This is a genomic window from Ruegeria sp. YKSF131 (assembly GCF_059612645.1).
In genome coordinates, this window is sequence record NZ_JBXWQZ010000007.1 from 1 (window position 1) to 100,710 (window position 100,710).

At 58.0% G+C, this 100,710-nt stretch carries 100 protein-coding genes; 51 read left to right on the forward strand and 49 right to left on the reverse strand.

The genetic code is table 11. The annotated features are described in order from the left end of the window. Positions 1-15: 15 nt before the first annotated feature. The 5 genes from AC2FLZ_RS04210 to AC2FLZ_RS04230 all read right to left on the reverse strand — a co-directional run bounded on the left by AC2FLZ_RS04210 (position 16) and on the right by AC2FLZ_RS04230 (position 5,406). Positions 16-423: a universal stress protein gene (locus tag AC2FLZ_RS04210; protein ID WP_480475256.1), complete on the reverse strand. Its 408-nt coding sequence runs from the start codon at positions 421-423 to the stop codon at positions 16-18. 64 nt (positions 424-487) lie between these two features. Then, positions 488-814 carry an antibiotic biosynthesis monooxygenase family protein gene (locus AC2FLZ_RS04215; protein WP_480475254.1) on the reverse strand — a complete coding sequence of 109 codons (327 nt, stop codon included), beginning with the start codon at positions 812-814 and terminating at the stop codon, positions 488-490. A 140-nt stretch (positions 815-954) separates the two neighbouring features. After that, positions 955-3,243, reverse strand: a complete 2,289-nt coding sequence (locus AC2FLZ_RS04220) for a glycosyl hydrolase family 28-related protein (RefSeq protein WP_496881866.1) — start codon at positions 3,241-3,243, stop codon at positions 955-957. Between the two features lie 138 nt (positions 3,244-3,381). Beyond that, positions 3,382-3,783 carry a DUF4864 domain-containing protein gene (locus tag AC2FLZ_RS04225; protein ID WP_480475250.1) on the reverse strand — a complete coding sequence of 134 codons (402 nt, stop codon included), beginning with the start codon at positions 3,781-3,783 and terminating at the stop codon, positions 3,382-3,384. A gap of 48 nt (positions 3,784-3,831) precedes the next feature. Beyond that, positions 3,832-5,406, reverse strand: a complete 1,575-nt coding sequence (locus AC2FLZ_RS04230; RefSeq protein WP_480475248.1) for a lysine--tRNA ligase — start codon at positions 5,404-5,406, stop codon at positions 3,832-3,834. Between the two features lie 390 nt (positions 5,407-5,796). Here AC2FLZ_RS04230 and AC2FLZ_RS04235 point away from each other — a divergent pair, with 390 nt between their 5' ends. The 3 genes from AC2FLZ_RS04235 (at position 5,797) to AC2FLZ_RS04245 (ending at position 7,429) form a co-directional block, all read left to right on the forward strand. After that, complete coding sequence (locus tag AC2FLZ_RS04235) at positions 5,797-6,534, forward strand: class I SAM-dependent methyltransferase (protein ID WP_480604826.1); 738 nt, start codon at positions 5,797-5,799, stop codon at positions 6,532-6,534. After that, complete coding sequence (locus tag AC2FLZ_RS04240) at positions 6,531-6,905, forward strand: EamA family transporter (protein WP_480604824.1); 375 nt, start codon at positions 6,531-6,533, stop codon at positions 6,903-6,905. The genes AC2FLZ_RS04235 and AC2FLZ_RS04240 overlap by 4 nt, the downstream gene beginning before the upstream one ends. Positions 6,906-7,006: 101 nt before the next feature. Further along, complete coding sequence (locus AC2FLZ_RS04245; protein ID WP_496822059.1) at positions 7,007-7,429, forward strand: tellurite resistance TerB family protein; 423 nt, start codon at positions 7,007-7,009, stop codon at positions 7,427-7,429. Between the two features lie 26 nt (positions 7,430-7,455). Here AC2FLZ_RS04245 and dacB read toward each other — a convergent pair whose 3' ends face one another. The 3 genes from dacB to AC2FLZ_RS04260 all read right to left on the reverse strand — a co-directional run bounded on the left by dacB (position 7,456) and on the right by AC2FLZ_RS04260 (position 10,124). Further along, entirely contained in the window at positions 7,456-8,934 is a 1,479-nt protein-coding gene (gene dacB, locus AC2FLZ_RS04250; RefSeq protein ID WP_480518557.1) for a D-alanyl-D-alanine carboxypeptidase/D-alanyl-D-alanine endopeptidase, read from the reverse strand. Positions 8,935-9,000: 66 nt separating this feature from the next. Then, positions 9,001-9,621: a nicotinate-nucleotide adenylyltransferase gene (locus tag AC2FLZ_RS04255; protein ID WP_480518555.1), complete on the reverse strand. Its 621-nt coding sequence runs from the start codon at positions 9,619-9,621 to the stop codon at positions 9,001-9,003. Between the two features lie 32 nt (positions 9,622-9,653). After that, positions 9,654-10,124, reverse strand: coding sequence for an MOSC domain-containing protein (locus tag AC2FLZ_RS04260; RefSeq protein ID WP_480624733.1), 471 nt, complete (start codon positions 10,122-10,124; stop codon positions 9,654-9,656). 137 nt (positions 10,125-10,261) lie between these two features. Between AC2FLZ_RS04260 and ettA the strand changes: the two genes are divergently transcribed. Both ettA and AC2FLZ_RS04270 read left to right on the forward strand, forming a co-directional pair. Next, positions 10,262-11,929, forward strand: a complete 1,668-nt coding sequence (ettA, locus tag AC2FLZ_RS04265; protein ID WP_480518551.1) for an energy-dependent translational throttle protein EttA — start codon at positions 10,262-10,264, stop codon at positions 11,927-11,929. A 451-nt stretch (positions 11,930-12,380) separates the two neighbouring features. Next, positions 12,381-12,824 carry a hypothetical protein gene (locus AC2FLZ_RS04270; RefSeq protein WP_496822061.1) on the forward strand — a complete coding sequence of 148 codons (444 nt, stop codon included), beginning with the start codon at positions 12,381-12,383 and terminating at the stop codon, positions 12,822-12,824. An 88-nt stretch (positions 12,825-12,912) separates the two neighbouring features. Here the strand turns inward: AC2FLZ_RS04270 and AC2FLZ_RS04275 are convergent, their stop codons facing one another. Together AC2FLZ_RS04275 and AC2FLZ_RS04280 are read right to left on the reverse strand one after the other, a co-directional pair. Further along, a complete protein-coding gene (locus AC2FLZ_RS04275) occupies positions 12,913-13,317 on the reverse strand; it encodes an REP-associated tyrosine transposase (protein ID WP_496822063.1) in 405 nt (134 codons plus the stop codon). Positions 13,318-13,451: 134 nt separating this feature from the next. Beyond that, positions 13,452-13,889, reverse strand: a complete 438-nt coding sequence (locus AC2FLZ_RS04280) for a hypothetical protein (protein WP_496822398.1) — start codon at positions 13,887-13,889, stop codon at positions 13,452-13,454. Positions 13,890-14,422: 533 nt separating this feature from the next. On the opposite strand from AC2FLZ_RS04280, the gene AC2FLZ_RS04285 reads away from it, so the two are divergent. Both AC2FLZ_RS04285 and AC2FLZ_RS04290 read left to right on the forward strand, forming a co-directional pair. Beyond that, positions 14,423-14,629, forward strand: a complete 207-nt coding sequence (locus AC2FLZ_RS04285) for a cold-shock protein (protein WP_209506380.1) — start codon at positions 14,423-14,425, stop codon at positions 14,627-14,629. A gap of 169 nt (positions 14,630-14,798) precedes the next feature. After that, a complete protein-coding gene (locus AC2FLZ_RS04290; RefSeq protein WP_209506382.1) occupies positions 14,799-15,353 on the forward strand; it encodes a L,D-transpeptidase in 555 nt (184 codons plus the stop codon). An 18-nt stretch (positions 15,354-15,371) separates the two neighbouring features. Here AC2FLZ_RS04290 and AC2FLZ_RS04295 read toward each other — a convergent pair whose 3' ends face one another. Next, positions 15,372-15,998 carry an arylesterase gene (locus AC2FLZ_RS04295; protein WP_480604886.1) on the reverse strand — a complete coding sequence of 209 codons (627 nt, stop codon included), beginning with the start codon at positions 15,996-15,998 and terminating at the stop codon, positions 15,372-15,374. A 65-nt stretch (positions 15,999-16,063) separates the two neighbouring features. Between AC2FLZ_RS04295 and AC2FLZ_RS04300 the strand changes: the two genes are divergently transcribed. Continuing rightward, complete coding sequence (locus AC2FLZ_RS04300; RefSeq protein ID WP_496881867.1) at positions 16,064-16,759, forward strand: ABC transporter ATP-binding protein; 696 nt, start codon at positions 16,064-16,066, stop codon at positions 16,757-16,759. Further along, positions 16,756-19,284 (forward strand): ABC transporter permease, encoded by a 2,529-nt coding sequence (locus AC2FLZ_RS04305; protein ID WP_496881868.1) that lies wholly within the window; start codon positions 16,756-16,758, stop codon positions 19,282-19,284. Before AC2FLZ_RS04300 ends, AC2FLZ_RS04305 begins: the two co-directional genes overlap by 4 nt. 2 nt (positions 19,285-19,286) lie before the next feature. On the opposite strand, the gene AC2FLZ_RS04310 is transcribed toward AC2FLZ_RS04305, so the two are convergent. Further along, the gene (locus AC2FLZ_RS04310; protein ID WP_267366061.1) at positions 19,287-19,733 is read right to left on the reverse strand and encodes an RrF2 family transcriptional regulator; all 447 of its coding nucleotides are present in this window, start codon (positions 19,731-19,733) and stop codon (positions 19,287-19,289) included. A 93-nt stretch (positions 19,734-19,826) separates the two neighbouring features. Between AC2FLZ_RS04310 and AC2FLZ_RS04315 the strand changes: the two genes are divergently transcribed. Next, positions 19,827-20,396, forward strand: coding sequence for a gamma-glutamylcyclotransferase family protein (locus tag AC2FLZ_RS04315; protein ID WP_480495485.1), 570 nt, complete (start codon positions 19,827-19,829; stop codon positions 20,394-20,396). A 52-nt stretch (positions 20,397-20,448) separates the two neighbouring features. Here the strand turns inward: AC2FLZ_RS04315 and gltX are convergent, their stop codons facing one another. Continuing rightward, the gene (gene gltX, locus AC2FLZ_RS04320) at positions 20,449-21,774 is read right to left on the reverse strand and encodes a glutamate--tRNA ligase (protein ID WP_480622886.1); all 1,326 of its coding nucleotides are present in this window, start codon (positions 21,772-21,774) and stop codon (positions 20,449-20,451) included. Between the two features lie 75 nt (positions 21,775-21,849). Further along, positions 21,850-22,284 carry a DUF1801 domain-containing protein gene (locus tag AC2FLZ_RS04325; RefSeq protein ID WP_496808288.1) on the reverse strand — a complete coding sequence of 145 codons (435 nt, stop codon included), beginning with the start codon at positions 22,282-22,284 and terminating at the stop codon, positions 21,850-21,852. Between the two features lie 116 nt (positions 22,285-22,400). Between AC2FLZ_RS04325 and AC2FLZ_RS04330 the strand changes: the two genes are divergently transcribed. Next, positions 22,401-23,333: an MBL fold metallo-hydrolase gene (locus AC2FLZ_RS04330; RefSeq protein ID WP_496881869.1), complete on the forward strand. Its 933-nt coding sequence runs from the start codon at positions 22,401-22,403 to the stop codon at positions 23,331-23,333. Between the two features lie 4 nt (positions 23,334-23,337). Here AC2FLZ_RS04330 and AC2FLZ_RS04335 read toward each other — a convergent pair whose 3' ends face one another. From AC2FLZ_RS04335 to AC2FLZ_RS04345, 3 genes are all read right to left on the reverse strand, one after another. Further along, a complete protein-coding gene (locus AC2FLZ_RS04335; RefSeq protein ID WP_496881870.1) occupies positions 23,338-24,669 on the reverse strand; it encodes an NAD(P)/FAD-dependent oxidoreductase in 1,332 nt (443 codons plus the stop codon). A 137-nt stretch (positions 24,670-24,806) separates the two neighbouring features. After that, on the reverse strand, positions 24,807-25,031 hold the full coding sequence (locus AC2FLZ_RS04340) for a hypothetical protein (protein WP_245220582.1): 225 nt from the start codon (positions 25,029-25,031) through the stop codon (positions 24,807-24,809). A gap of 308 nt (positions 25,032-25,339) precedes the next feature. Beyond that, positions 25,340-26,998, reverse strand: coding sequence for an NAD+ synthase (locus AC2FLZ_RS04345; RefSeq protein WP_496881871.1), 1,659 nt, complete (start codon positions 26,996-26,998; stop codon positions 25,340-25,342). 153 nt (positions 26,999-27,151) lie between these two features. On the opposite strand from AC2FLZ_RS04345, the gene AC2FLZ_RS04350 reads away from it, so the two are divergent. Beyond that, the gene (locus AC2FLZ_RS04350; RefSeq protein WP_480554182.1) at positions 27,152-28,633 is read left to right on the forward strand and encodes an MORN repeat-containing protein; all 1,482 of its coding nucleotides are present in this window, start codon (positions 27,152-27,154) and stop codon (positions 28,631-28,633) included. A gap of 4 nt (positions 28,634-28,637) precedes the next feature. Here AC2FLZ_RS04350 and AC2FLZ_RS04355 read toward each other — a convergent pair whose 3' ends face one another. After that, positions 28,638-29,303, reverse strand: coding sequence for an SDR family NAD(P)-dependent oxidoreductase (locus AC2FLZ_RS04355; RefSeq protein WP_496714939.1), 666 nt, complete (start codon positions 29,301-29,303; stop codon positions 28,638-28,640). 289 nt (positions 29,304-29,592) lie between these two features. On the opposite strand from AC2FLZ_RS04355, the gene AC2FLZ_RS04360 reads away from it, so the two are divergent. Then, positions 29,593-31,161, forward strand: coding sequence for a 2-isopropylmalate synthase (locus AC2FLZ_RS04360; RefSeq protein WP_480554184.1), 1,569 nt, complete (start codon positions 29,593-29,595; stop codon positions 31,159-31,161). A gap of 48 nt (positions 31,162-31,209) precedes the next feature. Here AC2FLZ_RS04360 and AC2FLZ_RS04365 read toward each other — a convergent pair whose 3' ends face one another. Beyond that, positions 31,210-32,949: an adenylate/guanylate cyclase domain-containing protein gene (locus AC2FLZ_RS04365; protein WP_480475200.1), complete on the reverse strand. Its 1,740-nt coding sequence runs from the start codon at positions 32,947-32,949 to the stop codon at positions 31,210-31,212. A 118-nt stretch (positions 32,950-33,067) separates the two neighbouring features. Beyond that, entirely contained in the window at positions 33,068-33,856 is a 789-nt protein-coding gene (locus tag AC2FLZ_RS04370) for a 23S rRNA (adenine(2030)-N(6))-methyltransferase RlmJ (protein WP_496881872.1), read from the reverse strand. Between the two features lie 155 nt (positions 33,857-34,011). Here AC2FLZ_RS04370 and AC2FLZ_RS04375 point away from each other — a divergent pair, with 155 nt between their 5' ends. The 6 genes from AC2FLZ_RS04375 to AC2FLZ_RS04400 are packed head-to-tail and all read left to right on the forward strand — an operon-like array spanning position 34,012 to position 40,578. Continuing rightward, on the forward strand, positions 34,012-35,058 hold the full coding sequence (locus tag AC2FLZ_RS04375) for a rod shape-determining protein (RefSeq protein WP_480475196.1): 1,047 nt from the start codon (positions 34,012-34,014) through the stop codon (positions 35,056-35,058). Between the two features lie 58 nt (positions 35,059-35,116). Beyond that, positions 35,117-36,019 (forward strand): rod shape-determining protein MreC, encoded by a 903-nt coding sequence (mreC, locus tag AC2FLZ_RS04380; protein ID WP_480554186.1) that lies wholly within the window; start codon positions 35,117-35,119, stop codon positions 36,017-36,019. Beyond that, positions 36,012-36,548 carry a rod shape-determining protein MreD gene (locus tag AC2FLZ_RS04385; RefSeq protein WP_496881873.1) on the forward strand — a complete coding sequence of 179 codons (537 nt, stop codon included), beginning with the start codon at positions 36,012-36,014 and terminating at the stop codon, positions 36,546-36,548. The genes mreC and AC2FLZ_RS04385 overlap by 8 nt, the downstream gene beginning before the upstream one ends. Continuing rightward, positions 36,545-38,494, forward strand: coding sequence for a penicillin-binding protein 2 (gene mrdA, locus AC2FLZ_RS04390; protein ID WP_480475190.1), 1,950 nt, complete (start codon positions 36,545-36,547; stop codon positions 38,492-38,494). Before AC2FLZ_RS04385 ends, mrdA begins: the two co-directional genes overlap by 4 nt. Continuing rightward, on the forward strand, positions 38,491-39,630 hold the full coding sequence (gene rodA / locus AC2FLZ_RS04395) for a rod shape-determining protein RodA (RefSeq protein WP_480475188.1): 1,140 nt from the start codon (positions 38,491-38,493) through the stop codon (positions 39,628-39,630). Before mrdA ends, rodA begins: the two co-directional genes overlap by 4 nt. A gap of 15 nt (positions 39,631-39,645) precedes the next feature. After that, a complete protein-coding gene (locus AC2FLZ_RS04400; RefSeq protein WP_480554188.1) occupies positions 39,646-40,578 on the forward strand; it encodes a 2-hydroxyacid dehydrogenase in 933 nt (310 codons plus the stop codon). Positions 40,579-40,580: 2 nt separating this feature from the next. Here the strand turns inward: AC2FLZ_RS04400 and AC2FLZ_RS04405 are convergent, their stop codons facing one another. From AC2FLZ_RS04405 to AC2FLZ_RS04430, 6 genes are all read right to left on the reverse strand, one after another. Continuing rightward, positions 40,581-42,596: a M3 family metallopeptidase gene (locus tag AC2FLZ_RS04405; protein WP_480554189.1), complete on the reverse strand. Its 2,016-nt coding sequence runs from the start codon at positions 42,594-42,596 to the stop codon at positions 40,581-40,583. A 75-nt stretch (positions 42,597-42,671) separates the two neighbouring features. Then, positions 42,672-43,721 carry a HesA/MoeB/ThiF family protein gene (locus tag AC2FLZ_RS04410; protein WP_496714926.1) on the reverse strand — a complete coding sequence of 350 codons (1,050 nt, stop codon included), beginning with the start codon at positions 43,719-43,721 and terminating at the stop codon, positions 42,672-42,674. Beyond that, the gene (gene dut, locus AC2FLZ_RS04415; protein WP_496714924.1) at positions 43,721-44,176 is read right to left on the reverse strand and encodes a dUTP diphosphatase; all 456 of its coding nucleotides are present in this window, start codon (positions 44,174-44,176) and stop codon (positions 43,721-43,723) included. The genes AC2FLZ_RS04410 and dut overlap by 1 nt, the downstream gene beginning before the upstream one ends. Positions 44,177-44,191: 15 nt before the next feature. After that, positions 44,192-45,388, reverse strand: coding sequence for a bifunctional phosphopantothenoylcysteine decarboxylase/phosphopantothenate--cysteine ligase CoaBC (gene coaBC, locus AC2FLZ_RS04420; protein ID WP_496714922.1), 1,197 nt, complete (start codon positions 45,386-45,388; stop codon positions 44,192-44,194). A 63-nt stretch (positions 45,389-45,451) separates the two neighbouring features. After that, positions 45,452-46,276, reverse strand: a complete 825-nt coding sequence (locus AC2FLZ_RS04425) for a ChaN family lipoprotein (RefSeq protein ID WP_480518503.1) — start codon at positions 46,274-46,276, stop codon at positions 45,452-45,454. Beyond that, positions 46,273-47,151, reverse strand: coding sequence for an RNA polymerase factor sigma-32 (locus AC2FLZ_RS04430; RefSeq protein ID WP_480475174.1), 879 nt, complete (start codon positions 47,149-47,151; stop codon positions 46,273-46,275). Before AC2FLZ_RS04430 ends, AC2FLZ_RS04425 begins: the two co-directional genes overlap by 4 nt. Positions 47,152-47,251: 100 nt before the next feature. Here AC2FLZ_RS04430 and cobU point away from each other — a divergent pair, with 100 nt between their 5' ends. From cobU to AC2FLZ_RS04450, 4 genes are read left to right on the forward strand one after another with little or no spacing between them, the layout of a single operon-like run. Continuing rightward, positions 47,252-47,773 (forward strand): bifunctional adenosylcobinamide kinase/adenosylcobinamide-phosphate guanylyltransferase, encoded by a 522-nt coding sequence (gene cobU, locus AC2FLZ_RS04435; protein WP_496714920.1) that lies wholly within the window; start codon positions 47,252-47,254, stop codon positions 47,771-47,773. Beyond that, complete coding sequence (locus AC2FLZ_RS04440) at positions 47,770-48,348, forward strand: histidine phosphatase family protein (RefSeq protein ID WP_496714919.1); 579 nt, start codon at positions 47,770-47,772, stop codon at positions 48,346-48,348. Before cobU ends, AC2FLZ_RS04440 begins: the two co-directional genes overlap by 4 nt. Positions 48,349-48,406: 58 nt before the next feature. Beyond that, positions 48,407-49,291, forward strand: a complete 885-nt coding sequence (locus AC2FLZ_RS04445) for a glutathione S-transferase (RefSeq protein WP_496714918.1) — start codon at positions 48,407-48,409, stop codon at positions 49,289-49,291. 46 nt (positions 49,292-49,337) lie between these two features. After that, positions 49,338-50,852, forward strand: a complete 1,515-nt coding sequence (locus AC2FLZ_RS04450; protein ID WP_480494275.1) for a YifB family Mg chelatase-like AAA ATPase — start codon at positions 49,338-49,340, stop codon at positions 50,850-50,852. Here AC2FLZ_RS04450 and gshB read toward each other — a convergent pair. The 3 genes from gshB to rsmI form a co-directional block, all read right to left on the reverse strand. Beyond that, on the reverse strand, positions 50,849-51,781 hold the full coding sequence (gshB, locus tag AC2FLZ_RS04455) for a glutathione synthase (RefSeq protein ID WP_496881874.1): 933 nt from the start codon (positions 51,779-51,781) through the stop codon (positions 50,849-50,851). The genes AC2FLZ_RS04450 and gshB overlap by 4 nt on opposite strands. Before the next feature lie 61 nt (positions 51,782-51,842). Beyond that, positions 51,843-52,214 carry a YraN family protein gene (locus tag AC2FLZ_RS04460; protein ID WP_480494278.1) on the reverse strand — a complete coding sequence of 124 codons (372 nt, stop codon included), beginning with the start codon at positions 52,212-52,214 and terminating at the stop codon, positions 51,843-51,845. A gap of 1 nt (position 52,215) precedes the next feature. Then, positions 52,216-53,073 carry a 16S rRNA (cytidine(1402)-2'-O)-methyltransferase gene (rsmI, locus tag AC2FLZ_RS04465; RefSeq protein ID WP_496881875.1) on the reverse strand — a complete coding sequence of 286 codons (858 nt, stop codon included), beginning with the start codon at positions 53,071-53,073 and terminating at the stop codon, positions 52,216-52,218. Between the two features lie 88 nt (positions 53,074-53,161). On the opposite strand from rsmI, the gene AC2FLZ_RS04470 reads away from it, so the two are divergent. The 3 genes from AC2FLZ_RS04470 to murJ are packed head-to-tail and all read left to right on the forward strand — an operon-like array spanning position 53,162 to position 58,651. Then, positions 53,162-54,334 (forward strand): penicillin-binding protein activator, encoded by a 1,173-nt coding sequence (locus AC2FLZ_RS04470; protein ID WP_480475158.1) that lies wholly within the window; start codon positions 53,162-53,164, stop codon positions 54,332-54,334. Next, entirely contained in the window at positions 54,294-57,113 is a 2,820-nt protein-coding gene (locus tag AC2FLZ_RS04475; RefSeq protein WP_480622904.1) for a [protein-PII] uridylyltransferase, read from the forward strand. The genes AC2FLZ_RS04470 and AC2FLZ_RS04475 overlap by 41 nt, the downstream gene beginning before the upstream one ends. Continuing rightward, complete coding sequence (gene murJ, locus AC2FLZ_RS04480) at positions 57,110-58,651, forward strand: murein biosynthesis integral membrane protein MurJ (RefSeq protein ID WP_496881876.1); 1,542 nt, start codon at positions 57,110-57,112, stop codon at positions 58,649-58,651. Before AC2FLZ_RS04475 ends, murJ begins: the two co-directional genes overlap by 4 nt. Here the strand turns inward: murJ and AC2FLZ_RS04485 are convergent, their stop codons facing one another. Then, complete coding sequence (locus AC2FLZ_RS04485) at positions 58,652-59,338, reverse strand: rhomboid family intramembrane serine protease (RefSeq protein WP_480604774.1); 687 nt, start codon at positions 59,336-59,338, stop codon at positions 58,652-58,654. 86 nt (positions 59,339-59,424) lie between these two features. Here AC2FLZ_RS04485 and trpS point away from each other — a divergent pair, with 86 nt between their 5' ends. From trpS to AC2FLZ_RS04555, 14 genes are all read left to right on the forward strand, one after another. Then, on the forward strand, positions 59,425-60,453 hold the full coding sequence (trpS, locus tag AC2FLZ_RS04490; protein WP_480518485.1) for a tryptophan--tRNA ligase: 1,029 nt from the start codon (positions 59,425-59,427) through the stop codon (positions 60,451-60,453). A gap of 59 nt (positions 60,454-60,512) precedes the next feature. Next, the gene (locus tag AC2FLZ_RS04495; RefSeq protein WP_480483196.1) at positions 60,513-61,376 is read left to right on the forward strand and encodes a branched-chain amino acid aminotransferase; all 864 of its coding nucleotides are present in this window, start codon (positions 60,513-60,515) and stop codon (positions 61,374-61,376) included. A gap of 76 nt (positions 61,377-61,452) precedes the next feature. After that, positions 61,453-61,908: a universal stress protein gene (locus AC2FLZ_RS04500; RefSeq protein WP_267366250.1), complete on the forward strand. Its 456-nt coding sequence runs from the start codon at positions 61,453-61,455 to the stop codon at positions 61,906-61,908. A 9-nt stretch (positions 61,909-61,917) separates the two neighbouring features. Beyond that, positions 61,918-62,511 (forward strand): 2-hydroxychromene-2-carboxylate isomerase, encoded by a 594-nt coding sequence (locus AC2FLZ_RS04505; protein ID WP_496808299.1) that lies wholly within the window; start codon positions 61,918-61,920, stop codon positions 62,509-62,511. Positions 62,512-62,580: 69 nt separating this feature from the next. Next, positions 62,581-63,144: a NifU family protein gene (locus AC2FLZ_RS04510; protein ID WP_480475144.1), complete on the forward strand. Its 564-nt coding sequence runs from the start codon at positions 62,581-62,583 to the stop codon at positions 63,142-63,144. Then, complete coding sequence (gene tsaB / locus AC2FLZ_RS04515) at positions 63,134-63,724, forward strand: tRNA (adenosine(37)-N6)-threonylcarbamoyltransferase complex dimerization subunit type 1 TsaB (RefSeq protein WP_480518481.1); 591 nt, start codon at positions 63,134-63,136, stop codon at positions 63,722-63,724. Before AC2FLZ_RS04510 ends, tsaB begins: the two co-directional genes overlap by 11 nt. Beyond that, a complete protein-coding gene (locus AC2FLZ_RS04520; protein WP_480518479.1) occupies positions 63,721-64,134 on the forward strand; it encodes a GNAT family N-acetyltransferase in 414 nt (137 codons plus the stop codon). The genes tsaB and AC2FLZ_RS04520 overlap by 4 nt, the downstream gene beginning before the upstream one ends. 158 nt (positions 64,135-64,292) lie before the next feature. After that, positions 64,293-65,291: a BMP family lipoprotein gene (locus AC2FLZ_RS04525; RefSeq protein ID WP_480486668.1), complete on the forward strand. Its 999-nt coding sequence runs from the start codon at positions 64,293-64,295 to the stop codon at positions 65,289-65,291. Positions 65,292-65,386: 95 nt separating this feature from the next. Beyond that, positions 65,387-66,916 (forward strand): ABC transporter ATP-binding protein, encoded by a 1,530-nt coding sequence (locus AC2FLZ_RS04530; protein WP_480475136.1) that lies wholly within the window; start codon positions 65,387-65,389, stop codon positions 66,914-66,916. Between the two features lies 1 nt (position 66,917). After that, on the forward strand, positions 66,918-68,012 hold the full coding sequence (locus tag AC2FLZ_RS04535) for an ABC transporter permease (RefSeq protein WP_496881877.1): 1,095 nt from the start codon (positions 66,918-66,920) through the stop codon (positions 68,010-68,012). Then, positions 68,012-68,980: an ABC transporter permease gene (locus AC2FLZ_RS04540; protein ID WP_480475132.1), complete on the forward strand. Its 969-nt coding sequence runs from the start codon at positions 68,012-68,014 to the stop codon at positions 68,978-68,980. Before AC2FLZ_RS04535 ends, AC2FLZ_RS04540 begins: the two co-directional genes overlap by 1 nt. Positions 68,981-69,070: 90 nt before the next feature. Continuing rightward, positions 69,071-69,994, forward strand: a complete 924-nt coding sequence (locus AC2FLZ_RS04545; protein WP_480483182.1) for a sulfite exporter TauE/SafE family protein — start codon at positions 69,071-69,073, stop codon at positions 69,992-69,994. 91 nt (positions 69,995-70,085) lie between these two features. After that, positions 70,086-71,006 carry a sulfite exporter TauE/SafE family protein gene (locus AC2FLZ_RS04550; RefSeq protein WP_480475128.1) on the forward strand — a complete coding sequence of 307 codons (921 nt, stop codon included), beginning with the start codon at positions 70,086-70,088 and terminating at the stop codon, positions 71,004-71,006. A 2-nt stretch (positions 71,007-71,008) separates the two neighbouring features. Continuing rightward, positions 71,009-71,776, forward strand: coding sequence for a TIGR02186 family protein (locus AC2FLZ_RS04555; RefSeq protein WP_496881878.1), 768 nt, complete (start codon positions 71,009-71,011; stop codon positions 71,774-71,776). 3 nt (positions 71,777-71,779) lie between these two features. Here AC2FLZ_RS04555 and AC2FLZ_RS04560 read toward each other — a convergent pair whose 3' ends face one another. From AC2FLZ_RS04560 to AC2FLZ_RS04585, 6 genes are all read right to left on the reverse strand, one after another. After that, the gene (locus AC2FLZ_RS04560; RefSeq protein WP_480554204.1) at positions 71,780-72,508 is read right to left on the reverse strand and encodes an SDR family oxidoreductase; all 729 of its coding nucleotides are present in this window, start codon (positions 72,506-72,508) and stop codon (positions 71,780-71,782) included. Further along, positions 72,496-74,037 carry an ATP-dependent DNA helicase gene (locus AC2FLZ_RS04565; RefSeq protein ID WP_480554205.1) on the reverse strand — a complete coding sequence of 514 codons (1,542 nt, stop codon included), beginning with the start codon at positions 74,035-74,037 and terminating at the stop codon, positions 72,496-72,498. The genes AC2FLZ_RS04560 and AC2FLZ_RS04565 overlap by 13 nt, the downstream gene beginning before the upstream one ends. 60 nt (positions 74,038-74,097) lie before the next feature. After that, positions 74,098-74,736, reverse strand: coding sequence for an acyl-homoserine-lactone synthase (locus AC2FLZ_RS04570; protein ID WP_480518471.1), 639 nt, complete (start codon positions 74,734-74,736; stop codon positions 74,098-74,100). Between the two features lie 82 nt (positions 74,737-74,818). Then, entirely contained in the window at positions 74,819-75,538 is a 720-nt protein-coding gene (locus AC2FLZ_RS04575) for a helix-turn-helix transcriptional regulator (RefSeq protein ID WP_480518469.1), read from the reverse strand. 367 nt (positions 75,539-75,905) lie between these two features. Continuing rightward, positions 75,906-77,189 (reverse strand): crotonyl-CoA carboxylase/reductase, encoded by a 1,284-nt coding sequence (ccrA, locus tag AC2FLZ_RS04580; RefSeq protein ID WP_480475116.1) that lies wholly within the window; start codon positions 77,187-77,189, stop codon positions 75,906-75,908. A 134-nt stretch (positions 77,190-77,323) separates the two neighbouring features. Further along, positions 77,324-78,688, reverse strand: coding sequence for a 1-acyl-sn-glycerol-3-phosphate acyltransferase (locus AC2FLZ_RS04585; protein WP_480622913.1), 1,365 nt, complete (start codon positions 78,686-78,688; stop codon positions 77,324-77,326). A gap of 51 nt (positions 78,689-78,739) precedes the next feature. Between AC2FLZ_RS04585 and AC2FLZ_RS04590 the strand changes: the two genes are divergently transcribed. From AC2FLZ_RS04590 to deoD, 3 genes are all read left to right on the forward strand, one after another. Next, the gene (locus AC2FLZ_RS04590; protein WP_480518463.1) at positions 78,740-80,800 is read left to right on the forward strand and encodes a methylmalonyl-CoA mutase family protein; all 2,061 of its coding nucleotides are present in this window, start codon (positions 78,740-78,742) and stop codon (positions 80,798-80,800) included. 124 nt (positions 80,801-80,924) lie between these two features. Further along, entirely contained in the window at positions 80,925-81,242 is a 318-nt protein-coding gene (locus AC2FLZ_RS04595; RefSeq protein WP_480494290.1) for an H-NS histone family protein, read from the forward strand. Positions 81,243-81,259: 17 nt separating this feature from the next. Next, the gene (gene deoD, locus AC2FLZ_RS04600) at positions 81,260-81,970 is read left to right on the forward strand and encodes a purine-nucleoside phosphorylase (RefSeq protein ID WP_480604757.1); all 711 of its coding nucleotides are present in this window, start codon (positions 81,260-81,262) and stop codon (positions 81,968-81,970) included. Positions 81,971-81,994: 24 nt separating this feature from the next. Here the strand turns inward: deoD and AC2FLZ_RS04605 are convergent, their stop codons facing one another. The 12 genes from AC2FLZ_RS04605 to AC2FLZ_RS04660 form a co-directional block, all read right to left on the reverse strand. Beyond that, positions 81,995-82,858: an urea carboxylase-associated family protein gene (locus tag AC2FLZ_RS04605; RefSeq protein ID WP_480604755.1), complete on the reverse strand. Its 864-nt coding sequence runs from the start codon at positions 82,856-82,858 to the stop codon at positions 81,995-81,997. Between the two features lie 290 nt (positions 82,859-83,148). Further along, positions 83,149-83,289: a hypothetical protein gene (locus AC2FLZ_RS04610; protein WP_267363816.1), complete on the reverse strand. Its 141-nt coding sequence runs from the start codon at positions 83,287-83,289 to the stop codon at positions 83,149-83,151. Between the two features lie 122 nt (positions 83,290-83,411). Continuing rightward, positions 83,412-84,191 (reverse strand): succinate dehydrogenase iron-sulfur subunit, encoded by a 780-nt coding sequence (locus AC2FLZ_RS04615; protein WP_117870326.1) that lies wholly within the window; start codon positions 84,189-84,191, stop codon positions 83,412-83,414. Between the two features lie 31 nt (positions 84,192-84,222). Continuing rightward, the gene (locus AC2FLZ_RS04620) at positions 84,223-84,849 is read right to left on the reverse strand and encodes a sulfotransferase (RefSeq protein WP_480622917.1); all 627 of its coding nucleotides are present in this window, start codon (positions 84,847-84,849) and stop codon (positions 84,223-84,225) included. Positions 84,850-84,945: 96 nt separating this feature from the next. Further along, entirely contained in the window at positions 84,946-86,751 is a 1,806-nt protein-coding gene (sdhA, locus tag AC2FLZ_RS04625) for a succinate dehydrogenase flavoprotein subunit (protein WP_480554209.1), read from the reverse strand. Positions 86,752-86,769: 18 nt separating this feature from the next. Then, positions 86,770-87,141: a succinate dehydrogenase, hydrophobic membrane anchor protein gene (gene sdhD / locus AC2FLZ_RS04630; RefSeq protein ID WP_480475100.1), complete on the reverse strand. Its 372-nt coding sequence runs from the start codon at positions 87,139-87,141 to the stop codon at positions 86,770-86,772. A 13-nt stretch (positions 87,142-87,154) separates the two neighbouring features. After that, positions 87,155-87,541: a succinate dehydrogenase, cytochrome b556 subunit gene (gene sdhC / locus AC2FLZ_RS04635; protein ID WP_480475098.1), complete on the reverse strand. Its 387-nt coding sequence runs from the start codon at positions 87,539-87,541 to the stop codon at positions 87,155-87,157. A 215-nt stretch (positions 87,542-87,756) separates the two neighbouring features. Further along, entirely contained in the window at positions 87,757-88,419 is a 663-nt protein-coding gene (locus AC2FLZ_RS04640) for a DUF1194 domain-containing protein (RefSeq protein WP_480475096.1), read from the reverse strand. Between the two features lie 54 nt (positions 88,420-88,473). After that, entirely contained in the window at positions 88,474-89,502 is a 1,029-nt protein-coding gene (locus AC2FLZ_RS04645; protein WP_480518447.1) for a MaoC family dehydratase, read from the reverse strand. Beyond that, positions 89,502-89,708: a DUF1737 domain-containing protein gene (locus AC2FLZ_RS04650; protein WP_209506521.1), complete on the reverse strand. Its 207-nt coding sequence runs from the start codon at positions 89,706-89,708 to the stop codon at positions 89,502-89,504. Before AC2FLZ_RS04650 ends, AC2FLZ_RS04645 begins: the two co-directional genes overlap by 1 nt. 12 nt (positions 89,709-89,720) lie before the next feature. Next, a complete protein-coding gene (locus AC2FLZ_RS04655) occupies positions 89,721-90,275 on the reverse strand; it encodes an NnrU family protein (RefSeq protein WP_480494302.1) in 555 nt (184 codons plus the stop codon). 6 nt (positions 90,276-90,281) lie between these two features. Then, positions 90,282-91,139 (reverse strand): HpcH/HpaI aldolase/citrate lyase family protein, encoded by an 858-nt coding sequence (locus AC2FLZ_RS04660; protein ID WP_480494304.1) that lies wholly within the window; start codon positions 91,137-91,139, stop codon positions 90,282-90,284. Positions 91,140-91,308: 169 nt separating this feature from the next. Here AC2FLZ_RS04660 and AC2FLZ_RS04665 point away from each other — a divergent pair, with 169 nt between their 5' ends. After that, a complete protein-coding gene (locus tag AC2FLZ_RS04665; RefSeq protein ID WP_480494306.1) occupies positions 91,309-91,614 on the forward strand; it encodes a hypothetical protein in 306 nt (101 codons plus the stop codon). Here AC2FLZ_RS04665 and AC2FLZ_RS04670 read toward each other — a convergent pair whose 3' ends face one another. Further along, positions 91,615-92,370, reverse strand: coding sequence for a sulfite exporter TauE/SafE family protein (locus AC2FLZ_RS04670; RefSeq protein ID WP_496881879.1), 756 nt, complete (start codon positions 92,368-92,370; stop codon positions 91,615-91,617). A 161-nt stretch (positions 92,371-92,531) separates the two neighbouring features. Here AC2FLZ_RS04670 and mdh point away from each other — a divergent pair, with 161 nt between their 5' ends. From mdh to AC2FLZ_RS04705, 7 genes are all read left to right on the forward strand, one after another. Further along, positions 92,532-93,494 (forward strand): malate dehydrogenase, encoded by a 963-nt coding sequence (gene mdh / locus AC2FLZ_RS04675; RefSeq protein WP_267363196.1) that lies wholly within the window; start codon positions 92,532-92,534, stop codon positions 93,492-93,494. A gap of 308 nt (positions 93,495-93,802) precedes the next feature. Continuing rightward, positions 93,803-94,996: an ADP-forming succinate--CoA ligase subunit beta gene (gene sucC, locus AC2FLZ_RS04680; protein WP_267363198.1), complete on the forward strand. Its 1,194-nt coding sequence runs from the start codon at positions 93,803-93,805 to the stop codon at positions 94,994-94,996. A 97-nt stretch (positions 94,997-95,093) separates the two neighbouring features. Next, positions 95,094-95,921, forward strand: coding sequence for a glycosyltransferase family 25 protein (locus AC2FLZ_RS04685; RefSeq protein WP_496881880.1), 828 nt, complete (start codon positions 95,094-95,096; stop codon positions 95,919-95,921). 13 nt (positions 95,922-95,934) lie between these two features. Beyond that, on the forward strand, positions 95,935-96,816 hold the full coding sequence (sucD, locus tag AC2FLZ_RS04690; protein ID WP_209506539.1) for a succinate--CoA ligase subunit alpha: 882 nt from the start codon (positions 95,935-95,937) through the stop codon (positions 96,814-96,816). Beyond that, positions 96,816-97,556: a hypothetical protein gene (locus tag AC2FLZ_RS04695; RefSeq protein WP_480554212.1), complete on the forward strand. Its 741-nt coding sequence runs from the start codon at positions 96,816-96,818 to the stop codon at positions 97,554-97,556. Before sucD ends, AC2FLZ_RS04695 begins: the two co-directional genes overlap by 1 nt. After that, entirely contained in the window at positions 97,553-98,095 is a 543-nt protein-coding gene (locus tag AC2FLZ_RS04700; protein WP_480554213.1) for a DUF805 domain-containing protein, read from the forward strand. Before AC2FLZ_RS04695 ends, AC2FLZ_RS04700 begins: the two co-directional genes overlap by 4 nt. Continuing rightward, a partial coding sequence (locus tag AC2FLZ_RS04705) for a 2-oxoglutarate dehydrogenase E1 component (RefSeq protein WP_496881881.1) occupies positions 98,092-100,710 on the forward strand: 2,619 nt, incomplete at its 3' end. The genes AC2FLZ_RS04700 and AC2FLZ_RS04705, both read left to right, overlap by 4 nt.

The following is a 100,710-nucleotide window of genomic DNA, read 5'->3' on the forward strand; positions in this document are numbered from 1 at the left end:
AGTGATGTCCGACTGTCACCGAACCACATGCACCGCACAAGGGGCGTGGCGCACGATATGGGACGCGGTTGACCCCAACAGCAGATCCTGCATCCCCGGCCGGTGCGAGGCCACGATGATCAGGTCCGGGTGATGCGCCTCGGCCCAGTCCAGAATGGTCCGGCCGGAATGCCCTTCGATCACGACGCCCGTGGCATTCGGCAATTGCGACGCCAGCGTATCAAGCTCTGACTGAATCGCCTTTCGGGCCTCGGTCAGATATTCGGACGGCATGTACGAGATTGCATAATTTGGAATATGCTCAACCACATGCAGCAATGTGACTTGCGCGTCCGGCGTGGCCAGAACCCGGGCCAGTTTCAACGGCCCGGACGTGTCTCTTTCAGCATCGAAAGAGATCGGAACGAGAATGTTGTGATACATAGCATGCGCCTCCGTTTTGCAGGCTTACTTTGAAACAGACATGCACGGCAGGCTTTGATTCAGGTCAGGTAGAGCCAAATGTCTCTGCAACGTCATACATGACCGGCTCAAAGCTCTTGCACAGCTCGTTGATCTTGCGGTTGCGGTCGCGCATCTCGGCGGTCCGCAGCATGGCCAGGAAATCCTCGCGGCGTTGCCATTGCGAATAGTTGGCAATCCGGGTTTGCGCATCATTCACATGAAGCCCGGCAGAAACAAAGCCGGGCTGCTTCGAGATGAACTCGGAATAGGCGTCGGTCAGCGCCTCCAAAAGGTCCTGACAGGTGCCGGGCGTCATTTCAAACGTGGTGATAACTGTCTGAACACTGGCGTTTTTGGCGATTTTCGGCATCGGGATTCTCCATTTCTTTCCCCAAGCCTAGCACATCAGATTGAAACGTCGCCTATTTCCTTGCCGCTGCGCCAATCCGCGCTTTTCTGCGCCCGTTTGTCAGGTGGCTGGCCACCCGGTATGGGCGACCAGCCGCTGTTTCAACGCTCCATGCGCATCGTGACCGAGACTTCGCCTTTCAGGTGATCTGGCCAGCGCAGAATAAGACTGTCGCCACTGGCCCCCTGTTCGGTCAAAACATGAGGGGCCGAATAGACAAGGTTGTTGAACACCCCGGTCAGCGACCCGATGGCAGTGACCCCATCGCAGCCGCGCGCCTTGCCGCCAAATGGCAACTCGCCGTTTGCCGAAACCGCCCAGACATTCGCGACCGAGTTCTGCTGGCTGCGGACGCGCAGCGGGTTCGATGATCTCTTGGCAATCCCGTGATAGGTATTGTTCTCGTAGGTCACGTTCGAATGCCTGTTATTGTCCAGATCGGCAAAAGATGTATCGACCCGTTCCGCCCGATCGATCGAACCGCTGGTGGCGCGGAACTTGTTGCCGGTCACCGTCACGCCATTCAGGTAATGGCCAGCACCATAGGGGCGGATGATGATATAGCTGAACCAGGCCGGTGCATCGCTCGAGAAAAAGATATTGTCCGTGATGCTCATCGAACTGAACGAAAACCCGCTGGTATAGGTGGGCGCCGCATCCCGTTCATTGGTCCATTCGATAAAGCAGTTGTCGACATAGTTCTCGGCAATGGTCGAGGTGTTGTAGGTGCCGATCATGATCAGCCCTGCGGTACGGACCCCCTGCGGGATGCCGTCGCCCTGAAAGAAATGGTTGCCCAGAACCAAATTGGTGCCACCGCCCAGAACGGCAAAATGCTTGAACCGCACCGCCTGATTGTGACGCAGCTTCACATCGTTCGAGTTGGTGTTCAGCCCGATGGAGTTCCGGTCCGTCACGTCGAGCGCCTCTTCTGAGGACAGGAACTGGCAATTGTCGATCAGCAGTCCCTTGCACCCCGTCGCGGTCGAGGTCAGGCCCCGATCCTTCGGGCGACTGATAAAACAGTCTTTCAACGAAAACGTACTGCCCGAGGCCGCCAGACGAATGCCGCTGCACCGGCTGTTGCACTGAAACTCGATCTGCTCCATGCCGAACTTCCGCAACGTATCGAAACCGCTGAAATCCAGCAGGTATTTGAACGACTGAAAGGTAAAGGTCTGGGTACCGGCGGCGTCATAGATGGGCGCGCTCAGGGTCATCTCACCGGCGCCTATGTTCTTCGAGCGCACGTAAACCTCACGCCCGACACCACTGCCCTCAACCAGCGATCCCACGGGAATATTGGCCACATTGGCGACATTGGTCAGACGTGTCTTGTCCAGGGGGTCATAGGTGGCGACAGAGGTGAAGGTTTCTGTGTCCCAGGCGGTTCCGCTTTTGACATCGAACTGCCCGTTGCGGATCACGCGCCGCGTGGAAAAGCCGCTTTGCTTGTTGGGAACCGCAGCGGCCATGTCGATCGGCGCGGAAACGGAAATCTTGCGCCCGCCCAGATCCAGCGAATCGTGGTCCGAATTGTTCAGCAGCGCCTGAAACGCCTTCTTGAAGGCCAGCTCCTCATCTCCGAACGCCTCGATATATGCGGGCAGATGGAAATCCTTGGTCAGCAACAGCATCTTGTCATCCGGCATGGTGACGGTGCCTTCGAATTCAATCTCCGCATCGATGCTGGTGTTCTCCGCAAGGTGATAGGTGCCTTGCGGAACAAAGACCCAGCGGCCACCGGCGGCCTGATCCGCCGCCTCAAACGCAACCGAGTCATCCGTCACACCGTCACCAACCGCACCAAAGTCGCGTACGTCGACCAGGCTGATCATCTCGCGCAGAAAGAACCCGGTGACATCGGTGATCTCAAGATCATCGACGCGCACCAGCGCGCCGTTGGCCCCTTCGATATCCAGGCCGAAATGCCCGTAAAGGGCGGCCAGCCCCCAGGGCATGTCCACGCCCGGGCGCTGGCCGGTGCCGACAATCGCGGTGATCTCGTGAATCGTGCCATAGCCCGACAGCTGGGTGGCCGGCCCTTGCTCCACAACACCGGCTACGTGCACATCACCCGCGCCACCGGCCCAGGCTGCAATACGCACCGACGGCAACGGGCCACTGATCGCCTTGACCCGGGCTTTGATCTGCAAATAGCAACCGGGCAGAATCGGCGTCTGCCCCATGTAACGCAATTGCTGCGTTGTGTTGACCTTCAGGATTTCAAGACAACCGGCAAAATCCGCATCCGCCGGAACAAATACGCCCGTGCCGGACCCGCCATATGTGGGCGATCCGGGTGTTCCGTCCCCCGCAGACCAAACCGTCAGACCATTCGCGAATTGTGGCGGCATGAACACGATGCCGTCGGTGATTGCCTTGTTCATTGAAAACCCTTTCCCAATCGCGTCGCGCAAATCCGGCGACGCGTCCAAACCCCGTGTTCAGGTCCGCCCCGAACGCGACAGTCTGGATATCGAAAAGGAATTAATCACGGCTCATATCACCGTGACGGTGGTGTTGCCTCAGGCCGCAGGGTCAGCGGCACCCAACAGTTGCACCCCGTTGATCTTCCAGCCTTCCGTCAGCGGGATCATCTGATAGTCCAGAAGATGCACCCGCCCGTTACCGTCCGTAATCATCACCTTCTGCCACAGCGCGCCATCAACCTCGCGCAGTTCCAGAAAACGCACATCGGCAGGACGCCAGACCATGGGATAGCCATTGCGCACCATCGCGCCGAAATTGTCGGGGTTTCGAAACAGACGCTGGATGCTGGGGCTGGCAAAGGTGAAGGCGGTCGCAAAGTCATCCGCCCGGAAGGCCTGTATCTGCGCCGCGATATTGGCCTCGATCTCGGCACTCTGCGCAAACGCGCCCGACGCCAGCCCGGCGCTCAGGGATAATGCAAGCAATAATCGACGCATGGGGCCACCTCCTGTGCCAAGGATAGCCCCATGCCGGTTCAGGTCAAATCAGACCAGCTCTCCGGCCAGTGCCTTGTCGATCAGCGCGATGGTCTCGGGCACGCCGTAAAGCGCGATAAAACCCCCGAAGCGCGGCCCTTGCGAGGCCCCCAGCAGCACCTCATAAAGCGCCGAGAACCATCCTTTCATTGGATCAAACCGCTCGCGGCCGATGGCATAGACCACCGATTGCAACGCTTCATCCTCGGTCGGGCCATCATACGCCTCAAGCGCCGCTTTCAGAGCTTCCAGCGCCTCGCGCTCCTGATCCGTCGGCGCGCGATGCTTGCGCGTCGGCTTGACGAAATCGTTGAAGTACCGCACGGCGAAACCAGCAGCCTTGTCCAGATCGGGATGGCTCTCTGCCGTTGCCTCGGGCGCATAGCGGCGAATAAAGCCCCACAGCGCCTCCTTGTCTTCGGCACCGGAAACCGATGCCAGATTCAGCAGCATCGCAAAGGGAACGATCAGGGTCGATTCAGGGACGTCGCCGCCGTGAATATGCCAGACCGGGTTGTTCAACTGTGCCTTCAGGTCCTGCCCCGGATAGGCGCGCAGCTGCTGATGATACTCATCATAGGCTTTCGGGATCACGTCGAAATGCATCCGCTTGGCCGTCTTGGGCTTTTGGTACATGAAATAAGCCAGCGACTCGGTCGGCGCATAGGTCAGCCATTCGTCAATCGACACACCATTGCCCGACGATTTCGAAATCTTCTGTCCGTTCTCGTCCAGAAACAGCTCATAGCTGAAATGCTCGGGCGCGCGGCCACCCAAGGCCCGGCAGATCCCGTCATAGATCTTTTCGTTGGTCGCGTGTTCCTTGCCGTACATCTCGAAATCAACGCCCAGTGCCGCCCAGCGCGCCCCGAAATCCGGCTTCCATTGCAGCTTCACGTTGCCACCGGTCACGGGAACGGTCCATTCCTTGCCGTCTTCATCATCGAAGGTAACGGTATAGGTTTCGGCGCAGACCTTTTTCATCGGCACATACAGAACCCGCCCGGTTTCCGGGTGGATCGGTAGGAAGATCGAATAGGTCTGCTGGCGTTCTTCCCGCAGGCTTTTCAACATGATGGCCATCACGTCGTCGTAGCGTTCAACCGCACGCTTCAGAATCTCGTCGAACTGGCCCGAGCGATAAAAGTCGCGCGCCGAGTAGAACTCGTATTCGAACCCGAAGGTATCAAGGAACCGGCGCAACATCGCGTTGTTGTGTTCGCCAAAGCTGTCAAATTCGCCAAACGGATCAGGAACCGAGGTCAGCGGGCGCTGCAAATGCTCTTCCAGCGCCTCGGGGTTCGGCACGTTGCTGGGAACCTTGCGCATCCCGTCCAGATCGTCCGAAAAACAGATCAGCTTGGTCGGGATATCCGACAGCGCTTCAAAGGCGCGCTTGACCATCGTGGTCCGCGCCACCTCGCCGAACGTGCCGATATGCGGCAGGCCCGACGGGCCGTATCCGGTTTCAAACAGCACATACCCCTTTTCCGGAGCACCTTTCTGATAGCGTTTAAGCAACCGGCGCGCCTCTTCAAAGGGCCAGGCCTTGGACGACATCGCGGTTTCGCGCAGTTCAGACATTTCAATGTGCTCCATTGGGGAAACGGTCGCGGCTGCACCACGCAACCCGACCGGCTCCTCCTATTGTGCCAGTGCAGCATGAGTCAATAAAGCACCCGTGTTTTAACTGCCCGGAACCCGTGGAAAACCGCCTTGTCACGGGGTTTTGCCGCTAAATGACTGTACTGCCCGCCCTCAGCCTCTGATCCACGCCAGGAGCCTCCGCAATCCCGTACCGGTTTTTCCATCCGCAAGCCTTACTCCAGCCACACTCATAAGATGGGTTTGGCGCGCGAAACATAAAAGACACGGGCGACAGGCTTTGACCTGACCCGGATATTTCACGTGTTTGCACTGCGGTGCTACGATAGAAAGACGCCGGGAAACCTCCCCGGGACCAAAGGAAACTAGATGCGACGCGAAACCAGCAACCTAATCCGCTTTGTGCTCGAGGATATCGTCCCGCCGATCCTTCGCGACAGCGCCGCTTTTCACTGGCTTGCGCGCCGTGTCTGGGGGGAACACATTACCCGGCTGGCAGCGTTCCGCGAACGCGCGCCTTTTCTGACGGACGAAGAATACGAAACGCTCTACCGGGAACACCCGCGCGTGCATGATGGTACTGACAATTCCGACGCCTGCATTGACCGGATCGCCAGCGACATTGTTGGCAACAGCATCTGCGACGTCGGCTGCGGCACCGGGGCTCTGCTGCAACGCATCCGCGCCCTGCGCCCGGACATCACGGCCATGACCGGTGTCGATTTCGTTATCGATGACGCTGAAGCCATCGAAAACATCAGATATGTTGCCGCCCGGATCGAAGACCTGCCTTTTGAGGATAACAGTTTCGACACGGTCATCTGCACCCATGTGATCGAACATCTGCTGGATTACCGCCGTGCCATCGCTGAATTGCGCCGGGTCGCGCGCAAGCGGGTTATCATCGTGGTCCCGCGCGAACGGGAATATCGCTACAGCTTCAACCCGCATTTCAATTTCTTTCCCTACACCCACAGCTTTCTGCGCGCCGTGCATCCCAGCCCCAGCCTTCACACCTGCGAGGATATCGGGCGTGACATCTATTACTGCGAGGATCGACCGGCCGAGGAATCCACCGGAAAGCCCCTCAAGGATCAGGCTGCATGAGCGCAACCGCACCCACAGCACTGGTCTGGACCGGACTGCTTCTGACACCTGTCATGATTTCGGTCGGACAGGTATTGTTCAAACTCGCTGGCGGGCGGATCGAGGGTCGCACCGCGACCGGTGCGATGGGGCTGTTGCATACCCTGCTCGACCCTTTCTTGCTCGTCGCGCTGGCGATTTACGGCACTGCAACGATACTCTGGATTTACGTCCTCAGGCATGTGCCGCTGTCGCAGGCCTATCCGTTCATGGCCCTCAGCTTTGTCTTGGTCCCCCTCGCCTCGTGGCTGTTCTTCGGTGAAACGCTGGGGCTGCGCTATTGGATCGGGGCGGGCCTTTTGCTCGGCGGTATGGCGGTAATGAACACCTGACCGGTTCAACCTGCCGCACAGTGGGGCAAAACAAGATGTTGAACCTGCCTTGCCCCCCTTCTATCCTGCGCCATTGACGAACCCCAAGCAGGATGCACCGAATGACCGAGCAAGTTCCCCACCCGATGTCCCCACAGGATTGCCTTGTGGCGATCATGGTTGCGATCTCGGCCTCCGACGAAAACATCCGAACTGCTGAACTAGTCAAGATCGAGGTCGCCGTGAACATGTTGCCGGTCTTCGCCGGGTACGACATCGACCGGATGCGCCACGTGTCGCAGGTCGTGTTTGACCTGTTCGAACAGGAAGACGGGCTGGATGCGCTGTTTGGCCTGATCCGGGACAACCTGCCCGAACGCCTGAACGAAACGGCCTATGCTCTGGCCTGTGACGTCGCTGCCGCTGACGGAACGCTGGCCGAATCCGAACTGCGCCTGCTGGAAGAAATCCGGTACGAGCTGAACATCGACCGCCTGCACGCGGCCGCGATCGAGCGCGGGGCCAGGGCGCGCCATACCGTCTGACGCCCGCTTCAGGCGGGTTTCAGGTTTCAGCTTCCATAAAGTGACCCCCAGCGCTCCAGCAAAGCGCGCTGCAATTTTCGCGATCTGCTGTTCCAGCTGCGTGCACCGTCCGGGCGCTCACGCTGCGCGCGTGGGATCGTTGCGCGATGGTCCACGTCGGCGGTGAATATCGCAAAGGCCAGATCGACCCCGTCCGCAGTCGTCAGGAAACCGCCCAACCCGGATACAAAGTTCAATGTCCCTGTCTTGGCATCAACCTTGATCGGGTGGTTCTTGACGGGCCGCCCGTTCCGGTCGGTCAGTGCAAAAGGTTTCATCAAGGGCCGCAACATCCCCGACTTCTGTGTTGCGACAAGGGCCGCAACCAAATCCTCCGGTACCATGCGCGAGGCATCGCTCAGACCCGAATGATCGACCATGGCGATTCCTGTCACGCCGAAACGACTGGCGGCCCACCGGTTCATCTCGGCTGCCGAATCCGCCAGGGTGTGCGGGTTAACACCGCGCGCCCTGGTCGCGGCCAGCCCGACCATCTCGGCCGTCAGGTTGGTCGAGTATTTCAGCATCCCGCGCAGGACACGATCCAAACTGTCGCTGCGATGCACCACAAGATCGACACCCTGCACGCTCTGGCGTGTCACCTGAACGCGCTTCAAAACGATCCCGTTCGACCGCGCCAAGGTGCGAAATACATCGCCCGCGTACAAAGCGGGCTTGCGCACCGGCAACCAGCGGGCCCCGCCATTGCCCAGCGCGCCCTTGGCCACGGTCCAGCGATCCTGCCGCGCGCTTGCCTGATAGGTATAGATCGGCAGGCTACGATCCTCGACCCGCATGGCCGAGACATCCACCGCAGGCACATAACGCTCGCTGCGGGCATCCATGGTTATGTCATAGCCACTCCCTGCGCGTTTCCATTCGAAATGGACGCGATTGAAGTTCAGGGAAATGCCGCTGACGGCCGGGCTATAGCCCACATGATCCGGCTGCTCGGGATCGATGCTGAACACATAAGGCAACGCCCCGTCGTAAACCCTGAACGCGCCGCGCACTTCGATAATCCCGGCCTCGCGCAAATTGGCCGCCATCGTAGCCAGCGCATCCGTATCCAGCAGCGGGTCGCCGCCCCCAACCAGAATCAAATCGCCGTGCAAAACGCCCTTCTCGATCCGGCCATCCGCCACCAGACGGGTCTCGAACCGGTGTTCCGGCCCCAGAACGTCCAGCGCATAAAGCGCGGTCATTGCCTTTCCGACGCTGGCCGGGGGCAGACTTGCGCCCTCGCCAAACACTTCCAGCTGCGCCCCGGTCGCCACATCCGCAACCGCAAACACAACCTCGCCCTTCAGGCCTGCTGCGGCCACCAATCGCTCGGCACCGCTTAATATGACCCCGCGCGCCTGCGGCCTAAGCGATACAAGCGGCGCCTGCGCAAGGCCCGCTGCCGGGATCAGGGACGCCCCTAATCCCCCCAGAAATAAACGACGTGAAAAACGACCAGCCATAGCCGAATTAAAATCCCACAGATCAAAAGCACACAACCACCGTGTTAGATTATGCGCCCGTTGGGGCTATTCCGGCAACACTTCTGCGCCCCATTCGCCGCGTGTCCGGAGTTCGGTCGAACTGACATCGATCATCGGCACGTTCACGAAACACCAGGCCGGAGCCTGCGCCTGCCCCAAAAGGTGCCGCGCCTGCCCGTCAATCCGGTACTTCGCATAAACCCGCGCCGCAGGTGACATCCGGGCCGAGATCCGCTCACCCGGCCGCGCCACCACGCCCACCGGCACAGTGTCCATGATCAGCCGCCAGTCTTTCCAGCGATGAAACTGCGCCAGATTGTCCGCGCCCATCAGCCAGACAAACCGCACCTGCGGGTAAAGCCGCCTGAGCGCTGTCAGAGTGTCCGCCGTTGCCCGCGTGCCGACCAGCGCCTCGATATCCGTCACGTCGACCTTCGGATGCTGCATCACCCGCCGCGCCGCCGCCATGCGCCGCGCGATCGGCGCAGGCCCCCGCTCTTTCAACGGATTGCCGGGTGACACCAGCCACCACGCCCGATCCAACCCAAAGGCCTTCATCGCCTCACGCGTCACATGCACATGGCCCTGATGCGGCGGATCGAATGACCCGCCGAACAACCCAACGACCTGCCCGGGCCGCGCGTAAGGGATGTCGTACCGCTCCATAACCTGCTGATGTTCAGAACCGGGCCGCGTTGTCAATCAATCGGTTGCACGGCGTCGCCCAGCGCAACCCGCCCCGGCCTGACAACTTCGGCGCACCATCCCCCATGCCCCCGCACGGCAGAATAGCCGCCCTTGCCCAGCGCCTCTTCCATCCGGCTGCATGGTGCACAGATCACGGTAAAGCGCAAAACCGCCTCACCCACCTGCACCTCACGCCCCTTGAGCGCGGCCAGATTGATCCCCGAAACCACCAGATTGCGCCGCAGGGTTTCGGGGGCAACCGGTCCTTGCCCCAGATAAGAGCCAATGGCCGCCAGATGCTCCCGCTGGATCAAAGAAACCGCCCGCTTACCCGTACGGCCCCGGTCACCGTCGAGCCCATCGGCCGAGACCACCGCCTCCCTCACCACCTCCACCCCAACCCGCCGCTCGGGCCGGACGCCAATCCACTCCACCCGCCCCGGTTGCGCCCAGCCTGATATCAGTTCCGCCAGTTCCACCACTTCATGCCCCTCATACAGCCCGGCAAACCTAGCCCATGCAGATACGGGACGAAATTCACAAAACCACCAGCTTGCCCCGCCCGCCCCGCTCGGATATCCAGCGTTTCAACCCAATTTCCCGACCCAGAGGACGCGACATGGCCGCCTATCAATATGTCTACCACATGCAGGGTGTCTCCAAGACCTATCCCGGTGGCAAGAAGTGCTTTGAAAACATCCACCTGAGCTTTCTGCCCGGCGTGAAAATCGGTGTTGTCGGCGTCAACGGCGCGGGTAAATCGACGCTGATGAAGATCATGGCCGGGCTCGACACCGACTTCACCGGTGAGGCCTGGGCCGCCCAAGGTGCCAAGGTCGGTTACCTGCCGCAGGAACCGCAGCTGGATGAATCCCTGTCGGTCCGTGAAAACGTCATGCTGGGCGTGGCCGCGAAAAAGGCCAAGGTTGACCGCTTCAACGAGATTGCCATGGAGATCGCCGAGAATTACTCGGACGAGTTGATGGAGGAAATGACCACCCTGCAGGACGCGATCGACGCCGAGAACCTCTGGGACCTCGACAGCCAGATCGACGTGTCGATGGAGGCACTGCGCTGCCCGCCGGACGACGCCAACATTGCCAACCTTTCGGGCGGTGAAAAACGCCGCGTGGCGCTCTGCAAGCTGCTGCTCGAAGCGCCCGACATGCTGCTGCTCGACGAACCGACCAACCACCTCGACGCCGAGACCATCGCCTGGTTGCAACAGCACCTGATCGACTACAAGGGCACCATCCTGATCGTCACCCACGACCGTTATTTCCTCGATGACATCACCGGCTGGATCCTCGAACTCGATCGTGGCCGCGGTATCCCTTACGAGGGCAACTACTCCGCATGGCTGGAACAAAAAGCCAAACGGCTGGAGCAGGAAGCCCGCGAGGACAAATCCAAGCAGAAGACCCTGCAACGCGAACTGGAATGGATGCGTCAGGGCCAGAAGGCCCGTCAGGCCAAATCCAAGGCCCGAATCAACGCCTATAACGAGCTGGCCGAACAGTCCGAACGCGAAAAGCTGACCCGCGCCCAGATCGTCATCCCCAACGGCCAGCGCCTCGGCGGCAAGGTGATCGAGGTCGAGGGCCTGTCGAAGCACATGGGCGACAAGCAACTGATCGAAGGGCTGGATTTCGCCCTGCCCCCCGGCGGCATCGTCGGCGTCATCGGCCCCAACGGTGCCGGTAAATCGACGCTCTTCAAGATGCTCACCGGTCAGGAACAGCCCGACAGCGGCACCATCACGTTGGGCGACACGGTCGAGCTGTCTTATGTCGACCAGTCCCGCGACGACCTGAAAGACAACGACACCGTGTGGGAGGCGATCACCGGCGGTGCCGAGATCATTCAGCTGGGTGACGCGCAGGTCAATTCCCGCGCCTATTGCTCGTCCTTCAACTTCAAGGGCGGCGACCAGCAGAAAAAGGTCTCGCTGCTATCCGGCGGTGAGCGCAACCGCGTCCACATGGCCCGCCTGCTGAAAGAGGGCGGCAACGTCCTGCTGCTGGACGAACCCACCAACGACCTCGACGTCGAAACCCTGCGTGCGCTGGAGGACGCGCTGGTCGATTTCGCTGGCTGCGCCGTCGTCATCTCACACGACCGCTTCTTCCTCGACCGGATTTGCACGCATATTCTGGCCTTCGAGGGCGATGCCCATGTGGAATGGTTCGAGGGTAACTTCGAGGATTACGAAGAGGATAAGAAGCGGCGGTTGGGACCAGACGCGCTGGAGCCTAAGCGGTTGAAGCATAAGAAGTTTGCGCGGTAAACTTTGTCAATAACTTGGGAAAGAATACCTGAAGACGTCCCCTTTCTGGACGGCGAGAGAACGATTGATTTCGTCATAGGCGAATACGACTATTCGTTGACACTTCGACCTCTCTCGCCCAACAAGCTGCTTTTCGCGGATGACAGCCGAACCGAAGATTGGATCGTGGAAATTGTCAAAACAAATGGAGAATTGCTGCAGTTGCATGGATGTGCGTTCAGCGTTCCTGGCGCGGAATACACCGACTGCTGGTTCGAATTGGAAGTAGGCTCAGTAGCCAAGGTTACCTATTGGGGAGACCAAACTTTACTGAGAACCGACAAATCCAAACAAGCTTAGCAAGCGTAAGTTGAGTGCTCGCTCCCTTCACGCCAACTGGTAGGCCGGGCTTCAGCCCGGCACCACTCGAAACACCCACAGGCGAAAGAAACGCAAAATCAGGAGTTTTTCTTTGTTCTCAAAGATAATTGCGACAGTGTTCATCTCAGCCATTCTTGGATCGTCGGGACAGGCCGAAACAATTCTCGTTCCAGCACTTCCCGACGGGCAAGTCGACGCGACTGCGGTGTTCGAATCCCTGACTATTAATAACAGCGAGCTCGACGGGGACGATCCGAATTTGTATTGGGGTGACGTACTCGGGAAGCGCTTTGGTGCAATCTTCGGCTCGCCTCCGTCTAAACAAATTTTCTCATTAACCATTGGGGTAGAAGAGCTTCCAGAGCCAGTGGTTCACTTGCTCGCGAATATACTAACACCAAACCATTGCGCCAAAGCTGAGTTCGGTGGAATCAACATAGACTGGGCGGGTACCGCAATTCGTTTCGAAGGTGAACCATTCGACGGTGGGTGGTCAATGAAAACAGCGTGCCGAGACAAACTGGAACTAGATTGAGGAGTGTCAGAAAACGGAAGTTGGTCAGGCAACTGGAAGGCAAGCCTTTGGAAGGGTTTCTCAGAGTCAAACCAGAACGCACTTTGGATCAAGCGTAGGATGGGTGCTCGCACCCATCACCCCTTGCCCGTAGGCCGGGCTTCAGCCCGGCATATCTGCCAGAGGTCACAACAGGTAGATGCGTGAGCTCGGGTGCCGGGCTGAAGCCCGGCCTACGGTTTGCCTTGTTCACGCCCATGGTGAACCGCGCCTTGATCGCTCCCCGCCGCGTGTAATAATCCGCATCGCCCGGCGGCAAGGTCCACACCGCGTGCAGATGATCGGGCAACACCACAAACGCATCACACCAGCACGGGCGCTCCCGCTGCGTTTCGGCAAATACCGCGCGCAGATGTACGGCCACGCGGATCAACAGGTCCGATGACCGGTCGGCCAGCGACACCGTGAAGAAATATCTGGCACCGGGAATGCGGACGCGGCGATAATCACTCATGCGCGCAAGGTGGCGCAGGTATGACTACCAAGTGGTTAACACGCGCCTTTGCAGGCAACTGCCGCAGGTCGCATGCTCCACCGACCCCCGGTGTCCCATATCACAGCATTCAAGGATGGTTGCAGACGCGGCGCTTACCCGAACCGGTTGCCACGCAGCCGTCCGACACCGAACAGCCCCGTCAGCGCCCCAAGCAGCAGCAGCCAACTGGCCGGAAGCGGCACGGCCGAGACGTTCACGTCCACCGGCGTTTCTTCGGACCCGGGCTCATTGCACCACAGCTCGCAGAACTCAGGCCCGGATTCCGCCACGACCTCCGTCCGTTCAGTCAGTATCTCGGGCAAATGCTTGGGTCCACCAAGCTCGACAAGACGACGACGTCTTTCATTACGGCGCGGGTTCTCTTTCGCGAAGACCGGAGCCTTCAGCTCGTGTTCAAATTCGAACATGTTGTAGAGTTTGAGCCCGCCTTCACGCGCGGTCGGCATAAAACCCTCTGTCTCATATGGAACAGTCAGGGCCTGCGCGGCTCCGGCCCAGCACAACAAGGTAATCGTATAAACAGCTTTCATATCCGCCCCCACAGCTGCCACGCAGTATAGCACCAGATCGCAAATTTTTCAAACATAGCGATTTATGAATAAAAACCGTCAGTTGTGAGGGGAACCCACGCTGAACCGGTCAGAATGACACTGGTCCTGAACACGTGCCTGCGACGAAAAAGTGTCACCCTCCCGCGCAGGCGTGGCACGTGGCGACCGCTCGGCATGGCCGACCGGGAAAGTGTGGATCCGGGTTTTTCACTGCCGTCGCGCGCGTCAACAGACAGGGTGACCAGAGCACCCAGAATGCTGTCAAACATCGCCAAAATCAGCCTGAAACCCATCAGCGGATTCTTGTACAAATCAAGCTATCTGCCCTCTGGCACTAGTACAATCCGTACAAACCACTCTTGCCACAGGCTTACCTCAATGCCATATGCAGGGTGCTAACGTTTTTCTATTTCGACCTACTGTCTCCTTCTACGGCGCTCAGTCTATCGATACAGACATACGACGCCAGGCTGCCGCAACTCCGTGGGCAGCACCAAACAGGAGACACGGAAATGCCAGCAGGCACCGTAAAATGGTTCAACACCACTAAAGGCTACGGCTTTATTGCGCCCGAAGATGGCGGCAAGGACATCTTCGTCCACATCTCGTCCGTCGAACGCTCGGGCCTGACCGGTCTGGCCGACAACCAGAAAGTCACGTACGAACTGCGTTCGGGTCGTGACGGCCGCGAGAGCGCCGACAACATCCAGCTTGCATAAGCTCTTGAAAGGGTGAGGGAAATTCCTCACCCTTTTGTTCAACCGCTGCCGTTTCAGGTGGCCGATTGATCACATCACGGATGCGTGATGCTTGCCCCAGAATTGACCAAATAACATATCATGATGAAACTGGTTCTTGGGTTTCATTGGTCAATTGATGAGGGTTTCGATGTTTACACGCCGAGTTTTTCTGGCCGGAACAGCGGCCACGCTGCTGCCGGGCATCGCCAGCGCCAAGAAAGCGGTCGAGTATGATCCGACACCGCAATTCGTGCGCATCAAAAAGCAGTTCCTGCCCGGGCAGCTGCTGGTCGCCCCCCGTTCATTCTATCTTTACTATGTCACCGAACCACGCAAAGCGATCCGCTATGGCTGCGGTGTCGGCAAGGCAGGTCTGGAATTCACCGGCACCGCTACTATCGATGTGAAAAAGGAATGGCCGACCTGGCGCCCGACCCAAGAGATGATCCAGCGCGATCCGGTGGCCTATGCAAAATTCAAGGACAATGACTATGTCCAGCCGGGAGGTGGGGATAACCCCCTCGGCGCGCGTGCGATGTATTTGTTCCAGAACGGTGTCGATACCTATTTCCGAATCCATGGCACGACCCAGCCACAAACCATAGGCAGGGCGGTGTCAAACGGGTGTATTCGGATGCTGAATGAACATGTCATCGATCTGTATAACCGGGTCCCTATCGGAACGGTTGTCACGGTCGTCTGATCGCTATCGCGGGAATGGTTAACCTTCCCCGCCCGCCTGCGTCACAAGTTGCAACACAGAGGGGCCCAGCGCTTCGACGATCTTCGCCACCCCGGCCGCATTTGGATGAATGCCGTCCGATTGCATGAATTGCGATACGGCTGCGGGGTCACCCTCCGCTGCAAGCCCTTCAAAGAAACTGCTGAAAAACAGAACTTCAAACTCCTGCGCCAGTGCAGGGTAAATGCCATCGAACGCCTGCTTGTATTCAGCGCCGTAGTTGCCCGGCGCCTGCATTCCGATCAACAAGACAGGAACCTTTGTATCGCGTGCAACCTGAAGTATCTTGCGCAGATTGGCTTGCGAAACTGCAGGATCGATCCCGCGCAACACGTCATTCCCGCCTAAGGCAACGATCAGTCCGTCCACATCGGGTGTCAGGGTCCATTCTACCCGCGCAGCGCCACCCGCCGTTGTATCGCCCGAAACGCCTGCGTTGATAACGCGAACATCTTCGCCCTTCGCCTGCAACCAACGGTCAAGCTGGGGAACAAACCCGTTCTCCTCCACCAGCCCGTAGCCTTGCGTCAGCGAGTCCCCAAGGGCTGCGATCACCACCTGATCGGCTGTGGCCGCAAAACCGCAGAACACAAATGGACTTGCCATCAAAACCTTGCGCAATACGGTGATCACTCCATATCCCAAAAACCGCTCCTTTATCGGGAAGACCCATGACGCCTGCTGTTCTCGCTCTTCAGAATGCCGCTTTATCGCTGGATGGCAATGCCGGGCGGGTCGATATTTTGCATGACATCACGTTGACCGTGAACAGGGGGGAAACGCTGGGGCTGATCGGGCCATCGGGGTCGGGAAAATCGTCGCTGTTGATGCTGATGGGTGGGTTGGAACAGGCAACAAGTGGTCAAATCTTGGCCTTGGATCAGAATTTGACAAGCATGGACGAGGACGCCCTGGCGCGGTTTCGGCGCGACAACATGGGCGTCGTGTTTCAGAATTTCCACCTGATCCCAACGATGACCGCGTTGGAGAACGTGGCGACACCGCTGGAACTGGCGGGGCACAAAGATGCGTTCGACCGGGCCGAGACTGAACTGAATGCCGTGGGGTTATCCCATCGTCGCGATCATTACCCGGCGCAGTTGTCGGGCGGCGAGCAGCAACGAGTTGCCCTGGCGCGTGCATTGGCACCACGCCCCAAGATCTTGCTGGCGGACGAACCAACCGGGAATCTGGACGAGACAAACGGTGCCGCGATTGTTGATTTGCTGTTCGGGCTTCGGCGCAAATATGATGCGACGCTGGTTCTTGTAACGCACAGCCGTTCACTGGCTGAACGATGTGACCGGGTGATCAGGCTGCGCGACGGCAGGATTGCCGAAATGACCCGGCAGGAGGCCGCAGAATGAGCCTTCGGCTGGCCGCGCGGCTGGCCCGTCGAGAGCTGCGCGGGGGCCTGCGCGGCTTTCGCATCTTTCTGGCCTGTCTGGCCTTGGGCGTCGCAGCCATCGCAGCCGTCGGATCGGTGAGTCAGGCGATTCAGACCGGGCTGACCCGTGAAGGCGCATCCCTGCTGGGCGGCGATGCCGAGCTTGAGTTCACCTATCGTTTTGCTACTGAGGCCGAGCGCCTCTGGATGCAGCAGTCATCCGAACAGGTGTCAGAAATTGTCGATTTCCGCTCGATGGCGGTTGTGCCCCGCGACGCCGGGCCGGAACGTGCGCTGACCCAGGTCAAATCCGTCGATAAGGCTTACCCGCTCATCGGATCGGTCAAACTGGAGCCGGACATCACGCTGGACGACGCCCTGAATGGCAGGTCCGGATTACCCGGTGCCATTATGGAACCCGTTCTGATAGACCGGCTTGGTTTGTCGGTCGGTGATCACTTCGCGCTTGGCACGCAAGAGTTCATTCTGATGGCCGCACTTCGGAATGAACCCGACAGCGCCGCGGCTGGTTTTGCCTTGGGGCCACGTACAATGGTGCGTACCGAAGCGTTGCAGGCATCTGGCCTGCTGGAGCCCGGAACGCTTTTTTCGACCAGGTACCGGCTGACCTTGCCCCAAGACGCGAACCTGTCGGAGGTGTCCGCAAGAGCCAGCGCGGCGCTTGAAGGCTCGGGGATGCGCTGGAGCGATGCGCGCAACGGCGCGCCGGGCATATCGGAATTCGTCAACCGCCTGAGTGCCTTTCTGGTCCTTGTCGGATTGTCGGGGCTTGCCGTCGGTGGCATCGGTGTGTCCGCCGCCGTGCGAGCCTATCTGAGTCAGAAAACGGAAACCATTGCGACATTGCGGACATTGGGGGCGGATCGCTCCACCATTTTTCAAACTTACATGATTCAGATCGGGGTGCTGTCCCTGACTGGCATTGTAATTGGGCTGGTACTGGGCGGGATGGCACCGCTTTTGCTGGCACCGCTGCTGGAATACCAGTTGCCCGTTCCAGCAGTGTTTTCTCTGTATCCGCAACCGCTGATAGAGGCTGCGCTTTATGGCCTGCTGACAGCATTTCTTTTCACGCTCTGGCCGCTGGCCAGAACCGAAGATGTGCGCGCCGCAACCCTCTTTCGCGATGCGCTGAGTGCGGCTCGTCCCATCCCACGCGCAATTTACGTCGTGGCAAGCGGGATTGGATTGGCGTCCCTGATCGCGATTGCGTCCTGGTTCAGCGGCTCAACGCGCCTAACCCTGTGGACCAGCGGCGGACTTGCGGGCGCACTGATCCTGCTGGCGCTCGCAGCCCATGCCATTCGCAAACTGGCACGGGCTGGGACACCTTTGGCGCGGGGCCGCCCTGCCCTGCGATGGGCTTTGTCCGCCATCTCTGATCCGCGTGAGGGTGCGGGGTCAGTGGTTTTGTCACTTGGTCTGGGTTTGTCAGTGCTGGCGGCGGTTGGGCAGATTGACGGCACGCTGCGCAACGCGATCTCCGGCAATCTGCCGGATGTCGCGCCCTCATACTTCTTTGTCGATATTCAAAAAGACCAGATGCCCGGTTTTACCGAACGGCTGCAAACCGATCCTGCTGTCAGCCGCATTGAAAGCGCACCAATGCTGCGGGGCATCATCACCCAGATAAACGGTCGCCCTGCGCGCGAGGTGGCCGGAGATCATTGGGTTCTGGAGGGAGATCGCGGCGTCACCTATTCAGCCCGCCCCCCGGCAAATGCACGGGTGACAGCGGGGGAGTGGTGGGCAGAGGATTATTCTGGCGCACCACAGATCAGCTTTGCAGCCGAAGAAGCCGAAGAGATGGGTCTGAAACTGGGCGATCAGGTAACTGTCAACATCCTGGGGCGGGATATCACCGCAGAGCTGACCTCAACCCGAGAGGTGGATTTTTCCACAGCGGGTATGGGTTTTGTCATGTCGATGAACCCGTCGGCACTGGCGGGTGCGCCACACAGCTTTATTGCGACGGTATATGCAGAAGAACAGGCCGAGGCCGCCATTCTGCGAGATCTTGCAGGCCAGTTCCCGAACATCACGGCCATCCGTGTGCGCGACGCAATTGACCGTGTTTCGGGCCTTTTGGCAGGGATCGCCGCCGCAACCTCGTATGGCGCGGGCGTGTCTTTGTTGACAGGATTCCTGGTGCTGATCGGGGCGGCAGCCGCCGGCGAACCCGCCCGCAGATACGAGGCGGCAATCCTCAAGACGCTGGGGGCTGACCGTGGCCGCATCCTGCGCAGTTTTGGACTACGCTCGGTCCTGCTGGGCGCCGCAGCGGGCTGCGTCGCCTTGCTGGTTGGCATCCTGGGCGGATGGGCTGTGGCCACCTACATCTTCGACACAGGTTTTACCGTGATCTGGTCTTCGGCCTTTGGCATCGTTCTGGCCGGTGTCGGCGTCACGCTCTGCGCAGGTTTCGCATTCGCGCTGCGCCCTCTCTCTGCCCGGCCAGCCCGCATTTTGCGGGCCAGCGACTAAGGTCAGCGTACGCAGGCCACGGGCTGCAACAGCTTCAGCAACGGGTCGTTGTCACAAACCAGCGCATCCAACGACACTTCGTCCAGAGATGCATAGAAAACTTCCGCCGCATCCTGCAATGCCAGCCGCAGCCTACAGGCATCGGTCAAAGGACAGGTGTTGTCCGCATCCGCAAAACACTCGGCGATGGGCAAGGCCCCTTCGACGTGCCTGAACACCGCGCCGATCCGGATTTGGCTTGCCGGACGCGCCAACGACATACCGCCGTTGCGGCCGCGCTGAGTGCTCAGGTAATTCAACTGGCTTAACTGGTTGATCACCTGAGCCAGATGGTTTTCCGAGATGTTGCAGACTTCGGCGATCTCGGCTTTGGTGACCAGCCGGTCCGGGTGTGCGGCGCAATACATCAACAGGCGCACAGCGATATTCGTCCGTTTGGTAATCCGCATGAAGGCCTCCCTGAATAAAAGATGAAGCCTTATTGCATGTCGCGGAAAAAAGCGGTTTGACATACATCAATCGACCCAAAGGACACCTCTCGCATGGCCGACCCCTATTTCTTTGGTTATGGAAGCCTTGTGAACCTCGCCACACATGATTTTCCCGACCCCCGCCCAGCAAAACTGAAGGGGTGGAAACGCGCATGGCGACACACTGATCTGCGCCCGGTCGCGTTCCTGACAGCTGTCCCGGACCCCGAGTCTGAGATCGAAGGCATGATCGCACATGTCCCCAAGAACGACTGGGCTGCGCTGGATGAACGGGAATGGGCCTATGACCGAATTCCGGCAACCCGGTCGGTTTCACATCCGCTGAAACATGAAGTTGAAATAGCTGTCTACGCCGTCCCGCAGGATCGGCACAACGAGCCCAGCAACCGCCATCCCTTGCTGCTCAGCTATATCGACGTTGTTGTTCAGGGTTATTTGCGGGCGTTTGGAGAAGACGGGGCAGACCGGTTCTTTGCAACAACCAGCGGATGGGATGCCCCGATCCTGAATGACCGGGCCGAGCCACGTTACCCGCGACATCAACAACTCAAACCTGTCGAGCGTGATTTTGTCGATGACCGCCTGACCGGTTTGTCGGTTCGGATTGAACAACCGGTTTGACGACAAAGGGCCACGCCGAGGGCGTGGCCCTTAAATGTCGTGTACTACCGCGTTAGCCGCGCGCGCGGATCACCTGCAGCAACGGCAGCAACGCCGCCATTTCCGGGCCACGTTCTGCACCTGTCAACGCCTTGCGCAGCGGCATGAACAGGCCTTTTCCCTTGCGGCCTGTTGCCTCTTTCACGGCATTGGTCCAGGCTCCCCAGGTCTCACCATCGAACGGGCCTTCGGGCAGCAGCGACATGGCCTTAGCGATGAATTCGCGATCTTCATCTGCAACCAACGGTTCGGCGCCGTCACGGCACAGGTCCCACCACCCTTTGAGGTCGGCCAAAGTGGTGATGTTTTCGCGCGCCATGGCCCAGAACGGTTCGGCCAGTTCGGCAGGCACCCCGGCATCCGCGACAGCATCGGCCACATTCGCCAGCGGCAGCGATTGCAGGTATTTGGCGGTCAGCGGGAACAGGTCCTGCACGTCGAACTTGGTCGGCGCGGCACCAAACCGGCTCACGTCAAAGCCGTCGATCAACTCGGCCATATCCGAGCGCAGCTCGACCGGATCGGACGAACCCAGTCGCGCCATCAGGCTCAGCAGTGCCATCGGCTGCACGCCCTGTTCACGCAGATCGCGCAGGGCCAGCGTACCCAGGCGTTTCGACAGAGCTTCGCCCTGCGGGCCGGTCAGCAGCGAGTGATGCGCAAAGCGCGGGCAATCCCCGCCCAGTGCCTTGATGATCTGAATCTGGGTCGCAGTGTTGGTCACGTGATCCGAGCCGCGCACGACATCAGTCACGCCCATTTCAGTGTCATCCACCACCGACGCAATCGTATAAAGAACCTGCCCATCACCACGGATCAGAACCGGATCAGAGACAGAGGCCGCATCGATCGAGATGTCGCCCAGAATTCCATCGGTCCACTCGATCCGTTCGTGATCCAGCTTGAAACGCCAGACACCGTTGCCACGTTCAGCGCGCAGCGCATCCTTCTCGGCATCCGACAGGTTCAGCGCGGCACGGTCATAAACCGGCGGCTTGCCCATGTTCAGCTGTTTCTTGCGCTTCAGGTCCAGCTCGGTGGGCGTCTCAAACGCTTCATAGAACCGCCCCATCGCGCGCAACTTGTCAGCCGCTTCGGCGTAGCGATCCAAACGCTCGGATTGACGCTCGACGCGATCCCAGTGCAAACCCAGCCACTCAAGATCCTGTTTGATGGCATCGACATATTCCTCTTTCGAGCGCTCGGGGTCGGTGTCATCGATGCGCAGGATGAACGTACCGCCCGCCTTGCGGGCGATCAGATAGTTCATCAGGGCGGTGCGCAGGTTGCCCACATGGATGTAACCGGTGGGCGACGGGGCGAAACGGGTGGTTGTCATGGGTGTCTCCTGTTGGCGCGGCTCTTGTCACATGGGCGCGTTTTTGTCCAGCCGCCGCTTGATCCATCAGGTGATTCAACGCGGTTCCACGGGCCATATCCTGTCAAGGTCGTCTAACCCGGCGCGAATGAGTTCCGACAGAACCTGCATGTCGATATCCACCAGCTTGTTCACGTACAGGCAGGACTTGCCCAACTTGTGCTTACCCAACCGGGCCAGAATGCCGCCAAAATCCGCGTAACCCAGCATGATATAAATCACCAGCGCCGACTTGCGCGGGGAAAATCCGGTTGCCAGAAAATCGCCCTCTCGGCCCGAGGCGTAGCGATAGTGATAACGGCCATACCCTATCATCGACGGGCCCCACATGACCGGATCAAATCCGGTGGTAGCCCGAAACAGGTCGTCCAGAGCGCGCGTCTCTTCGGCCCGACGTTCTGATTGGACCGAATTAAGGAAGTCTTCTACACTTTGATCCGTTGGAACGGTTTTGTTCTGTGATCGCGACATGAACAAAAATTAACACGTATTGTTCATCCATGCACCCTGCGTGGATGTCGTAACATCTGGTCAGAATCTCACACCGTTCTAGTTTTTCTAAAGGTGTTCTGACAGGGAGAACGATAATGACGATCAAACTTACTCGCCGTGCCGCCTTGGGAACCGCTGCCGCCTTGCCGTTTGCCACGGCAGCAGCGCCGGTTTTGGCCGCAGGCTCTGACGCCAAGGCCAACTCGACCATCGCCAAGTCATTCCATGTCGGCGACTTTACTGTTACGACCTTGCTGGATGGCAGCCTGCCCCGCGATGGCGCCCAGGATATCTTTGGCGGCGGAGCGTCAGATGAAGACTTCGCAAAGGTTTCGGCCGAGAACTTTATTCCCGCCGATACCGCCCAATTCTTCTTTACCCCCTCACTGGTCAACACCGGATCGGAACTGGTATTGTTCGACACCGGTCTTGGGCAGGGCGGCATTCAGGCCGCTTTGGCCGATGCAGGTGTCAGCCCGGATCAGATCGACGTTGTCGTACTGACCCACATGCATCCCGACCATATTGGCGGCATGACAACGGATGGCGCACCGACCTTTGCCAACGCACGCTATGTGACTTCGGCAACGGAATACGATTTCTGGTCCGCGCAGGAGGCCGGAAACAATGTCGGTGATCTTGTGGCCGCAAAAGTCACACCGATGGCCGAGAAGATGAGCTTTGTCGGTGATGGAGAGCAAGTGGCGTCGGGCATAACTGCGGTTGCGGCCCACGGCCATACCCCGGGTCATACGGTTTATCATCTGGAGAGCAACGGACAGAGCCTTCTGCTGACAGCGGACTTGGCCAACCATTACGTGTGGTCATTTGCCCATCCGGAATGGGAGGTTCGGTTTGACATGGACAAGGCCGCCGCAACCGCCGCGCGCCGAAACGTTCTTGGCATGCTGGCAGCCGACAAGGTGCCGATGGTCGGCTATCACATGCCCTTCCCTGCCGCGGGCTTTGTCGAGACACGGGGCGAGGGCTTCCGCTTTGTTCCAGTCAGCTATCAGATGATGGGCTAAGCCCCTAGTAACCCGGATCCGGTCGCACTTTTGAGCCGTCAGTGAACCGAGACAGACGGAACGCGGTCGGATCCACACAAGGGGTTGAATCAGTGACAAGGTCCGCTGTCAGGCGGCCGGCGCCGGGCCCGATGCCAAAGCCGTGGCCGGAAAAGCCCGTGGCGATATACATACCCGGTACGTCATCCACGCCCGAGATTACGGGAATGGCGTCGGGGGTGACATCAATCATACCCGCCCAACTTTGGACGATTTCACTGTCCAGCAAAGCAGGAAATCCTTTTCGTGCACTGGCCCAGGCTTGTCGCAAAAACTTCTGCGAAGGTTCAGGATCCAAAACCCGGCACAGCTCGAACGGGGTTATGTCGGTCGGCAACCATCTTCTGTTTTGACGGGCCTCGATAGCCCACTGATTTGACCAGCGAAAGCGCAGGGATTTCCATTCCTGCGCAAAGGCAAAGCGAAACTGCAACCCCAGCCGGAAACTGTCCGGTACGATATCGACCGTGTTCTGATGTCCGGACGCGATGGTGTGCCCCCCATCAGCGCGCTTTCGGATCGCAACATCATCCGACCATAACGCAGTTTCGGGCCCATCTTTCACCGGAGAAGTCCGCAGAACCGTATTCAGAACCTTAAGCTGCGGCAGGTTGATACCTGCATTTCCCGCAAACAAACGCGACCACGCGCCCCCCGCCAGAACCACGCGCCCGCAGGCGACCTTGCCGCGCTCGGTGAATACACCAGCAATACGCCCATCCTGAATGTCTACACTTCGCACGGCGCAGCCTGTCATGATTACAGCACCCAGACGCCGTGCGGCTTCGGCTATGGCCGGGGCAGCCCATTGCGGCTCGGCGCGCCCGTCCTGCGGCATGTACAGGGCAGATGTCAGGCCGGTTTCATGCCCGTGCAACAACTCTGCCAACTCGCGTCCCGACACCATTTCTGCCCCGGTCTGTAATCCTTCTACATGGCGCATCCAACGCTTCAGATTGACTTCGCCCCGCTTGCCGGACGCGCCAAAAAGAATGCCGGATTGCGTATATCCGGTAGTGCCATCCAGGCGGGCATCAAGGGTCGGCCATATCCGCAACGCCTCTTGCATCAGGGGAATTTCGCGGGGGTCTCGCATACCCAAACGCACCCACCCCCAATTGCGCGAGCTTTGTTCAGCCGCAATCTGTCCCTTTTCGCACAAAAGGACGGAAGCTCCGCGTTCTGCCAGTTCCAGCGCTGTTGAAACGCCGATTATGCCGCCGCCAACAACGACGACATCAACAGATTTGGGAAGGGCAAGATTGGATTCTACGGGGTTCGGTTTTGGTGCCGTCATAAATACGCATTACTCTGTCGCCTGAACCCGTATGGGGACCAAGGTCTAGAAGTTTGGCAACACGAATTGTCGCAATGTTGGCACTATTTATGACGCCTGTGGCCCAGACGCCAACGGCATCGAAAATCCTCAGCACATCACGCTGCGCCGGACAGTTCCGCCCATTTCTGACGCAGCTTCGCGGTCAACCCGGTGTCTTTTTGCACGGTCTGGGCGGTTACGTCCTTCTGCGGCAACAAGCTTGGAAACTCAGCCCGAAGCGACGCCGCTGCCTGTTCGTCGGACAGCCGCTGTTCATTCAGGACACCGGCAATCGCCGCTTCCAGCTTTTCCTCATCCAACTCCTGCGGCGGAGATTCCATCGTCCGCCGTTTCAAAAGAGCATGATGCGATCTCTGATATTCACTATACATGTCAAAACCAAACCATTTACTCAGACATCCAACCCCGGATGCGTCACACTTCATCAAAATCGGCTTGCGACTTTGAGAATTGCGTCGCACCAGCCCCACATAGGGCAATTTTCAAGCTGAAATGTGGCAGAAAGTTGTCACTGCAACAAGTCAAAGGCCGGATTTTGTTCCTCTGGCAGGCCCAAAACGAGAAATCGGAAAACAATCAAAAGGAGGGAAACTTTACTGTTTCCAATGAAACGCGCGAATTGCGGCAATCAGGGGCGATCGCGCCAGCGATTCACAATTGGATACCGCCGGTCCAGCCAGAACGCGCGGTTGCTCAGGCGCGTACCGGGGGCGGACTGGAACCGTTTATACTCGCTGATATAAACCAGATGTTCGACCCGCTGAGCATCTGCTTCGTTGTACCCGGCGGCGACGCAGTCCGCGATCGATCCGTCCTGATCGACCAGGATCTCAAGTATTCCGTCCAGCACCGGGTAATCCGGCAGGCTGTCGCTGTCTTTCTGATCTTCGCGCAGTTCCGCACTGGGCGGTTTGTCGATGACAGAGGGACGGATCACTTCGCCTGCAGGGCCCATCATCCAGTTGCGGTGATTGGCATTGCGCCAGCGGCAGGTTTCAAACACACGGGTCTTGTACAGATCCTTGATCGGATTATAGCCGCCGTTCATGTCGCCATAGATCGTGGCATAGCCCACGGCGACCTCGGATTTGTTGCCGGTGGTCAACAGCATTTCGCCGAACTTGTTCGAGATCGCCATCAACAGCAACCCGCGCAGGCGGGATTGAATGTTTTCTTCGGTCAACCCTTCATCCAGCCCTGCAAACAACTGGGCCAAAGTACTGGTGACGGCTGCGCGGCTGTCCGAGATCGGCACGTAGTCATAATGGACGCCCAGCGCTTTGGCGACCGCCTCGGCATCGTCAAGCGAGGCCTGACTGGTGTACTCCGACGGGAGCATCACGCAGCGGACATTTTCGGCCCCGATGGCATCGACTGCAATGGTCGCGACCAGCGCGGAATCAACCCCGCCGGACAAGCCCAGCAGCGCCTCTTTGAAACCGGTTTTCCCCATGTAGTCGCGAAGAGACTGCACCATCGCGCGGTAATCCTGCTCCCACTCATCCGGTTGGGGCACGATTTCACCTGATGCGATCCGCCAGCCGTCTTCGCCGCGCTCAAGGTCGACTTGAGAGAGTAGCTCGTCGAAAACAGGCATCCGGAACGCCAATTCCCCGCCCGGGTTTAGGCCAAAACTGGCACCGTCAAAGACCTGATCATCCTGCCCGCCAACCATATTCAGGTAAATCAGTGGCAGTCTCGTTTCGACCACGCGCGCGACCATATGGTTCAACCGCACATCGTATTTATCCCGGAAATAGGGCGACCCGTTGGGGACCAACAAAAACTCGGCCCCGGTTTCCTCCAGCGTTTCTGCCACGTCCGGGTGCCAGCTGTCTTCGCAGATCGGGCTGCCAATCCGGAAATTCCCTACCGAATACGGCCCACCCAGAGGTCCCGCATCGTAAAGGCGCACTTCGTCGAACACCGTCTCGTTCGGCAGGTGGTGCTTCAGAACCTTGCTGGTGATCCGGCCACCCTTCAGGATCAGGTAGGCGTTGTACAGCTTTCCATCATCGACCCAGGGACCACCTATGGCAATTGCAGGACCTTCGGCGCATTTTGCAGCCAGCGCTTCAACCGCAGACATGGCTGCGCGGTGGAATACCGGTTTGAGAACCAGATCCTGCGTGTTGTAGCCGGTGATGAACATCTCGGGGAAAGCCACCAGATCCGCGCCCGCTGCCTTGCCTTGTTCCCATGTCGCAAAGGCCTTTGCTGCGTTGCCTTCGATATCGCCAACGGTCGGGTTCAGTTGCGCCAGAGTGATGCGGAAACGGTCGGCCATGCTGCCCTCTTGCCTCGTAAGTCCTATTGCCATTTAGCAGATCACCGCGCGAGTAAAAGACCAATGCGGCAAAAGCCGTTGCTCTGCCTGCAACGGTACCTTAGTTTTGCGCAAGAGATATCACCAGCGACGACCGGGCAGACAGGACCAGAAATGAACGTGATCCGAAACTCAATTTTGGCAGCGGGGATGAGCCTGGCAGCTGCCACTGCTTTCGCGCAGGACGGGACTGTCATCGTCAAGGATGATGAAGTTGGCGGTGTCTATGAAGGCACTTACGAGAACGGGTTGCGGCACGGGACAGGAACGTATCGGCTGCCGAATGGGTTTGAATACACGGGGCAGTGGGTAGAAGGCGAAATTCAGGGTCAGGGTACGACACGCTACCCCGACGGGTCAGTCTACGAAGGCATGTTCGCCAAGGGTCAGCCCGAAGGGCGCGGCAAGATCATCTATGCCAATGGCAGCAGCTACGAGGGCGATTGGTCCAAAGGGTCAATCAACGGCACCGGCATCGCTGAATTCGCGAACGGCACGCGCTATGAGGGTGAGTTCAGGAACGCTCAGCGACATGGCAAAGGCGTGCTGAGTTTTCCCGACGGATATATCTATGATGGCGACTGGGTCGACGGTGAGCGGCAGGGCAAGGCCAGGATCACCTATACGGATGGCAGCGTTTACGACGGCGACGTCAACGCAGGTTTGCGCGATGGAACCGGCACGCAGACGATGCCCGACGGAATGGTGTATTCAGGGGATTGGTCCGGCGACCAGATCACCGGGACGGGCAGCCTGACTTATTCCAATGGCGATATATACGAAGGCGAACTTCAAGAAGGGCGCCGCTACGGTAAGGGCAAAGTGACCCACGCGCAGGGGGATGTTTACGAAGGCGATTTTGTCGACGACCGTCGCCACGGCAAAGGAACGTTCACCGGAACAGACGGCTTTGTGTATACCGGCGACTGGAACGCCGGGCAGATTGAAGGCCTAGGCGAAGTGACCTATCCGGATGGCTCTGTCTATGTCGGCGATTTCGTTGCCGATCTGGCCGAAGGAAACGGCAGCATCACCTATCCGGACGGATCGACCTATGAAGGCGAATGGATCGCGGGTGTTATCGAGGGTCAAGGCACGGCCACGTATACCAATGGTATGATCTACAAAGGCCAATTCAAAAACGCGCAAAGCCACGGCAAAGGTGTGGTTACGCGCGCAGATGGCTCGGTATATGACGGCGACTGGGTTGAAGGTGTGCGTCAGGGCAAAGGCAAGGCGACCTATTCCGATGGCACGGTCTACATCGGTGATTTCCTGAACGGAAAACGGCATGGCAAAGGCGAAATCGTAACCCCCGCCGGGTTCAAATATTCGGGCGACTGGTCGGACGGAAAAATCAACGGCGTGGGTACCGCCACCTACTCGAACGGCGACGTGTATGAGGGCAGCTTTGTCGACAACAAACGGCAGGGCAGTGGGACGATGCGCTATGCCAACGGCCAGGAGGAAAGCGGTGTCTGGGAAAACGGCGTGTTGCCGGACCAGACCTCGGACCAGCAGAGTGACGCTGACACCCCTGCCCCGCAACCCGGCCCGGATGCAAATACTGAGGCAACCGGAAGCTCGGACGGGTGAGGGCTCACCACGGGACCGGCTTACCGGCCCAATCATAGAACCCACCGGTATCAGCCAGCGTTAACCCGCGTATCACGTTCAACAGGTTGTCGGCGGCTGCTTCAGGTTCGACGGCAGGATGACGACCCAGGTATTTGTTCGTGAACTCTGTTTTTACCGTGCCGGGGTGAAGGGCGACGCAAATTGCTTGTTTATGTGTTCGGGCCAATTCAATTGCGGCGGTATGGACGACCTGATTGACCGCTGCCTTAGCCGCACGGTAACTGATCCAACCACCTGTCCGATTATCCCCGATTGATCCCACCCGCGCCGAAAGCACCGCGAATACAGATCGTCTATGTCGCGGCAACAGCTGATACGCGCGGCTTAGCACCAATGCCGGACCAACGGCATTCAACGCAAACTGATCCATCATGGCTTTGGCTGAAATCGCCCGAATGGTCTTTTCCGGCAAAGCGCCGTCTATCTCTAACGCGCCCGAAGCCACCAGAATCAGATCAAACTGGTCTGGCAGGCTTTCAAGCATCAGCATCGTCCTGTCCCGATCAGTCAGGTCAAAGCCGTCCTCCGACCGGGACAAACGCGTGACCGAAACGCCCTGCTCAACCAGCCGTCCGGTAACAGCTGCGCCAATTCCGCCAGAAGCACCAATTATCAATGCAGTTTCCATCCGTGACCAGCTAGCGGCGCTGTGCGAACAATCAAGGCTGTCAAAAAAGGGCAGTTGCCAGAAGTTCGCGTATTGCAAATTGGTTCTTTCCATTCCCGGCGGGCTCTGTATAACCTCTATCCCATGATCAACCGCGCAGATATCCCTTGTGTCGACACCGCCCTTCGCGGTGCGTCGCTGCGTGGCCTACTGATCCTAATCCGCCTCTGAGCGTGCCATCCGGCGCGCCCGCTCAGAGGAGGACGCCAGCGCGCCATAGGCTTTAGGACAGAAGAAGAAAGAGAACCCCATGACCAACGTGACCGACCAAGACCGCGTCTTGATCTTCGATACCACTTTGCGCGACGGCGAGCAGAGCCCCGGCGCCACCATGACCCATGACGAAAAGCTCGAGATCGCCGAGTTGCTGGACGACATGGGCGTCGATATTATCGAGGCCGGCTTCCCCATCGCGTCGGAAGGCGATTTCAAGGCTGTGACCGAAATTGCACAACGGTCGAAAAACAGCCGCATCTGCGGTCTGGCCCGCGCGAATTTTGCCGATATCGACCGCTGCTGGGAGGCGGTAAAACACGCCGAGAAGAACCGCATTCACACGTTCATCGGCACTTCACCGCTGCACCGTGCCATCCCGAATCTGACGATGGACGAGATGGCCGACAAGATCCACGAAACGGTCAGCCATGCGCGCAACCTGTGCGAAAACGTGCAGTGGTCTCCGATGGACGCGACCCGAACCGAATGGGATTACCTGTGTCGTGTGATCGAGATCGCGATCAAGGCCGGGGCAACCACGATCAACATCCCGGATACGGTGGGCTATACCGCTCCGGTGGAAAGCGCGGACCTGATCAAGCGGCTGATCGAAACGGTGCCGGGGGCGGATGGCGTGATCTTTGCCACCCATTGCCACAACGACCTTGGCATGGCGACCGCGAACTCGCTGGCCGCTGTCGCAGGCGGTGCGCGCCAGATTGAATGCACCATCAACGGTCTGGGCGAACGCGCAGGCAACACGGCGCTGGAAGAAGTGGTCATGGCACTGCGCACGCGCAACGATATCATGCCGTGGCACACTGGCATCGACACCACCAAGATCATGCACATCTCGCGTCGGGTCGCGACGGTCTCGGGCTTTCCGGTGCAGTTCAACAAGGCAATTGTCGGCAAGAACGCTTTTGCCCATGAAAGTGGCATCCATCAGGACGGGATGCTGAAAAACCGCGAAAACTTTGAAATCATGCGTCCTGAGGACATTGGTCTGTCGGGAACATCCTTGCCGCTTGGCAAACATTCGGGCCGCGCAGCCTTGCGCGACAAGCTCGAAACGCTGGGGTTTGAGGTTGGTGACAACCAACTCAAGGATATCTTCGTCCGGTTCAAGGATCTGGCGGATCGCAAGAAAGAGGTGTTCGACGACGATCTCATTGCGCTGATGACGCTGGACGAGGCTGACGACCACCTGCAACTGGTTTCGATGAAGGTGACTTGCGGCACGGGTGGTCAGGCGGAATCGACGGTCGAGCTGGAAGTTGAAGGCGTGGACAAAATCGCCACCGAACATGGCGACGGCCCGGTGGATGCAACCTTTAAGGCGATTCGTGCGATTTATCCCAACACGGCGCGTCTTCAGCTTTATCAGGTTCATGCCGTAACCGAGGGCACGGACGCGCAGGCAACGGTTTCCGTGCGCCTGGAAGAGGATGGCATGATCGCAACAGGCCAGTCGGCAAACACCGATACCGTCGTGGCGTCAGCCAAGGCTTATATCCACGCTCTCAACCGCCTGATCGTGCGCCGTGAAAAGGCTGGACCGGGCGCAGATGCGCGCGAGATCAGCTATAAAGACCTGACCTGATCGACGAAGCTCCAGAAAACGGCCCGAACTTCCGGGCCGTTTTTTACCTCAGGACAATCCGGCCTTAGCCAGCCCCTGGATAAGATGCTGCAAATCCTCTTCGCGTCCGTAATGAAGGTTCGCGACAAGGTCCTGAACAGTCAAATCCGGCTGTGACACATGGATTTCCTTGACATGTTGGCGGGCTTTGGCCTCGTTGCCCAGCCAACTGTGACACGCCGCAACATAGGCGTGCTGAACCACATCCAATGCCGGCAAGCGCGAAAAGTCCTCGATCGCAGCTTCATATTGCTTTGCGCCGAAATGGGCTTTGCCCAAATGGCTCCAGAACCGGGCCGGATGATGGGGGTTCAGACGCATCGCTTTTTCGATCCACTCGGCGCCTTCCTCGGGCCGACCAGACCAGGTCAGCAACTCTCCCATCTGCACCACGACCAAATCGTAGTTTGGATTCAAAGACAGCGCGCGTTCCTGATGGTAGCGGGCGCGCCCAAGGTCATTTTGCAAAATTTCCACCGCCGCCATCAGTCTGTGTACGTCGGCATCGTTATCGTCCAGTGATGCCGCCTTCTTGGCCGAATCTAGCGCCAGCATCTTCATCGCCTCGCCGTCCTCGGCCCAGCCGTACCCCCAGGCCTGACCGCGAATGCAACCGCGCCAGGCATGGGCATGAGCATATTCCGGGTCCAGTTCGATGGCCCGCTCGATCAGTTTCATCGCTTCGGCATTGTCCTCACGTGTGCTGCGGTGGTGCAGAACCTTTGCGGCCAGAACGCACTCATACGCCGCGAAATTTGAAGGGGTCTTTCGCTTTAACTCTTCCTGTTGCGACGCTTCGATGCGGCCCGGCAGTGTCGCCACAACTGCCGAAGTGACCTCGTCCTGGATGGTAAAGATATCATCCAGGTCACGGTCGTATTTCTCGGCCCAGATATGGGCGTCGTTCTGACTGTCGATCAACTGTACCGTGACGCGCAGGCGATTTCCGGCTTTGCGCACACTGCCTTCGACGATGTATTGCGCGCCCAGAGTCTCGCCGACTTGGCGAAGGTTCACGGCCTGCCCCTTGTAGACGAAACTGGAATTGCGCGAAATCACGAACAACTCGTGCCGACGGCTGAGTTCGGTTAACAGGTCTTCAGTCAAACCGTCGACGAAGAACTCCTGTTCGGGATCGCCGCTCATGTTCTCGAACGGCAGAACCGCAATTGTCGGTTTGACGACTCTGGTTGAGCCGTCCTCTTTGGAATTTTCACCAGCCGCCGCAGCAGGCGCGTCCAGTTCAACGCGGAAGGCATGAACCGGCTGGGAAATATTCTTGAGCGAAATCTCCCCCAGATCCTGAAAGCGAAGATCCAGCCGACTGGTCACCTGGTTGTGCACCGCGCCGGAAATCAACACGTCACCAGGAGAGGCAGACTGTTCCAGGCGCGCGGCCACATTGACCCCACTGCCGAAAATATCCCCGTCTTCAAAGATGATTTCATCCAGATTGATGCCGATCCGAAATTGGATGCGCTGATCCTTAGGCACATCTGCATTTCTGCGAAACATCCGGTTCTGGACTTCGACGGCACAAGCCACGGCATCGCAGGCGCTGGTGAACTCGACCAACATCCCATCGCCGGTTGTCTTGATAACAGTGCCTCGGTTTTTTTCGATCGACGGGTCGATTAATTCGATCCTATGAGTGCGCAAACGGGCCAAGGTGCCTTGTTCATCCGCTTCCATCAGGCGGCTGTAACCCACCATGTCTGCTGCCAGAACTGCTGCGAGTCTGCGATTCATTGCGATCCCCCCAGCGCCAAGTCTAGTGCCGCATGCCCTGACCGAACAAGAATTTTAATCGGTACATGCAGGGCGTGTATCGGCGAGGTGGCGTGCGCCTTCAACATGTCGTCTGGTGTCAGCCGAGACCGGAAAAAAGCGCATCCAGTTTTTGCGTTTCTTCGGCAAACCCGAATGGCGCATTCACAATGAACATCCCGGACCCCACCATCCGATGCCCTTCGCGCGCGGCGGGAAAGCGGACCTCATGACGCACAGATTTCGGCATATTCTGAGCCTTCAAAGCGGCGACCATCCCGAAGTGCCTCTCATCCGTCAGGATCGGGTACCAAAGGGCAATCACGCCCACATTCCACTTGCGGTGCAGCTTGGCGATAATGCCGGGCATGCGGTCGTAATCGGTTTTCACCTCGTAACTGGGGTCAATCAGCATCATGCCCCGGCGCGGAGTCGGAGGCAGCAAAGACTGCGCCAGATCGAACCCATCCTGCTGATAGACCTTCGCCCCAAACGGCGACATCGCCAACGACAGGGCCGCAAATTCCTGTGGGTGCAGTTCCGCGAGGTGCAAACTGTCCTGTTCCCGCAACATAGTCGCAGCAATCATCGGCGATCCCGGATAGGCCGCGTCGCCGTACCGGGCCTGTACCTGCTTCAGGACCTGCTCCATCGGGTGGTCGGGCCCGAACCACCCTTCCCGCTGTGCGCGACCGATCCCTGCCGCTGCCTCTCCTGTCCGAATGGATTCGTCTGCATCCAACCGGTACAACCCGCGCCCGGAATGCGTCTCGATATAGCTGAGCGGCTTGTCTTTGCGTGTCAGATAATCCAGCACCCACGCCAGTAATGCGTGCTTTTGGACATCCGCCAGATTCCCGGCGTGGTAAATGTGTTGATAAGAGAGCATTTTGCCTTCTAAAGTCCCATTCAATAAGGCGGAAAGGCGCTGATTGTCGCGGAATCAGCCCTTTTACCGGGCGTGATGGCACCCTATAAGTCATCCGTCCCGGAACCGTCGAGTCGCGGGCAGTAGAAAACCGACATTACAGGATCAGGGAAAACATGGGGATCTTTGGCAATCTGGGCGGCCTGTTCACAGCGGACATGGCTATCGACCTTGGAACAGCAAACACGCTGGTTTACGTCAAGGGGCGCGGTGTCATCCTGTCTGAACCTTCGGTTGTGGCCTATCACGTCAAGGACGGTGTGAAGAAAGTTCTGGCCGTTGGCGAAGATGCAAAGCTGATGCTGGGTCGGACGCCCGGTTCGATCGAGGCCATCCGTCCGATGCGCGAAGGTGTGATCGCCGATTTTGATACTGCCGAAGAAATGATCAAGCACTTCATCCGCAAGGTGCACAAGCGCTCGACTTTCTCGAAACCCAAGATCATCGTCTGCGTTCCCCATGGCGCAACCCCGGTCGAAAAGCGCGCAATTCGTCAGTCGGTCCTGTCAGCAGGTGCCCGTCGCGCGGGCCTGATTGCCGAACCGATTGCGGCCGCGATCGGGGCCGGCATGCCGATCACCGACCCGACCGGCAACATGGTTGTCGATATTGGCGGGGGCACCACCGAGGTTGCGGTTCTGTCGTTGGGCGACATTGTCTATGCCCGTTCGGTCCGTGTTGGTGGTGACCGGATGGACGAGGCCATCATTTCCTACCTGCGTCGCCAACAGAACCTTCTGGTGGGTGAATCCACGGCTGAGCGCATCAAGACAACCATCGGCACCGCCCGCATGCCCGACGACGGGCGCGGTCAGTCGATGCATATCCGGGGGCGTGACCTGTTGAACGGCGTGCCCAAGGAAATCGAGATCAGCCAGGCCCAGATAGCCGAAGCGTTGTCAGAGCCCGTGCAACAGATCTGCGAGGCGGTTATGACCGCACTTGAGACAACGCCCCCCGATCTGGCTGCTGACATTGTCGACCGTGGTGTGATGCTGACCGGTGGCGGCGCGCTGCTGGGCGATCTGGACCTGGCCCTGCGCGAACAGACAGGCCTGGCGGTATCCATTGCGGACGAAAGCCTGAATTGTGTGGCTTTGGGCACCGGCAAGGCACTGGAATATGAAAAACAGCTGCGCCACGCGATTGACTACGAAAGCTAAGGCGCGCACCCTCGGAAGATAGGGTTATATCGGCGCGAGCAGCACGGGAAGGTAACCTGTGGCAAAAGACCGATCACAGCGCGATGAGTACACGACCCCCCTGCGACGCTTGTTGCTGGGGATCGTTGTGCTGTGCCTGCTTGGTATCTTCCTTTTGTGGCGGATCGACAGCCCGCGCGTAGAACGGTTCCGCGCGCGAATCGTGGATACGGTTGTACCATCAATGGAATGGGCCATGGTCCCGGTGACTGCCGCCGTCAATCTGGTACGTGACTTCCAAAGCTATCAGCGCCTGAGCGAGCAAAACAGGGAACTGCGTAGCGAACTGCGCCTAATGCGCGCCTGGAAAGAGGCTGCTTTGCAGCTCGAACAGGAAAACGCGCGACTGCTGGATTTGAACAATGTCCGCCTTGACCCTCGTCTGACCTACATCACCGGCGTTGTCATGGCCGATAGCGGGTCGCCATTCCGGCAATCCGTTCTGCTGAATGTCGGAGAGCGTGACGGGATCGTAGATGGATGGGCCACGATGGACGGCATTGGCCTGGTGGGCCGGATATCAGGTGTTGGCCCTGACACGGCACGCGTGATCCTTATGACGGACGCGACCAGCGCCATTCCCGCAACCATTCAACCTTCTGGGCAGACCGCTCTGATCAAAGGCGACAACAACCCCGCGCCCGCGGTGGAGTTTCTTGAGAACCGCGAGTTGGTTCGCCCCGGTGACCGGGTGATCACTTCGGGTGATGGCGGCGTGTTTCCTGCGGGCCTGCTGATCGGTCAAATCGCGGCAGACCCAGGGGGGCGCCTGCGGGTCCGACTGTCGGCAGATTTCGAAAGGCTCGAGTTTCTCAGGGTTCTGCGGTTTCACTCGGCTCCGCCCATTCAGGATCCGGGTAGTATCGTAGGCCCCACCCGCCCAGAGGTGGCATTGACCCCGGATGAGGTCAGCGATGGATAGACCGACTTCGCAAATCTGGGCCATGCGCAGCCTTTATGCCTTGCTGGCTTTTGCTGTGCTGTTTCTGCACCTGTTGCCATTGGACGCTCAACCCGATCGTTGGCCTTTTCCCGACGTCCTGATTGCCCTGACTTTTGCCTGGGTGTTGCGGCGGCCCGATTACGTCCCGACTGTTTTGGTCGCGCTTGTCATGCTGATGGCCGACTTTCTGCTGCAACGTCCACCGGGTCTATTGGCAGCGCTGACCGTAGTCGGGTCGACCTATCTGCGGTCAGCGGCTTTGGGTATGAGGGATGCGGGATTTGCCGGGGAGTGGATGTCTGTCGGCATTGTGATCACGGCGGTCATCTTGATGAACAGGTTAGTACTATCGGTGATGTCCGTGCAGCAGGCTGCACTGGGGCCAGTCGTGGTTCAGCTTGTGCTGACGGTCGCTGTCTACCCGTTGGTCGTGTTGCTTAGCCAAAGCGCGTTGGGAGTCCGCCGCATATCCGCTGCTGATGTCAGCGCTGTGGGAAGCCGGGCATGAAACAGCGCAAACCCAAATCCCAGGGCCTTGCCTATAAGCGACTGCCACGCAGAGCGCTGTTGCTGGGTGGTCTACAGGCGGTGTTCATAGGCAGTCTGGCGGCACGAATGCGGTTCATGCAGGTAGAACAGGCCGACGAATATCGCTTATTGGCCGAAGAAAACCGCATCAACATCCGGCTTATCCCACCGACCCGTGGGCGTATCTATGACCGGAACGGTCAGATCATCGGCCAGAACTCACCTTCCTATCGCATCGTCATTGTGCGTGAGGATGCCGATGACGTGGAAAAAGTCATCGCCAAACTGTCGGAACTGATCCCTCTGAACGAAGATGAGATCGAGCGCGCCAGGACTGAAATGCGCCGCTCGGCCCCGTTTCTGCCGGTGACGCTGGCGGATCAGGTTACGTGGGAGGATATCTCGAAGGTTGCGGTCAATGCTCCGGCGCTGCCGGGCGTAACGCCCGAGGTCGGCCTGACGCGGCAATACCCACGATACGAGGATTTCGCCCATATCGTCGGCTATGTCGGCCCGGTCAGCGACTATGACCTCAGCAAAATCGAAGACCCTGAGCCGGTATTGCGCATCCCAAGATTCCAGATTGGAAAGGTCGGCCTTGAGGCAAAGCAGGAAATCGAACTGCGCGGCAAAGCCGGTGCAAAGCGGGTCGAGGTCAACGCGACGGGGCGTGTCATGCGCGAGCTTGACCGGCAGGAAGGACAACCCGGGGCAGATCTGCAACTGTCCATCGACGCTGAACTGCAACAATATGCACAGGCGCGACTGGCGGGCGAAAGTGCGGCCGCAGTTGTCATAGACTGCGAAACCGGCGACCTGCGCGCGGTCGCCTCGGCACCCAGTTTTGATCCGAACCTGTTTGTTCGCGGCATTTCGGTCGCCGATTACCGGGCACTGACAGAAGACAAGTATCGTCCGCTGGCGAATAAGTCCGTGCAAGGCACATATCCTCCGGGATCGACCTTCAAGATGGTCACCGCGCTGGCCGCGTTGGAAGCTGGCGTAGTCTCCCCCGGCAACACCGTGTACTGCCCCGGGCACCTGAAGGTCGGCAGTCGTCGCTTCCATTGCTGGAAACGTGGTGGGCACGGGACGGTCGACCTCAACCTCTCGCTGAAACGCAGCTGCGATGTCTATTACTATGACGTGGCTCTGCGGGTTGGCATCGACAAGATCTCTGACATGGCCCGCACTTTGGGACTGGGGGTCAAGCATGATATCCCGATGTCTGCAGTGGCAGATGGGCTGGCCCCCAATCAGGAATGGAAGCAGCGCGCGTATGGTCAGGAGTGGCTTGTGGGCGATACGGCAAACGCGTCCATCGGTCAGGGCTTCATGCTGGCTTCGCCGCTGCAACTGGCTGTGATGACCGCCCGCATCGCCACCGGTCGTGCAGTCACGCCGCGCCTGGTGCGCTCGATCGACGGTGTTGAACAACCCTCGGGCGCCGGAGAACCACTGGGCCTCAATTCCTACAATCTGGAACAGGTCCGCAAGGCCATGTTCTCGGTCTCGAATGACAGGCGGGGCACGGCATATCGAAGCCGCATCATCGCGGATGAGTTCCGGATGGCAGGGAAAACCGGAACCAGCCAGGTTCGAAACATAACCAAGGCCGAACGGGCGGCAGGCGTGATCCGCAACGAGGACCTGCCGTGGGAACGCCGCGACCACGCACTGTTCGTTTGCTTTGCACCGTTTGATAACCCGAAATACGCCGTAGCCGTGGTTGTTGAGCATGGCGGCGGCGGGTCCACGGCCGCAGCCCCGATTGCACGCGACATCATGCTGCAAGCTCTTTATGACGGCACTCCGCCGCTTGAAGCCTACCCCGTCGCCGACCGCGAACACATCAAAGAACAGCAAAAACGGCTGGAGGGTGAAAAACGCCCCAAGGCGCGACCGGATGGAAAGGACCGTGCATGAGCTATCTTGAATATGCCGTCAAATCCACGCCGTCGGGGTTTCGCAAATTCCTGTATATGAACTGGCCGCTGACGTTGCTGTTGATCAGCACCGCCAGCGCGGGCTTTCTGATGTTGTATTCCGTTGCGGGCGGTTCGTGGACGCCCTGGGCCGAGCCGCAGATGGAACGTTTCGGGCTTGGTCTGGCAGTGATGTTCATCATCGCACTGGTTCCGATCTGGTTCTGGCGCAACATGTCGGTGCTGGCCTATCTCGGCTCGGTGGCTTTGCTGGTATTTGTTGAACTGTTCGGCACCATCGGAATGGGTGCGCAGCGCTGGATCGACCTTGGGTTCATGCGCCTGCAACCCTCGGAGGTCATGAAAGTCACGCTGGTCATGTTGCTTGCGGCCTATTACGACTGGCTTCCCTCGCATAAAACATCCCGCCCGCTTTGGGTTCTTATCCCGGTTGTCCTGATCATCCTGCCTACATTGCTGGTTCTGAAACAGCCCGATCTCGGCACATCTATCCTGCTTCTGGCCGCAGGAGGTGGGTTGATGTTTCTGGCAGGGGTTCACTGGGCCTATTTTGCCGCCGTTATTGCTGCTGTCGTGGGTCTGATCGCCACTGTTTTCAACAGCCGTGGGACCGACTGGCAATTGCTGAAGGACTATCAGTTTCGGCGCATCGACACCTTTCTGGACCCGTCCACCGATCCCCTGGGGGCCGGTTACCACATAACCCAATCCAAGATTGCCTTGGGTTCCGGGGGCTGGAACGGGCGTGGGTTCATGCAGGGCACGCAGTCCCGCCTGAACTTCCTGCCCGAAAAGCACACCGATTTCATTTTCACGACGTTGGCCGAAGAGTTCGGATTTGTCGGGGGAACGACCCTGTTGACCCTTTATGCCTTGATTCTGGTTTTCTGCATGGTCACGGCACTGGCAACCAAGGACCGGTTTTCATCTCTGGTCACGCTGGGTATCGCGCTGAACTTCTTCCTGTTTTTTGCCGTCAACATGTCGATGGTGATGGGCATGGCTCCTGTCGTGGGTGTACCATTGCCGATGGTCAGCTATGGTGGCTCGGCCATGCTGGTTCTAATGGCAGCCTTTGGCATCGTCCAAAGCGCCCATATTCACCGCCCCCGTTGATCTGAAAGGTCTCTGATGTCTGTGAACGTCCTGTTTTCCGCGCGCCCTGCCCTATGGCCGGTGTATGAGCCGCTGCTGACACAATATCTTGATGAGGCGGGTCTGGACGTTCAGCTTGGAACCGAGTTCGAACCGGATCAGGTCGACTACGTTGTTTACGCCCCAAACGGAGGGGTACAGGATTTCAGACCTTTCACGCGCCTGAAAGCGGTGCTGAGCCTTTGGGCCGGGGTCGAAAAAATCGTGGGTAACGAAACACTGACCGTTCCGCTGGCGCGGATGGTGGATCACGGTCTGACGCAGGGTATGATCGAGTGGGTGGTTGGCCACGTGCTGCGCTACCATCTGGGGATGGACCGGCACATCATGGTACAGGACGGTGTCTGGACCCCAGACGTCCCACCGCTGGCGCAAGAGCGCAACGTTTGTATTCTGGGGCTTGGTGCATTGGGCGAAGCCGTGGCCCGCGCGCTGACAGCGCTTGAGTTTCGGGTCTCAGGCTGGAGCCGTACAGCCAGGGACATTCCCGGTGTAACATGCCTGCATGGTGCCGAAGGGTTGCGCCAGGCGCTTTCTCACGCAGAAATTGTAGTACTGTTGCTGCCCGATACTACTGCCACTGAAAATGCGCTGAATGCGGAAACGCTGGCCCTGCTGCCCAAAGGTGCGCGGATCATCAACCCGGGACGCGGGCCGCTGATTGATGATGATGCGCTGTTGAATGCCCTGAACTCGGGTCAGGTGGGCCACGCAACGCTGGATGTGTTTCGTGTCGAGCCCTTGCCCGCCGACCACCCCTATTGGGCGCATCCGAATGTCACCGTGACCCCTCACATAGCGTCCGAGACACGCCCTGTCACTGCCGCACAGGTCATTTGCGAAAACATCCGGCGTGGCGAAGCCGGTGAGCCCTTTGTGCACCTGGTCGACCGCACGCTGGGCTACTGACGTCACGCCGCAATCAAACCGCGGCCTTTTAGCAGGGCATCCACGCCCGGCAATCGCCCCCGGAACGCAAGATACAGGTCCTCTGCCTCGCGCGAACCGCCGGTGGACAAGATACTATCTTCCAGCGCTTTGGCCCGTTCGGGATCGAAGGCGCCACCTGCTTCTTCGAAGGCGGCAAAGGCGTCAGCATCCATCACCTCGGACCACATATAACTGTAATAGCCCGAGCTATAGCCATCGCCTGCGAATACATGCGCAAAGTGGGGCGTGGCATGGCGCATTCCAATGGCTTGCGGCATCCCCAACCCGGCTAGAACCTCGGCCTGTTTTGCCATCGGGTCTGCTGGGGCGTCGCCATCGTGGAAGGCCAGATCAACAAGGGCCGAGGCGACATATTCCACCGTCTGGAACCCCTGGTCGAAATTGGCAGCATTCAGCACTTTTTCAAGCATCTCTTGCGGCATCGGCTCGCCCGTTTCGGCATGGGTGGCAAACTCGGCCAGAACTTCGGGCACTTCCAGCCAGTGTTCATAAAGCTGGCTGGGCAGTTCGACAAAATCGCGCGCAACCGAGGTACCCGAGATGCTTTCGTAGGTCACATTGGACAGCATCTGGTGCAAGGCGTGGCCAAATTCGTGGAACAGGGTGCGTGCATCGTCATAAGACAGCAGTGCCGGATCACCCTTGGCGAAGTTGCAGACATTGATGACAATCGGTGCCTGTTCATTCGGGAATCTGGCCTGTGCCCGCATCGCGCTGCACCAGGCACCTGATCGCTTTGACCCCCGTGCAAAGTAGTCACCGATGAACACGGCGACGTGCCGACCGTTGCGTGTAACCTCCCACGCGCGGCAATCAGGGTGATAAAGCGGCACGTTCAAAGGCTTGAATTCCAGCCCGAACAGGCGATTTGCGCAAGCAAACGATGCCTCGATCATTCGGTCAAGTTGTAGGTAGGGTTTCAGTTCCGCCTCATCCAGATCATGTTCCGCCTTACGCCGCTTTTCAGCATAATAGCGCCAGTCCCATGCTTCCAGCGGGCCGTTGACGCCGTCGTCCTGCATCATCCGGGTCAGGATTTCTGCGTCCGCATCGGCGCGGGCCCTGGCAGGTTCCCACACCTGCATCAACAGCTTACGCACCCGGTCCGGCGTGCGCGCCATCTCGGTTTCCAGCTTGTAATCGGCGAAACTGTCATAACCCAACAGCTTGGCGCGTTCCTCACGCAAACCCAGAATCTCAGCCGCGATCTCGCGATTGTCGGTCTCGCCGCCATTCGCCCCGCGGGCAGCCCAGGCGCGATATGCTTTTTCGCGCAGGTCCCGACGAGGTGAAAACTGAAGAAACGGCACGATCAGCGACCGGGACAGAGTAACAACCGGCCCCCCCGCGCCCTTTTCCACACCAGCAGCGCGCGCCGCATTCACAACGAAATCCGGCAGGCCCTGCAGATCTTGTTCGGTCAGGTCCATGAACCAATCCCGCTCATCCGCCAGCAGGTTCTGGGTAAAGGATGTCCCCAACGAGGCGAGGCGCGACTTGATTTCTTGCATACGAGCGTCTTCCTCCCCGTCCAACGCCGCACCTGCACGAACAAAACCTCGATGGGTCAGCATCAGAACGCGTGCCTGTTCCTCGGTCAGGTTCAGGTCATCGCGCCGTGCCCAAAGGTCGGCAACGCGTTCAAACAGCGCCTTGTTCGAGGAAATTCCCGAGAAATGCGCCGAAAGCTTGGGTGAAAACGCGCGCTGCAACTCTTCCCGCTTTGGGTTGCTGTCTGCGCCTGCAACGGTGAAGAAGACCGACAGAACCTTGTCCAGCTGCTCGCCCGCAGCCTCGAGGGCTTCGACTGTGTTGGCGAAAGTAGGGGCCTCTGCATTTGCTGCAATCGCATCGATCTGGGCGTTATGCGCGGTCATCGCCTGATCCAGAGCCGGGGCAAAATCATCATCCGAAATATCGGCGAAAGGGGCTATTTCGAATGGGGTGGTCCAGTTGGACAGGATCGGGTTGGTCATGCGGATCTCCTTTGACCCTATAGCTAGTTCGCCATGGCCGGGTGTTCCAGAACCCCCAGCCCACGTTAAGAAAGGTTAATCGCTTGCGGTACCGCAGATGGGGCAATCAGCACGGCGGGTCAGTGTGATCTTGCGGCTTTCACCATATAGGGCGTCGTAGATCAGCATCTCACCCCGCAGCGCCATGCCAGCGCCCGTGATCACCTTTATCGCCTCAACCGCCATCATCGATCCGACGACGCCCGGCAACGGGCCAATCACACCGGCCTCGGAGCAGGACGGGGCCAGACCGGGGGCCGGGGCTTCGGGAAAGATACACTGATAGCACGGGCTGCCATTGGCTGGGTCAAACACGCTGAGCTGCCCTTCCCACTGCGACAAGGCCCCCGAAATCAGAGGCTTGCCCAGCGCGGCGGCAGTCCGGTTGGCCAGATAGCGGGTCTCAAAATTATCCGTACCGTCAAGGATCAGATCGAAGTCGGCAAAAAGATCTGCCGCGATATCATCGCTCAATCTGCGATGAAAGGGCAGAACCACCACATTCGGGTTCTGCGCCTCCATCGCTTGCTGGGCGGAAAAGACCTTGGGCATATCGATATCTGCATCGCGGTGGATCACCTGCCGCTGAAGGTTCGCATTCTCGACTATGTCGTCGTCAATGACCCCGATTGTACCCACACCTGCGGCCGCCAGGTATTGCAGCGCCGGGGCGCCCAAACCTCCCGCACCGATCACCAGAACACGGGCTTGTTTCAACTTTTTCTGACCCGGCCCGCCCAATTCGCGCAGCACGATGTGGCGGGCATACCGGTTCAGCTCGGTTTCAGTGAAACGGTCAGAGGGCAAGGTAGATTCCGGTTTGGAGGCCTTTACTGCACGGTTGCGAAGGGCCTTCAGCACACGGCCATATAGCAAAACGATGGCCGCGAAACCTGCAAGGATCAGCCACAGTGCCGCGGACCCACCGGTTGCTTCGCGCAGGGGATGCCCATCCGGAAAGATCAGATGAGACAGGATCACCCCGACCAACAACACACTCACCGACACCACACGCGCGGTTTTTGACGCGCCCGCGATATAGCCGACGCCCCATAGCCCAGCTGCCAGAACAAGAACCAGCAGCATCAGCCGCGCCCGGTCGAGCCGAAACCACCAGCCCCGCGATCTGTTTCACCCAATGCCTCAGCCAGTTCGAATGCCGCCTGCACAACAGGGGCAACTACCAGCTGCGCGATACGATCGCCATGAGCAATCTCGAACCGTTCCTGGCCGGAATTCATCACGATCACCCCCAAAGGTCCGCGATAGTCACTGTCAATAGTGCCCGGCGTATTGGGCAGCGTGATCCCGTGTTTCAGTGCAAGGCCCGAGCGGGGTCGAACTTGAACCTCGTATCCCTGCGGGATTTCAATGCGCAGACCGGTCGGCACAAGCGCCCGCTGTCCGGGCTCCAGCATAATCGAAACCCCCTCGGGCAAGTTGGCACGCACGTCCGCGCCAGCAGCACCCGCAGTTTCGTAAGACGGAAGCGCCACGGCGGGGTCTGCCCCGTCTTCGCGGATCACTCGAATTGCAACCATGGTTTTGCCTTTCCTTCAGCCCGCCAACGCGTCTGCGATCCTGCTTGCCAACCGCCGCGCAACCTCGGCCTTGCCCATACGCGGCCATTCTTCGGCTCCGCTGTCCGAGATCAGGATAACTGCATTCTCGGACCCGCCCATGATCCCGGTGGCAGGGCTGACATCGTTGGCAACAATCCAGTCACAGCCTTTGCGCAGTCGCTTGGCGGTGGCATGTTCGATCACGTCATCGGTCTCGGCTGCAAAGCCGACAACCAAAGGTGGGCGCCCATTTTCCATCCGCGAGACGCGTCTGAGAATGTCGGGGTTCTCGGCAAATTCCAGAACCGGCAGACCGTCGCGGCTTTTCTTCAGTTTCTTGTCCGACGCACTGGCCACACGCCAATCTGCCACCGCCGCCGCAAACACGCCCGCGTCGACGGGCAGCGCCGCATCAACCGCGTCCGACATCTGTTGCGCGGTCTCGACCGGCACGACCTGCACACCCGCCGGTGGCGGTACGTCAGCAGGGCCCGTGACAAAGATCACCTCGGCCCCCAAATCCGCAAGCGCCTGTGCCACGGCCGATCCCTGCGCCCCGGAAGAGCGGTTCGCGATATACCGAACCGGATCAATCGGCTCATGCGTCGGGCCCGATGTTACCAGCACGCGCTTTCCTACCAAGGGTCCTGCCGCAAGCTGCGCCTCAACCGCCGCGACGATTTCCAGCGGTTCTGACATGCGTCCGGGGCCATATTCACCGCAGGCCATATCACCTTCATTTGGGCCAACAAAGCGCACGCCATCCGCTTGAAGCTGCTTCAGGTTGCGTCGCGTCGCCGGGTGTTCCCACATGCGTACATTCATCGCGGGCGCACACAGAACAGGCGTGTCCGTCGCCATCAGAAGGGTCGATGCCAGATCATTTGCCAACCCCCCGGCCATCTTGCCCATCAGGTCCGCGGTTGCTGGGGCCACAACAATCAGATCGGCAGAGCGTGACAGCTGGATATGGCCCATCTCGGCCTCGGCGGTCAGATTGAACAGATCGCCATAGACCTTTTCTGAGGCAAGAGCAGACACGGACAGAGGTGTTACAAATTCCTCTGCCGCACGCGTCAGCACAGGCGTCACGGCCGCGCCACGCTCACGCAGCTTGCGGATCAGATCCAGCGATTTGTAGGCCGCTATGCCGCCGCCAATGATCAGCAGAATGCGTTTGGATGACAGCATGTTCAGCCCTTCCTGTCCCGGTCGGCCCCGACATTAGGCAAGGCCAGCAGGTTGTTCCAGCGATTAATTCTGAACCTGAAACGCCACACAGGGGTCTTCACGCTCTACTGTGGGGCTATCGATTACGAGATCAAAGTCGCCATCGATAATATCGTCCTCAGACTGTCCGACCGAGACCACCTTCCATCCGGGTTGTAGCCGTTCAAGATATGTCGGGATACCTCGGTCTTTGCGCGCATGTCCGTTCCCAGTGATCACGGCAACCGGGCCACCCGTTTCTTCCATCGCGCGCATCACGGCGCGAGCCAGCACAGCATCGCGCAGTCGCTGGATCGCAACCATCTGGGGTAACATCTCTGGCGGGAGAGCATCGCAATGCGCGGCCAGTTGATCCGCCTCGCGCGCCTCCTGCTCCTCAGGCGTCAGCGGTACAGTCAAACCATAACGCGCCGCATCTGCACCCAACGCGGTGGCTGCTCCGCGTTCCATCGCGGCCCGCGCGGCAGCACGCGGCACCATGGCCCCGTAAACCGGCGCGCCTGAGGCCTTGAACACCGGATAATACAGCCTAAGAGGTGGCCAACCGCTTTCTGCCCATTGCAGAATGCGGCTCAACTCTTCAGGGTTGGACACCGCTTTTTGCGCCAGCCGTTGCGCGCCTTCTTCGGTAACCATCTCCCAGACAACAGCCGAGGGTGAGATTTTCATAATCGCTTCAGCTTGAATAAGGTGGTGGCGGGGATTGTCGTGAACCTCTCCCAGAATGACCACATCCGCATCCCGCATCGCGAGAGCCACATCATCAGAAATAAGATTTTCCGCCAGTCCAGGTCGCGCTGCTGTAACCGTAAGGCCCAGAACACAGGCAAGAATCGCAAGCTGTTTCATGCGATGAAGTGTTGCACCTCGCTCGACTGGGCTTCAAGGTTCTTGCGCATTTTTGCGAACGCCGCAGCCTCAAGCTGTCGCACGCGTTCCTTGGACAGACCCAACTCGACGCCGAGACTTTCCAGTGTCCGCGCAGGCTCGCGCAGTTTGCGTTCGCGCACAATGAACCGCTCGCGGTCATTCAGTGCGTTCATCGCGATCAGCAACCACTGGCGCAATTGTTTGGTATCGTGGGTGTGTTCAACTGCTTCGGCGGCCTGTTCACGTTCATCTTCCAGCGCATCGATCCATTCACGCCCGTCTTCGTCGGCGGATTGCACCGCGTTCAGAGAAAAATCTGACCCTGACAGCCGACCTTCCATCAGTTCAACGTCGCGCAGAGGAACCCCGATTTCCGTGGCAATCATCTGATGCAGCTGGTGGCGATCCAATTCAAGACCTTCGGTCGCGGCCTCGCGTTCAAGGCGGGCCTGAACCCGACGCATGTTGAAAAACAGCGATTTCTGCGCCGAGGTGGACCCCGTTCGCACCATGGACCAGTTCCGCATCACATAGTCCTGAATGCTCGCCTTGATCCACCACACCGCATAAGTCGAAAACCGCACGCCGCGATCAGGGTCGAACTTGTCTGCGGCCTTCATCAATCCCAGACCGGCCTCTTGGATAAGGTCATTCATCGGCGCGCCATAGCGTTTGAACTTGGCCGCCATCGAAATTGCCAGCCGCATATACGCTGTGATCAGGCGGTGCAGTGCCTGTTCGTCACGCTGGTCACGCCATGCATAGGCCAGCTTCAGTTCCGTTTCCGCATCCAGCAACTCGGCCTTCATCGCTTGCCGGGACATCGAAAAATCTGTCGCGTTGTCCAGTGCCATAAACCTCTCCCCTGTTTTGCAGGCGTTGGCCGGGCTTGCCATGCCGACCTATGACCGATACGCAAAACAGCACCAATTGGATCATCTTTAGGTAAGTACTGTGACGTCAGATTTAACCTTAATTCTGGGTGGAGCTGCTTCGGGCAAGTCGGCATTTGCCGAGAACCTCGTTGTTTCTACTGGGAAAAATAGAGTTTACCTAGCGACATCACAAGTGTTTGATGACGAGATGCGGCAGAAGGTTGATCGCCATCTGGTACAGCGGGGCGGCGGTTGGACCACGATTGAAGAGCCTCTTGACCTGGGACCGGTGCTGTCCAGCCTATCCTCGGATCAGGTGTGTCTGGTAGATTGCGCCACCATATGGCTCAGCAATCATTTGCTGGCCGAAACCGATCTGGGGGCAGTCCAAACTGACCTGCTAAAGGCCCTGCGCGCATGTACAGCGCAGGTAGTGATCGTGTCGAACGAGGTCGGGCACGGTATTGTTCCCGATAACCCGCTTGCCCGTCGCTTTCGCGAAGCGCAGGGTCGGCTGAACATCGCACTTGCGGCACAAGCTGATCTGGTGGTGCAAGTGGCTGCCGGGTTGCCGTTGGTCCTGAAAGGGCAGCTGCCGTGACGCGACTGCATCTTGTTCGCCATGGGCCTACGCATGCGAAGACGATGGTTGGCTGGTCCGATCTGCCTGCTGATCTAAGCGATACAGCAGCGCTGAAGCGCCTGCACGATCATTTGCCACCCGATGCACTTGTGATTTCGTCCGACCTGTCGCGTGCAATTGACACTGCTTCGGCCATTCAGGGCCAGCGTCACCGTCTGCCACATCACCCGAACCTGCGGGAAATCCATTTCGGTCAGTGGGAGCTTCGCGGGTTTGCCGATATTGAAGCCGAAGACCCCGAGCTGGCTCTTGCCTACTGGGACAACCCCGGTGATGTCCGCCCACCGCAAGGTGAAAGCTGGAATGAGGTCCGCGACCGGGTCGATTCCGCGATCGACGCGCTTATGTCCGCGCATACGGGCCGCGATCTGGTGATCGTCGCGCATTTCGGCGTAATCCTAACGCAAGTACAACGCGCCCTTGGTCTGGACGGGCAGCGGACCTTTGCGCATCGGATCGACAACCTTTCCGTTACGGATATTGCTGTCAACGGCGGGGTGTGGACTGTCGGATCGATCAATCACCTTCCGTGAACAGGTCCAACACAAATCACTGATTTACCGGTCCGCAAAGCTGAGGCATCGTCCGCGCATGACATATGACCTTTATATCGGCGATCGCCTCTTCTCCAGCTGGTCAATGCGCGGCTGGTTGATGCTTGAGAAATTCAACCTGCCCTATCGCAGCCACATGATCGGCCTCTATTCCGGCACCATGGCGCAAGACATGGAACCGCTGGCCCCTGCCCGCCTTGTCCCTGCCCTGCGCATGCCGGATGGAACGGTTGTGGGGGAAAGCCTGGCGATGGCCGAAACCCTGGCCGAACGCCACCCCGATGCCGGGTTGTGGCCTTCGGATGCCGCAGCCCGGGCAACAGCCCGCTGGCTATGCGCCGAAATGGTAGCCGGTTTCAGCGCCCTGCGTGGAGAATGCGCCATGCAGCTGCGCAACGTGTGGCAAGGCTTTACGCCGTCTGAGGCGACTTTGTCAGACCTGGAGAGGATTGAAACACTCTGGGCACATGCGCGGAGCGTGTCAGGGGCAGACCAAGGCCCGTTATTTGGTGCCTATTCACTGGCAGACGTCTTCTACACACCCGTTGCTGCGCGGATTATAGGATATGGGCTGCCGGTGTCAGAGGCGAACCGGGCTTATTGCATGGAATTGCTCTCTGATCCCATAGTCAGACAGTGGCGCGCCATGGGATTGACCGTTGTGTACGACACCTTCCCATACGCGCAGGGTTTACCGTCCAGCCCCTGGCCGGTCGGGGGTGTATCTGCTGCGAAGCCGGTTTCAGGTGGTCCGTCAATCAACGCCGCCTGCCCGTATTCCGGCAAGCCTGTCACCGATTTCCTGGAGCTAGACGGACAATGTTGGGGGTTCTGCAACCCATTCTGCCGGAACAAAACCGTGGCCGATCCCGAAGCATGGCCCAAATTCGCGGCCATGCGCGCAGCCGTTAACGACTCTTAAACCAGAACCGTGGCAGCAACGTCCTGTTAACCAAAACAGGACTGCCATGGTCGCCCGCGCCCACACCGTTGCTTTTCAAGGCGTTGATGCCCGCCCGGTCGAGGTGCAATGCGCAGTCTCACCCGGACTGCCAGCCTTTTCCATCGTGGGCCTGCCCGACAAAGCCGTGTCCGAGGCGCGTGACCGCGTCCGCAGCGCGCTGAACGCGATGGCCATTGCGCTGCCGTCCAAGCGGATCACCATCAACCTGTCCCCCGCCGACCTTCCTAAAGAAGGCAGCCATTTCGACCTGCCCATCGCGGTCGCGCTTTTGTCCGCGCTCGACATCATCCCTGCCGATGCCGCGGAAAGCACCGTTGCATTGGGGGAGTTGTCACTCGACGGTTCTCTGGTGCCCGTTGTTGGTGCTTTGCCCGCCGCGATGACGGCCGCGTCAGAAGACCGCACATTGCTTTGTCCGCGCGCCTCCAGCGCCGAGGCGGCCTGGGTCGATGCCACTCAGGTGATCGGTGCCGGATCGCTTGGAGAGGTCGTGCGCCATTTCTCAGGCCAATCCCCTTTGCCAGCGGCACAACCCGGCGAAGTGAACCTGACACCGTCCAACCGCGACCTGCGCGATGTGAAAGGGCAGGAGCGCGCCAAACGCGCCCTGGAAATCGCCGCCGCCGGACGTCACCATCTGATCATGATCGGCACGCCGGGATCGGGCAAATCCATGCTGGCGGCGCGGCTTCCCGGAATTCTACCGCCGCTTACAGCCGTGGAAGCCCTGGAAACGTCGATGATCCAATCGCTATGCGGGTTGCTGGATGAAGGCGGAATAAACCGCACACGCCCGTTCCGCGAACCGCACCACACGGCCTCGATGGCGGCCATAGTTGGTGGTGGGAAAGGGGCCAAACCGGGCGAAATCTCATTGGCCCACAATGGTGTGTTGTTCATGGATGAATTCCCTGAGTTTCCACGGCCGGTTCTGGAAACCCTGCGCCAACCCATTGAAACCGGCGAAGTCATGGTGGCGCGCGCGAACGCCCATGTGAAGTACCCTTGTCGTTTCATGCTGGTGGCCGCCGCCAACCCTTGCAAATGCGGCTATCTGACCGACCCGTCCCGTGCCTGTTCGCGGGCACCGGGATGTGGCGAAGATTACCTGAACCGAATCTCGGGCCCTTTGATGGACAGATTCGATCTGCGGATCGAAGTTCCGCCCGTGGGCTTTATTGACCTTGATCTGCCCCCTTCGGGCGACAGTTCGTCGACGGTTGCAGCACGTGTCGAAAGGGCGCGTGCCATACAGGCAGACCGGTTCCGTGACACGCCGGAGTTACGACAAAACGCTGACGCAGAAGGCAAAATACTGGAAGAGATCGCCACGCCCGATGCCGAAGGAAAAGAACTGCTGTTGAAAGCTGCGGATCGGTTCGGCCTGTCAGCCCGGGCCTTCCATAGAATCCTGAGGGTGGCGCGCACCATCGCCGATCTGGACGGCGCGACCGATATCCGCCGCCCACACGTGGCCGAGGCACTGAGTTTTCGCATCTCTGCCCGGGTTATGGCCTAAAGCCTGGCCTCGATGGCCTGCCAGATCTTTTCCGCAATATTTACGCCATCAAACCGTTCCAGCTCTTGAATGCCAGTCGGTGAAGTCACGTTAATCTCGGTCAGATAGTCGCCAATAACGTCAATTCCGACAAAGACCTGACCCTTTTCCTTCAGCAGAGGCCCAATCGCCGCGCAGATCTCAAGATCGCGTTCGGACAAGCCGATCTTTTCCGGACGTCCGCCAACATGCATGTTCGACCGCGTTTCGCCTTCGGCTGGTACACGGTTAATCGCGCCGACCGCTTCGCCATCCACCAGGATCACCCGTTTGTCGCCATTGCTGACATCCGGCAGGAATTTCTGCACGATCAAAGGTTCGCGCGAGAATCCGGTGAACAGCTCATGCAAGGAAGTCAGGTTGCGGTCATTGGCATCAAGCCGGAACACACCCGCGCCGCCGTTCCCGTAAAGCGGTTTGAGGATGATATCGCCGTGCTTTTCCTTGAACGCCTTGATCGTCTGCAAGTCGCGCGCAATCGTTGTTGGCGGGGTCAGTTCGGGGAAATCCAGCACCAGCAGCTTTTCCGGGTAATTGCGCACCCAGAACGGATCGTTGACGACAAGCGTCTGCCCCTTGAGACGATCCAGCAAATGCGTGGACGTGATGTAATGCATGTCAAAAGGCGGGTCCTGACGCAGCCAGACGACATCGAAATCGGCCAGATCCACCTCACGTTCGGGGCCCAGAACCGCAGGATCTCCGGCAATCCTTTGCACGGTCATGTCGTGACCTCGCGCGGTGATGCGACCTTGCTGATAGGCCAAGTGATCCGGACCGTAGAAAAACAATGAATGCCCGCGCGCCTGTGCCTCTTCCGCCAGACGGAATGAGCTGTCGGCGTTGATATCCACGGCCCCGATCGGGTCCATTTGAAAGGCGATTTTCATGGCATGTCCCTCAGTTTCCCGCCAGATACATGGACCAGCACGCCTGTGGGTTCAATGGGGCTTAGCCAAAACCAAAGGCGTTTTCGATGATGTGAACAGCGCCAGAGCCATCCACAAGTGCCGCGTCAAAGCGTACGTTTGTCAGCTGCCCGGTCGGCTCGTTTTCCAAGAACTGAGCGGCAGAGGCATAGATTCGTTCGATCTGCCTGCGGCTGATCCGGGCAGCGGCCTTTTCAAAGCTGGTGCTTTTCTTAACTTCGATGAACACAAGCCCGTCGCCGTCGCGTGCAATCAGGTCGATCTCTCCGCCAGCGCCCCGCCAGCGGCGATGCGCTATGGCAAAACCCCGACGTTCGTAATCTGCGGCGACCTGTGACTCTGCGGCCTGTCCAGCGTGGTATGAGATCGAACCCTGTCGTTCACGCCGCCCCATGTCATCCCTTGCCCAATTTCAGAGCTTTCTGGTAAATCGGTCGGCGCGGCAGGTCGTACATTTCCGATACAAGACCCGCTGCATCCCGAACCGAGTGATTTTCCAAAGCTCGTTTCAAAGCTTCTTCTAGGTCGGATTCGTTAACACTTTGCGAATGACTGCGGTCCACCAACAGGACGATTTCGCCTTTGACGGTCTTGTCCCGATACTCCGCTGCCAGTTCGGACAGGCTGCCGCGGCGGACCTCTTCAAACTTTTTCGTTAGCTCTCGACAAAGCGCAGCCTGCCGTTCAGGTCCCAGGCATTCAGCCAGGTCCGACAGACAGGCGGCAACGCGTTTCGGAGATTCGTAGAACACCAATGTGCCGGGGATGTCCTTCAACGCCTCGATGCGGGTGCGGCGCGCTTTGGTTGCGTTAGGAAGGAAGCCTGCAAAAAAGAAGGCGTCGGTGGGAAGCCCCGCCAACGTCAGGGCCGTTACAACGGCAGACGCGCCGGGGGCACAGGTCACGGTATACCCGGCTTCTGCGGCCTGCTTGCCCAGATCATAGCCCGGATCGGCAATCAGCGGCATTCCCGCTTCGGACGCGTAGGCCACCGATTGCCCCTGCGCCAGCGCCTCCATAATCTTGCCGCGCGCGCCTGCGCCGCTGTGGTCGTGATAGGCCTGGATACGCCGGCCTTCCAGCGGGATGCCATGTATTTCCATCAAGCGACGTAAACTGCGGGTGTCTTCTGCCGCAATTACATCGGCTGAGGCCAAAACATCCAAGGCTCTGAGCGTAATGTCGCGTGCTGTTCCAATCGGAGTGGCAACAAAATACAGGCCCGCAGCCAACTTGATCTTTTGGAAATTCAAAGCTGGACCCTCACAGCGTGACGTTTATTATCGCGGCTCAACAGAACAGAAGCATTCGCAGCCGTCGGATCAGGGAGTTTTCATTTAGATGTTTACCGTTTGCAAGCCCGTAAGCAAGCTGGCGAAAGTCGCCGCTGCCCTGACGACCGCAGCGTTTCTTGCTGCCTGTGAACCGGGTGGTCTTGGCGGAGGCCCCTCGATCAATACCTCAAAGCCGGTTCCTGTCGCCTTGCTGGTTCCCAGAGGATCTGCGCAATCTGGTGATGCGGCGCTGGCGCAAAGCCTTGAGAATGCCGCGCGGCTTGCGATGTCGGATTTGCCGAATGTCCAGATCGACTTACGCGTTTATGACACAGCCGGAAACCCGAACACGGCGACAGCCGTTGCACAGCAGGCTGTTGCGGACGGGGCAAAAATCATCATTGGTCCGGTATATGCTCAGGCAGCAAATGCTGCCGGGTTGGCGGTGCTGAGCAAGAACGTCAACGTTCTTTCGTTTTCAAACAACGCCAGCATTGCAGGCGGCAACGTCTTTGTATTGGGCCCGACCTTTGACAATACGGCCAACCGGCTGGTGAATTATGCGGGCAGTCAGGGCAAGGTCAACACGGTGGTCGTGCACAGCAACGACGCCGCAGGACAACTGGGCCAGTCCGCAATCGCCAATGCCATAGCGAACAGCCGGGTCAACAATGCAGGGACCGTCGCATACGACCGGTCGCAACAGGGCGTCATCAATGCGGTTCCCACGATCAAGGCCACTGTTGATTCGACAGGCGCGGATTCGATCTTCCTGACGGCGACCACGGCGGGGGCATTGCCGCTGTTCTCGCAATTGCTGCCAGAGGCCGGTGTTTCTCCGGCAACCACGCAATACATTGGCCTGACACGTTGGGATATCCCTCCTCAAACTCTGGAGCTTCCGGGGGTTCAAGGGGGGTGGTTTGCATTACCTGACCCGTCCAAGGCACAAGCCTACCGTCAGCGTTACAACGCAACTTACGGCGAAGCACCGCACCCAATCAGCGGTCTGGCCTATGACGGTATCGCCGCAATTGGTGCCTTGGTCAGCCAGGGCAAATCAGACGCCCTGACCGCTTCGGCCCTGACACAGAACGCCGGTTTCCAGGGCGTTGGCGGCATCTTCCGCCTGCGCCCGGACGGCACCAACGAACGCGGTCTGGCAGTTGCCACGATCCAGAACAAACAGGTGGTTGTGATTGACCCTGCCCCACAAAGCTTCTCTGGCGCCGGTTTCTGATCTGACTGGCGCGATCAACGTGCCCGAAAGCGCGTTGATCTGCCCTGCCGGGGACATCTTCGACAGCACTGCCGTCAATGATGCACTGGCTCAGGCCTTTGAGGCCTGCCCGGACAACACCAAAATGCGGTCCGAGACGGTGCGCATTCTGCGCGAGGCTCAAAAGTCTGGCCGCGCGGTCATTGCAGAGGCATTTGGCGAACGTCCTTTCGACGCGCGGGCACTCACGCGCTCATACACTTACCTGACGGATCAACTGGTTGGGACGGCGATGCTGGTCTCAAGCACAGGCCTGCATCCGCTTGCAACGCCCACCCAAGGTGAAAAGATCGCCGTTCTGGCTGTTGGCGGTTATGGGCGCGGGGAAATGGCGCCGTTTTCCGACGTCGATCTGCTGTTTCTCACCCCCTACAAGATCACCGCATGGGCCGAGAGCGTTATCGAGTCGATGCTTTATATCCTTTGGGATTTGCGGCTGAAGGTCGGGCATTCCTCACGCACGATCAAGGATTGTCTGCGGCTAGGCGCCGAGGATTTCACGATCCGCACAGCGATGTTGGAGCAACGCTATCTGGCCGGTGACAAGGCGCTGGCGGACGGGTTGGACCGAAGGCTGAAAGACGAACTGTTCAAGGGAACTGAACGCGAGTTCATCGAAGCAAAGTTGCACGAACGTGATGAACGCCACCACAAACAAGGCGAGCGTTACATGGTCGAACCCAACGTGAAGGAAGGCAAAGGCGGCCTACGCGATTTGCAATCCCTCTACTGGATCGCGAAATATGTCTATGGCGTTCAGGACGTGGCCGAACTGGTGCCTTTGGGCTTGTTCACACCCGAAGAGTTCAAGACCTTTGTTCAGGCCGAAGAATTCCTTTGGGCTGTGCGTTCGCACCTGCATCTTGTCACCGGTCGTGCGACCGAGCAGCTTACCTTTGACATGCAGGTCGAGGTTGCCGCGCGCATGGGGTACGAGGACCGCGCCGGGCGTCGTGCGGTCGAAGTGTTCATGCAGCGGTATTTCCGCGAAGCCACCCGCGTGGGTGAGTTGACGCGCATCTTCCTGACCAAACTCGAATCGCTGCACATGAAAGGTGCGCCGTTGCTGGAACGCATTTTCCGCAGGCGTCGACGGGTCAAGGCAGGGTACAAGGTGGTTCACGGCCGTCTGGATCTGGTGGAACCTGAAAAATTTCTATCCGACAAAGTGAACCTGCTGCGCCTGTTCGAAGAAGGTTTGCGGACAGGTATGCTGATCCATCCCGATGCCATGCGGCTGGTGAGCGCGAACCTGCATCTGATCGATGACGAGATGCGCGGCGACAAGGAAGCCCAGCGCATTTTCCTGGATCTGATGTTGAAACACGGCAACCCGGAACGTGCATTGCGACGTATGAACGAACTGGGCGTGCTGTCCGCTTTCCTACCCGAGTTCGAGCACATCGTGGCGATGATGCAGTTCAATATGTATCACAGCTATACGGTGGACGAGCATACGATCCAATGCATCGTCAATCTTGCCCAGATCGAACGCGGAGAGCTGGTCGAATCCCTGCCTCTGGCGTCATCGATTCTGAAAGGCGGGGTGAACCGAAAGGTGCTGTACGTCGCGCTTCTTCTGCATGACATTGCGAAAGGTCGCCCCGAAGATCACTCGATCCTTGGGGCACAGATCGCGCGCAAGGTGGCGCCTCGGCTCGGCCTGAACAAATCGGATTCCGAAACCGTTGAATGGCTGGTGCGTTATCACTTGCTGATGTCCGACATGGCGCAAAAACGCGATATCTCCGACCCTCGGACGGTGCGCGATTTTGCCAAAGCCGTTCAGACAACCAAACGGCTGGATTTGCTGACGGTTCTGACGGTTTGTGACATTCGCGGTGTTGGCCCGACCACCTGGAACAACTGGAAGGCCACCTTGCTGCGCGCCCTGCATGCTGAAACAAAGCGTGCACTGGAAACCGGTATGGAAGATCTGAACCGGGCGAACCGGGGGGCCGAGGCCAAAACAGCGCTACGCCGCGCCTTGGACAACTGGTCCAAGGCTGACCTCAAGGTCGAGACCGGGCGCCACTACGCCCCGTATTGGCAGGGCCTGAACCTTGCGACGCATATCGAGTTTGCCGAGATGCTGTACGCGCTGGAACAAAGCGGCGATCCCGGCGCGATGGAAATTCGCCTGCAACCTGATGAAGACCGTGATGCGACGCGGGCCTGTTTCGCCATGGGAGATCACCCCGGTATTTTTGCCCGCATCGCCGGGGCACTGGCTCTGGTCGGCGCGAATGTCGTGGATGCACGTAGCTATACCACCAAAGACGGCTACGTGACGGACGCGTTCTGGATTCAGGACGCCGAAGGGCACCCGTTCGAGGCATCGCGCCTTCCACGCCTGACGCAGATGATTCACAAGACCCTGCGCGGCGAAGTCGTCGCCAAGGAAGCACTGAAGTCGCGTGACAAGATCAAGAAACGCGAACGCGCTTTCAACGTGCCAACTCATATCACGTTCGACAATGAGGGCTCTGAAATCTACACAATCATCGAGGTGGACACACGCGACCGCCCAGGCCTGCTGTTTGATCTGACCCGGACCCTGGCCGCGGCGAACGTGTATATCGCCAATGCCGTGATCGCGACCTATGGCGAACAGGTGGTCGATACGTTCTACGTCAAGGATATGTTTGGCTTGAAGTATTACTCGGAAAGCAAGCAGCGCGGGCTTGAGGCCAAGCTGCGCACGGCAATCACCGAAGGCGCCGAGCGTGCGGCCTCATGAAGCAAATACGGTTGTTCTCTGGCCTGTTCACGGTCGGCTTCTGGACGCTCGCCAGCCGAATTCTGGGGTTTCTACGGGAAATACTGCTGACGGCCTATATCGGACCGGGCCCAGTGATGGATGCCTTTGTTGCTGCCTTTCGCCTGCCCAACATGTTCCGCCGCTTTTTCGCCGAGGGGGCATTTAACGCGGCCTTTGTGCCGATGTTCTCCAAACGACTGGAAGCCGACGAAGACCCTCAGGGTTTTGCGCAGGACGCGTTCAATCTTCTGGCCGTGGCTGTTCTGGCGCTGGTCGGGCTGGCCATGGTTTTCATGCCCGGTCTGGTGTGGCTGACCGCCGAAGGGTTTTACGGCGATGAACGGTTCGATCTGGCGGTGGATTATGGATATGTTGTGTTTCCATACATCCTGTTCATGTCTCTGGCTGCCTTGTTTTCTGGTGTTCTGAATGCAACCGGGCGGTTTGCGGCAGCGGCAGCTGCACCTGTTCTGCTGAACATTTTCGCCTGCACCGCCCTGATCGCCGGAGCCATGTCCGGCGGCGAAGTGATCCGGTGGTTGATCCCGGTCATTCCGGTGGCCGGTGTCGCGCAACTGGCGCTGGTCTGGGTTGCTACCGAACGCGCCGACATCCGCATCCGCCCCAGCATGCCGCGCCTGACGCCTGAAATGCGACGGATGGTACGTATCGCAGTCCCGGCCGCGCTGGCGATGGGGGTCACGCAGGTCAATTTGGTTGTCGGGCAATTGGTTGCATCGAAAACCGCAAATGCCGTCAGCTGGCTTTTTGCCGCAGACAGGCTCTACCAGTTGCCTTTGGGTGTTGTAGGCATTGCTGTCGGCATAGTCTTGTTGCCGGACCTGTCCCGCCGTTTGCGTGCGAATGACAAAGAAGGCGCACGCAATGCCTTTTCCCGGGCCGGTGAGTTCACACTGCTGCTGACGCTGCCTTCGACTGTCGCCCTCGTGGTTATGCCAACCCCCCTCGTGTCGGTGCTGTTCGAACGTGGTCAGTTCGGCCCCGAGGATACGGCCGCCACGGCCCTTGCGGTTGCCATCTACGGGGTCGGGCTTCCGGCTTTCATGTTGCAAAAATTGCTGCAACCGCTGTTTTTTGCGCGCGAGGATACACGTTCCCCGTTTCACTACGCGGTTGTTGCGATGATCGTGAACGCAGCTCTGGCGTTTGGTCTGTTTCCACTGGTGGGCTGGATCGCACCGGCAATTGCTGCATCGACTGCCGGGTGGGCGATGGTTGTGCTACTGGCCTTGGGCTCACGACGTATGGGTGAAGAGGCACGCTTCGATGACCGGTTCAAAAAGTGCGCGAGCAGGATTGTGGCCGCTTCGCTTGGGATGGGCGCGATCTTATACGCCGCGCTCTACCTGTTCGGGTGGGCGTTGGAAGTTCCCGGCTGGCGTTATCTGGCACTGCTGATCCTGATCATGGTCGCTGCCGTCTCATATTTCCTTCTGGGTCATATCTTCGGCGCCTTCAAACTGTCGGAGTTCAAACACACTCTGCGCCGGTCCTGATCAATCCCGGCGAATGCGTCCGACGATCCGGGACCACGCGCCCGGTGCAACAAGAAAAGACAAGCCAAAACCGGTGGCAAACCCACCCAGATCGGCAACCCATTCCCAGTTGCCACCAAAGATCAGGCCGAAAAGAAACTGTATGCCCATAAGGACTGCAATCAATTGAAATGCCCGTGCTTGGTTTGCACCTACAAGTGACAGTTTGCGCCACAACAGCCACGTGAATGCGCCGATCAGGCCATACACCGGCGGGAACCCTCCAATCAGCGGATAGCGTGGGTCCAGTAACACAGCGTAGGCAAGCGCGCCGCCAATGCCTGATACGATAAAAATCAGCAGCATCGAGAAACCGCCGAACACTTCGCCAACCATTTTGCCCATCGCCAGCACGAAAACACAGACGAAAATCGCCTGCGTGAAATTTGCGGACACGAAGGGGTAGGTCACGAAGCGGATGACATGTTCGAATGGCCAGCGCCCGTTCAGTACCATCCAGTCGAAAATATCCGCCGAGAACGCATAATGCTGGATCGCATCCAGCCGCCAGCCCACCGCTGCTGGTCCTCCAACCAGCCCGCGTGATCCCAGCGTGAAGGCAATTTCTATCCCGATGATGAACAGAACCAGCGCCACCACGGCAGGTGGCAGGGGGTTCACAGGCGGTGTGTAATGTTCACTGCTCATTGGGCTGGCCTTTCGCGGCTGTTGACGTCCCTTTGCCTCATGGGTAAGCGACGGGGGCTGATTTTTCCAGACAGGAGTTCCCTTTGATGACTGAGTCCCAATTCACGCCGCGCGTGTTTTCTGGTGCGCAGCCTTCGGGCAATCTACACCTCGGCAACTATCTCGGGGCGCTTCGGAACTGGGTGAGAATGCAGAGCGAGGAGTTTGAGACTATCTATTGCATGGTCGATCTGCACGCGATCACCGTCTGGCAAGACCCAACCGAGTTGCAGCATGCAACGCGGGAGCTTTGTGCCGGTTACATCGCTTCCGGTCTAAACCCGGAAAAATCAATCTTGTTCAACCAAAGTCAGGTGCCGGAACACGCGCAACTGGCCTGGATATTCAACTGTGTCGCGCGCATGGGATGGATGCAGCGCATGACCCAGTGGAAGGACAAGGCTGGCAAAAACCAGCAGAACGCTTCGCTTGGCCTGTTTGCCTACCCTGCTCTGATGGCAGCCGATATTCTGATCTATCACGCAACCCATGTGCCAGTTGGCGAAGACCAGAAACAGCATCTGGAGTTGACCCGCGACATCGCCATAAAATTCAACAACGATTTTGGCGTCGATTTCTTTCCCATCACCGAACCGGTGATCGAAGGGTCAGCGACAAGGGTCATGAGCTTGCGGGATGGGTCCAAGAAGATGTCAAAGTCCGATCCCTCGGACATGAGTCGGATCAACCTGACCGACGATGCAGATGCCATCGCAAAGAAAATCCGCAAGGCCAAGACCGACCCTGACGCTTTGCCGTCGGATGTCGAAGGTCTGGAGGGCCGCCCCGAAGCGCGTAATCTGGTCAATATCTACGCAGCACTCAGCGAACAAAGCATCGAGCAGGTTCTGGCCGAAGTTGGCGGCAAGCAGTTCGGTGATTTCAAACCGATGCTGGCTGATCTGGCGGTCGCCAAGCTGGCCCCAATCTCGACTGAGATGTCGCGCCTTATGGGAGAACAGGCCGAGATTGACCGGATTCTGGCTCACGGGGCCGAACGCGCCCGCCAGATCGCTGCTCCGATCCTGCAAAAGACCTATGAAATCGTCGGTATGGTCGGATCGGCATCACGCTGAATGCACTGGACCTTCGCCTGACGCCCACCTAGGGTCTGCCTGAACCAGAGGAGGGCGTCATGGCAACCGGCAAAAACATCCGGACCTACTTTCAGGGCCAATGGCATGACGGGGATACACCCATCATGCGCGCAGCGGATCATGGGGCCTGGCTTGGATCATCCGTATTCGATGGTGCCCGCTATTTCGACGGGCTGGCCCCTGATCTGCACGCCCATTGCGCCCGGGTGAACCGGTCCGCCGAAGCCCTGATGCTGACACCCACCATGACAACCGAACAGATGGTCGAATTGGTGCATGAAGGGTTGCAAGCCTACAGCCCTGACACAGCTGTTTATATCCGCCCGATGTATTGGGGCATTGATGGCGACAGCACGGCAATCGTTCCGCAGGAAAACAGCACAGGGTTTGCCATCTGTCTGGAAGAAATCCCGATGGCACCGGAAACGGCTTCAGCCACGCTGTCGACCACGCGGTTCCGTCGCCCGGTACTGGAATCAGCAGTGGTCAACGCCAAGGCCGGGTGCCTTTACCCCAACAATGCGCGCATGTTGCAAGAGGCGCGCTCCAAGGGATTCTCGAACGCACTGGTCGCTGACGCGATGGGCAATGTGGCCGAAACGGCAACAGCCAACATCTTCATGGTCAAGGATGGCGAGGTCTTTACCCCGATCCCCAACGGCACATTTTTGGCAGGGATCACGCGGGCGCGACATATCAAGAATCTGCGCGAGGATGGTGTTACAGTTCATGAAACGGTCTTGGGTTTCGAGGATTTTCACCAGGCGGACGAGGTTTTCATGTCCGGCAATATGAGCAAGATCACACCTGTGACTGCGCTAGAAGACACACAGTTTCAGGTTGGTCCAATTGCCCGCCGTGCCCGCGCACTTTACTGGGACTGGGCTGCAAGCGAACGCTAGTAATCGACATGAACGTGTCCGAGTTGCCAGCACGCAAACGCTCGGGCATGATCTCTTAAAATTGAAGAGGACACCCATGCGTAAGTTCTTAGTTGTTCTGGATGACAGCCGTGAATGCCTGAACGCAATGCGGTTCGCCGCGATGCGTGCCGCGCATACAGGTGGCGGCGTGACGATCTTGTCGGTTATTCCGCCGGACGAGTTCAATCACTGGATCGGTGTTGCCGAAACCATGCGCGAAGAAGCCCGGGAACGTATCCATGCCCATTTCGAAGTCTTCGCCAAATGGATGCGCGACAAACAGAATGTAGAACCTGAACTGGCCATTCGCGAAGGTGATCCGGTGCCGCAGATCATCGAACATGTTCAGTCTGACCCTGAGATCGGCGTTCTCGTTCTTGGGGCGGGAACTGACAAGAAAGGCCCCGGCCCGCTGGTGACCCAGCTCACAAAGAACTCTGGCAGCCTGCCGATCCCGATAACGATTGTTCCCGGTGATCTGAGCAAGGAAAAGCTGGAAGAAATCACCTGAGGATCGAACGTGGCGAAGACGTTGCAGTTCTGGTTCGACTTCGCCTCGACCTATTCCTATCTCAGCGCGATGCGAGTCGAACAGGCCGCACGGGGCACAGGTGTCTCGGTCGACTGGCAACCTTTTCTGTTGGGGCCGATTTTCGCGGATCAGGGATGGCGCACATCGCCGTTCAACCTGTATCCGGCCAAAGGGCGCTATATGTGGCGTGACATGGAACGTCTTTGCAGCGCACGCGGGCTGAAATTAGTTCGGCCTGACCCGTTCCCGCAAAACTCCCTCACCGCAGCGCGCCTGACTCTGGCCCTTGCGCATCGCGAAGAACGGGCTGCCTTCGCAAAGGCTGTCTTCAGCGCTGAATTCGGGGACGGGAAGAACATCTCTGACGAAGGCGTGCTTGAGGATTGCCTGAAGGTGGCAGGTCTGCCTGCGGCAGTGATGAATCGCGCAAAAGATCCGAGCATCAAGGCTGCTCTGTTCGAGCAATCCGCGCGCGCAAAAGCACTTGGCCTGTTCGGCGCACCGAGTTTTGTGGCGGGGGCAGAGCTGTTTTGGGGAGATGACCGGCTGGATGAGGCGATTCGTTACTCGCTCACGATTTAGAATCGTTCCAAATATTGACTTCTCCGACCCCTGAGCGCATATCAGAAACACCTCAGACGGAGCTGCCTCATGTTCATCCAGACCGAATCCACCCCAAACCCGGCCACATTGAAATTTCTGCCCGGCCAAACGGTGCTTGAGGCTGGAACCGCGGATTTCCCGACAGCCGAGGCTGGTGATAAGTCCCCACTGGCCAAACGAATCTTTGCGGTAAACGGTGTGACCGGTGTGTTTTTTGGAAACGACTTTGTCACTGTGACCAAATCCGACGAAGTTCAGTGGGATCACATCAAACCTGCAATTCTTGGCGCAGTGATGGAGCATTATCAATCCGGCCAGCCTGTCATGGGTGCAGACGCGGCAGCGGCCTCGGGTCATGCCGAACATACCGGAGAAGATGCGGAAATCGTCAATCAGATCAAAGATCTGCTGGACAGCCGCGTGCGCCCGGCCGTGGCACAGGATGGTGGCGACATTACCTTTCATGGCTTTGATCGCGGCGTGGTCTATCTGCACATGCAAGGTGCCTGCGCGGGGTGCCCGTCATCGACCCTGACACTGAAGATGGGTATCGAAAACCTGCTGCGCCACTACATCCCTGAAGTGACCGAGGTTCGACCAGTTGCCGTCTGACCCGACGATCCTGGCATTTGATACATCGGCCGCGCATTGCGCGGCCGCTTTGTTGCGTGGCGGTGTGATCGCAATATCCCGTGTCGAAGACATGGCACGCGGCCAGGCCGAACGGTTGATACCCTTGTTGCAAGAAGTACTGACCGAAGCCGGTTGCGTATGGGCCGATCTGGACGCAATCGGTGTTGGGATTGGGCCCGGCAATTTCACGGGTATACGCATTTCGGTCTCTGCCGCCCGGGGCCTTGCCTTGGGCCTTGGCGTCCCCGCGGTGGGTGTTTCTGGATTCGATGCTCTGATTGAACTGGCAGAAGAGAGCCAACGTCCAGCCATCCCTGCGCCGCGCGAACAGGTGTATGTACAACTTCCCGGAACCGGCCCTTGCCTGTTGCCTTTGGGCGAGGCCGAACAGCATGGGCCTTTGTATGTCTGCCCCGACCCCGCATTGCAGGTACAAGCCGTTGCCAGACTTGCCGCAAGACGATGGCACAGCGTCAGTGCGCCTCCAGCCCCGCTATATGTCAGACCTGCGGACGCGGCCCCGTCCCGAGATGTGCCGCCTGTGTTGCTGGACCAATGACGCCTTACGAGATGGCAGCGACACATGCAGCGGCGTTCACCCAGTCACGCCCATGGACTGCCGATGAGTTCGCCAGCCTTTTGGAGAACCGGTTCACTGATTACGTCGGGGATGACCGTTGCTTTGTCCTGTTTCAGGTGATCGCGGGTGAGGCAGAGTTGCTGACGATTGCGACTCACCCCGCGTTTCAAAGACAAGGGCTCGGGTCACAGGCGATGCACGACTGGCACGACCGGGCAGTCACTTTGCAGGCAAACCGCGCTTTTCTGGACGTCGCTGCCGACAATGTTGCAGCAATCGCTTTGTACTGGCGATGCGGGTATCGCCAGTGCGGTCAGCGCAAGGGTTATTATTCCAGAAAAACAGGCCCAAATATCGATGCTCTCGTGATGGAACGCCGACTGCCCTAACGGCAACCAAAGATTTTTTAGACCATTTGGTCAGAAATCAATTGACCATCACGGTTGCAAACGTCCTTAATTCCCGCCATCACAACACTTATGCTCGCTAAAAGTGGGTAAACGGGGCTAATCTTACCTCGTGCCAACAAAAAAAATGGGAGACTTAAATGACCCTGATGAAATCCTTGATGGGTGCTGCCGCTGCTGTCGCTCTGACCGCAGGTGCAACTTTCGCCGAACCGGCGCTGATCTTTGACCTGGGCGGCAAGTTCGACAAATCTTTCAACGAAGCCGCGTATAATGGCGCGCAGCGTTGGGCCGATGAGACCGGCGGCGAGTACCGCGAGATCGAGATCCAGTCGGAAGCACAGCGCGAACAGGCTCTGCGCCGTTTCGCAGAATCAGGTGCCAATCCGATCATCACCATGGGCTTTGGTATGGCCGATCCGTTGTCGGCCGTTGCAGGCGATTATCCCGAAACCAAATTCGTGGCTGTCGACGTGAACTGGCTGGACATCCCCAACATCCGCCAGATCGGCTTTGCCGAGCATGAAGGATCGTACCTGGTTGGCATGATGGCAGCGATGGCATCGAAATCGGGAACCGTTGGCTTTATCGGCGGTATGGACATTCCGCTGATCCGCCACTTTGGTTGCGGATACGCACAAGGCGCCAAAGCCGTGAACCCGGACATCAATGTTGTCGCCAACATGACCGGCACCACCCCTGCGGCATGGAACGACCCGGTAAAAGGTTCGGAACTTACAAAAGCACAGATCAGCCAGGGTGCTGACGTGATCTATGCCGCGGCTGGCGGTACAGGTGTTGGCGTTCTGCAAACGGCAGCCGACGAAGGCATCCTGTCGATCGGCGTGGACAGCAACCAGAACCACCTGCATCCGGGCAAGGTCCTGACGTCGATGCTGAAACGTGTGGACGTCGCGGTGTATGACGCGATGAAAGCAGGTGACGCCGTAGAAACCGGCGTGTTCACCATGGGACTGGCCGAAGAAGGTGTAGGCGTCGCCATGGACGATAACAACAAAGAGCTTGTTTCGGTCCAAATGAACGATGCGGTGGAAGAAGCCCGCAAAGCCATCATCAACGGCGATATCACCGTTGTCAGCTATTACGAGAACGACAGCTGCCCCGCACTGCAGTTCTGATATCGCGCGGGGCGGAAGGAACCCTTCCGCCCCGCCATCCACTCTGCCATCCGTGCCACCTGCCGGATGGGCTTTTCGGCAGTTGAGGGTAAGACATGACCGTCCCCGCCATTGAGCTCAAAGGGATCTCCAAATCCTTTGGGCCGGTTCAGGCCAACAAAGACATCTCAATCAGCGTCGCCCCCGGTACGATCCATGGGATCATCGGTGAAAACGGTGCGGGCAAATCCACGCTGATGAGCATCCTCTACGGCTTTTACAAAGCCGACAAAGGTGAAATTTGGATCAACGGGACAAAGACCGAAATCCCTGACAGCCAGGCGGCTATCGCCTCGGGCATCGGGATGGTGTTTCAGCACTTCAAGCTGGTGGAGAATTTCACTGTTCTGGAAAACATCGTTCTGGGTGCCGAAGATGGCGGCCTTCTGGCTCCGTCTCTGGCCAAGGCCCGCAAAGAACTGAAAGAACTGGAAGAAGAATACGAACTGTTCGTTGACCCCGACAAACGCATTGATGAGATCGGTGTGGGGATGCAGCAGCGTGTCGAAATTTTGAAGGCATTGTATCGCAAGGCCGAGATTCTGATTCTGGATGAACCGACTGGCGTTCTGACCCCGGCAGAGGCTGACCAGCTGTTCCGTATCCTGGATCGTCTGCGAGCCGAAGGGAAAACGATCATCGTGATCACCCACAAGCTGCGCGAAATCATGGAAAACACCGATACCGTTTCGGTCATGCGCCGTGGGCAGATGACGGCTACGGTGAAAACTTCAGACACCAGCCCTGAAGAACTGGCCGAACTGATGGTAGGCCGTAAGGTTTTGCTGCAAGTCGACAAGGTGCCTGCGACGCCGGGCAAACCCATCCTTGAGATCGAAAAGCTGAGCGTTTTTGATTCCGCTGGTGTTGAACGGGTTAAAGGTATCGACCTGACCGTTCGTGCCGGTGAGATCGTTGGCATTGCCGGTGTGGCGGGCAATGGACAGTCGGAGTTGCTAGAGGTTCTGGGCGGGATGCGTCCGGGACAAGGCTCGATCAAGCTGAATGGCGAACCGCTGGCACTAAGCGGTGCCGGATCAGACGGTCAGGCGCGTCGTGCACAGCGCATCGCGCATGTGCCCGAAGACCGTCAGCGCGAAGGCCTGATTATGGATTTCCACGCGTGGGAGAACGTGGCCTTTGGCTATCACCGGGACCCCGCTTATCAGCGTGGCCTGTTCATGGACAATTCCGCGCTGCGCGCTGATACCGAAGCCAAGATCGAGAAATTCGATGTTCGGCCACCGGATCCTTGGCTTGCCGCCAAGAGCTTTTCGGGCGGGAACCAGCAGAAAATCGTCGTTGCCCGCGAAATCGAGCGAAACCCTGACCTGCTGCTGGTCGGCCAGCCGACACGTGGCGTTGATATTGGTGCGATCGAGTTCATTCACAAGCAGATCGTTGCCCTGCGCGACCAAGGCAAGGCGATCCTGCTGGTTTCGGTTGAGTTGGAAGAGATCTTCTCGCTGTCCGACCGGATCGCAGTGATGTTCGACGGGCATATCATGGGCGAACGCCTGCCCAGCGAAACAGATGAAAAAGAACTTGGCCTGCTGATGGCCGGTGTTGCAGGAGAGGCCGCGTAGGATGGAAAAAATGCCTAAATGGGCCGATGTCGTTCTGATCCCGCTGATCAGTCTGTTGCTGGCCGCTTTCCTGTCTGCGCTAGTCATCCTCGCCATCGGAGAAAACCCCGTCGAAGCTGTTAAGCTGATGGTTACAGGCGCGTTGGGGTCAACCTATGGCTGGGGCTATACGCTCTATTACGCGACAAACTTCATGTTTACCGGCCTTGCGGTCGCCGTCGCATTCCACGCCCGCTTGTTCAACATTGGTGGCGAAGGTCAGGCGATGTTGGGCGGTCTTGGGGTGGCCATGGTTTGCCTGTACGTCGACTGGCCGCATTGGAGCATTGCATTGCTTGCGGCCTGCGCGGCATCAATGCTGTTCGGTGCGTTTTGGGCCGCTATCCCAGCCTACCTTCAGGCCAAGCGCGGCAGCCATATCGTGATTACCACGATCATGTTCAATTTCATTGCCGCTGCCTTTCTGAACTACATGTTGGTCAACATCATGCGCCCGCAAGGGTCGCAGGACCCGGCAACCGCGCGATTCCCCGAAACCGTCCATCTGCCAACTTTCCAGTCAATGTTCTCGACCGCAGAAAACGTGGTGTTCCGGGGGGCTCCGGTAAACATTACATTCTTCACCGCGTTGCTGGCCTGTGTCGTCGTCTGGGCGCTGATCTGGCGGACCCGGCTGGGCTATGAAATCCGAGCTTATGGCCACTCTGAAACCGGCGCGGTCTATGCCGGTATCTCACCGGTTCGCATTACTATTGTTGCGATGCTGATCTCGGGTGCGCTGGCAGGTTTGATGGCCATCAATAACGTCATGGGCGAGGCGGAGCGCCTTGTCCTGAACTCGACCGAAGGCGCTGGGTTCATCGGGATTGCCGTGGCCCTTATGGGGCGCTCACATCCTTTCGGCGTATTGCTGGCCGCGCTTTTGTTCGGGTTCCTGTATCAGGGCGGGGCCGAGCTGGCACTGTGGGCATCGATCCCGCGCGAGCTGATCGTGGTCATTCAGGCGCTGGTGATCCTGTTCACCGGTGCGCTGGACAACATGGTACGGATGCCGCTTGAGAAACTGTTCCTTGGTATGCGGAAGAGGGCAGAGTAATGGACTTCTTTGTAACCCTCATCCAGGTTCTGGATTCGACCATCCGCCTATCCACGCCTCTTTTGCTGGCCTGTTTGGCCGGTCTGTATTCGGAACGGGCTGGCATTTTCGACATCGGGCTGGAAGGCAAAATGCTGGTGGCCGCGTTCTTTTCTGCGGCTGTCGCGGCGGTTACGGGTTCAGTCTGGCTGGGCTTGCTGGCTGGCATCGGATCCTCATTGGCGCTGTCAGGGCTGCACGGGTTGGCATCGATAACCTTCCGGGGCAACCAGCTGATTTCGGGTGTTGCAATAAACTTTCTCGCCTCGGGCCTGACAGTGCTTGTCGCCCAAAGCTGGTTCCAACAGGGCGGTCGTACGCCCTCGCTCTTTGGTGGCGGCCGGTTCGAGCCTATCAACTTTCCATTTGCCGATGCGCTTGGAGGGGTTCCGATTGTCGGCCCTATCTATTCCGAACTGCTCTCGGGCCATTCGATCCTTGTTTATGTGGCATTCCTGATGGTTCCAGCAACGTGGTGGGTGCTTTTCCGCACACGGTTCGGCCTGCGCCTGCGGGCTGTGGGTGAAAACCCGGCAGCCGTCGACACGGCAGGTGTATCCGTGGTTGGCCTGCGCTTCGCAGCCGTCGCGATCTGTGGCGTACTTTGTGGTATCGCGGGCGCTTATCTGGCGACGGCTTTGCAGGCGGGGTTCGTCAAGGAAATGACCGCTGGTCGTGGCTTTATTGCGCTGGCCGCCTTGATCTTTGCCAAATGGCGCCCGTGGCACGCCATGTGGGCCTGTTTGCTGTTTGGCCTGCTTCAGGCGGTAGCACTTCGGTTCCAAAACATCGATCTTGGCGGCGTAGTGATTCCGGTCCAGGTGATGGACGCCCTGCCCTATATCCTGACAGTTGTTATTCTGGCCGGTTTTGTCGGCAAGGCCGTGCCACCACGGGCAGGCGGAGAGCCCTACATCAAAGAGCGCTGATAAGGCCAGTTCCGAATGGAGTTTCGGTCCTGTTCGCTGCAAGGCGGCATGCAGAGTTGATTTTGCATGCTGCAACCGTTCTAAGAGGGTATGCACGTATACCTTCCCATAGCCGAAGTTTCTGTCAGCCCATTCCTGCTGTTGGGGATCGGTGGGGTCGTCGGTGTTTTATCTGGTATGTTCGGGGTCGGCGGAGGATTTTTGATCACTCCGCTGCTGTTTTTTATCGGCATTCCCCCGGCGGTTGCCGTTGCGACATCAGCCAATCAGGTTGTCGCTTCTTCCATTTCGGGATTGTTGGCGCATCTCAGGCGCAAGACCGTGGACCTGAAAATGGGAAGCGTTCTGCTGACCGGAGGGTTGTTTGGCGCGGCCCTGGGTATGGTGGTTTTCAATTTTCTCAAGCATCTCGGACAGGTCGATCTGGCTGTACAGATTTGCTATGTCGTGTTTCTGGGGGCCATCGGAACCCTGATGTTCATTGAAAGCCTTGCCGCCATCCGAAAAGCCAGAAAGTCCGGGTATCAACCTGCCCCCAAGCGACGCCAGCGTACATGGGTTCACGCACTGCCCTTCAAGATGCGGTTTCGGGCATCAAGCCTTTACATCTCGGTCATACCACCTGCACTGGTCGGGTTTGGTGTTGGCATCCTGTCGGCGATCATGGGTGTCGGCGGCGGGTTCATCATGGTACCCGCGATGATCTATGTTCTTGGCATTCCGACCAAAGTGGTTATCGGGACATCCCTGTTCCAGATCATTTTCGTCGCCGGTTTCACAACCATGATACATGCGTCGACAAATTTCAGCGTCGACATAGTGCTTGCCCTGTTCTTGTTGCTTGGCGGCGTTCTGGGCGCGCAATTGGGGACGCAGATCGGTGCACGTCTGAAAGCCGAACAGCTGCGCATTCTGTTGGCGTTGCTGGTCATGGGCGTTGCCGGAAAGATCGGATTTGACCTTCTATTGCCGCCGTTGGAGATCTTTTCTCTGGCAGAGCCTGGAGGGGTATGATGTTGTTTTCTCCGTACCACGCGACAATAACCGCTCTTGAATTCGAGTTTGATAGAAGGCAAGCCAAGACCCAGCGCAAAGTGACGGTATCATGCATATTTACCTGCCCATAGCCGAAGTCTCGGTAAATGCATTTCTACTCCTTGGTCTGGGTGGAATGGTTGGAATTCTGTCGGGGATGTTCGGGGTCGGCGGCGGGTTTCTCATGACGCCGCTGCTGTTTTTCATTGGCATACCACCGGCTGTTGCGGTTGCGACAGAGGCCAATCAGATTGTTGCATCGTCCTTTTCCGGGGTGCTGGCCCATTTTCGACGAAAGACCGTTGACCTCAAGATGGGTACGGTTTTGTTGACAGGCGGTCTAGTCGGGGCTGCATTGGGCGTTGTTGTCTTTAACTATCTAAAAAGCCTAGGCCAGGTCGACCTTCTGGTAACCCTTTGTTACGTGGTCTTCCTTGGTATCATTGGCAGCCTGATGTTCATCGAAAGCTTGAGGGCGCTGCGCAAAGCCAAGAAAGGCGGGGCAGCGCCAGCCAAGCGCCGCCAACGTGGCTGGGTTCATTCGATGCCCTTCAAGATGCGCTTTCGCACATCAGGTCTTTATATCTCGGTCATTCCACCGGTTGTAGTTGGTCTAAGCGTCGGGGTCTTGTCCGCGATTATGGGGGTCGGTGGCGGCTTCATCATGGTCCCGGCGATGATTTACCTGCTGGGAATGCCCACGAAAGTCGTTGTCGGCACATCGTTGTTTCAGATCATCTTCGTAACCGCATTTACCACGATGCTGCACGCGACCACCAACTATACAGTGGACATTGTCCTGGCGGTATTGCTGCTGGTCGGGGGCGTCATTGGCGCCCAGATCGGAACCGTAATCGGTTCGCGCATGCCGGCAGAACAACTACGCGTTCTGTTGGCGGCGCTGGTTCTGGTCGTCTGCGGCAAGCTGGCCCTTGATTTGCTTCTTGAACCATCCGAGCTTTATTCGCTTGGCAACAGCGGGGGGCATTAAGAATGCTGCGCTATGTCTTTGCCGCTTTGTGCCTGTTCTGCCTGCCCGCCGCAGCCGATGAAGAGCAGGTCGTCCTGGGCCTCAGCCAGGATCGTGTTGCGATCACTGCCGACTTTGACGGGTCTGAGATCCTCATTTTCGGGGCCATCAAACGGGAATCACCCATTCCGCCAGGCCCACCAGTCGCGGTTATTGTAGCGGTTGCAGGCCCGTCCGAGCCCGTAACGGTTCGCCGCAAAGAGCGAAAGCTTGGGATTTGGGTAAACACCGATAGCGTTCTGGTCGACCTGGCACCAAGTTTCTACGCAGTTGCCACCAGCGAACCGTTGGATCAAATTCTGACCGATACCGAAGACCTGCGTCACCGCATTTCGATCGAACGCGCGATCCGGTCGGTCGGAGCGGCGATGTACATCCGTGGTGCTCAGGATTTTGCAGATGCCGTGATCCGTATCCGTGAATCTGAACAGCTGTATTCCATCCGCGAGAACACTGTGGCCGTGGACGAACAAACCTTGTTCCGGACGTCAATTGACATGCCTGCGGACCTGACCGAAGGGGATTACTCAGCTCGGATCTTCCTGACCCGCGGAGGAGAGGTTGTATCGCAATACGAAACCAAAATCGACGTCCGCAAAGTCGGGTTGGAGCGGTTTCTGTACAATATGTCCCGTCAGCAACCCGTTTGGTACGGGCTGATGTCATTGGTTATCGCAATTGCCGCGGGTTGGGGCGCGTCGACAGCGTTCCGACTGTTGCGGGAAAACTGACACTCACCCCCTGCCGATATAGGGCATGGTCGTGGCCATGACCGTCATGAACTGCACATTCGCCTCGGGCGGCAGGGTGGCCATATGCAGAACGGAACGCGCGGCATCTTCAACCGCCATGGTTGGGTCCGGCGTCTGGCCTGCCGCCTGCGCCGCATCCACCAGATCCTGAACCATCTGCGTGCGTGCGTTGCCGATATCGATCTGACCACATGCAATTCCAAAGGATCGTCCATCCAGTGAAAGGCTGCGCGTCAGCCCCGTAATGGCATGTTTGGTCGCCGAATAATGTACAGAATTCGGACGCGGAACATGCGCTGCAATCGATCCGTTATTGATGATCCGCCCGCCCTGCGGGCTTTGATGACGCATGATCCCAAAGGCCTCACGCGCGCATAGAAACATACCGTTCAGGTTGACGTTGACGGTTTGATACCAATCGTCCAACGCGATTTCGTCGATTGTGCCCCCGCGGGCAAAAATACCAGCGTTGTTAAACAGAACATCAAGTCGCCCTGTCCGATCCATGAATACGTGGAACGCCTGTTTGACTGCGTCCGGGTCGGTCACATCGGCGGGCATTGCTATGGCCGCCGGGTATTCTTGCGCGAGGGCATTCAGCTTGTCCGCGCTGCGCGCCAGCAGCCCGACCGTCCAGCCCTGCGCCAGAAAAAGCTCGGCGGTGGCCCGACCGATGCCAGAGCTTGCACCAGTTACGATTATGGAACCCATGTCTCTTCTGCCTTCAGTGCGAGTGAAACTGCGGGGACCGCGCGCAAATCATCTATCTGCAACGGGTGGGTGGGTTTTGACAATCGATTGCGAACCACCCAGATCAAACGCTCCTGTGCGCGGGTGATCGCGACATAAGCCAAACGCTTCCACAAAGGCTGCCCGGCCTCAGTACGGCCCATCCGGGCGGCGGCGTAAATGTCAGGGGCAAACACCTGAACCGTGTCCCACTGTGATCCTTGTGCCTTGTGTATCGTCACTGCAGCCCCGTGCAAAAATGTCGCCCCCATACGGGCGGCAAAAGGAATGAAGGGCTCTTCCTCATCCGGTTTTTCGATCTGGACAATCGACGCGGCGCTGACCTGTGGGTCTTCGGCCCCGATCACATGCAAGCGAGAAAACCCCGGCTTGCGACCGGGACCAAGATAGACAACCTGGGCCCCCTTGATCAGGCCGCGCGCCTCAAGATCCAACCGCTTTTTGCGGTGCTTCAACGGCAACTCGATCCCGTCGCAGATCAGCGGCTCACCTTCCAAAAGCTCCGTATCCGGTGCGCCATGAACTTGCCTGAACGCCTGTATCAAACGAATGCGCGTGGCGTTGCGCCAGACCAGAACCGGGCTGCGCGCCATCAGATCAACTTCGACCCGCTGCCCCCAAACGACCCTGTCATCCCGGCGGGCGGTGTCTTCGACCAAACGCTCAAATTCTTCAAATCCCATCGACGGATTGGCAAGAGCGTGCGCCAGATCCAGGATCGGGTTATCCGCGTCTTGCCGATGTACCCGCTGAAGCGTCAGCTTTCGTGGTTCGGGCAAGGCTTCAAACACCATGCTGCCGGACTGATTGACCGGAGCCAGCTGTGCGGGATCACCGAACAGCAGAAGGGTCGGGAATATCTCTTTCAGGTCTTCGAACTGACGATCATCCAGCATCGACGCCTCGTCGACAAACCCGATGTCCAGCGGTTCCTCGCGGCGTTTCCAACCTGTAATGAAGTCAGATCCGCGCAATCCGGCAGCGGCCAGCGCTCCGGGAATCGATTTGTTGTTACGATAAAACGCAGCAGCACGGTCCAAAGCTTCGTCTGTCAGACCTTCGATCTCGGGGCGCTCGTCATTTCCGGCCAGCCATTCGGCGATACGCTCGTATTCCGGGTCATAGACCGGCGTATAAAGGATGCGGTGAATTGTGGTTGCCGGAACACCTCGAAGGCGCAGAACACTTGCGGCTTTGTTCGTAGGGGCCAGAATAGCAAGGCTGCGCTTGTCTCTGGATTTACGACTTTCGTAGTCGCCGGACACGACCTGAACACCGGTCTCAGCCAGCGCTTTGTAAAGTTTGGCCAACAGCAACGTCTTGCCGGACCCGGCCTTGCCGATCACAGCCATCACGCCAGACTTCCCTGCCCCCGGCAGTTTCAGAAGGGCATCGTCCTCCAGGTCGACACCGGCTGAGCGCAGCATCTCGGCGATGCTGTCATACGCGGCGGCCTGATCATCTGAGAAGGTCACATTCGGCAAAGACATGGCGCGACCCTACAGGGCCGCGCCAACCATCACCAGATGCGGATTTGCGTTTTCCGGTCCTTAGGCAGACAGGGCAAATCGGTGCAGTTTGGATCGCCCGAAAGCTGCATTGAACCACATGCGCGAAAGCTCACGCGGGATGCCCGCCCGTTCGGCCACGCGGTTGCAATCATCCGCTGAATAGGGCCATAGCCCGACCGAGATCTGGTCACGCCCTGTGCCTTGGGTTCCAAGAACCTCGGGGGACGACCCGATCAGACGATAGATCCGGATCATGCGGGCATCAAATACACCGGCAATATGCGTCAGGCCAAAGCCCTCCATCATCTCACCGCCGCTGAGCATGATGGCCCCGGCAGTGTGCGGGCTGGCTGTGCGGGACAGGCAGAACCGGGTCACCTCCCAGATCAGAGGGCTGCAAATCGGCTTTCCACCGTTGAGATGCCCAAACACCTCATTGATCATTACCCGGCCGGTTGTCGGCAATACCCGCATTGACCCACCATGGCTGCCATCCGGTTCTTCCCAGATGACATAAAGCGGGTTGAGGTCGTCGTACTCATCCCGCTCTTCTCCTTTTTTGTTGACATGGACGTCCCACCCCAACCGGGTTTTGAACTGATCTGCGCGATCCTTGAACATCCCCTCAGCCAGAGTCGGAAATCTGTGTAACTCATCGGCATATAGATAACGCAACATGACTTTTCCCCTTGTCGTCCTGTGCAGGAACGAAGGGGGTACAGAGTCGTGGTTAATATTGCGTTTTGAGGACGCTTTGCCCTTAAACGACTATTAATCCCCGGCTGAGTGCCGTTGCGATTGCGTGGGTCGTGTTAAGGGCTCCGAGTTTCGATCGGGCGCTTTCAATGTAAACGCGTAACGTGTGTTCGGAAATCGACAGGGAATGCGCCACCTGAGCGCGGCTGTAACCCAGTGCCAAAAGGGTAATGGCGTCGATTTCACGGGGCGACAGGCTGCGCGTTGCATCCGGTTGCCTGTCTTTTTCAAACTCCAGCGCTTTGCGATTGATATAGTGCGCAACAAGAATCAACTCGCGCCCAAAGGTCGAGATGAAGGTCTGCCAAGTTTGATCGTCGCAACTATGGTTAACGGTAAAAAGAGCGAACTGGCCGTTTGGCCCTCGGATCGGGATCGAGTATCCCTGATTGCCGACCCCATGGTCGTGGGCATCCTGAAGGAATGATTTGGCCACCTTGCTGGACCAGTCCAGAGACTTCCAGTCAACCGGGTGAAATCGCTGGAAACACCCCAGAATTACAGGATCAATACGATGATAGTTTTTTTCCCTGTATCGTTCGTCCCAGGCGTCTGAGTAGGTCGTATAGCCGTATTGGTCCCCCGCGCCGTCAACCCAGTGATATGTCAGATGTGCGACCTTCAAAGTGTCTCGCAGACATTCGGCAACGGTGCTGAGCTCTTCAAGCGTGCTGGTGTTTTCCAAATCCTGAAGGATTTGACCCAAATCGGTTTTCGTTCCCATCCGCGGGCGCCCGTGCCTCGTTCTTTAGGGACGCGATCTCGGCCGCCGCAATCAGCCTTGTATCATCAAGCTGTTCTGCAAGCGCGCTCAACCCATTCGCAACGGCAAAAGCGTTGAGGTCCGATAGTACGTCCAATATCCACTCATTTTGCGCCATCAGGGTCTCTCTGAAACAGTTAACGAAGCGTTAACACAACCATAACATGTATGATCTTTTTCGACCTATTCACCGGTTTCTACTCCCCAAAAATAGCGGGAGTAATAATCGCAAGCATTTGAAACCATGAAAAAGGTCTGCAAACAGCAAACCACCCGCGAACCGGCAGTGCGATTCGCGGGTGGTTTTTGTCTAAGGTCCTGAACTGTTTCAGCCTGCGTCCAAAACTTCTTCGAGTGTGCGCAGCCCGGTACGCGGCGCCTGAACAAGCACAGACATGTTGCCCGGCTTGTGTTCATTCCGCAGCATTTTCATATGTGCTTCCGGAAGGTCGTTCCAGGCAAACACCTCGGACATACAGGGGTCCAGACGGCGCTCGACCATCAGCTTGTTCGCCGCTGCCGCTTGTTTCAGATGGGCAAAATGCGAACCCTGCAGGCGTTTCTGGTGCATCCACATGTAACGTACGTCGAATGTGCAGTTGAACCCGGACGTCCCCGCACAAATCACAACCATGCCGCCTTTTTTCACCACGAAGGTCGAGACCGGGAAGGTGCTTTCGCCCGGATGCTCGAACACCATGTCGACATTGTTGCCCTTGCCGGTGATATCCCAGATCGCCTTGCCGAACTTGCGGGCCTCTTTGAACCACTCGGCGTATTCAGGCGTATTGACCGTGGGCAGTTGGCCCCAGCAATTAAAGTCGCGGCGGTTCAAAACCCCTTTTGCGCCCAGACCCATGACGAAATCGCGCTTGCTTTCGTCCGAAATCACCCCGATCGCGTTTGCCCCGGCTGTGTTGATCAACTGGATAGCATAAGACCCCAGACCGCCCGAGGCACCCCAGACCAGAACGTTCTGACCCGGTTTCAGGTCGTGCGGTTCGTGACCAAACAGCATACGGTAAGCTGTCGCGAGTGTCAGCGTGTAGCACGCCGCTTCTTCCCAGGTCAGGTGCTTGGGGCGCGGCATCAACTGCTGAGCTTGCACGCGTGTGAACTGGCTGAACGAGCCGTCAGGTGTTTCATAGCCCCAGATCCGCTGACTGGTCGAGTACATTGGGTCGCCGCCGTTGCATTCTTCGTCGTCGCCATCGTCCTGGTTGCAGTGGATGACAACTTCATCGCCAACCTTCCAGCGCTTGACCTTGTCACCAACAGCCCAGACGATACCCGATGCATCAGAGCCTGCGACATGGTACGGTGCCTTGTGGCCATCGAAGGGGCTGATCGGCTGGCCCAATGCAGCCCAGACACCGTTGTAGTTAACGCCTGCTGCCATCACCAGAACAAGTACCTCATTGCTGTCCAGCGTGGGTACATCGACCACTTCCTGCTGCATCGCAGTGTTTGGCTCGCCATGGCGTTCCTTTCGGATGGCCCATGCGTACATTTGTTTCGGGACATATCCCATCGGAGGGATCTCACCCATTTCATAGAGGTCTTTTTCAGGTGCCTCATACGACGCGATACCGGTTTCGGTGTCCAAAGCCATGCTGGCCTCCTTTTTCAATACTTTTGCCGCGACGCAGAATCGCGTGCTTTATCAGATGAAATATTGGCCATCGCGAAATATTGCAACCGTTTTTGATGCTAAATTGTAATTTTATGACCCAGCGGTCGCAGAAATTATTTTGCATACGCAGAAACAGAAGGGCGCGCGGAAACCGGTACAGACGCTGCATAATACTCCAGCAAATCACCGCGTTGGCCAGATTCGGAAAGAACATGCCCCTGCCGCTTGAGTATCCGTCGTTCAATCAACTGATCCAAAGCGCTTGATATGGCCGACGCATTGTCTTGGGTCTGCTTACCGTCACGTTCCATCATCGCCTGAATACAGGACCGCAGATCCTGTTCCGCCATCGGCCCATTGTCACGTATCAGCAAACAAGCCGCAGGGGCCGGGACCAACGGGATCGCGTTCTGGATACGCTGCATCAATGTGCGCGCCAGATCGGTCATCATGTCGTCACTGCCCTCGGCCCGGAACTCTTTCAGAGAAATCGGGATTCCGTACCGGACCGATGCCAGCCCGAACCGCTTGTAGCGCCCGATCACTCGCCGCCAGAACTGTTTGAGAATCCAACGCGTGATGACCCCGATCCGGGCCCGAAAACGACGTTCTGTTCCTAACGCTGCGCGGGTCAAAATGGTGTCTTCAAGCACGCGGTCATAATTCAAAGCGACAGGAACGAATACGACATCACGCCCCTGCGACGTCGTCCCATCCATTATATACTTGAGCAATCCAAGCTTTGGGCGGGCGAGCGCTCCTGTCAGGCTTAAACCACCTTCTGGAAACATGGCTTGCGTAACACCGGCTTCGGTCGCATGGCGCACATAGGTGGACAAAACCTGCCGGTAGAGCTCGCTGCCTGACTTGCGCCGGATAAAGTAGGCCCCCATTGCCCGGATCAACCGGCTCAGCGGCCAAACCCGCGCCCATTCTCCTACTGCGTAGGATAAAGCAGAGTGCGGGGCCGCCAGATATGTAACCAACACGTAGTCCATATTGCTTCTGTGGTTCATCACAAAAACAACGGTTGCATCAGGGTCGATTGTCCTGACCGCGTCTTCGTCCTCGTAGCTAAGCCGCACCTCGTAGAACGTGTTGCTTAACAGCCGGGCTAGCCGGATCGCAAAACTGAAATAGGCGAAGGCGGAAAAGGACGGCACGATCTCGCGGGCATAGCGGCGTGCCTGTTCGGACGCAACGGCTTCGGGTATTCCAGTTTCGAGGGCGTGATGCTGAACCGCTTTACCAACCTGCGGATCATAAATCAGCCGTTGAATCATGTCGTGCCGACGGGCCAGCTTGAACGGTTGGATCGGACGTTGCAGGCGCTGGTTCAAACGCGCCACGGCACGTTCCAACCGGCGGCGGAAAAACCATCGGACTGACGGGAACAGAAAATGTGAAGCGAAAGTAACCATGGCAAAGACCACGATCAGCACAAAAAGCCAAAGCGGAAGTTCCACGGTTTGCGTCATGGCCGCACCTTGCCACCAATCGCAGCTGCTCACAATCTGAACAATTGCGGGATGCCGCAACGCAGCGAATTGACATGTCCCGAAAATTGCGCTTTAGAACCTCAGGACGTAATTTTATTGCCCACCGAAACGCGAGGCCCCTTCATGACGCAGATGCAGAAAGATCGCCCCTGGCTCATCCGGACCTATGCCGGTCATTCTACCGCCAAGGCCTCGAACGCGCTTTATCGTGGCAACCTCGCCAAAGGGCAAACCGGTCTTTCAGTTGCCTTCGATCTGCCCACCCAGACCGGATATGACAGTGACCACACGTTGGCACGTGGCGAAGTTGGCAAGGTCGGGGTGCCCGTCTGCCATCTGGGCGATATGCGGGTTTTGTTCGATCAGATTCCGCTGGAACAGATGAACACGTCAATGACGATCAACGCGACCGCCCCTTGGTTGCTAGCCCTTTACATCGCCGCGGCCGAGGAACAAGGCGCTGACGTTTCCAAATTGCAGGGCACGGTCCAGAACGACCTGATCAAGGAATATCTGAGCCGGGGCACTTATGTTTGCCCGCCAAAACCGTCGCTGAAGATGATCGCAGACGTGGCTGAGTATTGCTATTCCAACGTCCCCAAGTGGAACCCGATGAATGTGTGTTCCTATCACCTGCAAGAGGCAGGCGCGACACCGGAACAAGAACTTGCTTATGCGCTGGCAACAGCCATTGCCGTGCTGGACGAGCTGCGCCCCCGTGTTCCGGTCGAAGATTTTCCGGCACTGTGTGGTCGGATTTCGTTTTTCGTGAATGCAGGAATCCGTTTTGTTACCGAAATGTGCAAAATGCGCGCGTTTGTTGATCTTTGGGATGAAATTCTGCAACAGCGGTATAGTGTTGAGAACCCAAAGTTCCGCCGCTTCCGCTATGGTGTGCAGGTGAACTCACTGGGCCTGACCGAACAGCAGCCAGAGAACAACGTATACCGCATCCTTATTGAAATGCTGGCCGTGACGCTGTCGAAAAGCGCGCGCGCCCGCGCGGTGCAGTTGCCTGCATGGAACGAGGCACTTGGCCTGCCACGCCCCTGGGACCAGCAATGGTCCATGCGGATGCAGCAAATTCTGGCCTATGAAACTGATCTGTTGGAATTCGATGACCTGTTCGATGGCAACCCGGCTGTTGATGCCAAGGTCGAAGAATTGAAAGCAGGCGCGCGGGCAGAGCTGGCAAACCTAGATTCGATGGGCGGTGCGGTTGCGTCTATTGAGTATATGAAATCCCGCCTTGTGGATTCCAACGCCGAACGTCTGAACCGGATCGAACGCAACGAAACCGTCGTTGTCGGCGTGAACAAATGGATGGAAGGCGAGGCTTCCCCCCTTCAGACTGAAGATGGCGGCATCATGGTCGTTGATCCTGCCGTGGAACAGGAACAGATCGACCGCTTGAATGCGTGGCGGGCTGAGCGGGACGAAGCGGCTGTTGCAGCGACCTTGGCCGCGTTGCGCCAAGCGGCTCAGACAGGAGCAAACGTCATGGAGCCGTCCATTGCCGCTGCCAAGGCGGGTGTGACCACCGGCGAATGGGCCGAAGAGATGCGCAAGGTCTTCGGCACTTATCGTGGTCCGACCGGCGTTTCCGGATCGGTCTCGAACAAAACCGAAGGGTTGGATGACCTGCGCGCGGCGGTTGATGCCGTCAGCGACAAACTGGGGCGACGCCTGAAATTTCTGGTTGGAAAACCGGGATTGGACGGCCATTCCAACGGCGCCGAACAAATCGCGTTCCGTGCCCGCGACTGCGGCATGGATATCAGCTATGAGGGTATCCGGCTGACCCCGGAAGAAATTGTCACCTCAGCCCGCGACGATGACGCACATGTCATCGGGTTGTCGATCCTGTCCGGTAGCCATCTGCCTTTGGTCGAAGATGTAATGGATCGGCTGCAGAAGGCTGGCTTGTCTCACATTCCCGTGGTTGTTGGCGGAATTATTCCGGATGACGATGCCGCAAAATTGAAAGCCATGGGTGTAGCCAAGGTTTACACCCCCAAAAACTTTGAACTTAATGCGATCATGAGCGATATCGTAACACTGGTTGACCCCAAAAACCTCGCAGCCGAGTAACTGAGGTTTTAGACCCTTAATTCCCCGTTTCTTCCCTTTTGATATTTGGGATGGAATAAACCATTCGTTAGAATTACGGTGCGCACTCAAGTGCACCGTAAATAATATCCTTCGGAGATGAATGATGGGGATCAATCTTGAACAGATGTCGCGTAAAGACCTTTTGGCATTGCGTGACGATGTCGAAAAAGCCTTGGTAGGAGCCGAAAAACGCGAGCGCCGTGAGGCTTTGAAAGCCGCAGAAAAGGCTGCCGCGGAATTCGGATACTCGCTGTCCGAGCTTTCAGGCGACGCACCCCGCGCATCCAAGAACACGAAAACAAAAGAAAAATACCGCAACCCTGCCAATCCGGAACAAACCTGGACAGGTCGTGGCCGCAAGCCGAAATGGGTGCATGACGCGTTGCAGGCGGGTGCCGATATTTCCGATCTTGAAATCTGATCGGGGCGGAACAAACAATGACAATTCATATCGGCGCTGAAAAAGGTGAAATTGCAGAAACCGTTCTATTACCCGGAGATCCTTATCGGGCGAAATGGGCGGCCGAGACGTTTTTGGACGATGTGAAGCAAGTCAATAACGTTCGGGGGATGCTTGGGTTTACCGGAAATTGGAAGGGAAATCCTGTAACGATACAGGGTAGCGGCATGGGAATGCCCTCGCTCTCCATTTACGTAAACGAGTTAATTTGCGATTACGGCGCAAAAACCCTGATCCGAATTGGGTCGTGTGGCGGAATGCAGGACAGCGTAAAAATTCGAGACGTCATTCTGGCAATGACGTCAACAACGCTGAGTACGCCGTCACGCGGTATCATGAAAGAACTGAACTTTGCACCCTGCGCCGATTGGAGTTTGTTGCAGGCGGCCGCAAAGGCGGCGGCTGCCAAAGCAACCCCTACCCATGTCGGCGGGATTTATTCTTCGGACGTTTTCTATGATGATCGCCCGGACCTGAATGAACAGATGGTGCGCCACGGGATTCTCGGCGTCGAAATGGAGGCGGCCGAGCTCTATATCCTTGCAGCGCGCCACAAATGCCGTGCTCTGGCAGTTCTCACCGTTTCCGATCACCTTCTAACGGGAGAGGCTCTGCCATCCTCGGAACGTGAAAGCAGCTTTGGAGACATGGTGGAAATCGCGCTACAGGCCGCATTTCCGAGCAGCTGACAATGATGTAGTTGCCCGCTGAACCTAGCGCCCGTGCGTGCGATCATAGCCATTGCGCGCCGGGCTTTCCCAGCTGTCCAGGTCTGTGACCGTCGCGGCAAATGTTTCGACCAGCAAGGGAAAACACGCGGCTGTGTCCGAGGAATGTTCGGAGGAACAATCCCCACCCGGACAAGCGCTGAGATTGCCCAGCAGATCGATCTCAGCAAAGAACTCCAGATAGTCGCCGGGGCGAACGGGCGATGCTTTCATGAAATACTGACCTGTATCCCGAGTGAAACCGGTACACATGAAGACGTTCAGAACGTCGTGCACCACAGGTTCGGCCTCATCCATCGGAATACTCAGATGATCCGCCAGCGCGCGGGTCAGGTTGGAATGACAACAGTGGTGATACTGCGTGCCGGACAGCAAATTGCCCGTATATGGATCACAACGCGTGCCGATTACGTCATGAACCGATCCCCCGTATGCATCGATCCCGTACCATTCCAGTGTATCCGCTATGATCGTGGCCATCGGGCGCAGATGTGGGAAACTGGACCACATCCGCTCTCCGGTGGTCAGGTGCGTGCCATGCAAAGCCCGCGTTTTTCCGGAATAAAAGCGCTCGGATAAATCATTGCGGTTCCACAGGTTCAAATCGCCAACCTGCGGGCCTTCAACCGATGTGATGCGAAAGAAATGCCCGGCAGGTACATCAAAACAGCACGCCTCACGCGGAGGAACCAGGACTTCGCCGGTTTTGACTGCCCGTTGGCGTACAGATCTCATCCAGGGCAAATCTGGTCGCGGCAAGGCATCGTTCGGATAACAAATAACAGGGGCGACCGAACGACGGGCTTCGGCATCTTCGGGGGGGCGGGCAGTATTCTCAGAACCAGTCATGGCGTGCAGAGTGGCGGATTCTCTGGCTCGCGAAAAGCCCTATTCTCAACCATCACTTGCCTTCAGGCATCGCATAGGTTGGTCCGTCGCAGCGATTTCCGCTCCACAATAGTTGCACCGCCAGATGCCATGACGTCTGTCCTGTCGCCAGCGACAATCACGTGTCAGCGTTGAATGGCGCGAGCGCCAGAAAAAATAGGCGAACACTCCGGCAACCAACAAAAGCAGAAGAACAGGCATTCCTCTGCTTTGCCGATTGACCGAAGTTTTTCAAGGGCTGTCGTATTGGATCAGGCCGCGTTTGCGTATTCGAACAGCTCGGGCTCTTTGTCGGCTTTAACCGGTTCCGGCGTGTAGTAGGCCCATGCCTGCTCCAGCAGTTTCAGCGCCTCTTTAGCGTCGATTTTTTGTTTGGATGTGTTTGCATTCATTGGAGTGATCCTGACTCGAACTCATCACTCCTCCCTGACCAAAAAATAAGGCAATGCAGCCGGGGCCACATCGCCTTATTTTGCAAGATCGACATGCGTTTACCGCAATTCGGTGCAGGTTATTATACCGCGCGTTCGACCATCATCTTTTTAATCTCGGCAATCGCCTTGGCCGGGTTCAAACCTTTGGGGCAGGTCTTGGCACAGTTCATGATGGTGTGGCAGCGATAGAGCTTGAACGGATCTTCCAACTCGTCCAGACGCTCACCCGTGGCCTCATCCCGGCTGTCGATGATCCAGCGATATGCGTGCAACAGAGCAGCAGGGCCGAGATACCGGTCGCCGTTCCACCAGTAGCTCGGGCACGAGGTCGAGCAGCTGGCGCACATCACACACTCATAGAGACCATCCAGCTTTTTCCGATCTTCGATCGACTGCTTCCATTCCTTTGCAGGACGGTTGGTCTTGGTTTCCAGCCACGGCATGATCGACGCATGCTGGGCATAGAAATGGGTCAGATCAGGGATAAGGTCCTTGACCACAGGCATATGCGGCAGCGGATAGATTTTCACGTCGCCCTTGATCTCATCCATGCCATAGATACAGGCCAGCGTGTTGATCCCGTCAATATTCATCGCGCACGAGCCGCAGATGCCTTCACGGCATGACCGGCGAAATGTCAGGGTCGGGTCGATTTCGTTCTTGATCTTGATCAGCGCGTCCAAAACCATCGGCCCGCACGTGTCCATATCGACAAAGTAGGTATCGACACGGGGGTTCTGTCCGTCATCCGGGTTCCAGCGATAGATCTGGAACTTTCGCACATTGGTCGCGCCATCCGGCTTTGGCCAAGTCTTGCCGGTGATAATCCGGGAATTTTTGGGCAGGGTCAGTTGAACCATGTCAATTCTCCATTCAGCACAAGGCCGCCTTTCAGCCTGTCCGGGCGCGCTGAGACGCCCCTCGGTTATAATGCCCCCAATGGGCGATGTTCACGTCAAAATCCGACGCGAGCCAGTCCGCAACGCGTTGCGGATCGTCACAGTCGATATCAAAGCGCAGGAAGCGCGGGTTGCCGTCGAAATAGGCTTCTACTTCGGCATGGTGCACATCATACATATGTGCCCAGCCGTGTTTCACTTCATCGGCCGTTTGTCCATTGGCCTTGCAGCATCGCTCAAGGTACCTACCGCCGGAATGGTTGGCACGGGATGCGATCCAGTCATCGCGATTGCGCGTGTTCAGCAAGAAAAAGGCGTCCGGGTAAGCCGCATGCAATTCACGGAAGAAACGCGCCCCGTCCAGCATGAAGCGTGAGCTGACGAAAGCGATGTCGGTGAAGGCCCGCACCGCTCCGAACCCGTCCAGTGGTCGTCGCCCCATGGCTATGTTGGTCAACATGCGGTGCGCAAGGTTTCGGCCCTGGTCATCTTCCCAATGAACTGACGGTATCCCGCTGTTCTGGAACAGCCTGTGAAACGAGGTCGTTGCACAGCGGTTCAGCCCGATCAGGATGATCTTGGGATAGCCTGAACCGGATTGCAGGACCTCGACCGTCATGACAAGCACCGGACGCGGACCGACCACTGGCCAATGGCCATTGCGGTTTTCGTGGGTATTTGGCGCTTGCTCACCATTGCCTGCTGTCCGAGCCTTTTAGAACGTACGTGCCTTGGGTGCGATTTTCTTCAGGCTGATGCCACCTTCGTCTTCGGTCGTCAGCGGATCGACGATCACGGGACGATAGCTGAGCTCAACCTTGTTGCCTTCGACCCGACTAACCGTGTGAACACGCCAGTTTTCGTCATCACGTGCAGAGAAATCCTCGTGCGCGTGGGCACCACGGGATTCCTTGCGCGCCTCTGCGCCGACGATCGTGGCCAGCGCGTTAGGCATCAGGTTGGTCAGTTCCAGCGTTTCCATCAGGTCACTGTTCCAGACCAGCGACCGGTCGGTGACTTTCAGATCGTCCATCTTCGCAGCGATTGCCGTCATCTTCTCGACGCCTTCGGCCATGGTCTTGGCGGTACGGAACACGGCAGCATCCGCCTGCATGGTTTTCTGCATCTCAAGCCGCAACTCGGCGGTCGGGATGGAACCGCTAGCGTTGCGCACCGCGTCGAACCGGTCAAAGGCCTTATCGACCGATGCCTGGTTCAGAACCGGGTTCGCAGCTTCAGGATTCACGACTTTGCCTGCCCGGATCGCCGCCGCGCGGCCAAAGACCACAAGGTCAATCAGCGAGTTCGAGCCCAAGCGGTTCGCGCCGTGGACCGAGGCGCAACCGGCTTCGCCCACTGCCATGAGGCCCGGAACCACAGCTGTCGGGTTCTCGGCCGTTGGGTTCAGAACTTCACCCCAATAGTTTGTGGGGATACCGCCCATGTTATAGTGCACGGTTGGCAGAACCGGGATCGGTTCCTTGGTGACATCCACGCCGGCAAAGATCTTGGCGCTTTCCGAGATGCCGGGCAGACGTTCTGCCAAAGCTTCGGCTGGGAGGTGACTGAGGTTCAGGTGAATATGATCCCCTTCCGCACCGACACCACGGCCTTCGCGGATTTCCAAGGTCATCGAGCGCGAGACGTAATCGCGCGGTGCGAGGTCCTTGTACTGGGGGGCGTAACGCTCCATGAACCGTTCACCTTCCGAGTTGGTCAGGTAACCGCCCTCGCCACGCGCGCCTTCGGTGATCAGGCAGCCCGATCCGTAGATGCCGGTCGGGTGGAACTGAACGAACTCCATATCCTGCAGCGCCAAGCCCGCGCGGGCCACCATACCGCCACCGTCACCGGTGCAGGTATGGGCCGAGGTCGCGCTGAAATAGGCGCGGCCATACCCGCCGGTCGCCAGCACAACCATCTTGGCATTGAAGACATGCATCGTGCCATCGTCCAGCTTCCAGCAGACAACACCCTGACACTGGCCGTCATCGGACATGATCAGGTCGATGGCGAAGTATTCGATATAAAACTCGGCATTGTTCTTCAGCGACTGGCCATACAGCGTATGAAGGATCGCGTGGCCGGTCCTGTCCGCAGCGGCACAGGTGCGCTGGACTGCCGGGCCTTCGCCGAATTCAGTGGTGTGACCACCAAACGGGCGTTGATAGATCTTACCCTCTTCGGTTCGGCTGAACGGAACGCCATAGTGCTCCAGTTCGTAAACAGCCTTGGGCGCTTCCCGAGCTAGGTATTCCATCGCATCGGTATCGCCCAGCCAATCCGAGCCTTTCACAGTGTCGTACATGTGCCACTGCCAGTGGTCGGGCCCCATGTTTGACAACGACGCGGCGATACCGCCCTGAGCGGCCACAGTATGCGAACGGGTTGGGAAAACCTTGGTTACGCAAGCCGTGCGAAGACCCTGTTCCGCCATACCCAGTGTTGCCCGCAGACCGGCCCCACCGGCACCGACAACGACCACGTCATATTCATGCGTTTCGTATTCGTATGCAGCCATTTCTTTCAGCTCCGGGAATTAAAGGGCAATGCGAGCGACGGCAAAGATGCCAGCCGCAGCCGCGCCATAAGACAAGCAGGTCAACAGAATGATCAGGACCTTTTCAAGCGTGCCGTGAACATAATCTTCAAGCATCACCTGCGCACCGTCCGCGAAGTGTTTGAAGCCAACCGCCAGCGTCAGTGCTGCCACGATGGCAGGGAAAGGTCGCGAGTAGTAGTCGAGAACGACCTCGAATGGCTGGCCCAGGATCGGGCCAAAGGTGAATACAAACAACGGCACAAGGATCAGCAAAGCAACCGAGCTGACTTTCATCGCCCAGAAATGGGCAGTACCGGATTTCGCCGAGCCAAGTCCAGCGGCGCGTTTGCGGTCGGTCAGATAACGCATGTCAGGCCTCCAATCACGCGACGAGGACAAGGGTCAGAAGGGTCAAGACGACCGATCCGATAACAACAGCCCAACCCATTTTGGTCGCTGTCGGAATATCCAGACCAACTGCATTGTCCCAGATCAGATGCCGCACACCGGCCAGCGTGTGATACCAGAGCCCCCAAACGGACAGCGCCATCACAAGGTCTCCAAGCATCGAGGTTATTACCCCATTCGCTACGGCAAAGGCCTCGGGCGAGGTTGCAGCGGCCAGAAACCACCAGACGATCAACAGAGCTGCGAGCAGAAGGGCGTTACCGGTGATGCGCGTCAGGATGGACGTGATCGACGTCAGCTGCGGGCGATAAATCGACAGATGCGGCGAAAGTGGGCGATTGCCCCGATTTACATCGGCCATGGCGGCTCCTTTTCGGTTGGCTACCGAACGTTTTACTGGTTTTTGCGACACTGTCACGTGCTGCGAGTGCAAAAACCATCAAATTGCGCTCAATTATACGGATAATTCAATTATGTGATCACACAAAATAATCTCGTGATCACATATCACATTCCGCACTGTCAATGTTAGCGTTTTCAAGGCCGAAGAGATGTGATCACGAATCTCTCAAGCCGTCATTTCAGGTCTGCCGTTTGCTGCGTCACTTCGCGCAGCAGTTTTCGACGAATTCGTTCCGGGTAATCCGCGAACCCGGTGGCAGAAACGACAAAGGCACCTTCGCCCACGATGACATTCTCAAAGAAATATGCCGTCAGGTCCGGTTCGCTTTCCTCAATAGCCAGCGCGTTGACAACGATTCCCTCGGCGCGCAGGGCCGCATGTACCCGTGTAGGTTCAATCCCTTCATTGGACACACCGTCCCCTGACAGGTCAATCAGATGCCGTCGGCAGTCGGAAACCGAATCAAATGAACTCAGGGTCATTTGAAGCGCCTCGCCGATTGCCGTCGAAAAATTCCGCCAGATGCGCGGATCGGCGGCGACCCGGTCTGCAAACTGATCCAGCGTGGCAAAGCTATCGATACGGGTCCAGGGGATAGTGATCCGCTGGCGCGATGAGCCGGTCCACTGCACCAGCATCAGCCGCGCCTGCCCCCGCACCAGTGCCTCGGACACGATCGGGTCGCGCAAACCTGCGGCCAACCCATCCATCTGGATGCGATATTCGCTGCTATCGACCGAACCAGAAACGTCCACAGCCAAAGCCAAGGCCAGATCGCAGGCCTGAGCCGCAGGTGCCAGAGTGACGCTGGCCAATATCGCGCGTAGCAGGTTCATTGTGCGAACCTATCACGCCTTGCAAGCCGTGGCGTCACATATCCGTCAGATCACCTATTTGGGCATCAATGCCCAATAGTCGAGATCCAGAAGAACATCTGGCAGGTACCGCCCTTCTTCGTTCTTCAGCTTGAACGGATCACCGCCCTTGGTCGCGACCAGACGCAATCGCACAGCGCCTATGCCGGGAACCCCGGTTTCCGCTTTGTCCAAAACTTCGGACCATGCCTTGATCGTATCACCCGCAAAACAAGGGTTAGCATGGGCGCCACCATTCAAGCCGACAATCATCTGCGCATTTGCAAGGCCATTGAAGGAAAATGCCCGCGCCATCGAGATTACATGCCCACCGTAAATGAGCCGCCCTTCCGGACGGAACGTCAGGTCGTAATGCACCTTGGCGGTGTTCTGCCACAAACGTGTGGCCAGCATATGCTCGGCCTCTTCCACGGTGACACCGTCCACATGATCGATGGTTTCACCGACCTCATAATCGCCCCAGCGGTGCGCCTCGCCCGCGAGGGCAAAATCGTAGTTTGCAAAATCGAGCCCTTCCGGCACGATCAGGTCCTGCGGATCAAGCACAGCCTTCAAATCGGGAACAACCGTCTCGGGCGCGGGTGCATCCATGTTTGCCTTGCGCACCATGACCCAGCGCACATATTCAAGAACCACCTCGTCCAACTGGTTCAACCCGCGGGTACGAACCCAGACAACACCAGTTTTTCCGTTGGAATTCTGCTTCAGGCCGATAACCTCTGATACGGATCGCAGCGTATCGCCGGCAAAAACAGGTTTCAGCCAACGACCTTCGGCATAGCCCAGATTGGCAACCGCGTTCAGAGAAACATCAGGCACGGTCTTGCCGAACACGATGTGGAACGCGGCCAGATCATCTATCGGGCTTTCCGGCAACCCACAGTCCCGGGCAAATTCATCCGAGGAGTAAAGCGCGTGACGTGCGGGATAGAGCGCGTGATACAAGCCGCGCTCTCCCTCGGTCACGGTGCGAGGTACTGCATGCTGCAACACCTGCCCGACAGAATAGTCCTCGAAAAATCGGCCCGGATTTGTTTTTGCCATTACTGCTGTCCCAGTTTCATGTCGGGGGAATAGTCGGCCTCGACCTCTTTGGTCACGGCCTGCGCGCAACGCATTACGTTGCCGTTGGCATCAAAGGCGTAAGCCGGGTCGCCATACAGCTCCCATCCCTTTGACAGGGCGTCGGACACCTTGTGACAGAAGGCCGAAGTGTCTTCTTCGGTCAGCAAGCGATAAAGCTTCGACATCAAATCAAATCCTTATGAGCCGAACGGAGATGGGCCAACCAGCCCATGGATGTACCCGATAATTCCCATCAGAACGATCGAAGCCACAACGAACATCGCATCCTTGCCGTAAGTGCCAGGCTCTGCCGGGGTCCACTCAGGTTCAGACTTGTTGATTACAATGACTTCGACCACCGCCCATGCCAGAAGGCCACCAAACAGGATGATCGAGGCCAGATCGCCGTTCACCAACAGGTGCGCAAAAGCCCACAGTTTGAACCCGCCGAGCATCGGGTGGCGCAGCTTGTTCAGAAGCCGGCCTTTTGTGCCCGCAGGACTCATCAAATAAATCGCGATCAAAACCAACAGGTTGTTGACGTGAATCAGAAAGGTCGGCGGCGCCCAAACGTGGATGAAGTCGGTCATGCGATACCCGAAGATCATCAGAAGGATCGACGCGACCAAAGCCAGGGCAACAGCGCCTTTACCCGCGTCACCCATTGCGGCACGGCGTTCAGGTGCCACACGTTTGAACAGATGCGCCCCCCACCACAGCGCCACACCCAAGATCAGAAGAACAAAGCCCATGCTGGCCTACCCCGCTTGCAAAGCTAATATCGCCTCTGCTTTTGCCAGAATTTCGCGGGCAGTTACAACGTGCAGATTTTCGACAATCTTGCCATCGACAACGGCGACCCCTTGGCCAAGGGCCTCGGTCTCTTCAAAGGCCGAGATCTGGCGGCGAGCCAGGTCGATCTCATCATCCGATGGCGCGAAGGCGGTATTTGCCACTTCGACCTGGGCCGGGTGGATCAGCGTTTTGCCATCAAAGCCCATATCGCGGCCTTGCGCACATTCGAACGCCAGACCTTCGACATCCTTGAAGGCGTTGTAAACACCGTCGATGATGATCAGCCCTTCGGCCTTGGCAGCCAACAAGCACAGCCCTAACGAGGTCATCATCGGCAGGCGATCTGGGCGGAAGCGGGTTTGCAGCTCTTTCGCCAGATCATTTGTTCCCATCACGAATCCGGCCATCAGCGGATGCGCGGCGATTTCTGCTGCGTTCAGCATTCCACGCGGGGTTTCCATCATAGCCCAGATCGGCAAATCTCCGGTGATCGCAGCCAGCGCGTCTACGTCAGCCGCCGAATTCACTTTAGGCAACAGGACAACGTCGGCATCCATTTCGCGCACAGCCTCGGCATCCGCACGGCCCCATTCGGTGTCTAACCCGTTGATCCGAACAATCTTGACGCGTGATCCGTACCCTCCGGCAGCCAAAGCCGCCTTGAGCGTTTCGCGCGCATTGTCCTTTTCGTCGGCTGCGACCGCATCTTCCAGATCAAATATGATTGCATCTACCGGCAGAGTGCGGGCCTTTTCCAAAGCCCGGTCCCGGGACCCGGGGATATAGAGAACCGAACGATAGGGGCGCTGACGAGGATCCATGGACCACTCCCATTGAAATAAAGTTGCGCGGAATGGGGCATTTTTTACCGGAAAGTTCAAGCCCAAAATTGCCGCACCGCAGCAAACACGACGCAACGTGCTTTGCCTTAACTGAATTTCGGCCCCTGCGCGGCACCCTGACCGGCAGAGGGAACCGAAAGGATTCGGGATGCGAAAGACAATGTTCAAGATGACGATGGGACTAGGGATCATGGTACTTGCGGCACAACAGGTACAGGCCCAGGGGCAAAACTGCGCACCGCGAGAGGATGTGCTGGAAAGGTTGACCGACACTTATGGCGAAACGCGCAGGGGCTTTGGTCTGGCCCAGCAAGGCGCGGTCATGGAACTTTTCGCCTCAACTCAAAGCGGCAGCTGGACCATCACGGTGACCTTGCCCAACGGGGTCACCTGCCTCGTCGCTTCTGGGCAAGCTTTTGAGGCTGTAGCCGAAGCGCTGCCCCCGAACGCCTGATCAGGTAAGTGCGTCCCAGATCAGCTTACCACCGGTGAGGGTCAGCAGCACATAGGCAATTCCAAAGAACAGGCGTTCGGACAACATGAAATGTGCACGGACGCCCAGCCAGGCACCGAGAACAGCAAACGGTGTTAACAGCATATCGGCCCATGCCGTCTGCCACGTGAACATGCCAAGATAAGCGTAGGGTACAAACTTCGCGATATTAATCACCCAGAAGACCAATACTGTACTGGCTTGAAACTCGGTCTTGGTCAGCCGTTGGGACAACAGGTAAACGGCAGCCGGAGGGCCTCCGGCATGGCTGACAAAGCTGGTGAATCCCGCGACCAGCCCTGCAAACAGGCCAGCGGAGGGCGGCAACCGTCTGGCAAACCCGCGCACCCAGCCTTTTGACTGTGCGATGTGCCAGATCACGAACCCGACCGAAATGCCGCCGATCAGCAGGCGCAGCAGGTCATCATCCGTTGAACGGTAAAGCCATGCCCCCATTGCCACACCGGGTACAGCACCCAGGATCAGCAGGCGCGCATCCCTCCAGCTCCACCGCTTCCAATAAGGGCCCAAAGTGGCCACATCGATCACCATCAGAATCGGCAGCATCAGGGCCAGGGCCTGCCCGGGCGTTAGGATCAAGGCCAGAATCGATGATGACGCAAAAGCCACGCCCGAGCCGAAACCGCCCTTTGAGATACCCGCAAATATCACCGCCGGGATCGCCACTGCAAAAAACATCAGGTTTAATTCAAACATGCACCGGTCCCGGTTTTGGCTTGTCTCAAAGGCCCTTTAGCGCAACCACATGGGGTCTCGCAAACGGTATGCGGTTGTATGCCACGTCGCAGAACTATTGCCTAATGCCGTTTTAGCGACTAGCACAGCCGCGATTTCAAAACCGACCGGAGATATTCCAAATGGCCAGACCCAAGATTGCGCTGATCGGCGCGGGGAACATCGGCGGCACGCTTGCGCATCTTGCAGCTGTCAAAGAACTGGGTGACGTTGTCCTGTTTGACATTGCTGACGGATTGCCACAGGGCAAGGCGCTCGACATCGCCGAATCCGGCCCGTCCGAAGGCTTTGACGCCTCGATGAAAGGCACCAGCGACTATGCCGATATCGCTGGCGCGGATGTCTGCATCGTGACCGCAGGCGTAGCCCGCAAACCGGGCATGAGCCGCGATGACCTGCTGGGCATCAACCTGAAAGTCATGAAGTCGGTCGGCGAAGGTATCGCAGCGCATGCGCCCGATGCGTTCGTGATCTGCATCACCAACCCGCTGGACGCCATGGTCTGGGCACTGCGTGAATTCTCGGGCCTGCCGCACAACAAAGTCTGCGGCATGGCTGGCGTGCTGGATTCAGCACGTTTCGCGCATTTCCTGTCGGAAGAGTTCAACGTCTCGATGCGCGATGTAACCGCGTTCGTGTTGGGCGGACATGGCGACACCATGGTACCGTCGGTTCGTTATTCGACCGTTGCCGGTATCCCGCTGCCTGATCTGGTTGAAATGGGCTGGACCTCGCAAGAAAAGCTGGATGCCATCGTACAGCGCACCCGTGATGGTGGCGCGGAAATCGTAGGACTGCTGAAAACCGGGTCGGCTTATTACGCGCCCGCCACTTCGGCGATCGAAATGGCCGAAGCCTATCTGAAAGACCAGAAGCGTGTTCTGCCTTGTGCGGCGTACTGCAGCGGTGAGTTGGGTGTTAACGGCCTTTATGTCGGGGTGCCGACTGTCATCGGCGCTGGTGGCGTCGAGCGCATCGTAAACATCAAGCTGAACGAAGACGAGCAAGCCGGTTTCGACAATTCGGTCAACGCCGTGAAAGGCCTGATCGAGGCATGCAAAGGCATCGACAGTTCACTGGCGTAAAACCGCCAGACAATCTGAATTTGAGACCGGCCCAATTATGGGCCGGTTTTCATTTGCCACCGCGGAACCCGGCCGCATATGTTGGCGCAAACGTCGCAAATCCCTTTTTTCGAATGTGATTTCAAAAAACTGTGCAGGATTATCGAATCAATTGATGACACTCGAGTTTTTGTGATCACACCCTAAAAACCCGTGATCACAAATGTTGAAAATCTTCGGCAATTTCCCGTCACAGGTCAAAAAACCCTTTAAATTTACCCGCTAGACACGCCTATAACGGTTAAACGCAGTCAGACGGGACAATTTCGATGAACATTCACGAATATCAGGCCAAGGCTCTTCTTCGCAGCTACGGCGCTCCGGTCTCCGATGGTCGCGCCGTGCTGCGCGCCGAGGAAGCCAAAACCGCAGCCGGTGAACTGGATGGGCCGCTTTGGGTCGTCAAGGCGCAGATACACGCGGGCGGCCGCGGCAAAGGATCCTTCAAAGAGGCCGATGCAGGTGAAAAGGGCGGTGTCCGTCTGACGAAGTCGGTCGAAGAAGCGGCCGAAGAAGCCAAGAAGATGCTGGGTCGCACTCTGGTCACCCATCAGACGGGTCCGGCAGGCAAGCAGGTCAATCGCATCTATATCGAAGCCGGTTCCGGCATCGAGCGTGAACTGTACCTGGCCCTGCTGGTAGATCGTCAGACCAGCCGTATCTCGTTTGTCTGCTCGACGGAAGGCGGTATGGACATCGAAGAGGTTGCTGCCGCGACGCCCGAGAAAATCCTGTCCTTCTCGGTTGACCCGGCCACCGGTTACCAACCCTACCACGGCCGCCGCATTGCGTTTTCGCTGGGTTTGGAGGGCGCGCAGGTCAAGCAATGTGTCAGGCTTATGGGCATCCTCTACAAGGCCTTCGTCGAGAAGGATATGGAGATGCTGGAGATTAACCCACTGATCGTATCCGACAGTGGCGACCTGAAAGTGCTGGATGCCAAGGTTGGCTTTGACGGCAATGCGGTCTACCGCCACCCGGATATCGCCGAACTGCGCGACACGACCGAGGAAGATCCCAAGGAACTGGAAGCCAGCAAATACGACCTGAACTACATCGCACTGGATGGTGAGATCGGCTGCATGGTGAACGGTGCCGGTCTGGCGATGGCTACGATGGACATCATCAAACTGTATGGTGCCGAACCTGCCAACTTCCTCGACGTGGGTGGCGGTGCAACCAAAGAGAAGGTGACCGAGGCATTCAAGATCATCACCTCGGACCCGCAGGTCAAAGGCATTCTGGTCAATATCTTCGGCGGCATCATGCGCTGTGACGTCATCGCCGAGGGCGTGGTGGCTGCGGTGAAAGAGGTCGGTCTGCAGGTTCCGCTTGTCGTGCGACTGGAAGGCACCAATGTCGAGAAAGGCAAAGAAATCATCAACAACTCGGGTCTGGACGTGATCGCGGCGGACAACCTGAAAGACGGTGCCGAGAAGATCGTCAAGGCGGTTAAGGGGTAAGCAAGTTGCTGTGGAGTGGGCTACAGGCCGACCCCACGGCAACTACAATCCAACTTTATCCATTTCACGCGGGAAATCGAAAGAAACAATCGATCTGATGTCCATCCCCATCTTCCTCATAGGTCTTGAACGCGCCACAGGGCGGGCACGTTTGATGGCGCAGGAGCTGCAAAAGGCAGGCCTGTCGGCGACGCGCGTCAACGCTGTTGATTGCGACGCCGCCACCCGTGAGGATTTTCTGCGTGAATGCCGGTCCGAGGGACCTTGGGGTTATTTCCATTCCAAGGACATGGCCTGCACCCTAAGCCATGCCAGGGCGTGGGAGGCCGTTGTCGCCTCCGGTGCGGAACAGGCCTTGATACTTGAGGATGATGTTTTCCTGTCGCCAGAACTGGCGGATTGGTTGAACGATGCGTCCTGGTGGCCAGAGGATGCCGATATCGTGCGGTTCGAACGCTGGCGCAGTACAAAGCTTTACCTCGCTCTTGGGCGCAAGCGTGTGTCTCATCTGGGTCGGGAGCTGTGCCTGATGCGCTCGCGCCACCCTGGCGGTGCCGCATATGCGTTGACCCGAAAAGCAGCAGAACATTTTCTGGCGCAAAAGCCTTATGACATCGCGCTGGATGGCCTGTTGTTCAACCCGTCAGCCTCGCCCGCGGCGCGTCGGGTCAATGTCTATCAGGTGATCCCTGCCATGGTCGAGCAAGGCAACGATTCGCCGGACGAAATCCAGATGGGTGCCCCCCGCGCACGCCCTACGGGCTGGCCGCTGGTCCGACAAAAAATCAGGCGCGGTATCGCCGAAATCAGCAGCGGCCTGCGCACGATGGCCGATCTGGCCCTTGGTCGCGCCACGCTTCAGAAAGTCACCTATGCGCCGCAGGTTCTTCCAGCGGCTGAACCCTATCAATCCCACACCGCCTAGAGAAAGGGACAAAATGGCAGTCCTCATCGATGAAAACACCAAAGTGATCTGTCAGGGCTTTACCGGCTCGCAAGGTACATTCCACAGCGAACAGGCTATTGCCTATGGCACCAAGATGGTCGGCGGCGTGACCCCCGGCAAAGGCGGGATGGAGCATCTGGGCCTTCCCGTGTTCAACTCGGTCCACGAGGCCAAGCACGTGACCGAAGCCAACGCATCGGTGATCTACGTACCGCCCCCATTCGCGGCGGATTCGATCCTCGAAGCGATTGATGCCGAGATGGAAGTGATTGTCTGCATCACCGAAGGTATCCCGGTTCTGGACATGATGAAAGTGAAACGCGCGCTGGAAGGCAGCAAGTCGCGCCTGATTGGCCCGAACTGCCCCGGTGTCATCACGCCTGACGCCTGCAAGATCGGCATCATGCCCGGCCATATTCACAAACGCGGGAGCGTGGGTGTCGTTTCCCGCTCGGGTACGCTTACTTATGAAGCCGTGAAACAGACAACGGACGTAGGACTGGGCCAGTCCACCTGTGTGGGCATTGGCGGCGACCCGATCAAAGGGACTGAGCATATCGACGTGCTGGAATGGTTCCTGGCAGATGACGAAACCACTTCGATCATCATGATTGGCGAGATCGGCGGCTCGGCCGAGGAAGAAGCCGCGCAGTTCCTGGCAGATGAGGCCAAGAAAGGCCGCAAAAAGCCGGTTGCAGGCTTCATCGCAGGCCGCACGGCCCCTCCGGGCCGCCGCATGGGCCACGCGGGCGCGATCGTCGCCGGCGGCAAGGGCGGTGCCGAGGACAAGATCGAAGCCATGCGCTCGGCCGGTATCGTCGTGGCTGAAAGCCCGGCGCAGCTGGGTGAAGCTGTGCTGGAAGCGATTGGGTAATGGTCAGCGACCGAGTGTTTGTTCTTCGGGCAGTGCTCGGTTTGAAGGCGGGCGATTATCGCCTGCCTTTTGATGCGGCTTGGAGGCAGTTGAAGTTGGTGCGTCGAGTTAGTGCAGTGATCATTGCTTTGCTTGCGATCACCGCTCAAACAAAAGCTCAAGCAGCTATGGAAGACGCGCTTGGCGTCCAGATTGCCAAACTCTGCCGGGAACTTGTTCAAGCGTCCGAACCAATCGCCGAAGGTCTGGCGGACAATGGATTTGTTCTGGCTGAAGGCGACGCATTAGACGCCATCGCCCGCCACATGAGCTATAGAAGAAGGCTGGAACGTGCTGCTGGCTCCACCTATGTCCCCGATCCTGAGAGTTTCCCGGCGGAGTTGGAAAAAGCAAGGGCAACGCTGGATAACTTAAACAAGATTTCATTTATCAGCGTTCTCATTCACCCTGACCATCCAAATTACTTCCTAAACGCTCAAGAAAAAGGAACACGGTCCTGTGGTTTCACCTATGTAGGTGACTTTACGGGCTGGCCGGAGCGACTTGGGTTCACAAGCGATAACTCTATATCGTTTGAAGAACGGTTCGCTTCGGGTCAGGACTTATCAGTCAAAATCTTGCACGGCCCAAAAGACAAAGCGTCAGATTTAGGAACTTTAGTTGTGCTTGGTCCGAGCCTTAGCGCAGGCTCAAATTTTGGCGGTTCGGATTTTGCGATCCGTTGGTCGGTGAGCCCATGACCTTCTCTGACTCCATCCGCACCTGCTTCTCCAAGTTCTTCACCTTCTCGGGCCGTGCCTCGCGGCCCGAATACTGGTTCTTTTTCCTGTTCATCGTGATCTGGAACATCATTGCCGGGATCATCGACTGGCAGTTCTTCACGCAGGTTGCGGTGACGGAAACAGAAACCTCGAAATCCGTATCGGCCACGTCCTCGCAACCGGTGCAGGGCATCGTCAGCCTGATCGTCTTCTTTCCCCATCTGGCCGTCGCTTTCCGGCGGATGCACGATACCGGGCGCAGCGGGCTGTATGCTCTGCTGCCGATCCTGTTGATCCTTGGCGCCGGAGCTGTGCTCGTTTTTGGTATCGGCTTGGCCTCTCATTTCCAGCATGGTGGCAGGCTGGATATTCTGTTCACCCGCGCCACGTTGCTCATCGTTCTTCCGACACTACTGGTACTGGTGGTGTCGCCCCTCCTGGTTCTATGGTGGCTGACACGCCCCAGCCAGCCAGGCACCAATCAATACGGTCCCAACCCAACAGAGGTAGCCCTATGACCGAACATTCGCCCAATTCCGCCTTTCATGCCTCAAGCTTCATGCAGGGGCATAATGCCGAATATCTGGAGCAGCTTTATGCGCAATACACAAAGAACCCCGGTGCGGTGGATGCCGCATGGGGCGCGTTCTTTGATGCCATGGGCGATGATGCCCCCGATGTTCAACGCGAAGCCGAAGGCCCGTCCTGGGCGCGCACCGACTGGCCGCCGATGCCAGCAGACGACCTGACTGGTGCGCTGACTGGTGAATGGGCCGAGATTGACGCTAAAGCGGCGGGCAAGAAGATCAAGGACAAGGCGGCTGAAAAAGGGGCTGAGGTCAGCGACGACCAGATCAAACGCGCCGTGCTGGACAGTTTGCGAGCACTGATGCTGATCCGGGCCTATCGCATCCGGGGCCATCTGGCCGCGGATCTGGACCCGCTGGGCATGCGCGCTGCCAGCACCCATCCTGAGCTGGACCCGAAGACTTACGGTTTCACCGATGCCGACATGGATCGCCCGATCTTTATCGACAACGTGCTGGGATTGCAGGTCGCTTCGATGCGGCAGATCGTTGAGATCGTGAAACGCACATATTGCGGCACCTTTGCGCTGCAATACATGCATATCTCGAACCCGGAAGAGGCCGCGTGGCTGAAGGAGCGGATCGAGGGCTATGGCAAGGAAATCGCGTTCACCAAGGAAGGCCGCAAGGCGATCCTGAACAAGATGGTCGAGGCCGAGGGCTTTGAGAAGTTCCTGCACGTCAAGTACATGGGCACCAAGCGGTTCGGTCTGGACGGTGGCGAGGCGCTAATCCCGGCGATGGAACAGATCATCAAGCGCGGTGGCGCGCTTGGCCTCAGTGACATCGTCATCGGGATGCCGCACCGGGGTCGCCTGAACATTCTGGCCAACGTGATGGGCAAGCCTTATCGCGCGATTTTCAACGAATTCCAGGGCGGTAGCTTCAAGCCAGAGGACGTGGACGGCTCTGGCGATGTGAAATATCACCTCGGCGCCTCCAGCGATCGCGAATTCGATGGCAACAGTGTGCATCTGTCATTGACCGCCAACCCCTCTCACCTTGAGGCGGTAAACCCGGTAGTTCTGGGTAAGGTTCGCGCCAAGCAAGACCAACTGGGCGACACGGACCGTACCAGGGTCATGGCGATATTGCTGCACGGTGACGCGGCCTTTGCCGGTCAGGGTGTTGTGGCCGAGGGCTTTGGCCTGTCCGGCCTGAAAGGGCACAGAACCGGCGGCACCATGCACATCGTGGTCAACAACCAGATCGGGTTCACTACCGCGCCGCATTTCAGCCGCTCGAGCCCCTATCCCACCGATATCGCGCTGATGGTCGAGGCCCCGATCTTCCATGTGAACGGCGACGACCCCGAGGCGGTAGTTCACGCCGCGAAGGTGGCGACCGAGTTCCGCCAGAAGTTCCATAAAGACGTGGTTCTGGACATCTTCTGCTATCGCCGGTTTGGCCATAACGAGGGCGATGAGCCCATGTTCACCAACCCGATCATGTACAAGAAGATCAAAACCCATAAGACAACGCTTTCCTTGTATACCGAGCGGCTGGTCAAGGACGGGCTGATCCCCGAGGGTGAGATCGAAGATATGAAGGCCGCCTTTCAGGCCCATCTGAACGACGAATTCGAGGCCGGGAAAGACTATAAACCCAACAAGGCCGACTGGCTGGATGGGCGCTGGTCGCATCTGGACAGGAACAAGGATGATTATGTCCGGGGTGAAACAGCGATCTCGGCAGAGACACTGGCGGAAATCGGAGCCGCGCTGACCAAGGCTCCTGACGATTTCGCAATGCACAAAACCGTTGAGCGGTTGCTGGAACATAAGAAACAGATGTTCGAGACCGGTGCAGGCTTCGACTGGGCCACGGGCGAGGCACTGGCGTTTGGCTCGTTGCTGACCGAGGGATACCCCGTGCGTCTGGCCGGACAGGATGCAACACGGGGCACGTTCAGCCAGCGTCACTCTGGGTTTGTTCATCAGGAAACCGAAGAACGGTATTACCCGCTTAACAACATCCGTGCCGGGCAATCCCAATACGATGTCATTGATTCGATGCTGTCCGAATACGCGGTGCTGGGTTTCGAATACGGCTATTCGCTTGCAGAACCGAACGCTCTGGTTCTGTGGGAGGCGCAGTTCGGCGACTTTGCCAACGGTGCGCAGATCATGTTCGATCAGTTCATCAGCTCGGGTGAAAGCAAGTGGCTGCGGATGTCCGGTCTGGTCACACTGCTGCCGCATGGCTTTGAAGGGCAAGGCCCAGAACACTCGTCAGCGCGTTTGGAACGGTTCCTGCAAATGTGCGGTCAGGACAACTGGATCGTGGCGAATTGTACGACACCCGCGAACTATTTCCACATCCTGCGCCGTCAGTTGCACCGGACCTTCCGGAAACCACTGATCCTAGTGACGCCGAAGTCGCTGTTGCGTCACAAGCTGGCCGTCAGCACGGCGGATGACTTCACCTCAGGCTCCAGCTTCCACCGGGTGCTGTGGGATGACGCGCAAAAAGGCAACTCTGACACCAAGCTGGTGGCCGATGACAAGATCAAGCGCGTCGTCATGTGTTCCGGCAAGGTCTATTTC

Excerpts from the sequence above, each read along its gene's own strand:
- AC2FLZ_RS04235 (WP_480604826.1), top strand. The coding sequence starts at position 5,797 with ATGCGACGCGAAACCAGCAACCTAATCCGCTTTGTGCTCGAGGATATC.
- AC2FLZ_RS04285 (WP_209506380.1), top strand. The coding sequence starts at position 14,423 with ATGCCAGCAGGCACCGTAAAATGGTTCAACACCACTAAAGGCTACGGC.
- AC2FLZ_RS04365 (WP_480475200.1), bottom strand. The coding sequence starts at position 32,949 with ATGAATCGCAGACTCGCAGCAGTTCTGGCAGCAGACATGGTGGGTTAC.
- AC2FLZ_RS04540 (WP_480475132.1), top strand. The coding sequence starts at position 68,012 with ATGGACTTCTTTGTAACCCTCATCCAGGTTCTGGATTCGACCATCCGC.
- AC2FLZ_RS04470 (WP_480475158.1), top strand. The coding sequence starts at position 53,162 with ATGTTTACCGTTTGCAAGCCCGTAAGCAAGCTGGCGAAAGTCGCCGCT.
- AC2FLZ_RS04645 (WP_480518447.1), bottom strand. The coding sequence starts at position 89,502 with ATGGCAAAAACAAATCCGGGCCGATTTTTCGAGGACTATTCTGTCGGG.
- AC2FLZ_RS04535 (WP_496881877.1), top strand. The coding sequence starts at position 66,918 with ATGGAAAAAATGCCTAAATGGGCCGATGTCGTTCTGATCCCGCTGATC.
- AC2FLZ_RS04375 (WP_480475196.1), top strand. The coding sequence starts at position 34,012 with ATGGGGATCTTTGGCAATCTGGGCGGCCTGTTCACAGCGGACATGGCT.
- AC2FLZ_RS04300 (WP_496881867.1), top strand. The coding sequence starts at position 16,064 with ATGACGCCTGCTGTTCTCGCTCTTCAGAATGCCGCTTTATCGCTGGAT.
- AC2FLZ_RS04460 (WP_480494278.1), bottom strand. The coding sequence starts at position 52,214 with ATGGGGCGGCGTGAACGACAGGGTTCGATCTCATACCACGCTGGACAG.
- AC2FLZ_RS04425 (WP_480518503.1), bottom strand. The coding sequence starts at position 46,276 with ATGAAACAGCTTGCGATTCTTGCCTGTGTTCTGGGCCTTACGGTTACA.
- AC2FLZ_RS04650 (WP_209506521.1), bottom strand. The coding sequence starts at position 89,708 with ATGTCGAAGCTTTATCGCTTGCTGACCGAAGAAGACACTTCGGCCTTC.
- ccrA (WP_480475116.1), bottom strand. The coding sequence starts at position 77,189 with ATGGCTTTGGACACCGAAACCGGTATCGCGTCGTATGAGGCACCTGAA.
- AC2FLZ_RS04510 (WP_480475144.1), top strand. The coding sequence starts at position 62,581 with ATGTTCATCCAGACCGAATCCACCCCAAACCCGGCCACATTGAAATTT.
- AC2FLZ_RS04615 (WP_117870326.1), bottom strand. The coding sequence starts at position 84,191 with ATGGTTCAACTGACCCTGCCCAAAAATTCCCGGATTATCACCGGCAAG.
- AC2FLZ_RS04360 (WP_480554184.1), top strand. The coding sequence starts at position 29,593 with ATGACCAACGTGACCGACCAAGACCGCGTCTTGATCTTCGATACCACT.
- AC2FLZ_RS04295 (WP_480604886.1), bottom strand. The coding sequence starts at position 15,998 with ATGGCAAGTCCATTTGTGTTCTGCGGTTTTGCGGCCACAGCCGATCAG.
- AC2FLZ_RS04550 (WP_480475128.1), top strand. The coding sequence starts at position 70,086 with ATGCATATTTACCTGCCCATAGCCGAAGTCTCGGTAAATGCATTTCTA.
- AC2FLZ_RS04350 (WP_480554182.1), top strand. The coding sequence starts at position 27,152 with ATGAACGTGATCCGAAACTCAATTTTGGCAGCGGGGATGAGCCTGGCA.
- AC2FLZ_RS04225 (WP_480475250.1), bottom strand. The coding sequence starts at position 3,783 with ATGCGTCGATTATTGCTTGCATTATCCCTGAGCGCCGGGCTGGCGTCG.
- sdhC (WP_480475098.1), bottom strand. The coding sequence starts at position 87,541 with ATGGCCGATGTAAATCGGGGCAATCGCCCACTTTCGCCGCATCTGTCG.
- AC2FLZ_RS04290 (WP_209506382.1), top strand. The coding sequence starts at position 14,799 with ATGTTTACACGCCGAGTTTTTCTGGCCGGAACAGCGGCCACGCTGCTG.
- AC2FLZ_RS04255 (WP_480518555.1), bottom strand. The coding sequence starts at position 9,621 with ATGGAGCGGTACGACATCCCTTACGCGCGGCCCGGGCAGGTCGTTGGG.
- AC2FLZ_RS04410 (WP_496714926.1), bottom strand. The coding sequence starts at position 43,721 with ATGCTGCTGGTTCTTGTTCTGGCAGCTGGGCTATGGGGCGTCGGCTAT.
- AC2FLZ_RS04610 (WP_267363816.1), bottom strand. The coding sequence starts at position 83,289 with ATGAATGCAAACACATCCAAACAAAAAATCGACGCTAAAGAGGCGCTG.
- AC2FLZ_RS04330 (WP_496881869.1), top strand. The coding sequence starts at position 22,401 with ATGACGATCAAACTTACTCGCCGTGCCGCCTTGGGAACCGCTGCCGCC.
- dacB (WP_480518557.1), bottom strand. The coding sequence starts at position 8,934 with ATGGCTGGTCGTTTTTCACGTCGTTTATTTCTGGGGGGATTAGGGGCG.
- AC2FLZ_RS04555 (WP_496881878.1), top strand. The coding sequence starts at position 71,009 with ATGCTGCGCTATGTCTTTGCCGCTTTGTGCCTGTTCTGCCTGCCCGCC.
- AC2FLZ_RS04215 (WP_480475254.1), bottom strand. The coding sequence starts at position 814 with ATGCCGAAAATCGCCAAAAACGCCAGTGTTCAGACAGTTATCACCACG.
- AC2FLZ_RS04560 (WP_480554204.1), bottom strand. The coding sequence starts at position 72,508 with ATGGGTTCCATAATCGTAACTGGTGCAAGCTCTGGCATCGGTCGGGCC.
- trpS (WP_480518485.1), top strand. The coding sequence starts at position 59,425 with ATGACTGAGTCCCAATTCACGCCGCGCGTGTTTTCTGGTGCGCAGCCT.
- sucC (WP_267363198.1), top strand. The coding sequence starts at position 93,803 with ATGAACATTCACGAATATCAGGCCAAGGCTCTTCTTCGCAGCTACGGC.
- AC2FLZ_RS04275 (WP_496822063.1), bottom strand. The coding sequence starts at position 13,317 with ATGAGTGATTATCGCCGCGTCCGCATTCCCGGTGCCAGATATTTCTTC.
- AC2FLZ_RS04485 (WP_480604774.1), bottom strand. The coding sequence starts at position 59,338 with ATGAGCAGTGAACATTACACACCGCCTGTGAACCCCCTGCCACCTGCC.
- AC2FLZ_RS04565 (WP_480554205.1), bottom strand. The coding sequence starts at position 74,037 with ATGTCTTTGCCGAATGTGACCTTCTCAGATGATCAGGCCGCCGCGTAT.
- sdhD (WP_480475100.1), bottom strand. The coding sequence starts at position 87,141 with ATGCGTTATCTGACCGACCGCAAACGCGCCGCTGGACTTGGCTCGGCG.
- deoD (WP_480604757.1), top strand. The coding sequence starts at position 81,260 with ATGACAATTCATATCGGCGCTGAAAAAGGTGAAATTGCAGAAACCGTT.
- AC2FLZ_RS04590 (WP_480518463.1), top strand. The coding sequence starts at position 78,740 with ATGCCGCAACGCAGCGAATTGACATGTCCCGAAAATTGCGCTTTAGAA.
- AC2FLZ_RS04230 (WP_480475248.1), bottom strand. The coding sequence starts at position 5,406 with ATGTCTGAACTGCGCGAAACCGCGATGTCGTCCAAGGCCTGGCCCTTT.
- murJ (WP_496881876.1), top strand. The coding sequence starts at position 57,110 with ATGAAGCAAATACGGTTGTTCTCTGGCCTGTTCACGGTCGGCTTCTGG.
- AC2FLZ_RS04325 (WP_496808288.1), bottom strand. The coding sequence starts at position 22,284 with ATGTCGCGATCACAGAACAAAACCGTTCCAACGGATCAAAGTGTAGAA.
- AC2FLZ_RS04595 (WP_480494290.1), top strand. The coding sequence starts at position 80,925 with ATGGGGATCAATCTTGAACAGATGTCGCGTAAAGACCTTTTGGCATTG.
- AC2FLZ_RS04370 (WP_496881872.1), bottom strand. The coding sequence starts at position 33,856 with ATGCTCTCTTATCAACACATTTACCACGCCGGGAATCTGGCGGATGTC.
- AC2FLZ_RS04345 (WP_496881871.1), bottom strand. The coding sequence starts at position 26,998 with ATGGCCGACCGTTTCCGCATCACTCTGGCGCAACTGAACCCGACCGTT.
- AC2FLZ_RS04695 (WP_480554212.1), top strand. The coding sequence starts at position 96,816 with ATGGTCAGCGACCGAGTGTTTGTTCTTCGGGCAGTGCTCGGTTTGAAG.
- mrdA (WP_480475190.1), top strand. The coding sequence starts at position 36,545 with ATGAAACAGCGCAAACCCAAATCCCAGGGCCTTGCCTATAAGCGACTG.
- gshB (WP_496881874.1), bottom strand. The coding sequence starts at position 51,781 with ATGAAAATCGCCTTTCAAATGGACCCGATCGGGGCCGTGGATATCAAC.
- AC2FLZ_RS04340 (WP_245220582.1), bottom strand. The coding sequence starts at position 25,031 with ATGGAATCTCCGCCGCAGGAGTTGGATGAGGAAAAGCTGGAAGCGGCG.
- rodA (WP_480475188.1), top strand. The coding sequence starts at position 38,491 with ATGAGCTATCTTGAATATGCCGTCAAATCCACGCCGTCGGGGTTTCGC.
- AC2FLZ_RS04315 (WP_480495485.1), top strand. The coding sequence starts at position 19,827 with ATGGCCGACCCCTATTTCTTTGGTTATGGAAGCCTTGTGAACCTCGCC.
- AC2FLZ_RS04605 (WP_480604755.1), bottom strand. The coding sequence starts at position 82,858 with ATGACTGGTTCTGAGAATACTGCCCGCCCCCCCGAAGATGCCGAAGCC.
- dut (WP_496714924.1), bottom strand. The coding sequence starts at position 44,176 with ATGGTTGCAATTCGAGTGATCCGCGAAGACGGGGCAGACCCCGCCGTG.
- AC2FLZ_RS04530 (WP_480475136.1), top strand. The coding sequence starts at position 65,387 with ATGACCGTCCCCGCCATTGAGCTCAAAGGGATCTCCAAATCCTTTGGG.
- AC2FLZ_RS04495 (WP_480483196.1), top strand. The coding sequence starts at position 60,513 with ATGGCAACCGGCAAAAACATCCGGACCTACTTTCAGGGCCAATGGCAT.
- AC2FLZ_RS04310 (WP_267366061.1), bottom strand. The coding sequence starts at position 19,733 with ATGCGGATTACCAAACGGACGAATATCGCTGTGCGCCTGTTGATGTAT.
- AC2FLZ_RS04450 (WP_480494275.1), top strand. The coding sequence starts at position 49,338 with ATGGTCGCCCGCGCCCACACCGTTGCTTTTCAAGGCGTTGATGCCCGC.
- AC2FLZ_RS04500 (WP_267366250.1), top strand. The coding sequence starts at position 61,453 with ATGCGTAAGTTCTTAGTTGTTCTGGATGACAGCCGTGAATGCCTGAAC.
- AC2FLZ_RS04670 (WP_496881879.1), bottom strand. The coding sequence starts at position 92,370 with ATGTTTGAATTAAACCTGATGTTTTTTGCAGTGGCGATCCCGGCGGTG.
- AC2FLZ_RS04640 (WP_480475096.1), bottom strand. The coding sequence starts at position 88,419 with ATGAACCTGCTACGCGCGATATTGGCCAGCGTCACTCTGGCACCTGCG.
- AC2FLZ_RS04685 (WP_496881880.1), top strand. The coding sequence starts at position 95,094 with ATGTCCATCCCCATCTTCCTCATAGGTCTTGAACGCGCCACAGGGCGG.
- AC2FLZ_RS04700 (WP_480554213.1), top strand. The coding sequence starts at position 97,553 with ATGACCTTCTCTGACTCCATCCGCACCTGCTTCTCCAAGTTCTTCACC.
- AC2FLZ_RS04430 (WP_480475174.1), bottom strand. The coding sequence starts at position 47,151 with ATGGCACTGGACAACGCGACAGATTTTTCGATGTCCCGGCAAGCGATG.
- AC2FLZ_RS04660 (WP_480494304.1), bottom strand. The coding sequence starts at position 91,139 with ATGGATCCTCGTCAGCGCCCCTATCGTTCGGTTCTCTATATCCCCGGG.
- AC2FLZ_RS04245 (WP_496822059.1), top strand. The coding sequence starts at position 7,007 with ATGACCGAGCAAGTTCCCCACCCGATGTCCCCACAGGATTGCCTTGTG.
- sdhA (WP_480554209.1), bottom strand. The coding sequence starts at position 86,751 with ATGGCTGCATACGAATACGAAACGCATGAATATGACGTGGTCGTTGTC.
- AC2FLZ_RS04210 (WP_480475256.1), bottom strand. The coding sequence starts at position 423 with ATGTATCACAACATTCTCGTTCCGATCTCTTTCGATGCTGAAAGAGAC.
- sucD (WP_209506539.1), top strand. The coding sequence starts at position 95,935 with ATGGCAGTCCTCATCGATGAAAACACCAAAGTGATCTGTCAGGGCTTT.
- AC2FLZ_RS04570 (WP_480518471.1), bottom strand. The coding sequence starts at position 74,736 with ATGTTGCGTTATCTATATGCCGATGAGTTACACAGATTTCCGACTCTG.
- AC2FLZ_RS04585 (WP_480622913.1), bottom strand. The coding sequence starts at position 78,688 with ATGACGCAAACCGTGGAACTTCCGCTTTGGCTTTTTGTGCTGATCGTG.
- AC2FLZ_RS04545 (WP_480483182.1), top strand. The coding sequence starts at position 69,071 with ATGCACGTATACCTTCCCATAGCCGAAGTTTCTGTCAGCCCATTCCTG.
- AC2FLZ_RS04445 (WP_496714918.1), top strand. The coding sequence starts at position 48,407 with ATGACATATGACCTTTATATCGGCGATCGCCTCTTCTCCAGCTGGTCA.
- AC2FLZ_RS04385 (WP_496881873.1), top strand. The coding sequence starts at position 36,012 with ATGGATAGACCGACTTCGCAAATCTGGGCCATGCGCAGCCTTTATGCC.
- AC2FLZ_RS04305 (WP_496881868.1), top strand. The coding sequence starts at position 16,756 with ATGAGCCTTCGGCTGGCCGCGCGGCTGGCCCGTCGAGAGCTGCGCGGG.
- AC2FLZ_RS04335 (WP_496881870.1), bottom strand. The coding sequence starts at position 24,669 with ATGACGGCACCAAAACCGAACCCCGTAGAATCCAATCTTGCCCTTCCC.
- AC2FLZ_RS04525 (WP_480486668.1), top strand. The coding sequence starts at position 64,293 with ATGACCCTGATGAAATCCTTGATGGGTGCTGCCGCTGCTGTCGCTCTG.
- AC2FLZ_RS04400 (WP_480554188.1), top strand. The coding sequence starts at position 39,646 with ATGTCTGTGAACGTCCTGTTTTCCGCGCGCCCTGCCCTATGGCCGGTG.
- AC2FLZ_RS04280 (WP_496822398.1), bottom strand. The coding sequence starts at position 13,889 with ATGAAAGCTGTTTATACGATTACCTTGTTGTGCTGGGCCGGAGCCGCG.
- AC2FLZ_RS04520 (WP_480518479.1), top strand. The coding sequence starts at position 63,721 with ATGACGCCTTACGAGATGGCAGCGACACATGCAGCGGCGTTCACCCAG.
- AC2FLZ_RS04655 (WP_480494302.1), bottom strand. The coding sequence starts at position 90,275 with ATGGGCTTTGTTCTTCTGATCTTGGGTGTGGCGCTGTGGTGGGGGGCG.
- mdh (WP_267363196.1), top strand. The coding sequence starts at position 92,532 with ATGGCCAGACCCAAGATTGCGCTGATCGGCGCGGGGAACATCGGCGGC.
- AC2FLZ_RS04355 (WP_496714939.1), bottom strand. The coding sequence starts at position 29,303 with ATGGAAACTGCATTGATAATTGGTGCTTCTGGCGGAATTGGCGCAGCT.
- AC2FLZ_RS04620 (WP_480622917.1), bottom strand. The coding sequence starts at position 84,849 with ATGACGGTCGAGGTCCTGCAATCCGGTTCAGGCTATCCCAAGATCATC.
- AC2FLZ_RS04220 (WP_496881866.1), bottom strand. The coding sequence starts at position 3,243 with ATGAACAAGGCAATCACCGACGGCATCGTGTTCATGCCGCCACAATTC.
- gltX (WP_480622886.1), bottom strand. The coding sequence starts at position 21,774 with ATGACAACCACCCGTTTCGCCCCGTCGCCCACCGGTTACATCCATGTG.
- AC2FLZ_RS04405 (WP_480554189.1), bottom strand. The coding sequence starts at position 42,596 with ATGACCAACCCGATCCTGTCCAACTGGACCACCCCATTCGAAATAGCC.
- ettA (WP_480518551.1), top strand. The coding sequence starts at position 10,262 with ATGGCCGCCTATCAATATGTCTACCACATGCAGGGTGTCTCCAAGACC.
- AC2FLZ_RS04575 (WP_480518469.1), bottom strand. The coding sequence starts at position 75,538 with ATGGGAACGAAAACCGATTTGGGTCAAATCCTTCAGGATTTGGAAAAC.
- coaBC (WP_496714922.1), bottom strand. The coding sequence starts at position 45,388 with ATGCTGTCATCCAAACGCATTCTGCTGATCATTGGCGGCGGCATAGCG.
- AC2FLZ_RS04240 (WP_480604824.1), top strand. The coding sequence starts at position 6,531 with ATGAGCGCAACCGCACCCACAGCACTGGTCTGGACCGGACTGCTTCTG.
- AC2FLZ_RS04665 (WP_480494306.1), top strand. The coding sequence starts at position 91,309 with ATGCGAAAGACAATGTTCAAGATGACGATGGGACTAGGGATCATGGTA.